A 114,230-nucleotide genomic window follows, 5' to 3' on the forward strand; every position below is an offset into this window, starting at 1 on the left:
GTCTCGGTCCCATCATGGCTGATCCCTCCCTTTAGGAAGAATTGAATCAGCAACTTACCAACCGATCAAGCCCGAGTTTTTCAACAAAATACGCCCTTCGAGACGGTTTCTGCGCACTTGGCCAACTTACAGTATGGGCTCAAAGCCGTCATCCGACGGCATTAGCGATTAGACCGGTTTGTGGTTGCGAGCGGTCATTGGGGCCGCTCTCAGGATTGGTCCGACATCGGCCCTCCCAGTACTATTCAACGAGTTTTCAAGCTCAACTCCGAGATCCTACCGTCGCCTGACCCTCTCTCGATTACGCTCCCGACGTTCGATGTTGATCCGGTGGTCGCGGCCCAATGCCCGGTAGAAGCCCGGTCCCTTGGACCAGTTCAGAAAGTGGGCAAAGCTGTCGACCTGATCGTCGTTGCGTCCGCGTGGAAAGGACTGAAGCTCCCGTTTGAATACCGGCAGCCAGGGTGCATCTGCAGGCAGATAAACCTTGCCCTCTTCGACAGGACCGCAAGCGGACTGGAACCGGGTTTCCTTGTCCTTGTCGGGTTTAATGCGTTCGTAGCGCCGACGGTCATCACGAAACAATTCGTCCAAAAGAGGTTTGCCGGAGGCCGCATCTTCGATCAGGACACGATCGGGATCCCAACGGCCGACAAGTTGCAGTGCCTTGGCTTTCAGGTCTGGGTAGTCTACCTGCCCGCGCCAGACGTCGATAAGATGCCACGCATTTTCGCGGAACCCCCAGGTTGTACAGACAGAGAAATCAGACCGGGGGTCTGCCGACATGCCCGTATCCCAGCTCTGAACCACCAGTTGGAACCAGCGGCGATCTTCGATGGTCTCGTAGGTGCCAAACCACTCCCAGCGCAAGGGCGACCCGTCGGGAGCAATGGGGTTCTGCTGATACTGGCAATTGAACACGGCCGCGCCCATTTCGCGACGCTTGGTATCCAGCGTTTGCTGATCCAAACGGGACGGGCACAGGAGATCACCCGGTTTGCGGCGCATGACCCTTCCACGCCCAAGAGGAACCACCTCATGGCCTTCTGCGATGGCAGGCAGATTCAGATGCCGGTAGGTCCCGCGTTCGAGCAGATAACCCGGCGGATCCATCTCGTGCAACCGTTGCGCAACCATAACCACACGCCCTTCGGCCGGATTGTCGAAGCGCGACAACAAGGTCCCCTCAATGAACTCCTGCGCCTTGACCAGCTCGGCTTCGGAGCCGGCATCTCCGGCTTTCAGCAGGTCATCGATGATGATGTAATCGGCGCCATGACCGGTGACAGAACTTCCAATGGAGACAGCCTTACGGCTGCCTCCCTTTGTGGTGCGGATTTCTTCTGAGGTGTTGCCCTTTTTAGCCAAGACCGTTTCAGGGAACATTCCCCGGTACCAGCGCGCAGACATGATCCGACGACAATCCTCGGAATGTTTGCGTGCCAGATCCAGCCCGTAGCTGGCAACAATAATCTTGGCGCTGGGGTTATGACCGAGAAGATAAGCGACATAGGCAACGGCCACGGTGACCGATTTCAGGCACCGGGGCGGAATGTTGATAATCAACCGCTTGTTCTCGCCGACGCGAACGTTGTCCAACTCATGGCACATGGCCCGCACATGCCAAGCCGGATCAAAGCTGTGGTCAGTTCCTTGGTGCAGCGTGTCAAACACACGCCAAACAAAGGGAAAGAAATTGTCCCGGCAAACCTCGCGCGCGGCTTGCAGGACCATTTTTGGATCAGGAGCCGTCATCTTCCGCCTCCTCATCTTCCGCACCGCCGTCACCGTCCAATTGGCTGGAAAAGAAATCCCGGAGGATGTCGTAGTCGACCTTATCCGGCCCGTCCAAAGCAGCGCTGGCCTGTCCGCTCCCATCATCTGAACCGCCAAACAGATCAGAGTCGACCTTAAGAAGCGCCATCAGCAATTTCGTGTCGCCCTTCAAAGCACCTGCCATGAGCCGCTTTGCAATTGCCTCCGCCTTGGAAATTCGGGTTTCGTGGTTGCCTTCGCGGACTGTGATCTTGGTTTCCAGTTCGCGTTTCAGGCTGGCATTCACGCCTTTGGCAGCTTTCGGTCGTCCTTTCGGATTTCCGGATCGCCCTTTTTGGAACCGGGTTGCTTTGGGCGGCTTGCCGTAGCCGACCTCATACTCTTTCGTATTGTCAGACATGACCCACCTCCAGCTCTGAGGTGGCATCAGTTGCCGCAGAATGCGCATCGAACGTCTGGCCTGTTACCGCGTGCACGGCGCTCTCACCGGTCATCTCCTGCCAACGGCGGATGGCGACATCGACATAAGCCGGATCGAGCTCAATCAGCCGCGCCCGGCGCCCAGTTTTCTCAGCTGCCAACAACGTCGCGCCGGATCCGCCAAAGGTATCCAGCACAACATCACCGCGGTGGCTCACATCCATGATGGCATCTGCAACCAAGGCTGTCGGCTTCACCGTGGGATGATCAGCGAGATCCGCTTCACGCCCTGCCCCAAAGCTGTTCACACCGGCATAGTCCCAGACATTGGTCCGGTTGCGCCCGTGTTTTCCCAGTTCGACATTGTTGATATGCGCCGCACCTGGTTTCTTGAAGATCGCGACCAGCTCGTGCTTGGAACGATAAAGGCTGCCCATCCCGCCGTTCGTCTTGTTCCAGACGCAAAGATTGATGAGATCAAAGCCGCCTGCCTTGCCGGCCGCAATCAGTTCTTCAATGTGACGCCAGTCCATGCAGATCATCGCGATGCCTCCGTCCGGCAGGCAGTCAATCAGCCGGTTGTTCACGTCCGAGAGAAAGCTACGGAATTCGCTGGCCGACATTTCTCCTGACGCCATGGCAAACTCGCGATGATCGCCACCGGTGCCACAGCGAACATGCCCATTGACCGCTACATTATAAGGAGGATCTGTGAACACCATCTGCGGGCGTTCGCTCTTTAGCAGAGTGTCGTAGCTCTGGGCTTGCAAGGAATCCCCACAGAAGATGCGATGATCTCCGAGAACCCAAAGGTCGCCCGGCTCCGTGACTACGGGTGCCGCAGGGTTCGGCGTCTCAACAGATTCTGCTTCGGTCTCCGTGGCCTCGCCCGTGCCGTCGATGATAATGTCGATCTCCGGTGTTTCGAACCCGGTGATGTCCAGATCAAAGTCCAGCTCGCCATCAAGGCTGAGATCCATCAGCTCGGCAAATTCAATCTGCAGAGCAGCTTCGTTCCAGTCGGACAACTCCGCCAGCTTGTTATCCGCAATGCGCAGAGCGCGCACTTCCGCGTCTGACAAGTGATCCGCGACAACAGTCGGCACCGACATCAACCCCAGAGCCTTGGCGGCTTCATAGCGGCCGTGACCCGCTATGATTGTGCCCGAACCATCCAACAGGATCGGGGTGACAAAGCCAAACTTGGCCACCGACGCCTTCAGCTTGTCGATGTTCTTGGCCGTATGCACGCGGTTGTTATTGTCGTAGAGCTTGATCTGGCTGATCTGGGATTGAATGACTTTGTCCGCCATCCAGATCGGCGTTTTGGACGCCTTGGCGTCGCTCTGTGTTTTCTTAGTAGGCATTGCCGCCTCCTTTCGTTTGACGCTCGTTAGCGTCGACAAGAAAGGATCGTGTTGGGAATTCGGAGAGAGCACGAATAGCAACTCTCCGGACCAATCGATCCGGTTCGTTGCCCCTTCGAATGCTCTCGGTCTTATCCGCTTCGAAAAATGCGGCGCCGAATGCTGCCTGGGAGATGTATTCACCTCCCCGTGGGACCTTGTCCCTTGCAGGGCTGGCTAGAATCTATGCGCGGGCTTTTGCAATTGCAACCCCCAAGCAAAAAGTAACCAATTAAGATTGTTGACGAATAATCGGGGGTACAGCAGCAACACCCGACATAACACAGCCCTCTTCGGATTGCCCCAGAAAGAGCTGGACTGTTGCTGCGAACCACGCATCACTGAACCCACGCCCGAGCCATTCGGGCGCTCCTCGGTACGGGGGTTCGGCATTCCGCCAGCCCCAGATCAGAGGAGACAATACATGTCCAAATCCAAACCAACCAAAATTGACAAGGTGCAAGCTTTGTTGCGTCGCCCGAACGGTGCCAGCCTTGAGGCGCTCTGCAAAGCAACGGGGTGGCAGCCTCATTCGGTCCGAGCGGCATTGAGTGGGTTACGGAAGAAAGGCGCGACGATTGAACGGCGGACATCCGACAAACCAAATGGACCATCCACATATCATCTGGCGGCGGGAACTGGAGAAGCGTCATGACCAAGACGAGCGATGTCGCCGATCTCGCCGCCATGGGTCGATCGGATCTGGTCACGCTTTGGCAGCAACTGTTTGATCAACCCGCCCCCGCCATGCTCAGCCAACCCTTTCTGCGCCGCTTTATCGCCTTTGAGATGCAGTCCCGCCGTCATGGCAGGCTACCCCGCCAGGTCAAAGCCACGCTGGAAAAGGGCTCTGGGAAGAAACCCCGGCCTACATGCCCTGCCCTAAAACCCGGCGGGCGCCTGCTACGCGAGTGGAATAGTGTGACCCATGTAGTCGACGTTACAGAAGACGGCTTCACTTGGAACGGTCGGTCCTATCGCTCACTCTCGGCCATCGCCCGAGAGATTACCGGCGCGCATTGGTCAGGGCCGCGTTTCTTTGGGCTCACCGGCAAGGCGGCCAAATGAGCCCGCGCCGTAAAATCCGATGCGCCATCTACACGCGCAAGTCCTCAGAAGATGGTCTGGATCAGGACTTCAATTCGCTGGATGCGCAATATGAGGCCTGCGCGGCCTATGTCGCAAGCCAGCGACATGAAGGCTGGACCCTGTTGTCCGGGCGCTACGATGACGGTGGCCTGTCGGGCGGCACCCTAGAGCGACCCGCCCTTCAGCGCCTTCTTGAAGAGATCGATGCCGGGCGTATTGACATGGTGGTGGTCTACAAGATTGACCGGCTGACCCGGTCGCTTGCCGACTTCTCTAAGCTGGTCGACCGGCTGGAACAGGCAAACTGTTCTTTTGTGTCCGTCACGCAGGCCTTCAATACCTCATCTTCCATGGGCCGGTTAACGCTGAATGTGCTGTTGTCCTTTGCTCAGTTTGAACGGGAAGTCACCGCCGAACGTATTCGCGACAAGATTGCAGCGTCGAAGAAGAAGGGGCTTTGGATGGGTGGCAACCTGCCTCTGGGCTATGATCGCCACCCCGATCCGAAGGCAAGAACGCTGGTGGTGAATGAAGAGAAGGCCAGAACGGTCCGGCATCTCTTTGGGCTTTATGACGAGCTTGGTTGCCTGCGCAAAGTAGAAGAACGGGCAACGGCAGAAGACCTGCGGTCAAAACGGGTTGTTCGGACAGATGGCAGTGTGAAGGGGGATTGTCCGCTGTCACGGGGTCAAATCTATTACCTGCTGCGCAATCCGGTCTATCTCGGAAAAATCCGCCACAAGGATAAGATCTGGGACGGACAACATCCGGCGATCATCGATCAGGACATCTGGGACCGGGTGCAGGAAAAAATGCGACAGGCCTCCAACCGCTCGCGGGCACGCGGCGACTCCGATGCGCGCCAACACTCCACTGACCCCGGGGCCTGGCTCACCGGTCTGCTGTATGACGAAACTGGTGATCGGTTGACGCCGACCCACACCACGCGCAAAGGCCGACGGTTGCGCTACTATATCTCCAATCGACTGATCTCAGGCGGCAAGGATATCTCTGGCTGGCGACTGCCCGGCCCAGCGCTGGAAAACGCGGTCATTGATGTCATCGTCAGACATTTGCAAGACGCCGCCGCGGCGCACCAAGTACTGGCGCAGCCGGAGGCCGGGTCAGCCGAGGCAGTTCAGACTTCAGTTGCGGATTTAGTAACCCGGCTTCTAGGCCATGGCTGTCAGATCGGCGCTGCTCTTCTGGCCAAAGGCAAACTTGCACGAGGACAGATCGACCTCGAATTTAACCCCAAAACTCTGGCAAGCGCACTTGGCATCGCGGCCGATCATCTGCACCCGGATCTCACCCACGTCACCGCATCTTTCGATCTGTGCCGCCGCGGCGTCGAGGCCAAGGTCATCGCCGGAGACATGGCACCCCAACCTGATCCCCACCTCCGGTCCATGCTGATCCGCGCCCATGGCTGGGCCCGTGATCTGAAGGCCGGAGTTCAACTGATGGAGATTGCCCGCCGCGAAAGCGTCCCTGACGCCTTCATCCGCACCCGTGCTCAGCTCGCCTTTCTCTCACCAAAGATTCAAACGGCGATTCTCGACGGGAGCCAGCCGCCCGAACTCACACTCAAGCGTCTGGTCAGCGTGACCCACCCACTTGAATGGTCCGAACAGGAACGCCTGTTCGGCTTCTGACATCTCCAGCTCCTGCGTCCCTGATACAGACTTCGCCCTCCCTGATCCGGCGGAACAATTCCCTGTTCGCACGAGGAAATTCCCTGTTCCACCTTTTAGGGAATTTGCAACATAAACCTCTGAGAAACATACAGTTCTGATAGAAGAAATGACGGAAGTCAGTCCCGGTTTGCGAATATTCCCTGTAAATTGCAGGTTATCAGGGAAATCCAGCCCAAAGCGACCCCGCTAAAATGCGACACTGAGACTCGCGCCTGAATTGTCCTCTGAATGTACGGTTTGCTTCGTCTCTGATTGAAAGCGCATGCGCCAACGCGCGGGAATTGCGTAACAATTCCGGATCAGAAAATACAACTGAAGTGAGACAGGTATGAGTGGCGGGGAGACAGGGATTCGAACCCTGGGGACGCTCTCACGCCCAACGGTTTTCAAGACCGCCGCATTCGACCACTCTGCCACCTCCCCGTCGAAGGCAGGGTCTAAGCGCAAGTTCTGCCAGAGGCAAGTCGAAATCGGGATTTCTTGCCGAAGCCCGCGCAGCGGTCTTTCCATGACTCTTCAGCCGCGTTATGATCCCCGAAATAGACCGAAACAGGCTGGCAAGCAGAACCAGCAGACCGGCAGCGGGGTTCCGAGAACGAGACCCCTTCAGGCAAGGGATAAGCAGATGAAGCGAGCGATCATGACACGCCCGGGACCAAAACGGTTGGCGTATCTGGCGTTGACTTTGACAGTTCTGAGCGGGTGTGAGGACATTCTTCAAGAGGCTGAAAAACCTGAAGAAAACTCAAACAAAACCGAACTCCTTCCCGAGGCGGCCTCGAGCTCGCAGCGTGACGTCGAAGCCCCTGATGTTTTTCAGGTCACGGAAGCGGGGCTTTGGGATGGCAGACCCTCGCTGGGTGGGATCTGGGTTGCCTACCCGGATGTTTCACAGCCCGAGCGTGTCGTGATTACGAACACCGCAAACAACAAGTCCGTAACAGGGGCCCTGTTCCGACGTGAACGCAACCTGCCCGGCCCGGCACTTCAGGTGTCATCTGCGGCTGCGGAACAGCTCGGAATGCTGGCGGGCGCGCCGACAAAGGTCAGTGTTGTCGCTCTGCGCCGTGAAGTTGCAAAGGAATCACCACCAGAGGACGCGCCCAAACCGGAAGACGAAGCGGCGGATACGGCTGCGGTGTCGGACGCCGCAGCCACCGACGATCCATCCGCGGCAGATAGCGAAAAACCTGCCAAGCCGAAATGGTGGCAAAAGAAGGCGCCAGCGGCAGCAGCCGGTGCAGCAGTGGTTGCGGCGGAAGCGGCAAGTTCTGCCAACGAAGCGACCGAAGGTACGGATACGACCACCGACGCGGCATCAGCCACTGAGGATCCGACAGAGCCCGCTGAAGAAAAACCCGCCAAGCGGAAGTGGTGGCAGAAACAAGAGCCAGCAGCGGCGGCTGCGGGAGCCACCGTGGCTGCGGCGGATGTCGCAACAGACAGTGTGGATGTGGCCGCAGAAGTTGCACCGGCGTTGTCCGATGCGCCTGTCGAAGCCCCTGCTGAAAAACCCGCGAAACGGAAGTGGTGGCAAAAGAAAGACCCCACTGAAATCACCGAAACGCCGCTGGACCCCATCGAAGGCGCGGCAGCCGCGATTGACGCGACCGAAGCGATTCCGGCCGCGGCAGCAGCAACAGGCGCTGCGTCTCCGCTGAGCAAACCATTCGTGCAGATCGGGACATTCAGCGTCGAAGCAAATGCCAATGCCGCTGCTGAGAAAGTGCGCCGGAATGGCATGTCGACTGTTGTGCGGGAACTGAAAACCGAAAACAAAACAGTATGGCGGGTCCTGGTTGGCCCTGCCACAACCCGGGCCGAACGCAAAGCCATTCAAAAAGATGTAAAGGATCTTGGTTTCAAAGATGCGTTCACCGTGTCCGACTGATACAGGGAGGCATAACATGCTATCCTCATTGCGAGTTTCTGTTCTGGCCTTTGGGCTTGCCGTGCTGGCAATCCCGGCTCAGGCTTTTGATACATCCGCCCGCGCGGCATATGTGATCGATCAGACCACCGGTACGGTGCTTTTGGCAAAAGACGCTGATCAACCCTTGCCGCCTGCATCCATGTCCAAGCTCATGACGCTGTATGTTGCTTTCGAAGCGCTGCGTGACGGAAGACTGACGCTGGACGAAACCCTGCCCGTGTCCGAACACGCGATGAGCTATGGCGGCTCGACCATGTTTCTGAACACGCAGGACCGGGTTCGGGTCGAGGACCTGCTGCGCGGCATCATCGTTCTGTCAGGCAATGACGCTTGCGTGGTGCTCGCCGAGGCGCTGAGCCCCGACGGGACAGAGGCAGGGTTTTCCCGATATATGACCCAACGCGCCAAGCAGATCGGTATGAACAACTCGAATTTCGCGAACTCGAACGGTTGGCCTGCCGCCGGACATATGATGTCGGTTCACGATCTGGCGGTTCTGGCCGACAGGCTGATTACCGACTTCCCCGAATATTACCCCCTGTTTTCAGAAGAGGAATTCGAATTCGATGGCCGTGCGCCATCGAATGCCCGTAACCGCAATCCGTTGCTGAAACTGAGCATCGGCGCGGATGGCCTGAAAACCGGCCACACGCAGGAGGCCGGATACGGCCTCGTCGGCTCCGCCAAACAGGGCGACCGCCGTGTCATCTTCGTCCTCAGCGGGCTGGACAGCACCGGCCAACGGGCAGAGGAGGCTGAGGCCGTGGTTAACTGGTCGTTTCGAAATTTTGTCGAGAGGACAGTTGCCAACGCGGAAACGCCGATAGCCGAAGCCAAGCTGTGGATGGGCGAGAAAAAGACCGTAGGTCTTGTACCTGACGGCGATCTGACGGTTCTGTTTCCAGTTCTGGGCACACAGAACGTCAAGGCCGAAGTTGTCTATCAGGGTCCCATCAATGCGCCGGTCAAAAAAGGCCAGCAACTGGCCGAGCTTGTCATCAAGCCTGAAGGATTGCCGGAAATAAGACGTCCGCTGGTGGCAGCGGAAGACGTTGCAATTGGTGGATTTGTCGTTCGTATGCTGACCGTTGGTGGCATTGTTCTGAAAGACGTGATCAATAACCCGCTGGAGTCGATGTGACCAGGGCCGGGTTATTTCTGACTTTCGAAGGCATTGACGGATCAGGCAAGTCAACTCAGGCGCGGATGCTGGCAGATCAACTGCGCGCGCAAGGTCATGAGGTCGTTTTGACGCGTGAACCGGGCGGCTCGCCTGGCGCGGAAGAAATTCGTAGTCTGGTGTTGGAAGGTGATCCCGACCGCTGGTCGGCAGAAACGGAAATTCTGCTGTTCACGGCCGCCCGCCGCGACCATCTGGAACGTACGATCGAACCCGCGCTGGCCAAAGGGCAAGTCGTGATCTGCGACCGCTTTGCCGACAGCACACGTATGTATCAGGGCCTATCACGGGGAGATCTGCGCGGCCTTGTTGATCAGCTGCACAGCCTGATGATCAAGCGCGAGCCTGACTTGACGCTGCTGATCGACATGGACCCCGATACCGGCCTGTCCCGCGCCAAAGGGCGGCAAGGCGCGGAAGAACGGTTCGAAGATTTCGGCCCGGACCTGCAAAAGAAAATGCGGGCGGGCTTTCTGGCGCTGGCCCGTGAGTTTTCTGACCGTTTCCGCGTTGTGGACGGCAACCGGGACATGGACAGCGTTGCACAGGATGTGACAGAAATCGTCCAGGCTGCACTGCGATAGACGATGAATGACGAAATCCCCTCTCCGGATCAGGTGCCTGGTGCGCCGCATCCCCGCGAGACCGCCCAGCTTTTTGGTCAGGATGCAGCGGAACAGGCGTTTCTGACCGCCTTCAACTCGGACCGGCTGCACCACGGCTGGTTGCTGACCGGGCCGCGTGGTGTCGGCAAGGCGACGTTGGCATGGCGGATTGCGCGGTTCTTGCTGGCAACACCTTTGGTAAACGACGGTGGGCTGTTTGGCGCGCCGCCACCGCCAGAGACTCTCGACATTGATCCCAACCACCCGGTGTCACGTCGCATACTGGCCGGGGCCGAGCCGGGATTGGCCGCGATAGCCAGGTCACTGAATGATCAGGGGCGGCTGCGCAACGAAATCGTTGTGGAAGACATCCGAAAGCTGGGAAAGTTCTTTGGCCTGTCCTCTGCCGATGGCGGGCGCCGGGTCGTAATCGTGGATTCGGCGGATGAGATGAATGTCAGCGCCGCCAATGCACTGCTGAAGATGCTGGAGGAGCCTCCGGCGCGCACCACCCTTTTGCTGGTATCGCACCAACCCTCGCGCTTGCTGCCAACCATCCGCTCTCGTTGCCGTACCCTACGTCTGGGGCCGCTGAACGCTGGGGATATGCAGGACGCGCTGTCGCAAACCGGGACGACCTTACTGGCGCACCCCGAATATCTCGCCGCATTGGCCGCTGGCTCGGTCGGGCACGCGGTTCGCCTGATCAATCTGGGCGGACTTGAAATCTATGCCGAACTGATTGCCATTCTGGGCACCCTGCCCCGTCTGGACCGGCAGCGCGCACTGGCCCTGGCCGAGGCTGCGGCCCAACGCGGCGCGGCCGAGCGCTTTGATCTGCTGCTGACACTGATCGATGTCGCCTTGTCTAGGCTGGCACTGACCGGGGCAACCGGCGCACCACCGTCCCCCGAAGCCGCCCCGAACGAAGCTGAAACGCTGGCCAGATTGTCGAATTCTACGGATCAGGCTCGTCGATGGGCCGAAGTCGCCGCGACAATCACAGCCCGCGCGCGACATGGTCAGGCGGTGAACCTTGACCCTGCCGCTCTGGTCCTAGATACGGTGTTCAAGATACAGGAAACCGCCGGCCAGGTCAGATGAGCGACACCCCCCAGATCACCGACAGTCATTGCCATCTGGACTTCCCGGATTTTGACGGTCAGTTGAGCGACATCATTTCGCGCGCGGCCGAGGCTGGCGTGACCCGGATGGTGACGATTTGCACCAAGCTGCGCAATGAACCCGCGGTCCGTGCAATTGCCGAAGCCCATGCGCCGGTATTCTACGCCGCAGGGACCCACCCGATGAGTGCCGCAGACGAGCCTATGGTCTCGGTCGATGAATTGGTTGCACTGGCACAACACCCGAAATTTGTAGGCATCGGCGAATCCGGTCTGGATTACCACTATACAGCGGACAGCGCTGAGCTTCAGAAGCAATCACTGCGCATTCATATCGAAGCCGCCCAGCGCACAGGGTTGCCTTTGATCATCCATGCCCGCGCCGCAGACGACGATATGGCCCGAATTCTGGCCGAAGAATATCGCAATGCGCCCTATTCCTGCGTGATGCACTGTTTCTCGTCCTCGGCCGAGTTGGCCAAGGCCGCGCTGGATCTGGGGTTTTATCTTTCCATGTCCGGCATTGCGGCCTTTCCCAAAAGCCAGGAGTTGCGCGACATTTTCGCAAGTACGCCAGTGGATCGCATTCTGGTGGAAACTGACGCGCCCTATCTGGCACCGCCCCCTTATCGTGGCAAGCGAAACGAACCGGCCTATACCGCACATACAGCCCGAAAAGGGGCCGAGCTGTTCGGGCTGGAGTATCCGGCTTTTGCCGCCCAAACTCAGGCGAACTTTGACCGGCTGTTCAGCAAGGCGGCAACGTACAGGGCCGCTGCATGACCGAATTGCGATTTACCATTCTGGGCTGCGGATCGTCAGGCGGCGTACCCCGGTTGGGTGGTCACTGGGGTGATTGCGACCCTGCAAACCCCAGGAACATTCGCCGACGCTGTTCCCTGCTTGTCGAGCGTGACGGCCCCGGCGGCACAACCTCCGTGTTGATTGATACGACCCCGGACATGCGCAGCCAGTTGCTGGACACGGGCACCGGGCGGCTTGATGGTGTGGTCTATACACACTCTCACGCGGATCATGTCCATGGAATCGACGACCTGCGCATGATCGTGTTCAACATGAAAACCCGCGTTCCGGTCTGGGCTGATGGTGATACTCAGAACGCCCTGCTGGGGCGGTTTGGATACGCCTTCATTCAACCCGAAGGGTCACCCTATCCTCCGATCCTCGACCTCAAGTCCATCGACGGGCCGTTCGAAATCGATGGCCCCGGAGGACCCATTCCGTTTCGTCCATTCAAGGTCAATCACGGCTCGATAGATTCTCTGGGCTTTCGAATGGGGCAGCTCGCCTATTTGCCGGATGTTGCCGAAATTTACGACGCCGCATGGCCTGAAATGGAAGGGTTGGAGTATCTCATTATCGACGCCCTGCGCCGAAGCCCTCATCCCACACATGCACATCTGGAAAAAACGCTGGAGTGGATTGGGAAGCTGCAACCAAAACAGGCGATACTGACCAACATGCATATCGATCTGGACTATGCGACCGTCGATGCAGAAACTCCGGACAATATCACCCCCGCCTATGACGGGATGGTGATACATCACGCGTTTCAGACCCCTGTTCCTTTTGCATAAGATATCGCAGCTTGGCAGCTGCATGGGGGCCAAATGCTGCAAAGCCTGATTGACGTCATTCTTCCTGTCTTTCTTGTGATCGGTGCCGGTTACACGGCAACACGAACAGGTTATTTCAAAGAAAACCATGTCGACGGGCTGATGAGATTTACGCAAGGGTTCGCGATCCCATGCCTGTTGTTTCTGGCCATCGCGCATCTGGACCTCAGCGCCAGTTTCGATCCCCGGCTTTTAGCCAGCTTCTATTCCGCCGCTGCCTTGTGTTTCACCACGGGTCTTTTTGGTGCGCGCATCATTTTCAACCGCGAATGGGAAGACTGCGTGGCAATCGGGTTTTGTTGCCTGTTCTCAAACTCGGTTCTGCTTGGATTGCCGATTACCGAACGCGCTTATGGTCCTGAGAACCTGACAGGCAACTATGCGATTATCGCCTTCCATTCCCCGTTTTGTTACGGCGTTGGGATCACGGTGATGGAGGTTGTCCGCAATCGCGGAAACGGTGGCGCGCGCATGGCACGTTCTGTTCTGTCTGCAATGTTCAAGAACGCGCTGATCCTTGGTATTGCACTGGGTTTCGTGGTCAATCTGTCCGGTTTGACCATCCCGGCTGTGGTGGACGAAGCCCTTGGTCTTATCACTCGGGCCGCCCTGCCCGGCGCCCTGTTTGCACTGGGCGGGGTACTGGTCAAATACAAACCCGAAGGCGATCTGCGAACTATCGCCTTTGTTTGCGCAATCTCGCTGATGCTACATCCCAGCCTAGTGTGGATATTCGGCAAGTCCACGGGGCTGCCGCAGGACCTTTTCCGCTCGGGGGTGTTGAACGCAGCCATGGCGCCCGGGTTTAACGCCTATATCTTTGCCAATATGTATGGCCGCGCCAAGCGGGTCGCAGCTTCTTCTGTTCTCATTGGGACAGCCACATCCATCCTGACTGTCTGGCTTTGGCTAACGGTTCTGGGCTAACAGTAGTGTTGACTTCAGTTCGCACAGAGGCACGTAACGCATATCGTGTCAGGAGATCCAAATGCCACATGCCATCATCGTCGCACATGGCCAGCCGTCCGATCCAGAACCGGCTGAGGCTGCTTTGGCTGCATTCGCGGCTACGGTCGGCGCCCTGACCGAGCATGTAACGGTGCATGCTGCAACTCTGGCCGCGCCCGGCGCGTTCGAGGCTAAACTGAACAGCCTGCCGGAAAACACGGTCATCTATCCGCTTTTCATGGCAAACGGATGGTTTGTCACCAGCGCACTACCCAAGCGATTAGGGGATCACAAAGCGCGCATTCTAGACCCATTGGGTGTTGACCCAGAGCTACCGGCATTGACCGCGCACGCCCTGCAATCCGAGTTGTCCCAAAGGAATTGGGCAACTGCGTCGACCGACCTGGTCATTGCCGCACATGGCTCGGGGCGTAGCCGAAACCCGTCGGTTGTGGCTCTGAATTTCGCATCGCAACTTCAAGAAATGCTGGCTTTCAAATCTGTCCGCGTTGGGTTTGTTGAAGAACCGCCATCCATTTCCGAAGCCGCAACCGGCATAGGGGCTCAGGCGCTGTGCCTTCCGTTCTTTGCCTGCACCGGGGGGCACGCAGTGGACGACGTGCCCGCCGGATTGCGCCAAGCAGGCTTCAAAGGCGTTCTGCTGCCTGTGGTTGGGGAACTGCCACCCATCCGGCACCAGATTGCCAAGCAGGTAACGAAGGCCGTTCAGCTCGCGTAAAAATTCGCCTGAGTTCTTTGCCCCGGAAACAGGCAAAACTCAGGTTTGCGCTTTGATCAGAGTGGAATACAGGCGGTGGCAGGACCGGCCATCTCGCTTGGCCTGATAAAGGGCGACGTCGGCGGCGTGAAGGATGTCGGCGGCTTTGGGAACCTTGAACTGGGTGGACAAGGCCGTTCCGATACTTGCAGAGATACAGCACGGTTGGTCCTGAAACATTATGGGTTCATTCAACCTCGCGATCAGGCGCCCGGCGATGGACTCCAGGGTTTCTTCCCGCGTCAGACCTTTGAAAATAATGACAAACTCATCCCCGCCGACCCGCGCGACCGTATCGTCTCCACGCGTCTCTTCAAGCATGATGCGGGCCGCCTGTTGCAGGACGTAATCCCCGGCAGCATGGCCCAGCCGATCATTCACGGATTTGAAGAAGTCCAAATCCAGATGCATAAGGGCGAATGTAGAATTTGTCAGGATCAGATGCCCCAGCAAATGATCCATCGCGCGGCGGTTCTTCAATCCTGTCAATGTATCGGTATATGCCTGCTCTTCCGCGGCTAGCATTGCCCCCTGAAGCCTGAGATTAAGTGAACGGGACGCTTCCATCGCGGCAGATTTGGCTTCGACCAGATACAACAGCTCGATCGCCAAGTCGGTGCCGGAAAAATCTGCGCTCGTCAGGGCGTAATCCCGAACCGCATCCAAAATCGAAATACCGAATGACAGATTGATGACTGCACCGCCCGTCTCGGGCAAGGGTGCGACCAGGCCTTTCAGGGTCGTACGTGGTTCATCGCGAAATCTCAGATGCAGTTTGGCACCGGCCATCGACATCAATGCGGGAAGGGTGGTGACTGTTCTGGGGCGGATCAGCTCGAACACGTCCAGAACTCCCAGCCCGACCAAAGGCAATTCGGGCCGCAACTTTTGCAATGTCGGGCCCGCTTGTTGAATGCATCCGCTGCGGTCCACCAACATGAACATCGGGCAAAGCGTTTCCAGAAGTTCGGCCAGTTCTTGGGTATGTGTCATCTGTTCCGAGCCCCCAGATCAAAATGGCGCCCCTCGGCAAAGGCGCTTTCGACCAAAATGATTGAAATGATTTCACAAAACTCCTGACGACCCTCATGCGACAGCATCACCAGCGCACCATAATCATCGGCCATCGCTCGTAGGACCCCGACCATAACACTGGAAAATCCCGGTAAGTCCGGAAGGCAGCACAACTGGTATTCCGTGGCTGAAAGCTCTCTCAACTCAAGCGCAGGCAAAGTCAGATCAGAGACAGCCAGTCTCACACGATCCGCAAGATCATCTAGGGAATGAAGAAACTCGACATAGGTGACACCCCCAAACCTGAGCAGTCGGCGCAGCCCTTCCATGTTCGGATGGGACACCAGATATGTTCCCAGATCTTCAAGGATTTCCGCCTGTGGTCGGTTGAGGTCAATACTCAGGGCCTCGAGCAACCGGGTCGTCATGTCATCGTCATAGATGAGCATGGCTTCAAACTCGACAAACCCAAGCCGCGCACCTTCGGTCACGCGAACCCAACAGGATTGCCCGTAGGTCGCGCCGACAAAGGATTGTATCGCCCGGTTGATCAGACCATGCATCGGATGCCTCAGATTGGTGTCCTTGGCACTGTGGTCTGAGAAACCTTAACAAATAGCCAAAATTCGCCCCGAGTTGCTGTGAATGCAGCGGAGTATCAAGACGACACTACCCACCATGTCAGAAGTCCGTCGGCGCGCCGCCTTCGGCCTTGCGGCGTTCGACGAACTCGGCCAGTTCCTCGCGAATACCATCGTCCATCGGAGGGGCTTCAAAGCTCGAGATGATCTCTTTGAACATGTGATGCGCACGCTCAGCCGTCCAGATGCCTCCGGCGGCCTCCCAGCCTTCATAGTTCTTCCAGTCACTCAGGAAGGGCTGGTAGAAGGCCGTGCTGTAGCGATCCTGTGTATGCTGGATGCCAAAAAAGTGACCGTCATTGCCAACCGCTCGAATTGCATCCAAAGCAATCTCATCCGGCCCGGTCGCGGTCAGATCAGGGTTCATATAGCGCTGAATTTGCTGCAAAACCTCGCAATCCATGATGAACTTTTCCGGGCTGGCGATCAGGCCGCCCTCCAGCCAACCGGCGGCGTGGTACACCATGTTGGTGCCTGACTGTACGGCCGCCCAGAGCGAGTTTGAGGTTTCCCACACGGATTGCCCGTCTGGCACATTGGCCGCACAAACACCGGATGAACGCAGCGGCAGCCCATAATATCGCGCCATCTGCCCGGTCATCTGTGTCGAGCGCATGTATTCCGGCGTCCCGAAAGCGGGCGCGCCTGATTTCATGTCCACATTGGATGTGAAAGTTCCGATTACACAGGGGATACCAGGGCGCACATATTGGAACAGAGCGATGGCGCACAAGGCTTCGGCCAGGGACTGTGCAACCGCACCTGCCATCGTTACTGGTGCCATTGCCCCCGCCAGCGTAAAGGGGGTTACGACAATCGCCTGCCCGCGCCGCGCCAATCTCAGGCAACCATCTATCATCGGATGGTCATGCTTCAACGGCGAGGTCGAGTTGATGTTGGTGTACATCCGTGGCGAGGCCTCGAATTCCTCGTGGCTGAGACCGCCCGCGATGCGCACCATCTCCATCACATCTTCAACACGTTCCTTACCCAACGAATAAGCGTGCATCGCCTTGTCGGTCAGGGTCAGCTTGTCATACAGCACATCCAGATGCCGGACACTGGCATGAATATCGACGGGTTCTACAGGATATCCGCCAGCGAAGTGAATACAGTTGAAGTACTGCGTCAGTTTCAGAAGATTCTGGCACATCTCGCGATTGCCCGGCACTTTCTTTCCGATTTCCATGTCCCAGTAATTGGGCGGAGATGAAACGTTGCCAAACAGGATATTCTTTCCACCTATCTCGATCCTGTGGTCAACATTTCGGGGGGTAATGGAAAACTGGCTGGGCGCCTTGGCGATCATCTCCATGACAAAATCGCGCCCCATGCGGACGTTGTCACCATTGATCGTGCACCCCGCTTCGCGCAGGATGCCGATTGCCTCTTCGTTGTAGAATTCGATCCCGATCTCTTCCAGAATACGCATGGCCCCTTCATGGATCGCTTCGATCCCGGCCTGATCCAGCGGTTCAGTCGGGCGATCTATATTGATGGGTGGGTCCCACGGCATCTGGTCAATCACCGCGCTACCCCTGCGCGCTGCCGCACCTGCGCGTCCTCCGCCGCGGCGTTTGCGTGTGTTGGTTTCGGCCATGGTTGCCTCCGTTCTGGCTTGGTACAAGCAAGACCCGAAGACGCGTTTCTGGCCGCTCCATCTGCGACAGAGCTTGTCGGTTTTCTATAATTGTTCGTCGATTTTCCGGATCAACACATCATTTTTCGGCCAGCCACGCTGGAATGTGACCGATATCCGGAAGGACCACATCCGCCATCGGTGCCAGCGCATCTGCTTCAGCCAATCCGGTCAAAACGCCAATGGTGATCATCCCGGCTGCGCGCCCCGCTTGCAGGTCATGAACACTGTCCCCCACCATTGCAATGCGCGACGGCTCGACCCCGACCTGTGCGGCAAAGGCCAGCAACTGACCTGGCCCGGGTTTGAACCCATGACCACTGTCATACCCGGCGACAAAATCGAAGTGTTCGCGTATTCCCGCAGATTCCAGATGCTGCAAAGCCGGATGCTCGCTGTCATTTGTCGCAAGGCCCAGTTTGATCCCGGATTGCTGCAACCCTTTCAGGAATGGACCCAACGGCACGGCAGGGGATTGAGGAGCCGCTGCGGCCTCGGCATTCATCATGTCTACAACTTCCTGCAATGTCACATCGTCAACATGCGCAGTAAGCACCTCGGCGATTTCTTCGACTGTTGCGGCTATCACAATGCTATCCGTGGAATACCGCTCTTGCTCGAAGTCAAATCCGATGATGCTGCCGAGTTCCACAGCCCGGTCTACATCCCCCTTTGTCAGACGCATCAGCAACGACCGCCCGAAGGTTCCCCAGGTTTTGGCAAAATCGAACAAAGTGCCATCCTTGTCGAAGACGATTGCTTCTATTGGCATCGCGTGCTCCTGCGGAAAAGGTGTTCAGGTCCAGTGTACATCGCCACCGCCTGACAGAACCGCCCGCGCTTGGGCAGGGTGATCATAGGCGATCGAGTTGGCGTCACAAAACGCCATGACCCACGAATCGTCAAGCACTAGAAAATCGAGAACCGAAGCCAGAAAGTCCCGGTCACCGGCCCGATTGCGAACATCCCCGATCGAAGCACCTGTCGAGCCAAGAAAGACAGGCAAAAGCTCGTCATTGCTGACCAGCCAACCCAAGGCCGTCAGAGCAAGAGTCTCGGCTGAATCGGGCGAAATGGACATAAACAGTGCTCGGATCAGGTGATGGAAAGAGTTTGTTAACCAGACTCATAAACAATTTGTTCACGCATGCAATCAACGGTGAACGACTATGTCTGTGCAAGGCACCATCCTTGTCCTCGACGGGGTATCAACCAACCGCATAATGCTGAAGGTTCAACTGACCGCTGCCTGGTATCACGTGGTACAGGGTGGAAAACTTGAAGGGCTACAAGCCCTTGCGCGTCGCGTTCAGCCGGACCTTGTACTGACGGCACAGACATTGCCCGACGGAACAGCCGCAGATGTCAAGAAAGCCCTTACCGAAGTATCTGGCCTGGATGACGTGCCCGTTGTCGTACTTGCAGCACAGAATGACAAAAACGCGCGCCTGCGTGCCCTGAAAGACGGGCTGGACGATGTGTTGACGCATCCTTTCAAAGATACGTTGCTGCTGGCACGCATTCGCAGCCTTTTGCGTGCGCGCGCAGTTACTCAAGATTTGCAGGTCAGCAACGGATCACAACCTATTGGATTTGGGGAACCCGCCCCTGTCATGATCACCCCCCCGAACGCGGCCCGGGTTGATATCTTGACCAATACTGTCCGAACCGGTGCCCTTTGGCACAAGGCCTTGCAAGGCCAGCACCATTTCGATCTGTCCTGGCACCTTCAATCGAACTTGCAGGGCGTTTTGTCCGGACCGATACCGGATGCGATTGTGGTCGAACTGGGCTCGCACCCGTCCGCGCTGAATATCCTTGCGGATCTCAGGTCACGGGCAGCAACCCGGAACACAGTCCTGATTGGCGTCTTGCAAGACTACGATGCCGTGCAGGCCTCAGAAGCGCTGGACAGAGGAGCAGACGCCGTGTGCCTGGGGGGGTTCTGCGCGCAAGAGATCCTGTTGCGGCTGAACAATCAGATTGCGCGCAAGGCGCGGCTTGATCATTTGCGCGTATCATTGAGAAAAGGGATCGCCGAGTCCTGGATTGATCCGCTGACCGGGTTGCACAATCGTCGTTACGCCATGCGGGCATTGGATCAGATCGTGCGCCAGTCTGCCCGTACCGGGTGTGGCTTTGCCGTCATGCTGGCGGATCTGGACCATTTCAAGGCCATCAATGACTGCCATGGCCACGGCGCCGGTGATTGTGTTCTGACGCTGGCCGCAAAACGCATGCAAAGCGCACTAGGATCCAAAGGTTTTGTCGCCCGTATCGGCGGTGAAGAGTTCATGTTCGCGGTGCCCGATGTGTCACAAAAGCAAGCCAGAAAACTGGCTGAGACCATCTGCGACAGCATTTGTCGCGCCCCGTTCCTGCTATCGGACCAAGTTTTACAGGTTAACGTCACGATCAGCATTGGGCTGGAGATGCCGCAATCGGGTCAGCCGGGAAAAGAACGCACGCCCGTTCCTGTAGAAGATATCCTGAAAGCCGCCGATAAAGCCCTTTACGCAGCAAAAAAAGCGGGGCGCAATCAGGTGAGTATCAGGCAAAGCGCCGCCTGAACCCGTCAATCCTTTTTCTTGTGTCCATGCGGCCCGCGTTCGACGATCTTTTGCAACCTGTCCGCATAAGACTGCCGCTCTGCGTCGCTCATGGCGGTGACGCGAGCCAGCCATCGTGTCTGCAAGGCTAGTTGCAGTTCTGCCGTTGCCTGCGACTGTTTCTGCAACAACACTTCAACGGCGACTGGTTCGAAGGGCACTGTGCGCAGTGCCAGGCTCAAGGCTTCAAAGTCCTGTCTGCGCCCCCTTAGGTCTTTTTCGCGTAGCGCAGACAGTTCCCCTCGCATCGCTTTTCGATCATCTTTCGGCAAAGAGCGATATAGCGCCGGGCCGAATCCCGGCGGTGCCTCGGTGTGATCTCCATCCTTCAGGCGCAGCACAGTTCCGACTGCAACACCGACAACCAACAGGTTCAGAGCCAATGACAAGACCAGCAATACTGTCATCCACCGGCGTTTCGGTTTAGGGGCAGCGTTCATTCTGTGCTCTCCAGAAAACTCGTGTCATATCCAAGGTCAGCCACAAAAAGAGCCGTCTCTTGCGAGGTCAGCAGATTAGCAGGGTCGGGCAGGAACCCCGGCGCGGAAAAGCCGATCCAGAGCCCCGCCGCACTGGCGGCGATCAAGCCGCCCACCCCCTGCCAGCCACCAACGTTGTCCATCATTCGATGCCAGATCGAAGATTGAGGTCGAGGTTCAGGCCCTAGGCGACTAAGACGGAGTTTTTCAGCATCTGTCTGGATGCGCACGGCCAGATCGTCGGGCAGCGCCGGTCGGCTCTGCCGAGCCTGCGCAAACAAATGATCCAGTTCCAGGTTTTCATCCGTCATCGTCATACCCCAGTTCTTCACGTCGCCCGGCCAGTATCGCGGTCAGACTTCGTTTGCCCCGCGCGGTCAAGCTTTCAACCGCTTCCACTGAAATTCCCATGATCCCGGCAATTTCAGTGTTGGGCAACTCTTCGATGTGGCGCAGAACCACAGCCTGCTTCTGCCTTTCTGGCAGCTCCGCCAGGGCAAGCTGCAACGCGTCCACGCGGGCTTCATCCTGCAGTCGGTCGGCCACGCTGGCTTTGCCATCTTCCGGCTCAGGAATATCCGACAACCTGCCGGGGGCCTTCCTGCGCCGGATGTCCACACACAGGTTCAGCGTTACGCGATACAGCCATGTCGAAACTTTGGCCTGACCCGGCACCCAATCCGGCGCCATCTGCCACAACCGCATCATCGCCTCCTGCGTTACGTCTTCTGCCTCGGCCCGATTGCCCAACATACGCAACGCAACGGAATAACAAAGCGGCCCAAGGCGATCGGTTAAAACCCGCGCAGCCTGTGCGTCACCATCAGCGAATTGGCTCAGCAACACATCGTCGCTGAGAGAGCTCGCGGTGCAATCCGCACCGCGAACATCGTGTAGGTGGGAGGTCAGGTCCTCCACCCTGCTTCAGTTGTCGATTGCACCTGACTTATGGTTCTTTTTCTTATGGTGCCGTCCCATCCGGTCTTTGGCATCGGCAAATTCCTGTTCCGATATTCCACCACTGTTATCTGCATCCATCCGGTCAAACATCTTGTCACCCCGGCGCGGTTTCGGCAACTCGTCCTGGCTTAGGAACCCGTCATTGTTCGCATCGTTGTTTTCGAACATTTTGGCGACCCGGTCGTTTGCTTTTTTCTGCGCAGCAGCCTGCATCTCCTCTAGGCTGAGCTGGCCGTCCCCATCGGTATCCGCGGCTGAGAAACGCTCGGTGTAATGTGCTTCCATCTCCTGCTGCGTCACTTGACCATCGCCATTGGCATCCAATTCCTGAAAGGACACTGGCTCACGACCACCCGGACCAGCCGCCAGAACGGACGTGCCGGTGATTGCAACACCCGACAGGACAATCGCCGTGATGAACTTTGCATTTTTCATTTCGGTTTTCCCTTGTTGACGCGGCCTGAGTGCCGCTGCTCATAACCATTCAAACGCGCGAGGCAGGGAATTCCGTCGCGGTGCCAGCAACTTTTTTTGAACCAGCGCGGTATTTCACGACGTGGTTCACCTGAGGTGCGTTGCAAAGCGACGCACCCCCCTTTAAAAACCACCCGTTCAGGCGCATTATCCGCCAAAGATTACTGCGCGAGTTATATTATGACGGATCAGACGATCGACACCACAACCCAGAACGAGCGAGAAACCTGGCCTGCATTGGTCAAAGGGTTTCGGTGCAAGTGCCCAAATTGCGGTGAAGGCAAGCTGTTGCACAGCTACCTGAAGGTGAATGACACCTGCTCGAACTGTGGGCAGGAACTGTTTCACCATCGCGCCGATGATGGCCCAGCTTATCTGACGATCCTGCTGGTCGGGCACCTGTTGGCCCCGGCCCTGCACGTCTCGTATGTGAACTGGCGCCCGGACCCATGGGTGATGGCCATCGGGTTTTCCATTGCTTGCGTTGCACTGTCGCTGTTTTTGCTCCCCCGTCTGAAAGGCGCTGTGGTCGCTTATCAGTGGGCGCGTCGTATGCACGGTTTTGGCAACGATTCATGAGCCGGAAGAAGCGATTGTTTTCCGCATGACGACCGACAAGACCGCCATCCGCGATGCCGCAACCGTCATCGTGCTGCGAAACAGGTGGACCAATCCGTCGATCCTGATGGGTCAACGTGGGTCCAAGGCCGTGTTCATGCCCAACAAATTCGTGTTCCCCGGTGGAGCTGTCGATCCGGCGGATGCAGATGTACCGCTTGCGACCGCACTGCCTGACCTGTGTTTTGAGCGGTTGGCGGAACAGGCGGAATCCGGAAAACAACACGCCCTTGCCGCCGCAGCAATTCGCGAGCTTTGGGAAGAGACTGGACTTGTCCTTGGCCAGACAGGACACTGGCCGGGCAGCGTTCCTGACGACTGGCAAAGCTTTTTCGCCATGGGTTACGTGCCGTCGGCAGCTGCGCTGCAATTTGTTTTTCGCGCAGTCACACCGCCCGGCCGCCCCCGCCGCTTCGATGCGCGGTTTTTTCTGGTCGATGCCGATGCGCTGCAGGGCGATCTGGATGATTTCAGCCATGCCTCGGACGAGCTGTCGCATCTGCAATGGGTGGAACTGGATCGGGCGCGTGAACTGGATCTGCCGTTTATCACTGAGGTTGTTCTGGCCGAGGTCGCAGCCCGTGTGACCTCACCCGAGCCGCCAGTATCGGTTCCGTTCTATCAGAACAACGAAGAAGCCAATCTGTTCCTGCGGCTCAGAGGCTATCCGATGCCCGAGCACGACTGACCAATCAGTTTCACCGCATCCGGCTGACAACCACCGTCACTTCGGGTTTTTTGCCGATTTCCACTTTTGCCGTCTGACGCACGATCCGGCGCATTTCGTCTTCCAGCTTGTCGTCATCTCGTAGGGTCTTGGCCGCCGCCCGCATTAGGAACTGGTTCAGGTCTTCTTCCAACACTTCGACCAATCCGGCGCGGGACGTTCCGACCTCGGGCAGGCCCATCGTGTCGCACCACGGTTCGCCCAGCGGCTCGTCTTCTTCATCCAGAACAACCGTCACAGTAACATGGCCGTTCAGAGCCATGCGAATACGGTCCCGTACCACGCCGTCCAACGCACCGATTTTCACCGTACCGTCCAGATAGGTACGCCCGGATTCGACATAGTCGACCACCACGGGTGCATTGCCGCTGAGGTCCAGCATGGTGCCGTTCACGGCCAGCACACCCGTTCTGCCGCCCTGCTCAGCCAGTTTGACATGCTCGCGCAGGTGCCGGTGCTCTCCATGCATTGGGATCACAATTTGCGGATCGATCAGCGCGTGCACCTTCTCAAGATCAGGTCGGTTCGCATGGCCAGAGACGTGATAGAGGCCCGAGCTGTCATCCACCACATCCACGCCCTTTTCACTGAGCTGGTTCATGATGAAAATCACGCCACGTTCGTTTCCCGGAATGGTTTTCGACGAAAACAAGAACAGGTCGCCTTCGGACAGTTCCAGACCACGGTACTTGCCACGGGCCAGTTGCGCGCTTGCCGCACGGCGTTCGCCCTGGCTGCCAGTCACGATCAGCATCAGGTTCTGGCGCGGCAGATCCAACGCTTCTTCCGCGCTGATCACCTTGGGGAAGTCCGACAGGATACCGGTTTCGGTCGCAGCTTCGATCATCCGCCGCATTGCGCGCCCTAGCAACACAACCGAACGCCCCGCGCGCGCGCCCGCCTCGGCCAATGTTTTGACCCGTGCCACGTTCGACGCGAAGGTGGTTGCCACAACCATACCCTCGGCGCTTTCAACCAGTTTGGTAATCTCTGGCCCGACCTCGGATTCCGAACGGCCCGGATGCGCCGCGAAAACATTCGTGCTGTCGCAAACCAACGCCTTGACGCCCGGCTTGGCAATCTCGGCCCACAGGTCGGGATCAAAGGCTTCGCCCACAACTGGGTTTGCATCTAGCTTGAAATCACCCGAGTGCACCACGCGCCCTGCGGGCGTGTCGATGACCAAAGCAGCACTTTCCGGGATCGAATGTGAAACCGGAAGGAAGCCCACCGTAAACGGTCCGACTGAGATCGTTTCGGGCCAAGAGGACACGGTTGTCACCGCATCGGTCGGGTGCGCGTATTCTTCCATCTTGCGACGCGCGATATTGGCCGTGAAAGCCCGGGCATAAATCGGAGCTCCCAGTGCCTCATAGCAATGAGCCACGGCGCCGACATGGTCTTCATGCGCATGGGTGATGAAAACGCCATCCAGCCGGTCGGCCCGTTCTTTCAACCAAGAAATATCCGCATAGATCAGGTCGACGCCCGGTGTTGTGTCCATATCGGGAAAGGTGACACCCAGATCCACCAGGATCAGGCGTTCCTGCCCGGGCTGACCATATCCGTACACGTAGGCATTCATACCAATTTCGCCCGCGCCGCCCAGCGGCAGGTAGATCAATCTTTCACTGCTCATATCGAGCCATTATCCTTGTTATAGCGATGAATCACGGTCAAGCCGTGCATCGTCAAATCATCTTCGATTACGTCGAACCCCACGTCGGCCTGATCGAACAAGGGGGCCAACCCTCCGGTTCCCACGACTTTCATCGGCATTCCATATTCGGCCTTGATCCGCGCGATCAGCCCCTCGATCAGGCCGGAATATCCCCAATACACGCCCGACTGGATACAACCAACCGTATTTGTACCGATCACCTTCTCGGGTCGCGTTATGTCGATATGCGGCAGTGCAGCTGCGCCCTGGTGCAAAGCCTCAAGGCTGAGGTTCACACCCGGAGCGATGACGCCCCCTACATAGGCACCGTCCGCGGCGACAACGTCGAAATTTGTTGCTGTACCAAAGTCCACCACGACGACATTGCCGCCATGACGGTCAAATGCGCCAACCGCGTTGGCCAGTCGATCCGGGCCCGGCACAGTTCCTTGATCCACACGCGGAGGCACGGGCAACAGGCAGTCCGGCCTTCCCACCACCAGCGGCCTGCACCCAAAAAAGCGATCAGCAAAGATGCGCAGGTTGAACACGACGCGCGGCACGGTCGAGGCAATGATGACATCCGAGATATTCGCCTCGATCCCGTAATGTTTCACCAGCGTCGAATACCAGGTGAAATAGGCGTCCGCCGTGCGTGCGTGATGGGTCGAGGTACGCAGGGTGCACAGAAATTCCTGACCGTCCCAGATTGAGAAGACTGTATTGGTATTGCCGCAATCAATGGCAAGAAGCATTTGCGCCCCTTTCAGAAATAGACATCCGCCGCAGGAATGCTCACGCGGCCTTTGGCGGTGTTTAAGACAAGGTTACCGCTTGCGTCTACCGTTTCGAAGGTCCCAACCGTCTCGGACGTTCCGGTACGGGCCGTGATAACCTCGCCCAGCCGGGCAGCACGGGACAGCCACGCAGTGCGAATGGGTTCGAACCCGTAGGTAACAAACTGAGTTTCATATTTGGCATAGGCTGAAGCAAGCTCGGTCAGAAAATCCTCGGGCGTGACGTTTGCTCCGGTTTCCGACAACAGCGAGACGGGACGGATCGCGCCCGGTTCTACCGCGTCGGCGTCTGGGGCGTTGGCCAAATTCACGCCAATACCGATCGACAGATGCGCTACACCGCGCCCCTGACCGGCGCTTTCCAGCAAAATACCAGCAAGCTTACCTCCGTTCAGCAGTACGTCATTGGGCCATTTCAACGACAGCCCCGCCGCACGCCCCGTCACAGAGACACAAGCGTCAAACAGAGCCAGTGCCGCAACAAAACTGCGCAGAGCCGCCTGTTCTGGAGCACCTTCAGGGCGCATCAAAAGGGTCGCGGCAAGGTTGCCCATAGGGTTGGCCCATGACCGTCCGCGTCGCCCACGCGCAGCCGTCTGATGATGCGCCATGATCCACACAGGACCACGGGCATTGGGGGCAATCCGCGCTGCTTCGTTGAGTGTGCTATCAACTTCCTGCACCTCGTGCAGGCCATAGCCTTGTGGCCACTTGGTCATATCAAAAAGGCCCGGTCACGCGACCGAGCCCCCTCTTTCAGATTGTGCAAAACGTTCAGTTGACAAGAGTTGCCGCCGCAGCCGCTGCCGCGCCCTCGATCCCAAACTGATAGAAGACCCCGATCAGCATCAGCGCCGCGGACCCCATCAGGGCGACCCACAGAACGGGTGTCGACCGCGTTTCAATCGGGTCTTCGTTCTCGGCCCCGAAATACATGTAGAACACAATCCGCAGGTAATAGAAGGCGCCAATTACCGATGCGATGGCTGAAACTACAACAAGGCCGGTCAAATCGGCACTTACACCAGCCCGCCAAACACCAAACTTCGCAAAGAAACCCAGCATCGGTGGCACACCGGCAAGCGAGAACATCAGGATCAGAACAGCAAGGGCCTTGCCCGGATCACGTTTGGAATACTGGCGCAGCGCATCAATGTCAGTGACGGGTTTGCCGTCGCGTTCCATCATCAGGATAAACGCAAACGTGCCGATGTTCATGGTCACGTAAATCGCCAGATACATCAGCATCGCCTGAATACCCAACTCGGTGCCTGCCGCCAGACCGATCAGCGCATAGCCCATATGGGCAATCGACGAGAACGCCATCAGTCGCTTGATGTCGCGCTGACCAATTGCGGCAACCGCCCCCAGCAGCATCGACAGCACCGACAGCAAAACGATCACTTGCTGCCAGTCTTTGACCACACCTCCGAAGGCGTCATGCAGCAGGCGTGCAAACAAGGCCATTGCCGCGACTTTCGGGGCGGTGGCAAAAAAGGCCGTAATTGGCGTAGGCGACCCTTCATAGACATCCGGTGTCCACATATGGAACGGAACAGCCGAAACCTTGAATGCCAGACCCGAAATCAGGAAGATCAGGCCAAACAACAGACCAACCGAGACGTCCCCATGATGGACCGTCTGAATAATGCCCGAGAACAGTGTCGTGCCTGTGAACCCGTAAACCAGCGAAGCACCATACAGCAGCAGACCTGAACTGAGGGCGCCCAGAACAAAGTATTTCAGCCCTGCTTCGGTTGATTTCGCGCTGTCACGACGCAGCGCAGCAACAACATACAGCGCAAGGGATTGCAGCTCGAGTCCCATGTAAAGAGACATCAGATCGCCCGCGCTCACCATCATCATCATACCGACGGCTGCAAGGGCCACCAGCAACGGATATTCAAAGCGCAGCAGACCCCGGCGCGCCATGTATTCCTGGCTCATCACCAGCACGGCACCTGCCGACAAAAGGATGGCAACTTTGGCAAAACGCGCGAACCCGTCATCCACGAACATGCCATTGAAGGCTACGTTGGTGCCACTGCCCTGGGTAGCGATCCAGATCGCCAGAACCGCCATCAGGCCCGCCGTGGTCCAGACCAGAACCGAAGCCAGCCCGTCTTTCGAGGTGTAGACAGCCCCCAACAGAGCCACCATCGCATAGATCGCCAGAACGATTTCCGGCAGGATAATTGTCAGATCAGCCTGGATCATGTCTCCAAAGCTCCCTTAATGCGAAGCGGCAGTCTGGGTCGCAGCCTTAGCCGCGGCCAGAGCCGTGTCATAGTTCGAAATGAGTGCCGTCGTCGATTGGCCGATCACATCGGTCACCAGCGACGGGTAAACGCCCAGAAGGATGGTCATCACGATCAGCGGGGCAAAAATCAGCCGCTCGCGCGAGCTCATGTCCGTCATCGCCTTCAGGCTTTCCTTGATCAGGTCCCCAAAGACAACGCGACGGTAGAGCCACAGCGCGTAGGCTGCCGAGAAGATCACACCGGTCGCCGCAACAGCGGTCACCCAGGTGTTGACTTGGAATGTGCCCATGAGTGTCAGGAACTCACCGATGAACCCGCTGGTGCCCGGCAGTCCGACATTGGCCATGGTGAACAGCATGAAGACCAGTGCATAGGCGGGCATCCGGATGACCAGACCGCCATAGGCATCGATATCCCGTGTGTGCATCCGGTCATAGATCACACCGACGCAAAGAAACAGTGCGGCAGAGATAAAGCCGTGGCTCAGCATCTGGAAAATCGCGCCGTCAATGCCTTGCTGGTTCGCAGCAAAGATGCCCATCGTGACAAAGCCCATATGCGCGACCGAAGAATACGCGATCAGCTTTTTCATGTCTTCCTGCACCAGTGCCACCAGCGAGGTATAGACAACCGCTATAGCTGACATCCAAAGCACAAGATCAGTCATCACCGCCGAGCCAACCGGGAACATCGGCAGGCTGAACCGCAGGAAGCCGTAGCCTCCCATCTTCAACAGGATCGCGGCCAGCACGACCGAGCCCGCCGTCGGCGCTTGAACGTGCGCATCGGGCAACCAGGTGTGCACCGGCCACATCGGCATTTTCACCGCAAAAGACGCGAAGAAGGCCAGGAACATCAGCGTTTGCATACCGCCGGTGACATAGATGCCCAACACGCTGAAACTCTCGGATGCGAACTGATGGGCCATCAGCGCTTCGATATCCGTGGTGCCCGCGTCAGCATACATTGCGACCATGGCCACCAGCATCAGCACCGAGCCAAGGAAGGTGTAAAGGAAGAACTTGAAGCTGGCATAGATACGATCCTTGCCGCCCCAGATACCGATGATCAGGAACATCGGGATCAGACCCGCCTCGAAGAACAGGTAGAACAGCACCAGGTCCAGCGCCATGAACACGCCCAGCATGAGCGTTTCCAGCAGCAAGAAAGCAATCATGTATTCTTTGACGCGGTCCGTCACATTCCAGCTGGCCAGAATGGTCAGCGGCATGATGAAAGTGGTCAGCAGCACGAACAGAACGCTGATTCCATCCACACCCATCTTGTATTTCAGGCCCATCAGCCATTCACCCTCTTCCACCATCTGGAAACCGGTGTTCGAAGGATCAAAGCCTGTGTAGATGCCAATTGACACCAGAAACGTCACAGTTGTCGCCAGCAATGCAATCCACTTGGCGTTGCGCTGCGCTGCAACGTCGCTGCCGTGCAGGAACAGCGCCAGAATGCCTGCTGCAATGGCGGGGATAAAGGTGACAATAGATAGGATATTGTCCATTAGTGTGCGCCTCCGCCGATCGACATCCAGGTGACAAGGGCCGCAATGCCCAAAACCATCCAGAAGGCGTAAGTAAAGATGTACCCGGTCTGCGCCTTGCCTGCGAGGCGGGTGAAGAAGGGAACCACGCCCATAGCAACCCCATTCAGGAAGCCGTCAATCGTGTTGCCGTCACCGCGTTTCCATAAGAACCGGCCAAGGGCGACAGTGGGTTTGACAAAGATCGCGTCGTAGATTTCGTCGAAATACCATTTGTTCAGCAGGAACAGGTACAGCGGACGCTGGTTTGCTGCCAAACGTGTGGGCAGAGACGTGTTCACGATGTAGAACCAATAGGCCACGATAAAGCCAAGCACCATCGCAACGAATGGTGAAACCTTGACCCATTTCGGAGCCGCATGCGCATCGTCCAGAATGTGGTTGTCCGGCGCCATATAAAGCGCCCCTTCACCCGGCTCGCCCGCAAACACATAATGGTGGTCCCCGCCCTCTGCGGCATTCTCACCATGCGCGGCGTCATCAGCATGGCTGTCATCGGCAAGGCTGTCTTCGCCGTGCGACGCATCCGCCGCCGCGTGATCACCGACCTCGGCATGCTCTGAGGCTTCTGCAACCGGAATACCGTAGAATTTGCCGACCTTATCCGCATGGCCAAAGAAGTTTCCGTACCAGATCATGCCCGCGAATACCGCACCCAGCGACAGTACACCCAGCGGCACCAGCATGACCATCGGGCTTTCATGTGCGTGATCATGCGTGTGCTTGTCGCCGCGCGGCTCGCCATAGAAGGTCAGGAAGATCAGACGCCAGCTGTAGAACGAGGTGAACGCGGCAGCGACGACCAACAACCAGAAGCCATAGCTTGACCCGCCCGCATAGGCGCTCTCGATAATTGCGTCTTTTGACAGGAAACCGGCAAAACCAAAGGTGGTCAGCGGTATACCAACACCGGTAATCGCCAGGGTACCGATCATCATCGCCCAGAAGGTGTAGGGGATCTTTTTGCGCAGACCGCCATATTCGGTCATCTCCTGTTCGTGATGCATCGCGTGGATCACGGAACCGGCCCCAAGGAACAACAACGCCTTGAAAAAGGCATGCGTAAACAGGTGGAACATCGCCGCCGAATACATGCCCACGCCCGCCGCCACAAACATGTAGCCTAGCTGCGAACAGGTCGAATACGCGATGACACGTTTGATATCGGTCTGAACCAGACCAACAGTGGCAGCGAAGAACGCGGTTGAGGCGCCAAGAACAGTGATGAACCCTGTCGCGCCCGGTGCGAACTCCATCAGCGGGGACATGCGGCAGACCAAAAAGACGCCTGCGGTCACCATGGTCGCAGCGTGGATCAGCGCTGACACAGGCGTCGGGCCTTCCATCGCGTCCGGCAACCACGTGTGCAGGATCAACTGCGCCGATTTACCCATGGCACCGATGAACAGCAGAACGCAGATCACTTCGATCGCGGTCCATTCCCCCCACAGGAAATGCAGCTTCTCTTCTGCCAGCGTAGGAGCAGAGGCAAAGATATCCGAGAAGTTGATACTGTCGGTCAGGAAGAACAGCGCGAAGATGCCCAGAGCAAACCCAAAGTCGCCAACCCGGTTGACCACAAAGGCCTTGATTGCCGCCGCATTGGCCGAAGGCTTGCGATAATAGAACCCGATCAGCAGGTATGAGGCGACGCCGACGCCCTCCCAGCCAAAGAACATCTGCACCAGATTATCCGCCGTCACCAGCATCAGCATGGCGAAAGTGAAGAAGGACAGATAGGCGAAGAAACGTGGCTTATAACTTTCGCCTTCGCGCCATTGCGGGTCGTGATCCATGTAGCCGAAGGAATACAGGTGTACGAGCGCCGAGACGGTCGTCACAACGATCAGCATGATTGCCGTCAGTCGGTCCAGACGGACGGCCCAGCTTGTCGAAAGCGAGCCGCTTTCGATCCAGCGCATGATCTCGATCTGCTGCGTGTGCCCGTCGAAGGTGAAGAACACGATCCAGGACAGCAGACAGGCCAGGAACAGCAGGCCCGTCGCCGTCCACATGGCAGCTTTCTGGCCAATGAACTTCCAGCCGAACCCGCAAAGCAGCGCGCCCACCAGCGGGGCAAAGAGGATGGTGGTTTCCATGTTCCCTTACCCCTTCATCATATTGACGTCTTCAACCGCGATCGTACCGCGGTTGCGGAAGAAACAGACCAGAATGGCCAGACCAATCGCCGCCTCGGCCGCCGCAACGGTCAGCACGAACAGCGTAAACACCTGCCCGACCAGATCGCCGAGGAAACTGGAAAACGCCACAAGGTTGATATTCACCGCCAACAGCATCAGTTCGATGCTCATCAGCAGGATGATGACGTTCTTGCGGTTCAGGAAGAGACCGAAGATGCCGATGACGAACAGCGTCGCCGCGACCGTGAGGTAGTGTTCAAGTCCGATCATCGTCTCATAGTCCCTCGAATTTCTCTTTCCCGTTGCGAAGTTCTGGGAACGCCGCCGCGCAGGCACAGTTTTCTTTCGATTCCGTGTATTCTTCGACTTGGAAAGCTCTCCGCACAAAGGTCGCTTTCACAGATTCCCACGAATGGCTTGCATCGACTTCGGCTAGTTTTTGTAGGGAGTCACTAGCCTCGTCAGTCCGATCCAACAATGTGTTGTCGTATTCCCTGTTGAGTCGCGTCACGACTCTAAGTGTTTGCCCGGTCTCGCAAGCTGAAATTTTTAGAAATTCCGATTCCGTGCATCCCAGTTCGTCGTCGCAAAGACCGCCAACTTCGTAGAACGCTAAAACTCCGTCACCGATTACTTGGTGCTCGGTTGCAATCCAATGATGTGACAATAACGGTTGGCCGTCGCACTCCGCTATTGGAAACGCGACTGCAGACAAGGGTACGCTTGCCAATGCTAAGCCGAATATGCCCGAGTTAATTTTCACAACCCCTGCCCCGGTTTCACGTCCTTCAACTCCATCGCCTTGGCCGGGTCACGCATCATCTGGCCGATAATGTCCTGACGTTTGATGTCCTTGCGGTGGCGCAGCGTCAGAACGATGGCGCCGATCATGGCCACCAGCAGGATCAGGCCCGCCAGTTGGAACAGAAGGAAATATTGATCGTAAAGGATGAGGCCAAGCGCCTCGGTGTTGTGGCGGTCTGTCGGGACCGGCTGGGCCAGATTGGCCGCAGCACCCTGTGCGCTGTCCCATGCCCCGAAGGCCATGACAAACTGCATCAGAATGATCAGACCAATCAGCAGGGCCAGCGGCATATAGCGCGCCATTTCGGCCTTGAGCTCGGCAAAGTCCACGTCCAGCATCATCACCACGAAGAGGAACAGAACCGCGACCGCGCCGACATAGACGATGACCAGCAGCATCGCCACGAACTCGGCCCCCAGCAGCACGAACAGCCCTGCCGAGGACAGAAACGCCAGGATCAGCCACAGGACCGAGTGCACCGGTTGGCGGCTGATCACCGTGAACAGCCCGCCGGTGATGGCGCTGATGGCAAACAGGTAGAAGGCAAAGACGGTCATTGATCCTCATCCTCGTTGTCGCCCATGACCTCTTGCGCCAGATCCAGCGCGCGGGTCATGGCCGGGATGCCGGCAAAGACCGACATCTGACCGATCGTTTCCACGATCTCTTGTTTCTTCGCGCCCGCTTCCAGCGCATGACGCACGGTCTGGCGCACGGCCGAATCCGCCTGCGCACCCTGGCAGGTCAGCCCGGCCAGCGTCAGAAGCAGACGCGTTTTGGCATCCAGCCCGTCCTTGTTGACGGTGTTGCCGAACATCATTTCCATGACCTCTTTGGGCATGGTTGGCCACAGCGCCTCGAACCCCTTGGGCGAGAAGCTTTCCATCGCCGGGTTCATCGCCTTGGCCATGTCCTGAGCTTGCTTCATCATCAGCTCGAACGGATTTGTCGGGCTGTCACTCATCGGTACGGTGCGTCCAGTTCCAGATTGCGCGCGATCTCGGCTTCCCAGCGCTCGCCGTTCGACAGGAGTTTTTCCTTGTCGTAGAACAGCTCTTCCCGGGTTTCCGTCGCGAATTCAAAGTTCGGGCCTTCGACGATGGCATCAACCGGGCATGCCTCTTGGCAGAAGCCGCAATAGATGCACTTGGTCATGTCGATATCATAGCGCGTGGTGCGGCGGCTGCCGTCTTCTCGCGGTTCAGCATCGATAGTGATGGCCTGTGCCGGGCAGACCGCCTCGCACAGTTTACACGCGATGCAGCGCTCTTCACCGTTTGGATAGCGGCGCAGGGCGTGTTCACCGCGGAAACGAGGGGACAGAGGGCCTTTTTCGTGCGGATAGTTCAGGGTGGCCTTGGGGGCGAAGAAGTACTTCAGGCCCAGTTTGAAGCCGACCCAGAAATCCTGAAGCAGAAAGTACTTGGCAGCGCGGGTGTAATCGATGTTTGCCATATCAGCCTCCTACGCTCCAACGGGCGAATGCGCCCCAGAACCAGTCGAATTTCGCCGCAAAGGCCACAAAGACCACCCAAACCAGCGAGAACGGCAGGAAAACTTTCCAGCCCAATCGCATCAGCTGGTCATAGCGGTAGCGAGGCGTGATGGCCTTGACCATCGCGAAGATGAAGAAGAAGAACGCCATCTTGGCGACCATCCACAACACGCCATCGGGCAGGCCCGGGATTGGCGACAGCCAGCCGCCGAAGAACAGCAGCGAGGTCAGCGCGCACATCAGGAAGATCGCGATGTATTCACCGGCCATGAACAGCAGGAAGGGTGTGGCCGAATATTCGACCTGATAACCCGCCACCAGTTCCGATTCCGCTTCGGGCAGGTCAAACGGTGGTCGGTTGGTCTCGGCCAGCGCCGAAATGAAGAACAGAAAGACCATCGGGAAATGCGGCAGCCAGTACCAGCTGAAGAAGCCGAACGACCCATCCTGCGCGCGGACGATGTCACCAAAGTTCATCGACCCGGTCGAGATGATCACACCGATGATGATCAGACCGATGGAAACCTCGTATGAGATCATCTGCGCGGCTGAGCGCAACGAGCCCAAGAACGGGTACTTTGAGTTCGACGCCCAACCACCCATGATCACGCCATAAACCTCAAGCGAGGACACGGCGAAGACATAGAGGATTGCGACGTTGATGTCCGACAGGACCCAGCCATCATTGAACGGGATCACCGCCCAGGCGATCATCGCCAACACGAAAGAGGTGAGCGGCGCGAGGATGAAAACCGTGCGGTCGGCCCCCGCGGGGATCACGACCTCTTTGACGACGTATTTCAACGCATCCGCCACCGATTGCAGCAGACCGTAAACGCCGACCACGTTAGGGCCGCGGCGCATCTGGACAGCGGCCCAGATCTTGCGGTCGCCATAAACAAGGAACAACAGCGAGATCATCACGAAGGCAACAACAGCAAGCACTTGCGCCAGAATGATGATGGCTATTCCGCCGGGGGTGTTAAAGAATTCAGCCATTGGTCCTCACACCGTGGGTATTCCGTTTTTCGCGCGCGATGCAAAGGCCCGATGCCTGCGCAAACTGCGGCTGGGTCGGCGCGTTGGTGTAAACAGCATCTGCCGCCATTGCGCCACCCTTTTTCTTTCGTTTCACGCACATTTCCGGCGCAGTCAGGTGCCACCCGACCACAGCGCTGGTTTGCGATATGAAACTGCTTTCGTTCATTCCGCCGCAATCTTCTCAGCTTTGCGGGCTTGCGCCTGCGCCGAAAGCTCGGCCATCAGTTGCGAGGCCCGAGCGATCGGGTTGGTCAGATAGAAATCCTTGATCGCATTGCGGAAGGTCGCCTTGCCCAAAGACCCGGCCTCCAGCGCTTGAACCTCATTCTCGATCACCTCGTCGATGCGGGCCAGATGGGGAACCGCCTCGATCAAGGCTGTGCGCAACTGCGCAAGCGAGTCATAGGGGAGTGTCGCCCCCAGCTCAGCCGACAGCGCACGCAGGATGGCCCAGTTTTCCTTGGCCTCACCAGGCGCAAACCCAGCGCGCATCGCCAGTTGCGGGCGGCCTTCCATGTTCACGAACAGACCGTTTTCCTCGGTATATGCCGCGCCCGGCAGGATCACATCTGCGCGATGCGCGCCCCGATCCCCGTGGCTGCCCTGATAAATCACAAAGGCGCCTTCGCCGATTTCGACCTCATCCGCACCAAGGTTATAGATCACATCCGCAGCATTTATTGCTTCCATACCGCCATCGTTGGTGGCGTCCACATCCATCGCGCCCACGCGCGACGCCGCAGTGTGCAAAATGATCAGGCCGCTTTCCGTATTTGCGGCAATTGTTTGCGCGGCAGCCAGAACAGCTCCTCCGTCCGCCTCCTGCAGCGCTCCCTGCCCGACGATGACCAGCGAGCGTTTACCCCTGATTTCATCGTCGCCGCCCATGTCGACAACCTTTTGCAGCGCTGCGCGATCATCGCCCACATGATGGTACCCATAAGTCAGATCGACCGCTGGACCCACCAAAGCGACTTCGGCCCCGTGCGCCCACGCCTTGCGGATACGCGCGTTCAAAACCGGTGCTTCATCGCGCGGGTTGGTGCCAATCAGAAGAATACGCTCGGCCGTATCGATGACTTCAATCGCGGCGGTCCCGGCATATCCGCCACGGTTCCCGACCGGAAGCTTGGCCCCATCGGTGCGGCACTCAACAACTCCGCCTTGCCCTTCGATCATCTGTTTCAATGCGAATGCGGCCTCGACCGGTACCAGATCACCGACGATACCGGCTGGCTTCTCAGCACCTTTCAGCGCTTCTGCGGCCTTGGTAAGTGCTTCGGACCATGAGGCCGGGCGCAGCTTGCCGTTTTCGCGGATGTAAGGTTTGTCCAGTCGCTGACGCCGCAACCCGTCCCAGACAAAGCGGGTTTTGTCGCTGATCCACTCTTCATTCACTCCGTCATGATTGCGAGGAAGGAAGCGCATCACCTCGCGCCCTTTGGTATCGACACGAATGTTCGATCCCAGCGCGTCCATAACGTCGATGCTTTCGGTTTTGGTCAATTCCCACGGGCGCGCCGTAAACGCATAAGGTTTCGAGGTCAGCGCCCCAACCGGGCACAGGTCGATAATGTTGCCCTGCAGGTTCGAATCCAGCGTCTGGTTCAGATACGAGGTGATCTCGGCATCCTCACCGCGCCCTGTCTGACCCATCTGAGTGATCCCAGCGACTTCGGTGGTAAAGCGCACGCAACGGGTGCAACTGATGCAGCGGGTCATTGCCGTGCCCACAAGCGGTCCCAGATCCAGATCATCAACCGCGCGCTTGGCTTCCTTGAACCGCGAACCGGACAGGCCATAAGCCATCGCCTGATCCTGAAGATCGCATTCGCCGCCCTGATCGCAGATCGGGCAATCCAGCGGATGGTTGATCAGCAGGAACTCCATCACACCTTCGCGGGCCTTTTTGACCATGGGAGAGTTCGTCTTGACCACCGGTGGCTGCCCTTCTGGCCCCGGGCGCAGGTCACGCACCTGCATCGCGCAGGATGCAGCCGGTTTCGGCGGACCGCCCACCACTTCAACCAGACACATCCGGCAGTTTCCCGCAATCGACAGACGCTCGTGATAGCAGAAACGCGGCACCTCGACCCCGGCCTGCTCACAGGCCTGTATCAGGGTCATCGCACCTTCGACTTCGATTTCCTGCCCGTCGATATTGATCTTGCGGAGGTCAGACATGGCTCTCAGTTCGCTCTCAAATAAACGCCAATGGCGCTGTTTCTTTGGATTTCCTTCTGCCCCAAAGAGCAGAATGTTTTGGGGTTGTCGTAGGACACGCCGTTTTTCGCCAGATAAGCCTCGCCCTTGGCCCGCATCCGATCCTTTTCAGCATCCGACTCGACATATGAGCGGATTTCCGTGTCCGAGTACCCCAGATTATTCGCTTTGGACCGCAGTCCCCACATCACACTGATCGCTTTCAATCGCCGCCCGCTGATCGACGGGCAGAACTCGGAAATCTCATTTGCAATGGCGATGTAGTAGAGTTCGTTGTCGATCTCTTTGACATCCCTCAAGGGCGGCTTTGCTTCTACAACCGTCGGCAAGGCCATCAGCGATGCGAGGGCGGCTAGTTTTGTAACAGACATGGGTTTTCCTTTCGTCTTGGACTGTCCAAGACGAAGCGGTTCGCGGCTGCTAGGCAATAACACCCTGCCCGCCCACCGGAGATATGGAAAAACACCGGTCATGGCCGCTGGCAGGTTCCTGCAAATGTCAGTTGATCATTGCTGATGCTAAGGTTCTGCGGGTCTGTATCCGGACCCACCGTCCACGAAATCCGAGACGATCCGAAGTTCTGGATGCAGAATTTGGTTCCTTCATGACGTCCGGCCTCGCGCGCACCATCGAGTGAAGCAGAGACGCCTTTGACGACAACCGTAAAGTCCGCGGGCGAGGTCTTCTTGTCGACCACCTTCGCCTTGGTTCTGAACGACTTGCCATCAAACAAAAGCCGATCTGCCGACGGTTTAACCAGACCGCAAGCGGAAACACCAGCCAATGCCAGCGCAACAATAAGGGCTTTGGGGGCCTTCATACTTTCCCTCTTTGTTTTCTGTTCCGCAGCGTCGCTATCAAAACGCCGCGACCAATGCCATAAGCCCGATCACGAACATGCACGCCCATCCGATCACATACAAAATTGTCCGCGAGCCGCTGGTTGGCTTGCCGATCCCCTTCAAGTGCACCACCAGCATCGCCAAGCGCGCAACCAGCGCCACCGAGGCCAGCAGGTTTACCCAGAACGGGCTGACGCCCAGCAGAATCGCCGCTGTAATGACTGTCACAAACGCAGGAAGTGTCTCCGTCCCGTTCAGATAGGCCCGGTTCAGACGATACGCCTTGTCGGCATAATCCTGGTCAGGTGTCGCACCGGGTGCCAGCCCCTTGGCTTGTTTGGCCAGTGCCGAAAACGGCGCCAGAAACAATACAACCAGCGTGAAAAGCACAACCGACGCAATTGCGTGGCTATATTCTGCAAACACTTCCATCTCGTTCACTCCGCTGCCATCGCACCCATACGGCCCGATTTCTGAGCCTTGATGCGGTCTTCGATCTCTTCCCGGAAATTCCGGATCAGGCCCTGGATCGGCCAGGCGGCCGCATCGCCCAAGGCGCAGATCGTGTGTCCTTCGACCTGTTTGGTCACGTCAAACAACATGTCGATCTCTTCCAGCTCAGCTTCACCACGCACCAGACGATCCATCACACGCATCATCCAGCCGGTGCCTTCGCGACACGGCGTACACTGACCACAGCTTTCATGCTTGTAAAACTTCGACAGGCGCCAGATCGCCTTGATGATGTCGGTGGATTTGTCCATCACAATCACCGCTGCCGTGCCCAGACCCGAACCCAGATCGTTGCGCAAGTAATCGAAATCCATGATCGCGTCGCGCATGTTTTCACCGCGCACGCAGGGAACCGAGGATCCACCAGGGATAACCGCCAGCAGATTATCCCACCCGCCGCGAATGCCGCCGCAATGGGTTTCGATCAGCTGTTCGAACGGGATCGACATCGCCTCTTCGACGACGCAAGGGTTGTTCACGTGGCCCGAGATCGCAAATAGCTTGGTACCTGCGTTGTTCTGACGACCAAATCCAGCGAACCAATCCGCACCCCGTCGCAAGATGGTCGGCACCACCGCGATGGATTCCACGTTGTTCACAGTGGTCGGACATCCGTACAGCCCCGCGCCTGCCGGGAACGGAGGTTTCATCCGCGGCATACCCTTCTTACCCTCAAGGCTTTCGATCAGGGCGGTTTCCTCGCCACAAATATAAGCCCCTGCCCCGTGATGAAGGAAAAGATCGAAATCCCAGCCCGAACCAGCGGCGTTTTTGCCAAGAAGCCCCGCGTCATAGGCCTCGTCAATCGCGGCCTGCAATGCCTCACGCTCGCGGATATATTCGCCGCGCAGGTAGATATAGCAGGTATGCGCGTTCATCGCGAAAGAGGCGATCAGACACCCTTCAATCAGCGTGTGGGGATCATGGCGCATGATCTCACGGTCTTTGCAGGTGCCGGGCTCGGACTCATCGGCATTCACAACCAGATAGGAAGGGCGACCGTCACTTTCCTTTGGCATGAACGACCATTTCAGGCCAGTTGGGAAGCCCGCACCGCCGCGTCCGCGCAGCCCGGAATCCTTCATTGTCTGAATGATCCAGTCCCGGCCCTTTTCAATCAGGCCAGCTGTGCCGTCCCAATGCCCGCGGGCTTGCGCGCCTTTCAGCGTGCGTTCGTGCATCCCGTAGATGTTGGTAAAGATCCGGTCCTGATCCTTCAGCATCATTCGTTACCTTCAGCTGTCCTGACGCATGCGCCAGAGTTGAAAAATGTTCACACCCGCATAAATGAATGCCGCCAAAGCGGCAAAATCAAACAGCAGCGCGTGCCGGGCTGTCAAACCCAGCGCGGGGCCAATGAACAGATTCATGGCAAGCCAGATCACCATCGTCACCGCTATTACGATGCCGATATGTCTGCCCTTTCGGGCTATGGCCTGATCCTTATCCTTGTCCATCATCCCCCGATGCCCCGATGGGGCACCCGTTTAGTCTTCGTAGGTGCCATCTTCCTTGGCACGTTTGGCAAATTCGGTTTCCTCACCCGCCGCAAGCTTGGCTGCCTGTTCAATCCAGCCATCGCGCTCGATCCGGCCCTTGAACTTCAACCGAGCATCGACCCAGGCGACCTGTTCCGTTGTCCAGGCTGCGATCTGATCATAGTGGAAGAAGCCCAGCTCGTTCAGGGTCTGCTCCAGCTTGGGGCCTACGCCTTTCAACAGTTTCAGGTTATCTGCCTTGCCGTCGCGCGCGCCTGTCAGTGTTTCGGGCTGGTCCTCTTGCGCTGCCTTCGCCTCAGCGGCCTGTTTCACAGCAGGTTTCGCCGGAGCTGGAGCTTTGGGCGGCTTCGGTGCAGCTTTGGTCGCAGCCGCTTTGCCATCCTTGCCCAACCAAGGGGTCAGGATCGGAACCTCGGTCCCATCAATGCGCTTGACCGTATCGCCAATATTAGTGGCCAGTTCGACGCTGGCGTTGTACTGCGTTCTGCCGCTGTCATACTCCGTCAGGCTGGTCAGCCCCTTGAGCGGTTCAGCCGCATAGCGACCATTCTGCGGGCCCGGCGTCGGAACTTTCCCCGCCACCAGATCATCAAGGATCTTGCCAAAGCTCGCAGCGGTCAGGTCTTCGTAGTAATCCTTGCCGATCTGCGCCATCGGCGCATTGGTGCAGGAGCCAAGGCATTCGACCTCTTCCCAGCTCAGCTTGCCATCGGCGGACAGCACGTGTGGCTTGGCCGCGATCTTCTCCTTGCAGACAGCGATCAGATCCTCGGCCCCGCAAATCATGCAGGAGGTCGTGCCACAAACCTGAACATGGGCCACAGATCCCACCGGTTGCAGCTGGAACATGAAGTAGAACGAGGCCACCTCTAGCACGCGGATATAAGCCATACCCAGCATGTCGGCGACGGATTCAATCGCCGGGCGGCTCAGCCAGCCCTCTTGTTCCTGTGCACGCCACAGCAGAGGGATCACCGCACTGGCCTGACGGCCTTCGGGATATTTGGTAATCTGCGCTTCGGCCCATTGCTGGTTGGCAGCGGTGAAGGCAAAGCTTTCAGGTTGTTCGGGATGAAGACGGCGGAGCATTAGCGGTCAATCTCTCCAAATACGACGTCCATAGTGCCGATGATGGCGGCGACGTCGGCCAGTTGGTGGCCTTTGGCAACGTGGTCCATGGCTTGCAGGTGCAGGAAACCCGGCGCGCGCAGTTTGGCGCGGTAGGGTTTGTTGGTGCCGTCAGCGACCAGATAGACGCCGAACTCGCCCTTGGGGGCTTCGACGGCGGCATAAACTTCACCGGCAGGAACGTGGAAGCCTTCGGTGTACAGCTTGAAGTGATGGATCAGACTTTCCATCGAGGTCTTCATGTCCGAGCGTTTCGGCGGAGTGATCTTGCCACGCGCCAGAACGTCACCCGGGCACTCGCGGATTTTGGCGATGGCCTGACGGATGATCAGCAGCGACTGGCGCATTTCTTCCATACGGACAAGGTAGCGGTCATAACAGTCGCCGTTCTTGCCAACAGGGATCTGGAACTCGAACTCGTCGTAGCACTCGTAGGGCTGCGCGCGGCGCAGGTCCCATGCCAGACCCGATCCGCGCACCATCACGCCCGAGAAGCCGTACTTCTGGATGTCATCCTCGGTCACGACGCCGATATCAGCGTTGCGCTGTTTGAAGATGCGGTTTTCGGTCAGCAGCCCGTCAATGTCATCAAGGACGTTGGGGAATTCGTGGCTCCACGCCTCGATATCGTCCAGCAGTTCCGGCGGCAGGTCCTGATGTACACCACCCGGACGGAAATAAGCGGCGTGCAGGCGGGCACCGCAGGCACGCTCATAGAACACCATCAGCTTTTCACGCTCTTCAAAACCCCAGAGTGGCGGGGTCAGTGCGCCGACGTCCATCGCCTGCGTCGTCACGTTCAGCAGGTGGTTCAGGATGCGCCCGATCTCGGAATACATAACCCGGATCAGCGAGCCACGGCGCGGCACCTCGACCCCGGTCAGCTTTTCGATGGCCAGACACCAGGCATGTTCCTGGTTCATCGGTGCTACATAGTCCAGACGGTCGAAATACGGCAGGTTCTGCAGATAGGTCCGGCTTTCCATCAGCTTTTCGGTGCCACGGTGTAGCAGCCCGATATGTGGGTCGCAACGCTCGACGATTTCGCCGTCCAGCTCAAGCACAAGACGCAAAACCCCGTGCGCCGCAGGGTGTTGCGGGCCGAAGTTGATGTTGAAGTTGCGGATCTTCTGCTCGCCGCTCAGCGCGTCCTTGCTGCCGTCATCGTATCTTGAGCCGTCCATCACCGCCCTCGTTTCTTCTTTGCTTCGGCCCGAACCCGGACCTTTTCCGCCTCGGTCGCCTTGACCGCAGCTCCGGCCAGTAGAACCCCTAACGCGCCCAGAATGATCAACTCACCCATCATCTCAGCGTCGCTCCATCTCTTGCAGTTTCATCGCCATCATCCACAGCAGGACAATCACGACCGGAGAGATGATGCATGCAAACGCCCAGTTCTTGTTGATCCCGAAATGCGGCAGCAGCTTGATCATCGGAATGACCGTTGCAACAACCAGAATTATCCAGATCAGGAACTCCATGATTATGTCTCCTGTTTCTCATCCCCCGGCAGAATGTAGTTCGCACCTTCCCATGGGGACATGAAATCAAACTGACGATACTCCTGCACCAGACTGACCGGCTCATAGACCACGCGTTTCTGCGCCTCGTCATAACGCACCTCGGTATAGCCGGTGGTCGGGAAATCCTTGCGCAGCGGATGGCCGCGGAAGCCATAGTCCGTCAGAATCCGCCGCAAATCTGGATGTCCCGAGAACAGGATGCCGAACATGTCGAACACCTCACGCTCGAACCAGTTGGCCGAGGGGTGGATATCGACGATCGAAGGCACCATGTCATCTTCGCGGATCGAAACCCGCAGACGGACACGCTGGTTCTGGTACATCGACAGGAAGTGGTACACCACATCGAACCGCTTGGCACGTTCGGGGTAATCGACGCCGGTGATATCCACCAATGTTGAGAACTTGCAGTTTTGGTCCGACCGCAGGAATTCTACGAATTCCACCAGGTTCGACGGCGCCACATCGACGTTCAGCTCGCCATGGGTCACATCCCAGGACAGAACGCAATCGGCTCGTTTCAGTTCAAGCTGGGTGCCGAGTTCTTTGAGTGCTTCGCTCATCTACCCTTCCCCTCAGCGTACAATTGTGCCGGTGCGGCGGATTTTGCGTTGCAGCTGTAGCAGACCGTAAAGCAGCGCCTCGGCGGTTGGAGGGCAGCCAGGCACGTAAATATCCACCGGAACAACCCGGTCACAGCCACGCACGACGGAATAGGAATAGTGGTAGTAGCCCCCCCCATTCGCGCAGGATCCCATCGAGATCACATAGCGCGGCTCGGGCATCTGGTCGTAAACCTTGCGCAAGGCAGGAGCCATCTTGTTGGTCAGCGTGCCAGCCACGATCATCACGTCAGATTGGCGCGGAGAGGCGCGTGGCGCGATGCCGAAACGTTCCGCATCATAGCGCGGCATCGAAGTGTGCATCATTTCAACCGCGCAGCAGGCCAGACCAAAGGTCATCCAATGCAGCGAACCCGTACGGGCCCAGTTGATAATATCCTCGCTCGAGGTCAGCAGAAAACCTTTGTCCTGCAACTCGGCATTCAGGGCCTGAGTGGCGACTTCTTTGTCGACGCCAGCGGTATTTGCACCGGTCATCACTCCCATTCCAGGGCCCCTTTCTTCCACTCATAGGCAAAGCCGATGGTCAGCACGGCCAGAAACACCATCATCGACCAGAAGCCGACATCGCTGATATCGCGGAACCCGACAGCCCAGGGAAACAGGAATGCGATCTCAAGATCAAAGATGATGAAGAGAATCGAGACCAGATAGAATCGGACGTCAAATTTCATTCGCGCATCGTCGAATGCATTGAAGCCACATTCATATGCGCTGACCTTTTCGGGGTCGGGATTGCGGACAGCCAGTACAACGGCGGCAAGAATCAGGACGATTCCAAGGCCTACGGCAACGGCCAGAAACACCAGAATCGGGAGATACTCCCGCAGCAGGTCTTCCACGAATAGCTCCTTTCTTGCGCACGCATCTTGTCGGGTGCGCCGTCAATTGGCGTGTTGACTGGACATTCTCTATCCCCGCCGGGTCAGAGGGTCAACCGAACACAGCCCCCTCTGCCATCAAACATACGCTTGACAGCGCGGCATAGAATCGCATCACGAGCGATTTGCATTGGCTTACGGAAACTCGGTAAACTTACTTATTCCATGCAGGTTTACGTTTTTCGAAGAACGCCGCGATCCCTTCACGTGCCTCTTCCGTTTCCCAGCGCTCGACCAGTTCGTTGATGGTCTGGTCGATTGTGGCATCATCAATACGAGGTCCCAGAGTTCGAACCAATGCCTTGGCAGATGCAACTGCCCCCGGCGCGCACGAAAGATAGGGCCGGAGTTCATCTTCTATCGCAGCCGCAAGCTGCTCGGGAGGCACAGCCTTTGCCAGCAATCCCAAATCAACCGCTTCGGGCGCATCGAACAACCGGGCCGACATGAATACACGCCGTGCCCGCGCCTCACCCATACGAGCGATAACATAAGGGCCGATTGTCGCTGGGATCAGCCCAAGCCGGGTCTCGGTCAGTCCCATCTTCAGACTATCTACACCGATGGCGACATCGCACACGGCCGCCATTCCAACACCTCCGCCAAAGGCGTTGCCTTGTAGCGCCCCGATCAGGGGTTTGGGCATCGTGTTCAACGCCTGCAACATCTCGGCCAGCTTGCGCGCCTCGACAAACCGCGTCGCCTTGTCGGCCGCCATCTGGTCCTGCATCCATCCCAGATCACCACCAGCGCAAAACGTCTTTCCCGCAGCAGCCAGAACGACCGCTCTGACAGTGCCATCCTGACCCAGTTGCGACGCGGCCTGTGTCAGCTCGGTAATCATCTGACCCGAGAGCGCGTTGTGCTTTTCCGCCCGGTCCAGAGTTAACGTGGCAACACCGCGCTCGTCTGCTGAAATCGAGATTGTTTCGAACATGTTAGCCTCTCAACGCCTTGGCCATCTGCGCGGCCTCTTCGACCACATCGATATCCAGACCGGTTTGATAGCCCAACCGGTGCAAATGCGCTGCAACGGTTTCAGTCGCGACATTACCCGCAGCCCCCGGAGCATATGGGCAACCGCCAAGCCCACCCACGGCCGCGTCGAACACACGCACACCCAGCGAAAGTGCCGCATCGATATTGTCGATTGCACGCCCATTGGTGTCATGAAAATGCCCGGCAAGCCGCGTCACAGGAACCCTTTCCCGAACCGCCAGAAGCATATGCGCAATCTTGTCTGGCGTGCCTTGCCCGATCGTGTCCCCCAATGACACCTCGTAACAGCCCAACGCAAACAACCGGTCGGCAATTTCGGCGACTTTCTCGGGCGGGGTCGGGCCATCATAGGGGCAATCCGTCACGCAAGAGACGTAGCCGCGAACCGGAAGGTCGATATGACGCGCCGCTTCGAGAATCGGCGTGAACCGTTCGATTGACTCGGCGATCGAGGCATTGATGTTTGCCTTGGAAAACCCCTCGGAAGCCGACGCGAAAATGGCAATCTCATCCGCTTCGGCAGCCAGCGCATCCTCGTATCCGCGCATATTCGGCGTCAACGCCGCGTAGCGCACGCCGTCCGCGCGGGTAATACCGGCCAGAACCTGCGCCGACCCCGCCATTTGAGGCACCCATTTGGGAGAGACAAAGCTTGCAACTTCGATCCGTCTAAACCCGGCGCGACTGAGGCAATTGATCAGCGCCACCTTGTCGGCAACCGGTATCTCACGTGTTTCGTTTTGTAGCCCGTCGCGCGGTCCAACTTCGTAGATTTCGACCAGATCACCCATGTCAGAACCCCTTATGGCTTGTTCTCATTCCAAATGCGGATCGCGCAACCGTGCCACGTCAAACTGCCCGGGTACAGATCACTCTTCTTCCAAACGCACCAAAGCTGCCCCAGCCTCGACCTGCGCGCCATCTTCGACCAGCACCTCGGCCACCACACCATCGCGCGCGGCCAGCAACGAATGCTCCATTTTCATCGCTTCCAGAATGGCCAAACGGTCGCCTTCCTGAACGGTCTGCCCCGCGGTGGCAAAAACTGCCTTGACCAGACCCGGCATCGGCGCCTCGATCACGTTGGTGTCACCCGTCGCGCTGGCATCCCGGTCCAGCGGGTCGATAACGTCGAAACTGTGACCGTAGTCGGTAAATACGGTCAAAGTTGTTCCGCTGACAGCGACCCGCGGCATCGGTGCGCCGTTCAGCGTCCACTGCCCCGAGATCCGCTCGGCCACGACACGGTGTTCGCCCAGCTGCCAAAGCTGGCGATCCGACCCGTCGACTTGCACGTCCAGATCAAGAACCTCTCCCTGATCGGACAGCTGCACCGCCCGATGCAACGGAGCCCAGAGCGAAAACCCGGTGTCAGGCGTGACATTAACCAAATCCAGTGCGGTCATAGCAGCCGCAACTGCGGTTGTGGCCGGAGTCGGCGATTCCCGCACCAACCCGTCAAGATCGCGCCCGATCAGGCCCGTATCCACATCGCCCGAGGCAAATCCGTCATGGCGGGTCAGCGCTCCCAGAAAGGCGAGATTCGTAACGGTGCCCGCCACTTCGGTCTGCCGCAGCACTCGGTGCAACGTCTCAAGCGCAACCGCGCGGGTCGGACCATGCACCACCACTTTGGCAATCATCGGGTCATACCAGGGGCTGATCGTGTCACCTGTGCGAACACCACTATCCGCTCGGCAGTTGGCCGGGAAAACCAGATGGGTCAATGTACCTGTCGCCGGCAAGAACCCCTTTGGTACATCCTCGGCATAAAGCCGGGCTTCGAAGGCGTGACCCGAGATCGACAGATCATCCTGTTGCCTGGGAAGTCTCTCTCCTGCTGCTACGCGCAACTGCCATTCCACCAGATCGATGCCGGTGATGGCCTCTGTAACCGGGTGTTCCACCTGCAGGCGGGTGTTCATCTCCATGAACCAGAATCTGTCGGGGCGCAGCCCGTCCGAGGCATCGACGATGAACTCCACCGTGCCTGCACCCTTGTACCCGATCGCCTCGGCTGCGCGCACACCGGCCTGCCCCATCGCCTCGCGCATTTCGAGCGTCATGCCCGGGGCTGGTGCCTCTTCGATCACTTTCTGATGGCGGCGTTGCAACGAGCAATCGCGTTCAAACAGATGCACCGCATGAGTACCGTCACCAAATACCTGCACTTCGATATGGCGAGGTTTGGCCACGAATTTCTCGACCAGCACTGCGTCATTGCCAAAAGCGGTTTTGGCTTCGCCGCGTGCGCTGTCCAATGCGGAACGGAAATCCTTGGGGCGTTCGACCAGACGCATACCTTTACCGCCGCCGCCTGCAACGGCCTTAATCAGCACCGGATACCCAATCGCATCCGCCGCACCCGCCAAATGTTCGGGATCCTGATTGTCGCCGTGATAGCCAGGCACCACGGGCACGCCAGCCTGTTCCATCAACACCTTGGCCGCATCCTTGAGGCCCATTTTGCGGATCGCATCCGCTGATGGGCCGATAAAGGTCAAACCCGCAGCCTCGACCGCGTCGACGAAATCGGGGTTCTCTGACAGGAAGCCATAACCGGGATGGATCGCCTGCGCGCCCGTATCCAGCGCAGCCTGAATAATCACATCGCCCTTCAGATAGCTTTCCGCCGGGGCGGGGCCGCCGATATGAATGACCTCATCCGCCATCTGCACATGCTTGGCCGCAGCGTCCGCATCGGAATAAACAGCCACACAGGACACGCCCATCCTCTGAGCGGTTTCCATAACCCGGCAAGCGATCTCGCCCCGGTTGGCAATCAGGATTTTGTTGAACATAGCTTACCCCTCAACCGCCAGATCTTCGACAAGGCGAAATCGTTCGCACAGCAGCTCCATCTCGGGATCAAACCCGCCATTGCGTTCGAAATACTGGCGATGCCCCTCTCTCCATCCCTCGAGCGTTTCATTTTCGCCCTCTGCCAACGCGAAATCCTCGGTTACGTCGCAGTATCGGCAGGTCGAGACGTCGACCGTTTCGATCACCAAGGCCGGACGATCATCCCAATCCAGCGCAATGTCTCTCCGCCCGACAACAGGAGTGTCAGGGCTACCTTCGGGATAGTCGCGCAACGCACCGCAGGTTGCCGTTTTCCGCCCTGATCGTACCAGAGCCAGCAGCTCAGCACTCAGCCGGGCATTGTCACCAAACTTGAAAGTCTGGGCACCAGGATAGCGGGCCATGACGTCATTCAATGAAACGTTCATCTTACATCCTGAACACGCCGAAACGTGTCTCCTCAATCGGGGCATTCAGCGCCGCACTCAGCGACAAGGCGAGCACATCGCGGCTTTTGCGCGGGTCGATGATGCCATCGTCCCAGAGACGGGCCGAGGCATATAGCGGGTGCGATTGCTCTTCGAACATGTCCAGCGTCGGACGTTTGAATTCGGCCTCTTCCTCGGCCGACCAGGTACCGCCCTGTCGTTCGATCCCATCGCGCCTGACTGTCGCCAATACGCCTGCGGCCTGCTCGCCCCCCATCACCGAAATCCGAGAGTTCGGCCATGTCCACAGGAACCGCGGCTGATAGGCCCGACCGGCCATGCCATAGTTCCCGGCCCCAAACGAGCCGCCCACCAGCATCGTGATCTTGGGAACGCTCGTCGTTGCAACTGCCGTCACCATCTTGGCGCCGTGGCGGGCGATCCCTTCGTTCTCGTATTTGCGGCCTACCATAAAGCCGGTGATGTTCTGCAGGAAGACCAGGGGCGTTTTGCGCTGCGAACACAGCTCAACAAAATGCGCGCCCTTTTGCGCGGCCTCCGAGAACAGCACGCCATTGTTGGCAATGATCCCGACTGGGCACCCTTTGACATGGGCAAAGCCGGTGACCAGTGTCTCGCCAAAGCGGGGTTTGAACTCATCAAACCGAGAGCCATCGACCAGCCGTGCGATCACTTCACGGATGTCATAGGGCGTGCGCAAGTCGGCGGGAACGACACCCAGAATTTCATCCGGATCATAAGCAGGCTCCTCAGGTGCTTCGAACTGTAGGCCGGGCTTCAGCGCGGCACCGCTCAATGACCCAACCGCGCGGCGGGCCAATGCCAACGCATGCGCATCATCTTCGGCCAGATAATCTGCCACACCCGACAGGCGCGTGTGCACATCGCCACCGCCCAGATCCTCGGAGCTGACAACCTCACCCGTTGCAGCCTTGACCAAAGGTGGCCCTGCCAGAAAGATCGTGCCCTGTTCCTTCACGATGATCGTCACATCGGACATTGCTGGAACATAGGCCCCACCCGCCGTGCACGACCCCATAACCACGGCAATCTGAGGGATACCCTTCGCGCTCATCCGCGCCTGATTGTAGAAGATACGCCCAAAGTGGTCGCGGTCTGGGAACACTTCATCCTGATTGGGCAGGTTCGCGCCGCCACTGTCGACCAGATAGATGCAGGGCAGATGGTTTTCCTCGGCAATCTCCTGCGCGCGCAGGTGCTTCTTGACGGTCATCGGATAATAGGTGCCGCCCTTCACGGTGGCGTCATTGCACACCACCATAACTTCGCGCCCCTGCACCCGGCCAATGCCCGCGATGACCCCGGCACAGGGTGCTGCATCACCATACATCCCATGCGCCGCCGTCGCCCCGATTTCCAGAAACGGAGACCCCGGATCAAGCAGGTTCGCCACCCGCCTGCGCGGCAACATCTTGCCCCGAGATTCATGCCGCGCGCGGGATTTCTCGCCGCCCCCCATACGGGCCGCTTCGGCAGCAGCAGAGATTTGCGCCAGCGCATCGAGGTGGGCTGTGCGGTTTGCTTTGTAGCCCTCGGAGGCGGGCATGGCTTTGGATGTGAGTTTCATTTTCGTTCTTAAAACCTCGCATTCCCTAAGTATTCTGTCATGTTGACTCGTGTTGACGGAGAAGATGCCAAATGTGCATTGATCATAGCCACGAACATGGCCCATGGGCGCTGCGAGAAGTAAGAACACCAACTATATCCCGAACGGAGAATTAGGCCTACTTTCTCGGGTAGTTTGTCTTCAACTAATTTGTCCGGGTGATCAGCAGTCTTTGCTGCAATTCGCGTATTTCCATCCAACGAAAATATGGCGTCGATCAACGCCCCAGCCGCTTGCTGCGCATCAAGTGCATCTCGTGTCGTATTTCGGAAGTTCTCAGTAGTGCCTGTTTCTGCAGCCAAAACAAAAAAGAAAGGGTGCCAAAGAGCGCTGATATCAACCCCTTCAAATTTAACAGGTTGAGCAAAATACGCAGGACGTAATTGTGCTGATCTATCTAAGTTTTTAAAGGACGCGCATTTAACGAACGCATCAAAAATCTCTGTCTTGTTCAATTTAGTTTTTATTTCGCCGGCTGCGTAAACACATTCCGACGGTAAGATAGAAATTCCTTTCGAAAATATCGGTAGCGTCGCGAATTTGTCGAACAGAATTATATCGAGTTGCTTAGATATAGCTCCTTTTGAGTCTTGAACGAAACCTGAACACACTCCAACTCGTTCGGGAAGTGCATCCGCAAGTGCCTCATGAAATACCCGCTCAACTTCTGATCCTATTTCACCGGAATGCGGAAGCAGGTCACGAATATTCTTTATTTGGTTTTGAATAGCTTTCTCCGCCGTATCCAAACCCAACAGGTATCCAGTATCTCTTGAACCGTTGTCTTTCATAATTCGTTACCATTCAGGCGGACTTCCCCCGCCGCGCGCGCCTTCAATTCCTTCCGGATCACCTTCCCCGTCACGGTCATCGGCAGCTCCTCCAGAAACGCGACCTCACGCGGGTAGGAATACTGCGCCAGACGGTCTTTGACCCAATTCTGCAACTCCCGCTCCTCTGCCTCAGCCCCCGGTTTCAGCACCACATAAGCCTTCACGATCTCGGTCCGCATCGGGTCGGGCTTGCCGACCACACCAACCGTCGCCACCGACGGGTGTGTCAGCAGGCAATCCTCGATCTCGGCAGGGCCGATGCGATATCCGGCCGAGGTGATCACGTCATCATCGCGACCAACGAAGCGCAGATAATCCCCCTCCCACACGCCGCGATCACCGGTGATCAGCCAATCACCGCGAAACTTGTCGGCAGTCGCTTCGGGGCGATTCCAGTACTCCAGCAGCATCGAGGCCGAGCCGCGCCGGATGGCCACGTCGCCCTCGTCCCCGGTCGGGTTGCCGTCCTCATCAATCACCGCAACCTCATGCCCTGGCACCGGTTGGCCGATACAGCCGGGACGCACAGGGAAATCTTCGGCGCAAGATGATACGACCATGTTGCACTCGGTCTGACCGTAGAACTCGTTGATAGTCAGACCAAACGCCTGCCGCCCCCAGGCCAACATCTCGGCCCCCAGCGGCTCACCACCCGATGCAACCGAGCGCAGGCCAGGGATCACCTGATCCGCTGCCTTGAGCATTCGCAGCGCCGTTGGTGGGAAAAAGACGTTCCGCACCCCGCCACGCGCGATGATGTCAGCGCAGGCCTCGGGGGTGAATTTCTCAAGCCGCGCGGCAACGACGGGAATGCCCAGCGCAAGACCCGGCATCAGCACGTCGAACAGCCCGCCGATCCACGCCCAATCCGCCGGGGTCCAAAGACAGTCACCTTCGCGCAAGTGATTATGGCTGATCGAAACTCCCGGCAGATGCCCCGTCAGAACCCGGTGTCCATGCAGCGCGCCCTTCGGGCTGCCGGTGGTGCCCGAAGTATAGATCAACACAGCCGGATCATCTGGGCTGGTCGCGGCGAATGGTACAGCAAGGCCTTCCTCGCCAATTTCCGACGCGATCAAAGGCGCAGCCAGATCACCCAACAGATCAGCCCCTTCGGCGTCGGTCAGCACAATCCGGACACCTGCGCCACTGACCCGCGACCGCAACGCGTCCTGCTTGAACAGTTTGAACAAAGGGACCGACACAGCCCTGATCTTCCAGATCGCCAGATGGGCCGCCGCGCACCAGGGAGATTGGCTTAGCAATACTCCAACGCGATCACCGGGCTGCACATGGCGCAATAATGCTCGGGCTAATCCGTCCGTCATTTGCGACAGCTGCGCATAGCTGATGCGCTGCGGGTCCGGTCCGGTTAAATCGATCAGCGCGACCCGATCCCCCTCATGCCGCAGGCACTGCTGCGCCATGTTCAGACTGTCCGGCAGATCCCAGCCTCCATCCGGGCGCAAACCCGGTATGCGCTCAGCGCTTAGCACGGTGATTATTCCCTATATTTCCTGCACTTATCGATTCATCTGCAGCCAGTTCTTTCACGTTTACTTGATGCAGATCAGAGTGGGCAATTTCAGTCGCTGCAACACCAAGGTCATCAACGAAACCAAAGGCAAGACAATGACCAAGAAACTCGCCGCTTTGACTCTTTCCACCGCGTTGGTGGCTCTGGCCGCCCCTGCGTTTGCCCAATCTCAGGGGGATTGGACGCTCGGTATCGGTGTGGGGTACCTGGACCCGAAATCCAACAACGGAACACTGGCCGGCCTTAGCGCCGATATCGACTCGGATACGCGCCCGATCTTCACCGCCGAGTATTTCATCCAAGACAATCTGGGGATCGAGCTGCTGGCCGCGACCCCGTTCAAACATAACGTCACCTTGGGTGGAAGCGTGGACGCTGGCAGCGTCAAACATCTGCCGCCCACCTTGTCGCTGAACTATCACTTCCCGACCAATAGCGCCTGGAAGCCCTATGTCGGTGCCGGTCTGAACTATACCATCTTCTTTGACGAGCAATCTGCCCTTGGCAACCTCAAGGTCGATGATTCCTTCGGCGTATCGCTGCAAGCCGGTCTCGACTATATGATCACCGACAAAGGTGCGGTCCGTCTGAATGTGCGCTGGTTCGACATCGACTCGGACGTCACGCTGAACGGAGCCGATATTGGCACTGCAAACATCGACCCTTGGCTGGTCGGTATTTCCTACGTTCATCGCTTCTGATCCTTTGATCGAAACGCCCCGCTGCAACCTCGTCTGCGGGGGCGTTTTCGTTCAGCGCATTTCGTTCATCATTTCCCGGCCGATCAGCATCCGTCGAATCTCGCTGGTGCCTGCGCCGATCTCCATCAGCTTGGCGTCCCGGAAAATCCGACTGACCGGTGCATCCGACAGAAACCCTGCCCCGCCCAGCGCCTGAACCGCCTGATGCGCCTGAACCATCGCCTGTTCGGATGCGTAAAGACAGCACGCCGCTGCGTCCTGCCGAGTGACGTCCCCACGATCACAGGCCTTGGCCACCTCATAGACATAGGCCCGTGCCGAGTTCATCGCGGTATACATGTCGGCAATCTTGCCCTGCATCAGTTGGAAGCTGCCAATCGGTTTGCCGAATTGCTTGCGCTCGGCCAGATACGGCATCACCTCATCCAGACAGGCGGCCATGATGCCGGTTCCGATCCCGGCCAGAACCACGCGCTCATAGTCCAGACCTGACATGAGCACGGCTACGCCCTTGCCCTCTTCTCCCAATACGTTCTCGAACGGCACTTCGACATCTTCAAAGATCAGTTCAGCCGTGTTCGACCCGCGCATCCCCAACTTGTCGAAATGGGGTGAAGTCGAAAAACCCTTCATCTCTTTTTCAATCAGAAATGCAGAAATACCCTTCGATCCGGCATCGGGGTCTGTCTTGGCATAAACCACCAGTGTATCCGCGTCTGGCCCGTTTGTGATCCAGTACTTGTTGCCGTTCAGTCGGTAATGGTCGTTGCGTTTTTCCGCGCGCAGCTTCATCGACACCACGTCCGAACCTGCGGAAGGTTCCGACATCGCCAGCGCACCCACATGTTCTCCCGATACTAGGCGCGGCAGGTAATTCTGTTTCTGCTCTTCCGTACCGTTCAGCTTGATCTGGTTCACACACAGGTTGGAATGCGCCCCATAAGACAGCGAAACCGAGGCAGAAGCGCGCGCAACTTCTTCGACAGCAATTGTATGCGCCAAATAGGACATGCCCGCACCGCCGTATTCTTCTGGCACGGTGACACCCAAAAGACCAAGCTCTCCCATTTCTTTCCACAGTTCATTCGGAAAGCTGTTCTTGGCATCAATCTCAGCCGCCATCGGCTTGACACGCTCCTGCGCCCACCGATGCACCATCTCGCGCAGGGCGTTCACATCCTCACCCAGATCAAACTTCATCGTGGCCATGAACATCTGTGTCCTCCCTCCGCATTAATGAACAAGTGTTCAATAAATCTCTAACAGCGAATCTGTCTCCGGTCAATCTTTGTGAAAGCCCGGACCAAAACGCGAAACGCCGCCCAAACCGGGCGGCGCTCTCAAGGGTCGAGTGTGCGCTGAAAGCGCACTCTGTTTTGCTAGGATTGATAAACTGCGCCCACTTCGGCTCGGATGATGCGCGCGATCACTTGGCAATCCTCCAGTGAAAAGGTCAGCGGCACACGCATATCCATGATGCCTGCCAGAACACGATCACTTTCCGGCATTCGTTCGCTTTCAAAATATCTCCAGCTGTCATAGCGCGACGTGAACCCTGTTGGCTCAGCCCCGCCAAACCATTTGATCTCGACCCCACGCGCGGCGCAGCGGCTGATAACGTCGGCTATCCGCTCAGGCGACCAATCCAACAGCAGGAACTGGATCGAAGACCCGACATAGGTTTCCTCTTCGGGTCGCTCGACAATCGTCAGGCCCGGAGTGCCGCGCAGCCCGGTCTCGATCTCGCGATAGCGCTCGTTCCACCGTGTCACCTGCCGGTCCAGATCCCGCAACTGAGGGCGTAGGATGGCGGCACGCAAATTGTCCATGCGACCGGACACATTGGGTGTGGTGTACTTTATCCGCTCGAACACTTCAGGTCCCGGCGCTGCCAGATGGCGTTCATACAGCATGTATGACCCCGACAGCATTGTGGCCTTGGCCGCCAGTTCCGCGTCATCAGTAACCAGCAAACCGCCCTCGCCCGAGTTCACGTGCTTATAGGTCTGGCAGGAATAACACCCGATCGCCCCCTGCCGCCCCGACAACTGACCACGCCAGGCCGCGCCCATCGTGTGTGCGCAGTCCTCGATCACGATAACGCCTGCCGCGTCACACATCTGCATCAGACGATCCATGTCACACAGATGCCCGCGCATATGGCTGAGCATCAGGACACGGGCCTGATCCAGTTTGCCCTCAAGATCCTCCAGATCGATGGTCAGGTTTTCGGTGACGCCGACAAAGATCGCCCGCGCTCCGACCGATGCAATTGATCCCGGCACCGGAGCCAGAGTGAACGCATTGGTCAGAACCGGGTCGCCCGGCTGCACACCGACGGCCCGCAACGCGGTGGCAAGCGCATAACCGCCAGAGGAAACCGCCAAGCAATACTTGGCCCCCATCTGTGCAGCAAACTCCTGTTCCAACAGGGCCGTTTCCCCCAACTCACCGGGGACCACGTTATAGCGATGCAGCCGCCCGTGACGCAGGACAGCCAGCGCTGCCTCGATTGCGTCGTCTGGAAGGGGTTCCTGCTGCGTGAAATTACCAATGAATGTTTCCGTCATGGTCTTTTTCTGGATCTCCGACAGGGTCCGGTCAAGGTTTCAGGCTGCCGCACCGATCAGATCAGGCACAAGATCGGGCAAGTCGTCAAAGTGATGCAGCAGGGCTTCGGGCTCCAGCGCTGCCATGTCCTCCCCTGACGGTCCGAAAGTCACCAAAACCGATGGGACCCCTGCCGCTCGGGCGGTATTGCGGTCGGTATCCGAATCTCCGATCAGCACGCACCAGGCTGGATCTCCCCCGGCCCGTCGCGCAGCCTCGCGCAGAGGGGCCGGGTCCGGCTTGCGCACCGGCAGCGTATCCGCACCTACCAACGAGGCAAAACGGTCCCGCACTCCCATGCGCGTCAGTAACAATTCGGCCAGATGTTCCGGCTTGTTGGTGCAAATGCCGACACCGTAGCCCGCGTTACTCAGCATCTCGACGGCCTGCAACGCTCCCGGATAGAAACTTGTGTGGGTGTTGATATCTTGCGCGTAAGCCTCAAGCAGAACCGGATAATAGGCCTGAACGGTGTCCTCGTCGTAAGCTCCAACGCGTTTCAGCCCTTGGGTTAACATCATGCGCCCGCCACGCAGCGCGATGCCTGCATCCTGCCCATGGACCAGCACATCACCATGCCCCATTTCGCGGAAACAATGGTTCGCTGCCGCCAGCAAATCGCCTGATGTATCCGCCAAAGTGCCGTCCAGATCGAAGATGACGGTCCGCATGTTGCCTCCTGTTTCGGCAGGTTTTCGCCATGTCCTGTTTCAATCGGCAATCTTGTTTGATGGCCGAACAGCTTGCGCCTTTGCCCCCAGCGGATAAAACGGTCGGCAACAAAACACAAAGAGAAAACGATTTCATGACCATTGCCCTTGTCATCCTTGCCGCCGGAAAAGGCACCAGGATGAATTCGGACCTTCCCAAAGTCCTGCATCCCATCGCTCAGGCTCCGATGCTTGTTCACGCGATGCGTGCCGGGTCTGTTTTGTCGCCCGAACGCACGGTGATCGTCACCGGCCACGGGTCCGAAGCTGTAGCAAAGGTTGCTCAGGACGAAGACGAAGATGCCCGGATAGCCGTTCAGGAGGAACAATTGGGTACAGCCCATGCGGTTGGTCAGGCCCGGACAGCACTGGACGGGTTCGACGGTGATATCGTAGTTCTTTACGGCGACACCCCGTTTTTACAACCCGATACGCTGGAGCGGATGGTCGAGGCACGGTCCCGAAATGACCTGGTCATCCTTGGGTTCGAAGCGGCTGATCCGGCCCGCTATGGCCGGTTGGTCATGAATGGCGACACGTTGGAACGCATTGTCGAATTCAAAGACGCATCAGATGATGAGCGCGCCATAACATTTTGCAACTCGGGCCTTTTGGCCTGTGATGCCCGGTTGCTTTTTTCGCTGATTGACGCCGTTGAAAACAACAATGCCTCAGGCGAATACTATCTGACAGACGTAGTTGAGATCGCCCGCAACCGCGGTCTGAACGTAACCGCCGTCGCCTGTGACGAGGCGCAGACGCTGGGCGTGAACTCACGCGCTGATCTGGCCGCCGCCGACGCCGTATTTCAGGCGCGCGCGCGGGCAGAACTGCTGGATATGGGTGTCACATTGATGGCACCGGATACGGTATACCTGTCCGCAGACACTGTGATTGGGCGTGACACAGTAATCGAACCCAACGTGGTTTTCGGCCCCGGAGTGACTGTCGAAAGCGGTGCAACCATCCGGGCCTTTTCCCATCTGGAAGGGTGCCATGTCAGTCGCGGTGCCATCGTCGGCCCCTACGCGCGGCTGCGTCCGGGCGCAGAATTGGCCGAAAACACGCGGGTTGGCAATTTCGTCGAAATCAAGAATGCAGAAATCGCCGAAGGCGCGAAGGTCAACCACCTCAGCTATATCGGGGACGCATCGGTGGGTGCTGCGACGAATATCGGCGCGGGAACAATCACCTGCAACTATGATGGTGTGATGAAGCACAAGACCAACATAGGTGCGAATGTCTTTATCGGCTCCAACACCATGCTCGTGGCCCCGGTCACGGTGGGCGATGGCGCAATGACAGCGACAGGCACAGTGGTGACCAAAGACGTAGCGCCCGAGGCGTTGGCCTTGGCGCGCGCCAAGCAGGAAAACAAACCCGGCTACGCGCGAAAACTGTTTGAAATGTTGAAGGCGAAGAAGGCTCGCCGCGATAACGAGGCCTGAGATATGTGTGGAATTGTAGGTGTCTTGGGGCAGCATGAAGCAGCCCCTATTCTGGTAGAAGCCCTGAAACGGCTGGAATATCGCGGCTATGACAGTGCCGGGATTGCAACCGTTAATGACGGTGTCCTGGGGCGTCGGCGTGCGGTCGGCAAGCTGGTCAACCTCAGCGATCTGTTGGTGCATGATCCGCTGCCGGGAAAATCCGGCATTGGTCACACCCGCTGGGCCACGCATGGTGCGCCTTCCGTCAACAACGCGCATCCCCACAAGGCTGGCCCGGTGGCCGTGGTTCACAACGGGATTGTCGAAAACTACCGCGACCTGAGGGCGGAACTGGCCAAACACGGCGTCGCCTTCAAGACTGAAACCGACACGGAAACCGTCGCGCTGATGACGGAACATCACCTCAACACTGGCTTGTCCCCGGTCGAGGCCGCTTTCAAGACCATCGACAAGTTGGAAGGTGCCTTCGCCCTTGCATTCCTGTTCGATGGTGAGGACGACCTGATTGTAGCCGCCCGCAAAGGATCACCTCTGGCCATCGGCCACGGGGATGGTGAGATGTATGTGGGTTCGGACGCCATTGCCCTTGCGCCGCTAACCAACCAGATCACTTATCTTGAGGAAGGCGACCGCGCGGTTCTGACCCGAACATCATTGGAAATCCGCAACGAGGCCGGTGAACTGGCCAACCGGGAAAAGCGCAAGATCAAGCTGGATCATGCGCGCGCCGACAAGGGCGAGCATAAGCATTTCATGGCCAAGGAAATCGCTGAACAGCCTATCGTTGTGGCTGAGGCCATCCGATCCTACCTGCCCACGGGCGGTGATCGCGTGGTGTTACCCGACGCCGAGCTGGATTTCAGCAAGTTGGACCGTCTGACCATGGTCGCCTGCGGTACAGCGTTTTATGCCTGCCTGACTGCGAAATACTGGTTCGAGCAACTGGCAAAGATGCCGGTGGAAGTCGATATCGCCAGCGAGTTCCGCTATCGCGAACCTCCGATCACGGGTCGCACACTGGCGCTGTTTGTCAGCCAGTCAGGTGAAACCGCCGACACCTTGGCCGCGCTGCGCTATTGCGAGGGCAAGGCGGACAAGATTGTTTCCGTCGTCAATGTCCCCGAAAGCTCGATTGCTCGGGAAAGCGATATCGCCCTGCCGATCCATGCTGGCGTTGAAATCGGTGTGGCTTCGACCAAAGCCTTCACCTGTCAACTAAGCGTTTTGCTGATGCTGGCGCTCAAGGCAGCGGCCGACCGCGGCACTCTGACCGATGAGGAAATCGCCGATCACACCGCTGCGCTGCGCGGATTGCCGACCGTGCTGAACACGGCATTGGATCAGAACCGGGCGATCCGCAAAGCAGCCCAACGCCTGTCCGAGGCGCGCGACGTTCTGTTCCTGGGCCGTGGCCTGATGTATCCTCTGGCAATGGAAGGGGCGCTGAAGCTCAAGGAAATCAGCTATATCCACGCCGAAGGGTATGCATCGGGCGAGTTGAAACACGGACCCATCGCCCTGATCGACAAGCATATGCCTGTTGTCGTCATGGCACCCCGCGACACCGTGTTCGACAAGACCGTGTCGAACATGCAGGAAGTGATGGCGCGCAAGGGCAAAGTGATCCTTGTGTCTGATGATGATGGAATTGACGAGGCCGGAGACGGCGTCTGGAGCACAATCCGGATGCCTCATATTCACACCAGTCTTGCGCCGATCCTTTATTCGGTTCCCGCACAGTTGCTGGCATACCACACGGCTGTAGCCAAAGGGACGGATGTAGACCAGCCGCGCAATCTGGCAAAATCAGTGACGGTAGAGTGACCCATGTCCAAACAGTTTTCCCAGCTTGATGACGCGCATCAAAAGTTCATCGAAGATCAGCATATGTTCTTCGTCGGCACTGCCGGGACCGAGGGAAAGGTCAATATCTCGCCCAAAGGTATGGACTCGCTGCGGGTGCTGGGACCAAACCGCATCGTCTGGATGAACTTGACTGGCAGCGGCAACGAGACGGCGGGGCATCTGATGCAAGTCAACAGGATGACACTGATGTGGTGCTCCTTCACCAAACGCCCGCTGATCCTGCGCACATATGGCACTGCCCGCACTCTGCACGTCGGAGATGAGGGCTGGGATGAACTGGCCAATCTTTTCCCCAACCACCGCAGCGCCCGGCAGATCTACGACCAGTCGATCGAAATGGTTCAGACCTCCTGCGGGTATGCAGTGCCGTTCATGGCATTCCAGTCCGACCGCGACACGATGCAGAAATGGGTCGATGGCAAAACGGACGGCGACATCCGGTCTTATTGGGCTGAAAAGAACAGCCAGACGATAGACGGCGAACCAACGGGCGTTCCGGTCTGACCCCGATGCTGACCACTTTTCTTGATCAGATCAATGCCCATGCCGACCCCGAACGTGCGGGTCAGATGGCCAGTTATCACAAGGCGGATCGCGTCTATCTTGGCGTCGCCAACCCGGTTCTCAACGATCTGACCAAAGCATGGCGGCAAGAGCTGGATGTGAATAAACGCGTCGCGCTGGCCAAGGCGCTGTGGCAAACCGATATCCACGAAGCGCGCCTTGCCGCGGCCAAGCTTCTGACCCAGGCCCGCATCCGGCCCGACGATCAGGTTTGGGACCTGCTTCAAAGCTGGCTACCGGATTTTGACGCCTGGGCCGTCGCCGATCATGCCTGCATGGCGATGCAAAAACGACTGATGGCCGACCCCGAGAGACTGATTGTCGTCGAACAGTGGACTCAGTCCGATCACATGTGGACCCGGCGCGCGGCCCTTGTCGCAACACTGCCCTGGACCAAACAGAACCACCCCAAGCCCGAAGACCTGCAACGTCGCGACTGTATCCTCGGCTGGGCCGCCGGATATGTCCCTGACCGCGACTGGTTTATTCAGAAATCAATCGCCTGGTGGCTCCGGGAACTGTCCAAACACGACCCCGAACGTGTGATCGCGTTTCTGGACAGACATGGTGATGCCATGAAACCGTTCGCCCGACGCGAAGCAGCCAAATACCTGAAAAGTCAGTCGGCATAGACCGCGACTTCGACCAGTTCGTCTAATGGCACCAGAAGGGCCCGCATGGCATCCAGCGACAAGCGGCTGCCGCTACTTTCCGGGCCTGCGGCAGGAACTAGGGTGATATAGGCCTGCGCGCCGGTTCTGGGCACAACAACTCGCGCCGTTACCTCGCTATCGACCAGCGGCGTCTGCATCCAGCGCCCTGGTGTGGTCGGATCACCAAGCCCGGCAATGGTTGTTTTGGCCCCGACCCAACTGGGGCGTGCCGCAACCGGCTCGGGCTGAAGAACCTCCTCAGCGACAACTGGCGCAGTTTCAACGTCCGATACGGCCGCAGCCGCCTCATCCCCCGACCCGAACACACGTTCCGTCGTTGCCCGGACAGTATCGCACCCGGTCAAAACAACGCATAGAAAAACAAATACCTTTTTCATGCCCGGAAACTACAACCCCATGCGGGTGTGATCCAGTGCAAAGCGCAGTTCGCACTTGTCGCAGGCTGGTTACAGCTTTACCTATGTCGCATGTCTGCTCCGCTCATCGACCCGTTTGCTCGCGCCATCACGTATCTCCGCGTCTCCGTTACGGACCGCTGTGATTTTCGCTGTGTCTACTGCATGTCCGAAAACATGACTTTTCTGCCCAAGAAAGACCTTCTTACGCTGGAAGAGCTGGATCGCATGTGCTCGACCTTTGTGAGAATGGGCGTCGAGAAGCTGCGCATTACCGGCGGTGAGCCATTGGTTCGTCGCAATATCATGACCTTCTTCAACGCCATGACCCGCCACTTGGAAAGCGGTGCGTTGAAAGAGCTGACGCTCACGACAAACGGTTCGCAGTTGCATCGCTTTGCCGAAGATCTTTATGCCGCCGGTGTGCGCCGTGTGAATGTTTCCCTGGATACGCTGGATGACGACAAATTTGCCAAGGTCACGCGCTGGGGCCGCCTCAAACAGGTACTGAATGGCATCGACGCGGCGCAAAAGGCCGGGCTGCGGATCAAGATCAACGCTGTTGCGCTCAAGGGATTCAACGAACCCGAACTGCCGAAGATCACCGAATGGTGCGCCGAGCGCGACATGGACCTGACCTGGATCGAGGTCATGCCGATGGGCGATATCGGCAACGAGGATCGACTGGATCAATACTGGTCTCTCAAGGATGTGCGCAAAGAGTACGAAAACCATTACACGATCACTGATCTGGCCGAACGCACAGGCGGACCGGCCCGCTATATCAGGCTGGAAGAAACAGGTCAGAAGATCGGCTTCATCACGCCCCTGTCCCACAATTTCTGCGAAAGCTGCAACCGCGTGCGCCTGACCTGCACCGGCGAGCTTTATATGTGTCTGGGGCAGGAGGACATGGCGGATCTGCGGGGCGCATTGCGGGATCACCCCGATACCGAACAGCCGCTTGAAGATGCCATCCGTGCGGCGATTAACCTGAAGCCAAAAGGTCATGACTTCGACTATTCTCGCCAGTCCGTTGATGGTCGGATGAGCCGCCATATGAGCCATACAGGCGGCTGATATATGCCGGATCACCAAGACCGCCCCACAGCACTGTACTCCCTGTACTGCGCCTTGATCTCTCTGGCCGCACCTCTGGTCTGGAGAACCGTCCGAAAGAAACTTGAGGCTGCCGGTGTACCAGCCAATCGCCAACAGGAGCGTCTTGGCCATGCCAGTATGCCCCGCCCCGCAGGGCAATTGATCTGGTTCCACGCCGCCAGTGTCGGCGAAAGCCTGTCGGTCCTCACTCTGATCAATCGGCTGGCCGACCGCCTTCCCAAAACCGAGTTTCTGATCACCTCAGGAACGCCAACCTCAGCGGCCCTGATCGAAAAGCGACTGCCGCCCCGCACCCGACACCAGTACCCACCGCTTGACACAGCCGGCCCGGTTCAACGCTTTCTGGACCATTGGCAACCCGATGCCGGGATCTTCGTCGAAAGCGAGATCTGGCCGCGGCTGATTGTCGAAAGCGCGGGGCGCGACATTCCGCTGGCTCTGCTGAATGCTCGATTGTCGGACAAATCTGTCGCCGGATGGAAGAAGCGCCCTAAAACAGCAAGGTTTGTCCTGAATAAATTTCGCCTGCTCTTAACGCAAAACAACAAAACAGCAGCCAACCTGATTGCCATGGGCGCCCCAGCCCAACGGGTGCAGCCCGGCACCAACCTCAAGGCCATGTCCGATCCTCTGCCCGTGGACCAGAGCACGCTGGACGACATTCGTGCGCAAATAGCCGCCAGACCTGTCTGGATCGCCAGTTCCACCCACGCCGGAGAAGAGGACAGCGTTCTGACAGCCCACAAGGCGTTATTGCAACATTGGCCCGACCTTCTGCTGCTCCTGATCCCGCGCCACCCCGAACGGCGCGGCGAGGTCGCGGGCCTTCTGAACAACGCCGGGCTCAACGCGTCCTTCCGGTCAAGAAATGAACCCATCACAAATACGACGCGCGTGTATGTTGCCGACACATTGGGCGAAACCGGAACCTGGTACGCGCTTTGCCCGATCGTTTTCCTTGGGGGATCACTGAAAGAGATTGGCGGACACAACCCATTTGAACCGGCTCAGGCCGGGGCCGCAGTGATCACCGGCCCGGGGTTTTTCAACTTTGCAGAAACCTTTGCCCCGCTGATCGACGCCAAGGGCGCTGTCGAGGTCCAGACATCCACTGACCTCTCTGAGGCCGTTTCACATTGGCTGTCAGATCAGAATGCCCTTCAAGCCGCCAGAACGGCTGCACAATCCTGCGTCAATACACAGTCGACCGCCTTGGATACCGTCGTCGAAACCCTCTGTACGGTGCTTGATCTGCACGCAAAGGATCCCGCTTCATCTGGCTAGAAATATCCCGGGGGCGTGGGGGCAGCGCCCCCACCCTCTCCATCAGGCGGCTGGCATCCGCTGTTCGACAATCTCCGCCCACCAGCTGCATCCGGCCGGAATGGCTTCGTCGTTGAAATTGTATTCCGGGTGATGAACCATTGCGGTGTCACCGTTGCCCACAAGAATGTAGGCGCCAGGACGTTCCTCCAGCATAAAGGCAAAATCTTCGCCCCCCATGACCAAAGGTGCCTCGTCGCAATCACCGGACACCGACCGGGCCACATCCGCCGCAAACTCTGCTTGCTCGTTGCTGTTCACCATCACCGGATATCCACGAATATAGGTCACGTCAGCGGTTCCTCCAAACGTGGCCGCAACACCGTTGCAAATCGCGTTGATCCGCTTTTCAGCCAGATCCCGCATGCCCTTGCTCATGGTGCGCACGGTGCCTTTGATCTGCACGGTCTGAGGGATCACATTGAAAGCCTTTGATGACGTCTCGAACGATGTCACTGACACCACAACCTGATCAATCGGGTCGGCATTGCGCGAAGAAATCGTTTGCAACGTAAGGACAGCCTGCGCTGCCAGAACTGTGGTATCCACGGTCTCATGCGGTTTGGCCGCATGTCCGCCGCGACCCTCAAAGGTGATGTCGAACTGATCGGTTGCCGCAAAGAACGACCCCGGTCGGATTGCGAACTTGCCGACAGGCTGTCCCGGCCAGTTATGCATGCCGTAGACTTCCTGAATGTTCCAGCGGTCCATCATGCCGTCTTCGCACATTTCGCGGCCCCCGCCGCCCCCTTCCTCAGCAGGTTGGAAGATCACGACAACGGTGCCGTCAAAGTTGCGGGTTTCCGACAGGTACTTTGCCGCCCCCAGCAGCATCGCGGTGTGCCCGTCATGGCCACAGGCATGCATCGCACCCGGCGTTTTCGAGGCATAGTCCAACCCCGTCGCCTCATGTATCGGCAATGCATCCATATCTGCGCGCAGGCCGATCACCTTTCCCTTGCTGTCCGACTTGCCTTTGATCACCCCCACAACGCCGGTACGTCCGATACCGGTTACAACCTCATCGCATCCGAACTCCTTCAGCTTCTCGGCCACCTTCGCGCTGGTGCGGTGGGTCTCAAACAGGATCTCTGGATTTTCGTGAAGATCCCTTCGCCATTCCGTGATTTCATTCTGCAATTCGGCAAAGCGGTTCTTGACTGGCATGTCTTTTCTCTCTCCTGATTCAGGTCACGCCGCCGGCATCCGGCGCTCGACCATTTCCGCAAACCACGAGCACCCAATGGGGATGATCTCGTCATTGAAGTTGTATTCGGGGTGATGCAGCCCGGCACTGTCACCGTTGCCCAAAACGATGAATGCCCCGGGCCTCTCTTCCAGCATGAACGAGAAATCCTCGCCCCCCATCACCATCGGCGCTTCAATGCAACTGCCCCCGACCGACACCGCAGCCTCTGCTGCATATCCCGTCTGGGCTTCGGCATTGATCGTCACTGGAACACCGCGCGTATAGGTGACGTTCACGGACCCGCCAAATGTTGCGGCGGTCCCTTCCGAGACTTCCTTCAGCCGTTGTTCGATCAGGTCGCGCAACTCGTTGGAATGGGTCCGAACGGTGCCGCGTATCCGCGCCGATTGCGGGATCACGTTGAACGCTTTCGAGGACGTCTCGACCGAGGTCACAGACAGCACGGCCTGCAAAATCGGATCCGCGTTGCGCGACACGATCGTCTGCAACGCCACGATCAGCTGCGACAGCATCACCGTTGTATCAATCGTCTGATGAGGTTTTGCCGCGTGGCCGCCGCGCCCTTCAAGATGGATGTCAAACTCATCAGCCGCTGCCAGCAACGGACCCGAACGAATGGCAAACTGCCCGGTAGGAACACCCGGCACATTGTGCATCGCATAGACTTCCTGAATGCCGAACCGATCCATCAGACCGTCCTTGCACATGGCCTCGGCGCCATTCCCACCCTCTTCGGCAGGCTGAAAGATCACAATTGCCGTGCCATCAAAGTTGCGGGTTTCCGCCAGATACTTGGCGGCCCCCAAAACCATCGCAGTATGCCCGTCATGACCACAGGCATGCATCGCATTCGGTATTTCTGAGGCATAGTCCAACCCGGTTTGTTCCTGCATCGGCAGGGCATCCATATCGGCGCGCAAGCCAATCACACGGCCCCGCGTGTCGCTTTTGCCGCGAATGACCCCGACGACACCGGTGCGACCGATGCCGGTCACGACCTCGTCGCAACCAAACTCGTTCAGCTTTTCCGCAACCAGCGCACTGGTGCGGTGGGTGTCGTACAGAATTTCCGGGTGTTGGTGAATGTCACGCCGCCAACCGGTGATCTCATCATGCATCTCTGCGAGACGGTTCTTGATCGGCATGTCATTCTCCCTGTTTCATGCGACAGGCAATCGTCGTTCCACAAGCTCGGCAAACCAGCTGCAACCGGCGGGGATCGCGTCGTCGTCAAAGTTGTATTGCGGGTGATGGCACATGGCCGTATCCCCGTTCCCGATAAAGATGTACGCGCCGGGGCGTTCTTCAAGCATATAGGCAAAATCTTCGGACGGCATGATCGGGTCCGTGCTGTCGTTGACCTTGCCCGCAACCGCAGCTGCCGCCTCGGCGGCATAGCCTGTTTCGGCCTCGGAATTCACTGTCACCGGGTATCCTGGTGTCCAGATAACCTCCGCCTTCGCGCCAAAGGCCGAGGCCGTATCCTCGGCGATCCGGCGCACGCGTTCTTCGGCGATTGTGCGATACTCGGGGTCAAGTGTCCGCACGGTTCCCTGCAAACGAACCGTATGAGCGATCACGTTTGACGCAACACTGTCAGTCACAAACGTACCAACGGTGAGGACAACTCGCTTGATCGGGTCAACGGTCCGGGACACCACCGATTGCAAGGCAACAACGATGTGCGAGGCCACCAGTGTCGTATCCACCGCCTCATGCGGCGCAGCGGCGTGTCCGCCCTTGCCAGTGACGGTGATTTCAAACTCATCGGACGAGGCCAGCAACGCGCCGGGGCGAATTGCGAACTCTCCCACCGGAAGACCGGGCATATTGTGCATGCCATAGACCTCGTGAATGCCCCAGCGGTCCATCAACCCGTCCTGACACATGGCCAGACCGCCGGCCCCGCCTTCCTCGGCAGGCTGGAAGATCAGAACCACGGTGCCATCGAAATTGCGCGTTTCGGAAAGGTACTGCGCGGCCCCAAGCAGCATCGAAGTATGCCCGTCATGTCCACAGGCGTGCATCTTGCCCGACACGGTCGAGGCATAGTCCAGCCCTGTCGCCTCTTCAATCGGAAGCGCGTCCATGTCTGCACGCAGGCCGATGACGCGCCCCTGCGTATCCGTGCGCCCTTTGATCACCCCGACAACGCCCGTTTTGCCAACGCCCGGAGTGATCTCGTCCACTCCGAATTCTTTCAGACGGGCAGCGACAAACGCCGCAGTTTCATGGACGTCATACATCAGCTCCGGATGGGCGTGCAGGTGGCGACGCCATTCGGTGATCTCGCCGTGCATTTCCGCAAGTCTGTTTTTTACGGGCATCTCAAGACCTTTCTCTCAACCGCTGGCACCATTTTTGACCGGGCTAGGCGCATAGTTTTTCAACCAATCTCTGCATGAATTTATGACCGGCTTCGAATTGTTCAATCGTAACGAACTCATTCGGCTGATGTGCCTGCGCTATGTCTCCGGGTCCACATATCACGGCAGAATACCCGGCCTCCTGAAACTGGCCTGCCTCGGTCCCGTAACTGACCACATGGCTTGCGTTGTCTCCGGTCAGGGCGCGTACCAGTGCTTCGGCTTCACCATCCTCTTCCGGGATCAACCCCGGAATCGCGAAGTTTTCAGTCAGTTCGATGCGGGTATCCGGGTGAACGGCCTGCATCTGAGCCTCAATGTGCCGAACCTGTTCGAAATAGGCATCTCGCCATTGGGCCTGCGTTTCGTCGGGCACGGTCCGAAAATCCATCATGAACCGGCAGTCTTTGGCAGTAATGTTATGGGCCGTTCCGCCTTCAATCATACCGACATGGCAGGTTGTCCAGGGTGGATCGAATACGGCAGCAACCGCGCTGGGTTGCGCCGCCATGTTCCGCGCGTTCTGCTGGTTGGCCCAGTCGATCAATGGGGCCGCTGCCATGATGGCGTTGACGCCTGTGTGCATGATCGAGCTGTGAACTTCGAACCCGGCGATATGGGTGTCAAAGCCGAAACCGCCCTTGTGACCCGTTACCGCCTGCATCATCGACGGCTCACCCACGATCACCGCCGAGCCTTTGGGCAAAATGTCCTGCATTGCCTCGATCATCGGCGGCGCTCCGGTACACCCGACTTCCTCATCAAAACTCAGTGCAAGTTGGAGCGGTCGCCTCACATTCGCGTAATGCGCCTCGACCAGCGTCCAGATGGCAAGCGCATCAAATCCCTTCATGTCGCAGGTGCCGCGCCCGAAATATTTGCCGTCCTTCTGGGTCACGGTGAAGGGGTCGGTGTCCCAGGGTTGCCCGTCAACCGGTACTACATCCGTGTGCCCGGACAGCATAACTGAGCCTTCTTCCAAAGGGCCGACATGCGCAAAGATCGCCGCCTTATGTGGCTGATTCGGATCAGGCCAGCGGTGCGACGTGATCCCATGGCTTTGCAGGTATTCGTCCACCCAGTCGACCAACGGCAGGTTGGTGTCACGACTCACGGTTGGAAATGAGATCAGCTTGGTCATGATCTCAAGCGGCGTCAGGCGCTTGCCCATCGGGTCAGTACCCACTGTCTGTGGTCAGGATAAAGTGACCCGGTTCAACCTCGTGATATTGAGAGGGTTCCGGTTTGAAATCGACAGGGTGGATCGGTGACGGGATCGGTTTGAAGTTCAGGTCTTTTTCCGTCTTTCGCTTGTTCGGGTCAGCAATTGGAACTGCCTTCATCAACGCCTGCGTATAGGGGTGTTGTGGGTTTTCAAACACACGCGCACGCGGGCCCAGTTCCACAATGCGGCCTAGATACATAACGCCGACATAGTGGCTGACACGTTCAACCACGGCCATGTCATGGCTGATGAACAGATAAGACAGCCCCAAATCGGACTGCAACTCCATCATCAAGTTCAGAACCTGTGCCTGAACCGACACGTCGAGGGCCGAGACCGCCTCATCCGCGATGATCAGCTTGGGGTTCAGGGCCAGTGCGCGGGCAATCGCGATCCGCTGACGCTGCCCACCGGACATTTCATGCGGGAAACGACGCATGAAGCTGCGCGGCAGCTGCACTTTGTCGAACAATTGTGCGACGCGGTCCTGCAACTCGGATCCCGACGCCACGCCATAGTTGCGCATCGGCTCGGCAACTTGATCGACCAATTGCATCTGTGGGTTCAGCGAGGCGAACGGGTCCTGAAAGATCATCTGCATATCCAGCCGCGCCTTGCGCAGGCCGGACGGGTCCAGCTTCATGATATCGACACCGTCCAGATTGACCTCGCCCGCCATCGGCTCGACCAGCCGCAGGATCGAACGGCCGGCCGAGGACTTGCCGCACCCGGATTCGCCCACAAGGCTGAGCGTCTGACCTTTGTTCAGTGTGAATGACACATCCTCGACCGCATGAACGTTCGAGATCGTGCGCCGCAGAAGACCACCTTTGACCGGAAACCGCGTGGTCAGGTTCTTTACCGTCAACAAAACTTCTTCGGTTCCGGGGATGGGTGCAATTTTCTGCCCCTCGACACCCAGCAACTTCATCGGTTCGGGCGCCGACTTACCCTGCATTTCACCCAGCTTCGGCACTGCGGCCAAAAGGGCCTTGGTGTAATCATGCTGCGGGTTTTCAAAGATTTCCCTGACGGTCCCCTCTTCGACCTTGTTGCCGCGATACATGACGACAACACGGTCAGCCATCTGCGCCACAACCGCCATGTCATGGGTGATGAACATTACCGCAGTACCGGTTTCGCGCTTGAGGCGATCCATCAGGGCCAGGATCTCGGCCTGAATAGTCACGTCAAGCGCCGTGGTGGGTTCATCCGCGATCAGCAAGCGGGGTTCGCAGGCCATCGCCATTGCGATGACGACACGTTGGCGCATCCCGCCCGACAGCTCATGCGGGTACTGTTTCAAACGACGCTCAGGCTCGGGGATACGAACCTGGCGCAACAACTCAAGCGCACGGTCCTCGGCCTGTGACTTCGACATCTGCTTGTGGATGCGCAGACCTTCGGTCAACTGGCGACCAACGGTAAAAACTGGGTTCAGCGCCGTCATCGGCTCCTGAAAAATCATCCCGATCTCGTTGCCGCGAATCTGTTTCATCAGATCCGGATCGGCTTTGGACAGGTCCATTTCGCCCCCATCGCGGCGATCGAACAGAAGTTCACCACCCGCGATTTCGCCGCCTCCAAACTCGACCAGCCGCATCAGCGACAGCGACGACACCGATTTCCCCGAGCCCGATTCGCCAACGATACAAACGGTTTCACCCGGTTTGATCTCGAACGAGACATCCTCAACACCGACAACGGGGCCATCCTTCGTCTGAAACTCCACCCGCAGTTTTTTAATCTGTGCAATAGGCTGATCCAGCACGCGCGCGCTCCCTTGACGACGGTATTCTTTTTTTGAATTCCGAACGCTAAGGCGGGCCGCCGGGAAAAGTCAAACCCATTACACATTTTCGCGACGGCACTACTTGCAATTTTCTCAGGTTCTGTTTCGATACGCCATGTAACCGACCTGGGGAGGCGGCGCAGACTGAAATCGTTAGCGCTATTATCTTTGTTGATCAAAACCTTACCTTGGGGCGGCAACGCCAAACCCGCAGGCCTTGCGGAGATAATCGAGACACGAACGTGTCCAACTTGGGAGTAACTTATGAAAATCAAAACCCTTTTGCTTGGTGCGATTGCAAGCACGGCGATGGCCCCTGCGGCCTTTGCTGAGCGTGGATCGGACGGCAATGTCAGCATCATTTACTGGCAGGCTCCGTCGATCCTGAACCCGTACCTGTCCTCGGGCACCAAAGACATCGAATCTGCTTCGTTGGTGATTGAACCGCTCGGTCGCTATGACCAAGACGGGAACCTTGTAGCCTATCTCGCCGAGGATATCCCGACCGTGGAAAACGGTGGTGTTTCGTCGGATCTGAAATCGATCACGTGGAAGCTGAAATCTGGTTTGGTCTGGTCCGATGGATCGCCCGTGACGTCGGCCGACGTAAAGTTCACCGCGGATTATTGCATGCATCCGGAAGGTGGTTGCGCCCAGCTTGCCAAGTTTGAAGGCGTCGAAAGCGTCGAGGCAATCGACGATCTGACCATCAAGGTCAACTTTGCCGAACCAAAGCCGAACCCCTATGGCCCGTTCATGGGTGGTCAGTCGCCAATTATCCAGATGGCCCAGTTTCAGAACTGCATGGGCTCCAAGGCGCCTGAATGTACAGACCAGAACTTTGGCCCGATCGGAACCGGCCCGTTTGTTGTGGACGAATTCAAGCCAAACGACGTGATCACCATGTCGGCCAACCCGAATTATCGTGACCCAAACAAGCCCGCTTTTGCCACGCTGACCTTCAAAGGTGGCGGTGACGCAACGGCGGCTGGCCGTGCTGTGATGGAAACCGGCGAATTCGACTATGCGTGGAACCTGCAGCTGGCGCCCGAAGTCATCGAGCAGATGAAGGAAGGTGGTAAAGGTACTCCCATCGCGGCATTCGGGACCCTGGTTGAGCGGATCGAAATGAACATGACAGATCCGTCCCCCAGCCTGCCTGAAGGCGAACGTTCAACCGCCAAACATCCGCACCCAGCCTTATCGGAACTGGCTGTTCGCAAGGCCCTGTCGATGGCAATCGACCGTGATCTTCTGGTTGAGATTGGCTACGGTCAAGCCGGTCGCCCGACCTGCAACCTGGTACCGGCCCCGGCATTGTACGCAAGCGACAACACCGAGTGTCTGACGCAGGACATTGACGGCGCGAACCAGATGCTGGATGAAGCCGGCTGGGTGAAAGGCGCTGACGGCGTCCGCGCCAAGGATGGTGTAAGACTGTCGCTGGTCTATCAAACCTCGACCAACGCTGTTCGTCAGGACTTCCAGGCGCTGATCAAGGAATGGTGGAGCCAAATCGGTGTTGAAACCGAGCTGCGCAACATCAACGCGTCGGTCTTTTTCGGCGGTGACCCGGGCAGCCCGGACACATTCCAGCGTTTCTATGCAGACGTTGAAATGTACGCCAACAACTTCGATGGCACCGATCCGGAAAGCTATCTTGCGCAGCACACCTGTGACAAGGCACCCAAGCCGGAAAGCCAGTGGCAGGGTGAGAACATCAACCGTTACTGTGACGCCGAGTATGACAAGCTGGTGGCCGAACTGGGCCGCACCGGTGAGCTTGAAAAGCGTGGCGAAATTGCACGTAAACTCAACGATATGCTGACCAAGGACAGCTATGTCGTGGTTCCGCTGGTTGATCGTGGACGGGTCTCTGCACATTCCAACACGTTGGGTGGCGTGATCCTGAACACTTGGGACAGCGAGCTTTGGAACGTTGCGGACTGGTACCGCAAAACCGGCTCCTAAGCGTTAAACCTGCCAAGCCGCGCCCCGATCTTCGGGGCGCGGTCATTTGCAGTCCGCTCCAACAAGAAGACGCATCAACAAAGGCGCCTTTGAATGCTCAACTTTACAATCAGACGACTGGTGTTGGCGGTGCCCACACTGCTGTTCATCAGCCTCGTCATCTTCCTGCTGCTCGAGCTTGCCCCTGGCGACCCGATGGCACAGGTTCCACTCACCGTTCCCCCGGAAGTCAAAGAGAAGATGCGCGAGGCGCTTGGCCTCGGCCAGCCGATGCATATCCGGTTCTGGAAATGGATCGTGCAGTTCTTCTGGATAGAACCACAGGTATTGGTCGACTCTGTATTCGGCACAACCTTCTCCGAAGGCGACCTGCGCGTGATTTCATGGCAGACCCGCTCGCCGGTCATGGACATCGTCGTTCAGCGGATCCCGCAGACCCTGTGGGTTGTCGGCACCGCCTATGTGGTCGCAATCCTGATCGCGCTGCCCATCGGCATCTATTCGGCCTACCGCCAATATTCCTGGTTCGATCAGATGGGTACCTTCGTGTCGATGGTTGGCTTTTCCGTTCCACCCTTCTTCTCGGGTGTTCTGGTGATCGTCATATTCTCGGTCCAGCTGGGCTGGTTCCCGTCGATCTATGACACCACACTGGTGGTCAACAGCTGGGACAGTTTCGTTGTGCAACTCAAACAGATGATCATGCCGGTCATGGTTCTGGCCTTGCAGATTACAGCGCAGCTCAGCCGGTTCATGCGCGCGTCCATGCTGGATAACCTCAATCAGGATTATGTTCGCACCGCCCGCGCCAAGGGTCTCAGCGAATACACCGTGGTCATGGTTCACGTTCTGCGAAACTCGATGATCCCGGTGGTCACCGTGATTGCGCTGGGTATTCCGTCCATCTTTGGTGGCGCCATCATCACCGAGCAGGTGTTCAAAGTGAATGGCATCGGTCAGCTGCTGATCGGAGCGATTCAGGCCAATGATCTGCCGATGGTGCAAACCCTGACCTTCATCTTTGCCGTACTGATCGTGCTGTTCAACCTGATCGCTGACGTACTTTACGGCATTCTGGACCCGAGGATTCGATATGACTGATCATGATCGTACCGATACACTGGTCCCGGACGAAGGATTTGCACCTGCCTCGACAGCCTTGCCAACGGCCGGCGTGATGGAAGAACTGGCCACCCCTCCCCGCAGCCAATGGCGCGATGTGTGGGATCAGTTCAAGACCCACAAAGGCGCAATGGTCGGCGCGATCCTGTTTATCATCATCGTCGCCGGTGTTTATTTGGGCCCGTATCTGTGGAGCATCGATCCAACCCAGATCGATATCCGGTCGCGCAATCAGGGCCCCAGTTGGGCGCATCCCTTTGGCACCGATCAATTGGGTCGCGACATTCTTGCGCGCATGATGTCGGGTGGTCAAACCTCAGTCTCGGTTGGCATAACCGCGATGTTGCTGGCGCTGTTCCTGGGTTCGTTCATCGGCGTTCTGGCAGGATTCTTCAGACGGCTCGATGGGCCGCTGATGCGCCTGACCGACCTGTTTCTGGCCCTGCCCCTGCTGCCTTTGCTGCTGGTCATGATGCTTCTGTTCCGCGAGCCCCTGTCAGCGGCTTTTGGGCTGGAGCGCGGGATATTCATCCTGATCGTCTGCGCCATCGGCATCACCTCATGGATGCCGACTGCGCGGATCGTGCGCGGTGATGTGCTGGCCATCAAGGAACGTGAATTCGTTCTCGCCGCGCGCTCCATCGGCACCAGCAACAGCCAGATCATCACGCGGCATATCCTGCCGAACGTTCTTTCGCCAATCATGGTGTCGGCAACGCTGGGGATTGCCACAGCGATCATCACCGAAAGCGCGCTGTCCTTCCTTGGTTTGGGATTCCCGCCCGACTTCCCGACATGGGGCCGCCTGTTGTTTGATGGTGTCGACTATCTTCAGCAATACCCCGAGCGTGTATTCTGGCCCGGTCTGGCAATCTCGCTGACGGTGCTGAGCGTCAACTATCTGGGTGACGGTCTGCGCGACGCGCTGGATCCCCGCATTCGCGGACGCTGAAACAAGTTTAGTCGGCGCGCCTCAGCGCGCCGGCCAACAGCACGATCAGAACGGCCAATGGCAACAGCACGGCGAACGCCAGACGCAGGCCGAACAGTTCCGCCAAAAATCCGATCAGCGGCGGCCCTATCAATAACCCACCATATCCCAGCGTAGCTACACTTGCGATGGCTTGCCCCGGCGGGACAAGCGGATCGCTGGCTGCACGGCTGAACGCCAGCGGCATGATCACCGCATACCCTATGCCCATCAGCGCAAACCCCGCCAATGCGGGCAAGGGCGTGACCAAAGAAACCACAGCGAAAACGCCCAACGCCGCGCAGATCCCGCCGAACCGGGCCGTCGCAGCGGGACCAAACCGCATAATGACAATCGCGCCTGCTAGGCGAAACGCCACCATCGTCACGGAAAACACGGCATAGCCCAATGCGGCAACACTTTCGGGCGCTCCCGAAATGTCTCGCAGGAAAATCGCGCTCCAGTCTGCGACGGCGCCTTCCCCCAATGCACCGCACATGGCTGCGAATCCGACCAGTATCAGCGCGCCCGAGGGCAAAGCAAAAACCGAGCTTTTTGACCGTTCGGACCGATTCGACGTCCAACGCACCCACGACAAGGCCAGCGCGAAGGCAACAACCGCGCCACCCGCCAATAGGAAATGCACCAGAACCGTCAGCCCCATCTGAACAGCCACGTACCCGCTGAGCGCGCCAAGACCGGCCCCAAGGCTCCACATGGCGTGGAATGACGACATTACAGGTTTGTCATATGCCTGCTCGACCTCAGCGGCCCAGGCATTCATCGCCACATCCATCGATCCGTGAAAGGCGCCAAAAACAAACAAACATAACGCCAGTGCCCAAAACCCGCCAGCAACAGCAAGCAGGACCAGCGACAGCGTGTACAGAACGGCCACAATCCGGGTTATCGCAACTGCGCCATACCGATCCGTCAACCGCCCTGTGACCGGAAACGAACAGACGGCCCCGGCCGCCATAAACAACAACCCGTACCCCAACGCATCATGGGACAGCTCCAACCTGTCGCGCACGGCTGGTATGCGCGAGGCCCAGATTCCGAACAAAGCCCCGTTTAGGATGAACATGGCCGCAACTGCCCGCCATGCCGAGAAAACACCAATCAACAGAGAACCTCGTGCTATCTGCCCGCCTCACCCGTTCTACAGGTTGGGCGCAAATTGGCAATTGCAGCTTAACCCAGGCGTTTGCGGATGCGCCGAACGGCGAACCATACGCCCGCTACAACCGGGATCGTCGCCGCCGCCGTCAGCATTCCCTTGCTTATGCCGGCGGCAGTCAACGGATACAGAAGGTAGCCGACAAGTGAGACCGCGTAATAACTGATGGCCACCACAGAAAGGCCCTCAACCGTGTGCTGCAAGCGCAAGGCAAGATCGGCCCGACGATCCATGCTTTCCAACAGGGCCTGATTTTGTGCACTCCGCTCGACGTCCACCCTTGTGCGCAACAACTCACCCGCACGTATGGCCCGGTCAGACAGCGCCTGCAGGCGGCGTTCTGTTGATTTCACGGTACGGATCGCAGGGTCATAACGGCGCATCATGAAATCGGCAAAGCTTTGGCCGCCTTCGAACCTTTCCTCGCGCAGGACATCGATCCGCTGATTGACCAGCGCCTCGTAAGCGCCGGTCGCACCGAATCGGAACGAACTGCGGGCCGATATGGTCTCGAGCTCGGTCGATATGGCCAGCAATTGAGGCAACAGCGCATCTGGTGGGGTGGTGTCATCCGTCATTTCAACCATCAGCTTCGCCAGCTGGGCATCCAGTTCCTCGATCCGGGGGGCCAATTGTTTGACGCGGGCAAAGCCAAGCATCGACATCGCCTTGTATGTCTCGATCTCGCACAGCCGCTGGATGATACGCCCTGTGCGGCGCGTGCCCGTGCCTTCGGTCACGAACAAAGCAAAACGCATGTGACCAGCCGGGTCGATACGGAAATCACTGGCGCAAATTGCCGAAGCATCCAACACCCGCGACACCGCCAGACTTTCAGGTTCGAACCAATCAGCCAGAGCGACCTTTACAGCCGCATCTTCCGGGCGCGGCACCACCCGCATCAGCAGCGAGGTGATCCTCTGGCCCGGGCTGGCCATCAGCCAATCCGGGGGAAAAACTTCGAAATCAGCCGGGTTGAAGGGACGGCCGCTGACGTTCGGCACAATCGCCGTATACGTGACAAACTCAGTGTGCTGCTCCCATTTCAGCCAATGGCGTCCTATCTGCCCGGCATAATGCGTGGCCCCCGGCTGCGGATGTTGCGCCCCATGTCGGTCAAGCAGATCGATCAGATGGGCAATATCCTGACTGCGGTCCCGAGCGACGGCTGCTTCAGGCTTCTTGATCGCAAGAAAGGCGACCGTGCACGGCGTATCGGCGGCCGGAAACGGGCGGGCATGAAGTTCATTTGCCAGCGCATAGCGCAGCGGGTGATCATCGATTGGCGTCATTCCGAGGCTCCGATAGCGGTGTCCGCACTATACGTCACAACTCGGATACATCAATTCTTATTTTATTTCATATACTTACACGAATACAAAGGTATACAAACCGACTATCTCATTGATTTGGCTGCCACAGCTCGATCGGATTTCCCTCCGGATCGTGAAGCCGAGCGAACTTTCCGATCTCGCTGTCCCAGTCTGGGCGGGTCTCAACAGAGATTCCGGCAGCTTCGAGCTGCTGTATCATCGCGCCCAGATCATCGACCCGAAAATTGATCATCCATTGCTGATCCGGGTTTCCGAAATACTCAGTGTCTTTAGCGAAAGGCGCAAACACCGTATACCCTTCGCGCTGCTTCCAGGGCACCGGATCATAGTGGTTTACGCCCAGATGTTCTTCGTACCAGCGGCTCAACGCCTCAGGATCACTGGCCCGAAAGAATACGCCCCCTATACCGTTCACTTTCTGCATGTTTCGCTCCAACCATACGCACATCTAATATACCACAACCCGCGCGCTTCATCTGGCCATAAATATCCTAGGGGTTTGGGGGCAAAGCCCCCAATAAAACAAAAAAAAGAAAAGGGCGCCCAAAGGCGCCCTTTGCAAATGGATCAAACCGGTTAATCACTCGATCATCGGCAGCAGCTTGTCCAGCGACGCTTTGGCGTCGCCATAGAACATGCGGGTATTTTCCTTGAAGAACAGCGGGTTTTCGATACCCGAATACCCCGTACCCTGACCGCGTTTGGACACGAAGACCTGCTTGGCCTTCCAGCATTCCAGAACTGGCATACCGGCAATGGGACTGTTGGGATCTTCCTGCGCCGCAGGGTTCACGATGTCGTTCGAGCCGATAACGATGGCCACATCCGTGTCCGGGAAGTCATCATTGATCTCGTCCATTTCCAGAACGATATCATAGGGCACCTTCGCCTCGGCCAGCAGCACGTTCATATGGCCCGGCAAACGACCCGCGACCGGGTGGATCGCGAAACGCACCTCTTTACCTTTGGCGCGAAGCTTACGAACCAGTTCACTGACCGATTGCTGTGCCTGCGCAACCGCCATCCCGTAGCCGGGAATGATGATTACACTGTCGGCATCGTTCAGGGCTGCAGCCACGCCATCAGCCTCAATAGCCACCTGCTCTCCCTCAACAGCCATCTGTTCACCCTGCGGGCCACCAAAGCCGCCCAGGATCACGCTGACAAAGTGACGGTTCATCGCCTTGCACATGATGTAGGACAGGATCGCACCGCTTGAGCCCACCAGCGCACCGACCACGATCAGCAGGTCATTGCCCAGCGAGAAACCAATCGCCGCCGCGGCCCAGCCCGAATAGCTGTTCAGCATCGACACAACCACCGGCATGTCCGCGCCACCAATGCCCATGATCAGATGATAACCGATGAACAGCGCCGCCAATGTCATCAGGATCAGCGGCAACAGCCCGCCAGACGCGGTGTACCAGATCAGACAGATCAGCGAGAGGCCCGCTGCCGCCGCGTTCAGCGCATGACCACCGGGCAGCTTTGTCGCCGCCGAGGTCACTTTGCCCGCCAACTTGCCATAGGCCACGACCGAACCGGTAAAGGTGATCGCACCGATAAAGATGCCCAGGAACAGTTCCACATGCAGGATTGCCAGCTCGGCCGGTGTCTTCTTGGCGATCAGTTTGGCAAAGGTGCCCAGATCATGCAGATCCGCCTCTTTCGCCGTATCCGCAATCGCCATGACCTGTGCCACGTTGCCGATTTCAAAATGTGCATTGAAACCCACAAACACAGCGGCCAGACCGACGAGTGAATGCATCGCGGCCACCAGCTGCGGCATCTCGGTCATCTGGACGCGCTGCGCCACGTATTGACCGATCAGACCGCCGCCAATGATCAGCAGGATCGACAGCAGCCACAGGCCAGAACCGGGGCCAACCAGTGTGGCAAAGACCGCCAGCGCCATACCGACGATACCGTACCAGACCGCGCGCTTTGCGCTTTCCTGGTTTGACAACCCGCCAAGGGAAAGGATGAACAGAACAGCCGCAACGACGTAGGCGGCAGTGGTGAAGCCAAATTCCATGTGCCCGGCCTCCTTAAGATTTCTGGAACATGGCGAGCATGCGCCGGGTTACGAGGAAGCCGCCGAAAATGTTGATCCCGGCCATGAAGACGGACAGCGCCGCCAGCAGAATGACCAGGAACGACCCCGATCCGATCTGCATCAATGCCCCAACGATAATGATCGACGAGATCGCGTTGGTGATCGCCATCAGCGGCGTGTGCAGGCTGTGCGAGACATTCCAGATCACCTGGAAGCCCACGAAAATGGCCAGCACGAAGACGATGAAATGCTGCATGAAGCTGGCCGGAGCAACCAGCCCTACCAGCAGCATCAGCGCGCCGCCAACACCCAAAAGGGTGAACTGCTGCTTGGTCTGCGCCTTGAAGGCCGCAATCTCCTGCGCCTTTTTCTCTTCCGGGGTCAGTTCCTTGACCTCGGGCTTTTTCTGCGCCGCAATCGCCTGAATCTTGGGCGGTGGCGGCGGGAAGGTGATCTCACCCGCATGGGTCACGGTTGCGCCGCGGATCACGTCATCTTCCATGTTGTGATTGATCTGACCGTCCTTCTCGGGCGTCAGGTCAGTCATCATGTGACGGATGTTGGTTGCATAAAGCGACGAGGATTGTGCCGCCATCCGGCTGGGGAAGTCTGTATAACCGATTATGGTCACGCCATTATCGGTTACAACTTTCTCATCCGGCACAGTGCCTTCGACGTTGCCGCCACGCTCGGCTGCAAGGTCGATAATGACCGAACCCGGCTTCATCGCCTTGACCATATCCTCCAGCCACAGCTTGGGCGCCGGACGGTTGGGGATCAGGGCGGTGGTGATCACGATGTCCATCTCGGGCGCAAGTTCGCGGAACTTGGCCAGCTGGGCGTTGCGGAATTCTTCCGACTGGACCGAGGCATAACCGCCTGTGGCCGCGCCATCCTGCTGCTCTTCTTCGAAGTCCAGATAGACGAACTCCGCCCCCATCGATTCGACCTGTTCGGCCACTTCAGGGCGCACGTCGAACGCGTAGGTGATCGCGCCCAGCGACGTAGACGTCCCGATTGCGGCCAGACCGGCCACACCGGCCCCAACGATCAGCACCTTGGCAGGAGGAACTTTACCGGCGGCGGTCACCTGACCGGTGAAGAAACGGCCAAAGTTGTTGCCTGCCTCGATCACGGCGCGATAGCCCGCGATATTTGCCATCGACGACAGCGCGTCCATCTTCTGCGCGCGCGAGATGCGTGGCACCATCTCCATGGCGATCACGTTGGCGCCCTTGGATTTGGCCAGCTCCATTCCTTCTTCGTTGCCCGCAGGATTGAAGAACGAAATCAGGGTCTTGCCCTTGGTCAACCGTTTCAGTTCGGCCTCAGTCGGGATCCGAACCTTGGCAATGATATCCGCGGTCTTCCACAGCGACGCTGCGGTCTTGACCACCTCAACGCCTACGGCCTCGTATGCGGCATCCGAAAAACCGGCAGCCGCGCCCGCGCCTTTCTCGATCAGGCACTCATAGCCCAGTTTCTGCAATTGCACGGCCGAGTCGGGCGTCATTGCAACCCGGTTCTCACCGTCCAGTATTTCCTTTGGCGTGCCTATCTTCACTGGCAGTCCCCCTAATTTTTACTCTGTCCGAGCGGGTGGTCGGTATTCTTTGTTAAGCAAAGATGTATCCTGCGCAACATTATTTCGCAAGTGCAGCATTTTTTACGTGACATCACGAAATCAGCCACCTTAGATCCAACGCCGCGTCTTGCGTTCATAGCGTGCGAAATCCGTGCGGAACTGCCGGCGCAGGCGGTCTTCTTCCGGCAGGATAAACCGGCGCTCCAGCACCCAGACGAAGACTGGAACCAAAACCAGTGACAACACGGCGTCAAACCGCAGGATCAAACCCGCAAGAATCAGAACGTCACCGACGTAGATCGGGTTTCGACTGCGTTTGTAGATGCCCGTTTGCACCATCGCGGTCGGTGTCTCATGGGGAATGACGGTTGTTTTGTGGCGGCGAAACTCGACAATGGCTAGAACGGCCATCAGAAGGCCGCCGCCGATTAGAACTCCGCTGAGAAGGTCGGTCAGGCCACTCTCAAGAGACAGACCCAGCGCCATGTATCTGGCTTGCGCCCATGCCAGCGCCGCGAAAGCGATCAACCAAACCGGCGGTACATCTATCCAGCGCATTCCAAGCCCTCATGAGCGACGACAGTGTCGGGTATATGTCGCTTCTGACCGACGTCCTACCGTTTTTCGGCCAGATTGGCAAAAGACCAGTATGTCGCATCGATAGACAGACATGTCAGGATCGGCTACCCCAAATGCAACAAAAGACGACCACACAAGTGAGTGAGCCTTCATGACCGATTTTGCAGCAACCAAAGCCATGTTCGACCTGCCCGAGGGCGTGATTTATCTGGACGGCAACTCGTTGGGTCCGCTGCCTAAAACGGCTGCGTCTCGTGTGCAGAACATGCTGACCGAGGAATGGGGGCAAATGCTGATCACCGGCTGGAACAAGGCCGGTTGGATGGGCCTTCCCACTGGGCTTGGAGATCGAATTGGCCGCCTTATCGGTGCCGAGCCGGGCAGCGTCGTGACCGGCGACACCCTGTCGATCAAGGTTTATCAGGCCGTGTCCTCTGCCCTTGATCTGAACCCGACCCGCAAGGTTGTGCTTTCCGACAATGGGAACTTTCCGTCAGACCTGTACATGGTCGATGGCCTGCTGCGATCCCTTGCGGGCGCATACGAACTGCGCGTCGTCGACCCGCAGGGCGTCGCAGATGAAATCACCGAAGAGGTCGCGGTCCTGATGCTGACCGAAGTGGATTACCGTACGGGCCGGATGCACGACATGAAAGCGCTGACGGAACTGGCCCATGCCAATGGTGTCGTGACGGTTTGGGATCTGGCGCATTCCGCAGGTGCTATCCCCGTTGACCTTGCAGGGTGCAATGCCGATTTCGCAGTCGGGTGCAGTTATAAATACCTCAATGGCGGCCCCGGTGCGCCCGCTTTCATTTATGTTGCGCCCCGACTGGCAGATAGTGTGCGCCCGGCCCTGTCCGGCTGGCTGGGGCACGAAGCGCCCTTTGCCTTTGACCTGGACTATCGGCCCGGAAGCGGGATTGAGCGTATGCGCGTTGGAACACCTCCGATCATCCAAATGACCGCACTTTCGGCGGCCATGGATATCTGGGATATGGCCGACATGGCGGATGTGCGCGCCAAATCCATTGAATTGACCGAGCTTTTCATCCGTCGGGTCGAGGCGACCTGCCCCGACTTGCAATTGGACAGTCCGCGTGTTCCCGAGCAGCGTGGCAGTCAGGTTTCATTCCGCTTCAGGGAAGGCTACGCCGCGATGCAAGCACTGATCGCGCGTGGTGTCGTCGGAGATTTCCGCGCACCTGACACAATGCGGTTTGGTTTCACGCCGCTGTATATCGATGAAAGCGATGTCGAGCGTGCAGTCGGGATTCTGGCGGATGTCATGCAGAACAAGCTTTGGGACACGCCAGAGTACAAAACCCGGCAGCGCGTTACCTGATTTCCAGTCCAGCTCCGATCAGGGCAGCCAGCTGTTTGGTGCGCCTTTCAAATTCCTCGGCGTCTGACGCGGTCAGCTTGATCCCCTTCAGCGTGACCGTAAGTGTTTTCGCCGTCTCTTCAGGCGTGTCAAACAGGCGAACGCGGCCAGCATCCTGCTCTCGCCTCAGCCATTCGGCATAAAGCGCGGCAAGTTCCCCTTCGCCCCGCTCGACAATATCGATGGCCATGGATTTGGTTGTGTCCAGCATCTCAATCCCATGCGGCGACGCCAAAATCGCAGCCATACCCTCGGTCTGGGCATGGATCGCCTTCCTGGCAATGTCCGAAACCGAGCCTTCGCCGTTGAACGCCTCGGCCACCGCTACGGTCTTTTCCTCGTAATGCCGTTCGGTCAGCTTGCGAACGATCGCTTCCTTGTTCCTGAAATACAGATAGACCGCTGGCCGCGACATCCCTGCACCGCGCGCAATGTCATCCATCGAGGTCTTGCGGAACCCGTATGCAGAAAAGGCCTGAAAAGCAGATGCTAGGATCGTTTTCTGCCGGGATTCGTCACTCGTATCTTTCATAAGAAAATCTCTGACATTCTTTGTTTAATTTGTCAATTGACAGACTGACACTTTACAACCATTATGTCATCGCCTTCCACAGATACAAAAAGGTGCGCCATGGCGACGGCCCTGAAGATTAACGGAACTCCCCATCAGATCGACCTGCCGGATGATGTCCCCCTGCTTTGGGTTCTGAGGGATGAGGTTGGCCTGACCGGCACCAAGTTCGGCTGTGGCGTCGCCGCTTGCGGGGCCTGTACGGTTCATATCGATGGCGAGGCCGTACGCTCATGCCAGGTGGCGCTGTCGGATGTCTGGGGCGAGGTGACCACAATCGAAGGCGTCGGCACGCCAGAAGCGCTGGCTACGATCCAGCATTCTTGGGCTGATCATCAGGTGGCGCAATGTGGCTATTGCCAGTCGGGCCAGATCATGCAGGCCGCTGCCCTGCTTGCGGAAAACCCTGCGCCCACGGACGCAGAGATCGATGAGGCGATGCAGGGAAACCTGTGCCGCTGTGGCACCTACCCCCGCATCCGGGCCGCGATCCACGACGCAGCATCCAAGTTGAAGGAGGCATAAGAGATGGCTTCTGTTGGCAAAATTTTCCGCCGTACGTTCCTGATCGGCTCAGCCGCAATTGTTGGCGGCGTCGCCTTTGGCGCGTATTATGTCACCCGCCCTGCCCCCAACCCGCTGAAACCGAAAGAAGGTGAAGCGACACTGAACCCCTTCGTGCTGATCGATCAGAATGGCGTCACCCTGTTCGCGCCCCGTGCCGAGATGGGACAGGGCGTGAAAACCACGTGGGCCGCGCTGATCGCCGAAGAACTGGATGTCGATCTGGATCAAATCACCGTCCTGCACGGTCCGGCAGCAACCGCCTATTACAACTCAGCCATGATGGGCGAGGGACTGCCAAACAAGGGCTACGACATCTCGGACTTCCAGCACAACTTAGGTGAAGCACTGGGTGTTCTTGGCAAGGCCCTAAGCCTGCAAGTCACAGGCGGCTCAACCTCGATGAAGGACGGGTTCGAGAGGATGCGGCAAGCCGGCGCTTCGGCCCGTGAAACGCTGAAACGCGCCGCCGCTGATCGGTTGGGGGTCGCGCCCTCAGACCTGAAAACAGCTTCAGGCCATGTCATCGCCCCGAACGGTGACAAGATCGCTTATACCGATCTTGCAGTGGAAGCGTCCGGACTGGAACCCGTCGAGGTACCTTTGCGAGACCCGTCCCAATGGCGTTATCTGGGCCGGACACAACCGCGACTGGACATGATGGGCAAAGTGACAGGCACTGCCGAGTTTGGCATCGATGTTCGCCTGCCCGGTATGAAATTTGCTGCCGTGCGCATGAACCCCAAACTGGGTGGCGCGATGAACAGCTTTGACGACAGTGCTGCAATCTCCATGCCCGGGGTCGAGAAGGTTGTTGATCTGGGCACTGGTGTTGCCGTGATCGCGAACAACACATGGCTGGCCAACCAGGCGGTTGAGGCTGTTGAGATCGACTGGGGCGATGCGCCATATCCACCTGATACGGACGGCATTTTCTCAAAGATTGCCGAGGCGTTTGACGACGCGCCGAACTCGACTATGCGCGACGATGGCGATGTCAGCATGACGCCGGATGGCGCGACCGAGATCACTGCCGAATACCAAGTGCCCTATCTGGCGCACGCCACGATGGAGCCGATGAATGCCACCGCGCTCTATACCGGAGATGCTCTGGAGCTGTGGTGCGGCAATCAGGCCCCAACGCTGATCCGGTTTCGCGCTGCGAATACCGCAAATCTGGACACTGAGGCTGTTCAGATTCACACCACCTATCTGGGGGGTGGGTTTGGCCGCCGGGGTGAGCTGGATTTTGGGGAAATCGCCACCAAGGTCGCGATGGCCGTGCCTGGCATACCGGTCCAGACAACCTGGAGCCGCGAAGAAGACATGCGTCACGACTACTTCCGCCCCGGCGCCCTCGCCCGGATGCGCGGCGCTGTTCAGGACGGCAAAGCCGTTCTCATTGACGGCAAGGTTGCGGCACAGTCCTGCACGCAACAGGCGGTCGAGCGTTACACCGGCTTCCCTGGAGGCGGACCCGACAAAGTGCTGGTCGAAGGGTTCTTCAACCAACCTTACGCCGTGCCAAACTACCGGATGAGCGGCCACGTCGCTGATCTGGCTGTCCCGGTAGGCTTCTGGCGTTCGGTCGGCAACAGCCACAACGGCTTTTTCCACGAGACCTTCATGGACGAATTGGCCCATGCCGCAGGGCGCGACCCGCTGGACTTCCGGCTAGAGCTAATGAGAACCGAACACGCCCCGTCTGCCGGATGTCTGGAAGCGGTCAAGGAAATGTCCAACTGGACCGGGAAAACACCTGACGGCGTAGGCCGTGGCGTAGCCTTCACCTACAGCTTCGGCACGCCGGTGGCTCAGGTTATCGAAGTTGTCGACGAAGACGGTGCCATCCGCATTCACAAGGCCTGGATCGCCTGCGACATGGGGCTGGCGCTGGACCCGGAAAACGTCAAGGCGCAGATGTTTGGCGGCATGATGTATGGCCTGTCTGCCGCATGTTTCGGCGCGATCACCTTTGCCGGCGGGGAAGTCGAGCAGTTCAACTTCCCCGACTATGACGCCCTTCGTATGCATACTGCGCCACAAGTCGAGGTGCGCGTTCTGGAAACCAATCGCCATATGGGCGGCGCTGGTGAGCCCGGCACGCCCCCCTCGATGCCCGCACTGGGCAACGCTCTGTTTGATCTGACCGGCAAACGTGCGCGCAGCCTGCCGCTGGTCAATCAGTTCAACCTGCTGGTCTGATTGCCATTTACCTTCCCCTTCACCGGCCCGTCGCGCACCCGCACGGTCCGGTGCCCAAGTCAGGCTGATTTCTGAACTGCCTGACAGGCAATCCCCGCCGCCCATCCCCGCACAGCCATGCCGAAGGCTTCGAACAAGGGGCGTGAAACCGGGTCGTTGATCGCATCCCATTCGGGATGCCATTGCACGGACAGCGTGAAACCGGGCGCATCCTTGACATAAATTGCCTCGGGCGTTCCGTCCGGCGCATGCCCATCGATCACCACACGCTGTCCGATGCACTTGATCCCCTGCCCGTGCAGCGTGTTGGTCATGACCTCCTGCGCACCAAACAAGTCGTGGAACACACCATTTTTGGTCAGTTTCACAACATGGCGCAGTGCAAATTTTTCCTCAAGTGTACCATCGGGCGGCATCCGGTGGTTCATCCGCCCCGGCAAATCGCGAATTTCCGGATAGAGCGTTCCGCCCATGGCCACGTTGACCTCTTGAAATCCGCGGCAAATGCCCAGAAACGGCTGACCCCGGTCCACACAGGCCCGAACCAGCGGCAAGGTGATTGCGTCACGCGCGCGGTCAAACTCTCCATGCGCCTCGGTTGCAGGTTCACCATATTCTTCGGGATGCACATTGGGGCGGCCGCCGGTCAGAAGGAACCCGTCGCAAACCTCCAGCAACTCCTCAACCGATACATATCGGGGATCGGCGGGGATCAGCAGCGGCAAACATCCCGATACGTTCGCCACAGCGTCAGAGTTCATCGTCCCCCCTGCATGGGTCGGGTATTGATCGTTCATGAGGTATGAGTTGCCGATAATACCAACAACGGGTCGAGACATTCCGCTTTCCTTGTTATTCATCCCCTTGGAAAGGAAGCTAACCGCAGCTTCACAGTCGTGCAAGAATACACCTCCTGCGTGACAGCGCAGGGACGTGTTCAGGGGTGCACAAATTTTCTCCCGACATTTAGTCCAGTCTCGGCACGTTTTCCCAGCACCAAACTTCAAGTTGGGAACATGCGCCAAGTCATTACTTTGACGGAGCTGCTCTCTATGGTCGGATCTATATCTCTCCGTCCAACCCGGCGGCCTCAATTCCCGCCATCGCAACGGCAGCGTCGTTTTCAGACGTGTCGCCGGTAACCCCAACGGCACCAATTACGTCCCCCTTTCGCCCCCGCAGCAAGACCCCGCCCGGAACTGGCACGACCTGCCCGCCATACACACCGTTTACCGCCGCCATGAAGTAGGCTTGCGCCTCGGCCCGTTGCATCTGTGCCGTGCCCGCTATACCCAGCATGACAGAGCCATATGCCTTGCCATGCGCAATCGCAAAGCGGCCCGGTGCGGCATCATCCTCGCGCTCGAACGCGATGACGTGGCCGCCTGCGTCCAGAACAACCACTGAAAGTGGCTTCAGCTCCATCTCGCGGCCTTTCTCAAGTGCTTTGCGGATAATGGTACGGGCTTTGCGAAGGGAAACTTCCATGTGCATTCCTGTGTCTGCATGTCGAAAGAAGAAAAGGGGGGCGGATCGCCCCCTTCGTTTTACGCTGTGGCCGCCTTCAATTCCAGACGGCGCGCGTGCAGGACCGGCTCGGTGTAGCCCGAGGGCTGCACACGACCTTTGAACACAAGGTCACAAGCCGCCTGAAAAGCGATTCCGTTAAAGCCCGGCGCCATCGGGACATAACCCGGATCACTTGCATTCTGGCGATCCACGACAGCCGCCATTTTCTGCATCGCAGCCATCACCTGTGCCTCGTCGACAATGCCATGATGCAACCAGTTGGCCAGTGCCTGAGACGAAATTCGGCAGGTCGCACGGTCTTCCATCAACCCGATGTCATTGATGTCGGGGACTTTGGAACATCCCACGCCCTGATCGACCCAACGCACGACATAGCCCAGAATGCCTTGTGCATTATTCTCGACCTCGCGCGAGATTTCCGCGTCGCCAAGATTGCGCCCCCCCAGCAGGGGAATGGTCAGCAAATCGTCAAGTGTTCCTCGGGCACCCGCCATTGCGATCTCGTCCTGACGGGCCAGTACGTTGACCTTGTGGTAATGTGTGGCGTGCAGCGTCGCAGCTGTGGGCGACGGCACCCAGGCGCAGGTCGCACCAGCCAGCGGGTGACCGATCTTGGCCTCAAGCATGTCGCCCATCCGGTCCGGCATCGCCCACATGCCTTTGCCAATCTGCGCCTTGCCTTTCAGGCCACAGGCCAAACCGATATCGACATTGCGGTCTTCATAAGACGCAATCCAGGGCGTGTTCTTGATGTCGCCCTTGGGCAGCATCGGCCCGGCCTCCATCGAGGTATGAATCTCATCCCCCGTCCGGTCCAGGAAACCGGTGTTGATAAAGGCGACGCGCGATTTCGCGGCGCGAATGCACTCTTTCAGGTTTACCGACGTGCGGCGCTCCTCATCCATGATCCCCAGCTTTACGGTGTTGCGCGGCAGACCCAGAATGTCTTCGACCATGTCGAAAATCTCGACCGCAAAGGCAACCTCTTCCGGCCCGTGCATCTTGGGCTTCACAACATAAACCGACCCTTCGACCGAGTTCCCCCCATCCCGTTGCAGGTCATGCATTGCGATCAGAGTGGTGCAGAGTGCGTCCATCAACCCTTCGCCAATCTCGCGCCCTTCGGCGTCCAGAACGGCCGGGTTCGTCATCAGGTGGCCGACATTCCGCACCAGCATCAGCGACCGGCCTTTCAGGGTCGCCTGCTCACCTGTCGGTGTGGTGAAAGTCAGATCCTCTGCCAGCTTGCGGGTAAACGTGGTGTCGCCCTTGGTGACGTCTTCGGTCAGATCACCCTTCATCAGGCCCAGCCAGTTGCCATAGGCAACGACCTTATCCGCCGCATCAACACAAGCGACCGAGTCTTCACAGTCCATAATCGTTGAAAGAGCGGATTCCAGCCGGACGTCTGCTATACCTGCGGGATCAGAGGCGCCGATGGCTCCAGTCGGATCGATCATGATCTGAATATGCAGGCCATTGTTTTTCAGAAGCACAAAAGCCGGCTTGTCTGCCGCGCCACCGAAACCAACAAATTGATCGGGGTTTGCCAGTGCCGGGGAAAGAGCACCTTCTTCGACATGCAGTCCCGACACGTCGGCCCAAGACCCACCAGCCAGAGGTACAGCGTCATCCAGAAAGGCTTTCGCCCATGCAATCACCCGTGCACCGCGCGCCGCATCATACCCACCGCCTGTTGGCAGATCGCCTATCGCATCGGTGCCATAAAGCGCATCATACAAGCTGCCCCATCTCGCATTCGCCGCGTTCAGCGCAAAGCGTGCGTTGGTGATCGGCACAACAAGCTGCGGCCCCGGTGTCAGCGCGATCTCGGGGTCGACATGCGTCGTGTCGATTTGAAACCCGTCGCCTTCCTCGACCAGATAACCGATTTCCTTTAGAAAAGCCTGATAGTCAGTGGGATCAATGCTCTGACCCTTGCGCGCAATATGCCAGCCATCGAGGCGCCCTTGTATTTCGGCCCGCTTGGCCAGAAGCGCGCGGTTTTTCGGCCCCAGTTCAGAAACCAATCGTGCCAGACCCGCCCAGAAATCCTGCGCCGACACACCCGTACCCGGCAATGCCCGCGTCTCGATAAACTCTGCCAGTATTGGATCGATCTGCAGCCCGCTCAGGGTTTGTCTGCCACTCATCTTCCTGCTCTCCTGCGATTGTGTGCCATTGTATGCGTAAGTGACTTAGGCCGAAAGTTTCCGATAGGCAACTTTCGACTTTGCGTTAGGGTTATTCGGATCGAACGGAAGCTGTTTCAAAAACAACAAGGGAATGGCGGGGGCCAGTTGCAGCTCTGGAACGATGCCCCTAACGTCGCGCCAGACACGAACCGATGCGAGGCCCCCATGCGCGACGCTGCCCCCACCACGATCTTCCTGAAAGACTACACTCCATTTGGTTATCTGCTGGACAGCGTGCACCTGACCTTCGATCTGTCTGCACATGCAACACGGGTCACGTCGCGTATCGCGTTTCGTCCAAACCCCGACGCCTCCGACCGCACCTTTTTCCTGCATGGCGAGGATCTGAACCTGATCCGCGCCTCCATTAACGGAACCGAAGTTTCGCCTGACGTCACGGACAAGGGCCTGACCGCCGATGTCCCCGACGCTCCGTTCATCTGGGAAGCCGAAGTTGAGATCGATCCGGGCAACAACACGGCGTTGGAGGGGCTTTATATGTCGAACGGCATGTATTGCACCCAGTGCGAGGCGGAGGGTTTCCGCAAGATCACATATTACCCGGATCGCCCCGATGTCATGTCCACCTTTACCGTGCGTATCAATGGCGACCTGCCGGTTCTTCTGTCGAACGGCAACCCCTCGGGCAAGGGCGAAGGATGGGCCGAATGGACCGACCCGTGGCCCAAGCCTGCCTATCTGTTTGCGCTTGTCGCTGGGGAACTTGTGGCCCATCCCGATCGGTTCACCACCAGATCAGGCCAGGATGTTGAGTTGAACCTGTGGGTGCGTCCGGGGGATGAAGGCAAGTGCGCCTTCGGTATGGAGGCGCTGAAGAAGTCCATGAAATGGGACGAAGATGTCTATGGCCGGGAATACGATCTGGACGTCTTCAACATCGTCGCCGTCGATGACTTCAACATGGGTGCGATGGAAAACAAGGGGCTGAACATCTTTAACTCTTCGGCTGTTCTGGCCAGTCCTGAAACCTCGACCGATGCCAATTTCGAACGGATCGAGGCGATCATCGCGCATGAGTATTTTCACAACTGGACGGGCAACCGCATCACCTGCCGCGACTGGTTCCAGCTGTGTCTGAAAGAAGGTCTGACCGTCTTCCGCGATGCACAATTCACATCCGACATGCGCTCGGGCCCTGTGAAACGCATTCACGACGCCATCGACCTGCGGGCGCGGCAATTCCCCGAGGATAACGGCCCGCTCTCGCACCCGGTCCGGCCCGAAAGCTTTCAGGAGATCAACAATTTCTACACGGCCACCGTTTACGAAAAAGGTGCCGAAGTGATCGGCATGTTGAAACGGCTGGTCGGGGATGAGGCCTATGCAAAGGCGCTGGACCTCTATTTTGACCGTCATGACGGGCAGGCCTGCACGATCGAGGATTGGCTAAAGGTGTTCGAGGACACCACAGGCCGCGACCTGACCCAGTTCAAACGCTGGTACAGCCAGTCGGGCACGCCGCGTTTGACCGTATCTGAAGATTGGGCCGACGGGACCTATACCCTGACGCTGAAACAGCGCACCGATCCCACACCGGGTCAGGCAGAGAAACTGCCCCAGGTGATCCCGGTCGCTGTTGGCCTGCTGGGGCCAAACGGGGATGAGGTCCGCACGACAGAAGTGCTGGAACTGACAGAGGCCGAGCAGAGTTTTCAGTTCACCGGGCTTGCGACAAGGCCCACAGCTTCGATCCTGCGCGATTTCTCGGCACCGGTCATTCTGGAACACGATCATTCAAACGCCGAACGCGCGTTTCTGCTGGCCTATGACACAGATCCGTTCAACCGCTGGCAGGCTGGTAGATCGCTGGCGCAAGACACCTTGCTGCGGATGATCTTGGATGAGGCAACCCCGGACGCCAATTACCTTGACGGGCTATTGGCTGTGCTGCGTGACGACACGCTGGACCCGGCCTATCGCGCCTTGATGCTTGGGCTGCCGACGCAATCCGAACTGGCTGCGGCCTTGCATGAACGCGGCAAGACGCCCGATCCGATGGCAATCTGGTCGGCGGTCGAAACGCTGCGGCAGGCCACGGCACAGCACGTGCAGGATCTGCTGCCCCGTCTGCACAGCGAGGCGTTGGTGGATGGCCCCTACAGCCCGGATGCCGAGCAATCCGGCAAGCGCGCCCTTGGCAGCGCGGCACTGGCGCTGACTTCTCGTCTGGACGGAGGGGCGATGGCGACCGCTGTGTATGCCAAAGCGGATAACATGACCCTGCAACTGACAGCCCTGTCCTGCCTGCTGCGCGCCCGCAAGGGCGAGGCCCAACTGACCGCCTTCTATGACCAATGGCAGCATGACCGGCTGGTCATGGACAAATGGTTTGGCTTGCAGGTGACAATGGCCGCACCCGAGGCGACACCGGAAGCAGCGAAGGCATTGACCTGGCATCCCGACTTCAACTGGAAGAACCCGAACCGGTTCCGCGCTGTTATGGGCGCGCTGGCGATGAACCACGCAGGGTTCCACCAACCGGATGGTGCCGGGTACAGCCTGCTGGCCGATTGGCTGATCCGCCTTGATCCTGTGAACCCGCAAACCACGGCACGGATGTGTTCTGCCTTCCAGATCTGGAAACGGTACGACGCCGGGCGTCAGGACCTGATGCGCGCACAATTGTCCCGCATTGCGGAAACTCCGAACCTGTCGCGCGACACAACGGAAATGGTATCCCGCATCCTCGGCGCATGACACCCTACAGCTTCACCCGTCGCAACCGGAACACGCGAACACTGGTCATTCAGGCAAGCATCTACGCGACCCTGCTGGCTCTGGTCATCCTGTTCGACGCGGCTTGGTGGGTTGTTGGCTTGCTGTCTCTGGCCACCCTCCCAGCGCTATGGGACGTGATCCAGAACACCAGCGCCGGGGTGCAGCTGGACGCGGATGCAGTGTGCTGGTTCACGGGTAATCGTAAGGGCGACATCCCAATGCGGGATATCGACAATTTCCAATTTGACACCCGGTGGGACTTTTCCGTTCGCGTATCCATCGTCCTGAAATCCGGGAAACGAATCCGGCTGCCAGATGAGTCTCTGCCTCCGCATCGGGATCTGGAAGCCATTCTGAAACAGGCAGGTTTTCGCGTAAACCGTCATCATTTCACTGTTTTCTGAAACACTGCGTGATCTACGGACGCATTGGACACAAAAAACAAAGTTTATTGAGCAAATCACTTGAATTGAGCCTGATACCTCGCCAGACTTCAGACTCAGTTAAGTGTTTTTACAGTTTTGAGTTTTACCATGTTTCGGTCGTTAAGGGCGTTGTTTGCCCAGCCCATATCCAATCCCACGGACGCCTCAGAAGATCTGTGCGCAACGAAATCTGCGCTGGCCGCTGCCCTGCCTGAACATGGGCAGCTCAACATTCCTGTGGCGACATCGAATTGCGACAATCTGATTGGACATTCTACAATCGAACATGGGCGCTATCTGGCCAGACAGGACCGCTGGACCGAGTTGTCCGAAGAAATGCGTGCAGCGGATCAGGATCGTGCCGCCGTATCGGATGGTATGCCGATTGCCGATCTTTTGGCGTTCGGGGCCAGATCTGACGTGATTCTGGCTGCGGAACATGCGCTGTCGGACGGCAAGGCCATATCTGATTACGATTTGCTGGGTGGTATTTCGGAACTGGAAGGCGAGTTGTCTGACAATCCTGGTGATCCGATGATCGCTGCCGTTGTGGCGCTGGCCCATATCGATCTGGCCTGGGCCTGGCGCGGGAACGCCACGGACACGGCCTTGCCGCCCTTGCACCGCTCGCGCTGTGCCGCTCATTTCGACCGGGCCGCTGCGATCCTGCCCAAGTGCAAGGCGGATGCGCCGGACAGCCCTCTGATTGCGGCCGCCGGTTGTGCCCTGTTGGCCGGGCAGCGCAAGTCAAACGCCCGCGTTGCCGATGAGTACGAGCACCTGATCACACTGGACCCGCACAATCAGCGTCACATGCGCGCGATGGGCAGCCATCTTTTGCCCCGGTGGTTCGGCAGCTACGCAGAACTGGAATTACAGGCACTGCGCAATGCCGTCCGGACACAGGATATCTGGGGCGCAGGTGGATATACGTGGGTGCAATTCGATGCCATCGCTTTGGACGAAGAGGCCTGCGCACAGGTCGATGTCGAATATTTCCTTGAAGGATTGCGCGATATCGTCGGTCTGCGCCCTGATCAGCAGATGATCAATATGTTGTCGGCCTATTGTGCAATCACCATTCAGAATGGTCACGGGCTGAACGAAAAAGCAGACAATGTCCGCGCCCAGATGCGCGACACCGCAAACTGGCTGATCCGCGATCACCTGACCGAGCTTCACCCCCTGATCTGGGCCCATGCCGCCAACGGGTTCAATAACTCGGTCCGCATCAACTCGCCCGAGCGGTTTGCTGCGCGCGGTCAGCGCGACGCGCTGCGCGCTATCTCGGATCTGTTCCGGGATGAACTGCGCAGCGGCAAGGATGTAACCTTCACACCGTCTGGTCTGCAGTTTTCCAAGAACTGAACGCGTCAGGATTCCCCCTTGCCCCTAGGCCCTGCCGGGCCTAATACGCAGGCTTAGACTTCTGCGGAAATGAGGCGCGCCATGCTCGACCTGACACACGAAATGCCCAAACCCAAAACCATTGCCGGGGCCAAGCACGATTGGGAACTGGTGATCGGAATGGAGGTGCATGCGCAGGTCTCATCCAATGCCAAGCTGTTCTCGGGCGCGTCCACCAAATTCGGGGCCGAGCCGAACTCGAACGTGGCCTTCGTGGATGCGGCAATGCCGGGGATGCTGCCGGTGATCAACGAGTTCTGCGTGGAACAGGCGGTGCGCACCGGGCTGGGCCTGAAAGCGGATATCAACCTGAAATCGGCCTTTGACCGCAAGAACTATTTCTATCCTGACCTGCCGCAAGGTTACCAGATTTCCCAGCTTTATCATCCTATTGTGGGCGAAGGCGAAGTGCTGGTCGAGATGGGTGACGGCACTGCGCGCATGGTGCGGATTGAACGTATCCACATGGAGCAGGACGCAGGCAAATCGATCCACGACATGGACCCGCACATGTCCTTTGTCGACCTGAACCGGACCGGTGTCTGCCTGATGGAGATCGTCAGCCGCCCTGATATTCGCGGGCCGGAAGAGGCCGCCGCCTATATCGCCAAACTGCGCCAGATCATGCGCTATCTGGGCACCTGCGACGGCAACATGCAGAACGGCAACCTGCGGGCGGACGTGAATGTCTCGATCTGTTTGCCGGGCGCGTATGAGAAGTATCAGGAAACACAGGACTTTTCGCATCTGGGCACCCGTTGCGAGATCAAGAACATGAACTCGATGCGGTTCATCCAGCAGGCCATTGAGGTCGAGGCCCGCCGCCAGATCGCCATTGTCGAAGCCGGTGGCAAGGTTGAGCAGGAAACCCGTCTGTATGATCCGGACAAGGGCGAAACCCGGTCGATGCGGTCCAAGGAAGAAGCGCATGATTACCGCTATTTCCCCGATCCCGACCTGCTGCCGCTGGAGATCGAACAGGCATGGGTGGACGATATCGCCGCCCATCTGCCAGAACTGCCTGACGACAAAAAAGCGCGCTTTATCAGTGAGTTCGGCTTGACCGACTATGACGCTTCAGTGCTGACTGCTGAAGTGGAATCGGCGGCCTATTTCGAAGAGGTCGCGCAGGGGCGCAATGGCAAACTGGCCGCGAACTGGGTGATCAACGAGCTGTTCGGACGTCTGAAAAAAGAAGACCACGACATCACGGAGTCGCCGGTTTCTCCGGCGCAGCTGGGTGAGATCATCGACCTGATTTCCTCTGATGCTATCTCGGGCAAGATCGCCAAGGATCTGTTTGAAATCGTCTATACCGAAGGCGGTGATCCGGCGCAGATCATCGAGGATCGCGGAATGAAACAGGTCACCGACACCGGCGCGATCGAGGCTGCACTGGACGAGATCATCGCGGCCAATCCGGCCCAGGTCGAGAAGGCCAAGGTGAACCCGAAACTGGCGGGTTGGTTCGTGGGTCAGGTGATGAAAGCGACCGGCGGCAAGGCCAACCCGAAGGCCGTTAACGATTTGGTCGGCAGGAAGCTGAGCTCCTGAACCTTACAATTTGTACAAGCCTGCCAGTGGCAGTTGTCAGGTTTGTACAATCAGATCTCCACGATTTCTTAAGAAATGGGGTCAGCTCATCGGCTTGACTTCGCCTGTGATTGCACCCTTTCTTCCGACCCAGAGAGGTGAGGTATCATGCAGAACAGATTTGATCAGGAACTCGAAGATCGGCTGGTGCGTTACGCGGCGATCGACAGTCAGAGCGACGAGACCTCGGCGACCACGCCGAGCACACAAATACAGTTCGACATGCTGAACCTGCTGAAGCGGGAACTGACCGAGATCGGCGCAAAGGATGTGACACTGACGGGTGACAGCGTGGTCGTCGCGACCATCCCCGGCACCGCGCCCGGCCCGACGGTAGGCTTTCTGGCGCATGTGGATACGGCCCCCCAGTTCAATGCGACAGGCGTCAAGCCGCGGGTGATCAAGGGATATAACGGTGGCGATGTTTCCTTTCCGGACGACCCGGATTTGGTGTTGTCCCCGGACGAGAACCCCTATCTGGCCGAGAAGATCGGACATGATCTGATCACGGCGTCGGGTACCACCCTGCTGGGCGCGGATGACAAGGCCGGGGTGTCGATCCTGATGACCATGGCGCGGCATCTGATCGAAAACCCGGATATCCCGCACGGCCCTGTTCGCATTGCCTTTACCCCGGATGAAGAGATCGGGCGCGGGGTTACCGAACAGCTGCCCAAGGATCTGGGGGCGGATTTCGCCTATACTCTGGACGGTGCCGAAGTGGGCGAGATCGAATATGAGAGCTTCTCGGCCGACCGCGCCGTGATCCGGATCGTGGGGGTATCGATCCACCCCGGACTGGCCAAGGACAAGATGGTGAACGCAGCCCATCTGGCGGCAAAGATCGTGCAGACCTTGCCGCAGTCCACCATGACGCCCGAAACAACCGATGGCCGCGACGGGTTCATCCATGTCACCGACATGAGCGGCGGGTCGTCCGAGATGGAAATCAAGCTGATCCTGCGCGATTTCGAGATGGAGGGCCTTGAGGCGCAACGTGACATCGTGCGGCAGGTCTGTGCGGCCGTACAGGCCACGGAACCGCGCGCGACCATCACCTGCGATATCAGCCACCAATACCGGAACATGCGCTATTGGCTGGAAAACGACATGACACCGGTTGATCTGGCGCGCGACGCCTGCCGCGAGCTGGGGATCGAGCCGCTGTCGGTCCCGATCCGCGGCGGCACCGACGGGTCGCGCCTGACCGAGTTCGGCACCCCCTGCCCCAACCTGTTCACCGGAATGCAGTGCATTCACGGGCCGCTGGAGTGGATTTCGGTGCAGGACATGGCAGTGGCGACCGAGCTGTGCCTGTCGGTTGTGACCAAGGCGGCACAGGCTAACGGCAATAATCAGGGCTGAAAACCGCCGCTCGGGCGACGGCCCTTTCACCCCGGGGTCAGCGTGGTAAGTTGGCGCGAACAGGTATTTAGGAACACTTGATGCAGCTTTTTGAATACAAGGTCGTCCCCGCGCCGCAAAAGGGCGTGAAAGCCAAGGGCGTGAAAACGGCCGAGGGCCGCTTTGCGGTCTCGGTCGAACAGGTTCTGAACCAGATGGCGCAGGACGGCTGGGAATACCAGCGCGCCGAGCTGCTGCCCAGCGAGGAACGCTCGGGCCTGACCGGATCGACCACAAACTGGCGCAATGTGCTGGTGTTCCGGCGGGTCGTGGCCGAGGAAGTCGATGCGTCGGTGATCGGAGAAGTGCCCGAGTTTGACGATACCCCATTGGCCCAACCGATCCCCGGCCCCGGTGTGGTGGCCGCGCCGAAACCAATTTCGGAAGAAGCGAATGAACCGCCTTTGTCGTTGAAAAGCCGGGACCAGGTTGACCAGGACACTGACACCGCCAATGACAAGAAAGACGCCTGAGACGGATCAGGGTTTGACCTGCGGTCACACCTGAAACACCGTGTGGACTGGAAGTTGAGCAGCCCGCCCGCGGGCGGGTTTGGCGCTGCGGGCGCGATATGTGCTTATCAACCCAGCGAAATCTGTGGCATGTTAACCGGACAACCGGGAGGGGCTTTGAAATGGGTATTCGGCAGACACAGGGGCGGGCACGCCTGTATGACAGCATCCTTGATACAGTCGGCGATACGCCCTGTATCCGGGTCAACCGGATCGCGCCGGATCATGTGACCGTTTATGTGAAGTTCGAAGCGTTCAACCCGGCGGGGTCGGTCAAGGACAGGCTGGCGCTGAATATCATCGAGGCGGCAGAACGGGACGGGAGGTTGAAGCCCGGTCAGACGGTTGTCGAGGCGACATCGGGCAATACCGGGATCGGGCTTGCCATGGTCTGTGCGGCCAAGGGATATCCGCTGGTCATGACGATGGCCGAGAGCTTTTCGGTCGAGCGGCGCAAGCTGATGCGCTTTCTGGGCGCCAAGGTTGTTCTGACCCCCAAGGCACAAAAGGGGTTCGGCATGTATACCAAGGCCAAGGAACTGGCCGAGGAAAACGGGTGGTTTCTGGCCAGCCAGTTCGAGACCGCAGCCAATGCCGATATTCACGAGAATACGACCGCACGGGAAATCCTTGCGGATTTCGAAGGCACGCAGCTGGATTACTGGGTCACGGGATATGGCACCGGCGGCACGGTCGCCGGGGTGTCACGAGTGTTGCGCAAGGAGCGGCCCGATACGAAAATCATCCTGACCGAACCGGCAAATGCCGCCATCGTGTCGTCAGGCTATGTGAATACGCGCAATGACGATCACCAGCCCACCGAAAGCCACCCCAATTTCGAGCCGCACCCGATTCAGGGCTGGACGCCGGATTTCATTCCATGGGTCCTTCAGGAAGCCATCGACAACGCCTATTACGACCAGCTGATCCCTGTTCCGGGGCCGCAAGGGATTGAATGGGCGCGCCGCCTTGCCTCGGAAGAGGGGATATTCACCGGGATCTCGGGCGGGTCGACCTTTGCGGTGGCCATGAATCTGGCGGAAACCGCGGCGCCGGGATCCGTCATGCTGGTGATGCTGCCGGATACGGGCGAGCGTTACCTGTCGACGCCTCTGTTCGAGGGGATCGAAGACGTCATGACGGATGAGGAATATGCGATCTCGGCCTCGACCCCGTCGGCGCAGATGAGCGCGGAATAGGGCGCAGCGTCAGGTTCCGATATCCAGCGCCAGCGCGTGGATGCGGGGCACGATGTCGCCCAGCGCCTTGTGCACGGCCCGGTGACGGGCGACACGGGATTGACCGGCGAATGCGGCGGCGCGGATGCGGACGTTGAAATGGCTTTCGCCGCCTTCCCTGTGACCTGCATGGCCGCGATGGCTTTCGCTGTCGTCGATCACGTCAAGTTCATGCGGGTCAAAGGCGGCTTGCAGGCGGGTTCGGATTTCGTCGGTCACACTCATTTTTTTGCTCAGCGGCAAAATTTTTGCCGCCCCCCTCTTCTACTTTCGGCTGCTTAGACTAAACTGCTGCCTCCGAGTCGAAAAGATGCGTTCGTGAGGATAGAGCATGGCGAAATCAGACCCCTTCGGATTCGATATGTCCGTTTCCAGCGCCAAGAAAAAGAACCCGCGTGGGCGCCGGGGCATGTCAGGCGCGTCCGAGACCTCGGTCAGGATCTGCGATCACGACGGGTGTGACGAGCCGGGCAAGTTCCGCGCGCCAAAGGCACCGGATGTTCTGGATGACTATTTCTGGTTCTGCCAGCAGCACGTGCGCGAGTATAACCAGAAGTGGAACTTCTTCGATGGCACCACTGAGGCAGAGCTGAACGCGCAACGCTCGAAGGACAAGGTTTGGGAACGTGAGACCAAGCCGATGGGAGACCCGGAGGCGCGCGCCTGGGCCCGTCTGGGCATTGAGGACCCGCATCAGGTTCTGGGCGCCAACAGCACGCAGAACAAGGGGCGCACCTCGGGTGGTGGTGGACGTCGCCTGCCCCCCACTGAACGCCGTGCAATCGAGATTCTGGAAGCCCATGACAGCTGGTCCAAAACCGAAGTGCGCAAGGCGTACAAGAAGCTGATCAAGGTGCTGCATCCGGACATGAACGGCGGCGACCGGTCGCAGGAAGAGCAGTTGCAAGAGGTCGTCTGGGCCTGGGACCAGATCAAGGACAGCCGGAATTTCAAGTAGGGCCGCCGTCAGTCGCCAGCTGTTTACACAGTTTGAACGGATTGTGAGGATGCTGTCTGGAAACCTGTTTCAATTCCCGCAATAGTAGTGGGAATTGAAACAGTGCTTTTCCCGGAGCAACCGCTGTGCGTATGCCTTTCTTTTTGCTGCTTGCCTCACTTTGCGGGCTGGTCGTGGCGCAGTTCTATCCAACCGAGATGGACTGGCTGTTCCTTTTGGCCCTGCTTTGTGTGTTCGCCAGTACGATCCTTCTGATCCGGGCCTGGTTCGGCTGGCGCAGGGCCAACACATGGATCATCGTGGACGGGTCGAACGTGATGCACTGGAAAGACGGCGCACCGGATCTGGCAACGTTGCGGCAGGTTCTGGCCAGCCTGAAGCAAGCCGGGTTCAAACCGGGCGTCGTGTTCGATGCTAACGTCGGGTACAAGGTCGAAGGGGAATACATGAACGACCGGGCGCTGAGCCGCGCCCTGGGCTTGCGGGCCAAGCGGGTCATGGTCGCGCCCAAAGGCACGCCGGCAGATCCGTTGATCTTGCAGGCGGCGCGGGACAGCAAGGCACGTATCGTTACAAATGACATGTTCCGGGACTGGGAGGACGAGTTTCCGGATGTGTTGAAAGCGGATCGTCTTGTGAAAGGCGGTTTTCGCAAGGATGAGCTTTGGTTTTCGCTTTGACCACGCGACCATAGCTTTACGCATCGATCCGGGTTTCGTAGCGTTCAGGGATCACACTGACGTGGCCTTGCCCCGACAGAACAGTTTTGGATGCAAGGACCGTGGCACGCAAAGAGCAGAAACCGCCAAACGCGAAGATCCCGCCGGATCATCCGTTTTCTGACATCGTCAGCGATTCGTACAGGGTTTTCGCCTATCCAAAGCCGAGCAGTATCGAGGTTTGCGAAGGCTGCTGCATGGACGCCGATATTGAGGCGGACTTCTTCACGCCGTCCATTGCCGAGCTGCCCCTGCATTACGTTCAGGACTGGTTCTTTGCCGCTTGTGATCCCGCGGGGATAGCCCGCGAAACATGGGGGTACCTGCTGCCCCGGATCCTAGAGATTCTGTCCGTGGACGAAGACCCCGCCAGTGTTGGGCTGGAGGTGAGCCTGAACCGGTTTGAAACCGGTAACCCGGATAACTGGTCACCCGAGGAGTGGCAGATTCTGGACCGGTTCCAGCGCGCGTATCTGAAACGCGAGATGGCACGGGAACGCGGCTGTCTGGACGATACGCTTTGCATGTTCGCCCTGGCAGGGTGGCCGCTGGAGTCGCTGTTCGAACAGGTCGCCGCAAGCCCGGATACCGAATTGGTGCTGCGCCTGTGGCGCGATTGGTGTGCATATTGTATTCCGGGGCGGGACTCGATCTGGATCACCGCGTTCTGGAACAGCCCCGGCAATACGCGAGCCTTTGAGTTTTACACCTCGGAAGCGATGCACGACAGGATGACCCGCATTGCGTTCGCCGAAGACACTCCGGAGGATATCGCGGAAAAGGCGCTGGCCGTGGCCAGTGTTATCGAGACCCATGCCGATTGGGGCATAGGCGGGTTGAACGGCCCATAATGCCCGTGCCATGCGCGAATGATGTTGGGTCGATGTCCCGGAGGATGAAGGCGTCAAACCTTGTTCGGTTGATCCCCGATTAGCAACTTCTGCACGAATGCAGTAAACAGCGGGGCGTGATCCGGGCGCGCACCAACAGCGGCGCCACGATTTCCGTTATGTGGGCCTAGTCTGCGAACATGTCTCGCAACGCGCGTGCCTCACGCCCGGTCAGGCAGCTTAGGCACGTTTGGGGGTGCGGTCCTGCGTCTGAAAGTAACCCCGGAAAGAGCGCGCGCAGTTCCTCGACATCGTCGCGATGCAGTGATTTCAGCGCCATATCGCCCGGAAACAGGCTTTCGCTTTGCAGGCCGTGCGAGGTGAGGATCACATGTTCGGCGCAGGCGATGTGGTAATATGTCACCGCCTCGCCCGTCGTCACCTGCCGGATGGTATCATCGTTGACCAGATGAATGGCCGCGCAGAACACGCTTGGTGCGCCAAAATAAAGCTCGGCCCGCCAGCCCCCCAGCACGACCCGGTGTTGCGGAGAAAGGTAAAGATCCCTGTCCGGCAGGCCCTTGCCCATCGCATCGCGCCGGATGCAAACCGGGTTGAATTGGGGCCGGACGCGCAGGATTTGCGCGCTGAGCGTTCGTTTGCCGATCCATTCGATGGGCAGCGTGGTCCCACCGGCCACGCAAACCCGATCGCCCACGGCCAGATCTTCGACCGGGCGCGGGCCGCAATCCGTTTCGATCAGGGTGCCCGAGACAAAACAGGGTGGATCGGTCGGGTTCAGATCAACCGGGGTGATCTTCCAGTTGCCTGTGGTCATCGGGCCTGTTGGGTTATTGGCATCCCAGGCGTAGATCTGCCCGCCGACCTGAATGAACTCTCCGGATTCCCCGGTTCCGCGATAGTTTCCCTGGCCAAGATAGGTGTAGGGCTGGAAGGTCGTGCCCCCATCAAACGACACCATCGAACCGCTGATGATCGCGGGTTGTGTCGTGTTCTGGACGATGAGATCGTTCTGGCCCGTCGTATTGACGGTGTGGAGAAGAGCGTTAAATGCCACCGGGAGTCACCGCAGCTTTGCAGGCAATTTCTAACGTCTGCCTGTCATTCGACACGGAGCGACACCCCGGTAAGGCCTGCGCTTGGCATTCCTGCTTCACCAACACCCGATCACTTACAAAACGCCCCATAAGACCATATTATATGCCTGATAAGGTCATCCTCTACAACATGTAGATTGTTGAATACCTACCTGCGTGCAGCCTTTCGGACACATGGTTTGGCGGGTGCGTCCGAATGGCAGCACTGTCATTGTTGATGAACACGGCTTGATCTGCGTCTTGTACCCATCGCGACCAAGGATCGTCCGCGCGTCAATAGGGCCAGTTTGAAAGAAAAACCTGCTCACCTTTCGGAGCGGGCCGCTTTCCCTTGCCCTTGTCCGCAATATGTTGCACCACACACGGGTTCAAACCCGGTGAGCGGGGCAAAGGATAAGGACAAGGCGCATGGCTGACGGATCGATCGATGTAAACGCAAAACCCACCGAAGATATCTCGGTCCGTGACGTATTTGGCATTGATACGGACATGAAGGTCAAAGGGTTTGCCGAAGCCACCGACCGTGTGCCCGTGATCGACCCGACCTACAAGTTTGACCCCGAGACAACATTGGCGATCCTGGCGGGCTTTGCCCATAATCGCAGGGTGATGATTCAGGGCTATCACGGCACCGGCAAATCGACCCATATCGAGCAGGTCGCCGCCCGTCTGAACTGGCCCGCTGTGCGCGTGAACCTGGACAGCCACATCAGCCGGATTGACCTGATCGGCAAGGACGCAATCAAACTGCGCGATGGCAAGCAGGTGACCGAGTTCCACGAAGGTATCCTGCCCTGGGCCCTGCGCAACCCCGTGGCCATCGTGTTCGACGAATATGACGCAGGCCGCGCCGACGTGATGTTCGTGATCCAGCGGGTGCTGGAACATGATGGCAAACTGACCCTGCTGGACCAGAACGAGATCATCACGCCGAACCCGTGTTTCCGCCTGTTTGCCACCGCAAACACCGTGGGTCTGGGCGATACCACGGGGCTGTACCACGGCACGCAGCAGATCAACCAGGCACAGATGGACCGCTGGTCGCTGGTCTCGACCCTGAACTATCTGAGCCATGATGCCGAGACGATGATCGTGCTGTCGAAGGCGCCGCATTACAACACCGCCGAGGGCCGCAAGACCGTCAGCCAGATGGTCACCGTGGCCGATCTGACCCGGACCGCCTTCATGAATGGCGACCTGTCCACCGTCATGAGCCCGCGGACCGTGATCAACTGGGCGCAGAATGCCGAGATCTTCCGCAACGTGGGTTATGCTTTCCGCCTGTCGTTCCTGAACAAGTGCGACGAGTTGGAACGTCAGACCGTTGCCGAGTTCTATCAGCGCTGCTTTGACGAGGAATTGCCGGAAAGCGCGGCGAGTGCGAGCTTGGGCTAAGCGCCCGGATTGCGCCCGTTCCGGGCGCAATGCCTCCGGCGGGGATATTTTTGGCCAGATGAAGTCGGATCCGTTATTGTTTTCCGCGCCGGGCAGGTCACTTTGATGAGGGCTTAAGGACATGGCACAGAAGAACGACAACCCTGCCGATCCCTTCAAGAAGGCCTTGGCCGAGGCCACCAAGGTCATGGCCAACGACCCTGAGCTGAACATCTCATACACGGTCGACCCATCAGGTCTGTCGGGCGAGGCGATGCGGCTGCCGCAGGTGTCTCGGCGTATGACGCGGGAAGAGGTTCTGCTGGCGCGCGGCACGGCGGATGCGCTGGCCTTGCAGCGCCGGTATCATGATGACGCCACCCATGCGCGCTATGCGCCTCCGGGGGATATGGCGCGGGACTTGTACGAGGCGATGGAGACGGCGCGTTGCGAGGCGATGGGTGCGCGGGATATGCCCGGCACCGCCAGCAACATAGACGTCAAGATCGGGCATGAGGCGATCCGGCGCGGATATGACCAGTGCAAGCAACCTGCCGATGCGCCTTTGTCGGTCGCGGCGGGCTATCTGATCCGGCATCTGGCCACCGGGCGCGATCTGCCGCCTGCGGCCGAGAACATCATGAACCTGTGGCGCGGGTTTATTGAGGAACAGGCCGGTGGCGTCTTGGAGAACCTTGATGACGTGCTGTCGGATCAGGCGGAGTTTGCCAAGTTCGCGCGGCAGATGATCAAGGATCTGGGCTATGGCGATCAGCTGGGCGATGACCCCGACGAGCTGGACGACGATCAGGAAGATCAGGCCGAGGACGACGCCGAGGAACAGCCCGATCCTGACAGCACCGGTCAGGATGATCAGGACGATCAGGACGCGGATGCGACCCCTGAGCAGACACAGGAAGAGCAGCAGGATCAATCTCAGGCGCAGGTCTCGATGGATGAGATGGCCGAGGATGAGCTGGGTGACGAGGCGGAGATGCCGGATGGCGAAGCGCCGCTGGAGCCGCCTGCCCCGCCGCCCGCATCCGAGGCCGACCCGGATTACAAGGTCTATCTGAGCACGCATGATGAAGAGATTGCGGCCGAAGATCTGGCCGAGCCTGCGGAACTGGAACGGCTGCGGGCCTATCTGGATCAGCAGCTTGAACCTTTGAAAGGTGCGGTTTCGCGCCTTGCCAACAAGTTGCAGCGCCGATTGCAGGCGCAACAGAACCGCAGTTGGGAATTCGACCGCGAGGAAGGCATTCTGGATGCGGGCCGTCTGGCGCGCGTTGTGGCAAACCCCACCACACCGCTGAGTTTCAAGGTCGAGAAGGATACCGAGTTCCGCGATACGGTGGTGACGCTGTTGCTGGACAATTCGGGGTCGATGCGGGGGCGTCCGATCTCGATCGCGGCCATTTGTGCCGATGTTCTGGCGCGGACGCTGGAGCGCTGCAATGTGAAGGTCGAGATTCTGGGCTTTACCACGCGGGCGTGGAAAGGCGGACAGGCGCGCGAGGCATGGCTGAACGATGGCCGCCCGCAGCAACCCGGCCGTCTGAACGACCTGCGCCACATCATCTACAAGGGTGCCGATGCGCCTTGGCGGCGGGCGCGGCCCAATCTGGGTCTGATGATGAAAGAGGGCCTGCTGAAGGAAAACATCGACGGTGAGGCGCTGGAATGGGCGCATCGCCGGATGATCGCGCGGCGCGAGCAGCGCAAGATTCTGATGGTGATTTCGGATGGAGCTCCGGTTGATGATTCAACGCTGAGCGTGAACCCCGCCAACTATCTGGAAAAGCACCTGCGCGATGTGATTGCCATGGTGGAAAAGCGCAAGATGGTCGAGCTGCTGGCGATTGGTATCGGTCATGATGTGACCCGGTATTACGACCGTGCGGTGACGATCACCGATGTGGAACAGCTGGCTGGTGCGATGACGGAACAACTGGCGGCTTTGTTCGACAGTGATCCACGCGCGCGGGCGCGGGTGATGGGGATGAAAAAGGTTGGCTAGGCTGGCCTTGCCTCCGGCGGGAGTATTTCCCAAAAGATGAAAAGGCGGCGATATCGACCGCCCGGCTGAGGGAGGAGTAGTATGTTCCAGTCCTTTGAGGTGACCGCGCGGCCCGAGCAGGGGCCGCCGCGTCTGGCTGCGTTGCGCGCTGAGCTGGTGCGCGAAGGGTTGGACGGGTTTCTGATCCCACGGTCGGATGCGCACCAGGGCGAGTATGTGGCCCCGCGGGATGAGCGTCTGGCCTGGTTGACCGGGTTTACGGGATCGGCCGGGTTCTGTGCTGCGCTGACCGACATGGCTGGTGTGTTCATCGACGGGCGGTATCGCACGCAGGTCAAGGCGCAGGTCGCGGATGTGTTCACGCCGGTGCCGTGGCCTGACGTGAGCCTGAGTGCATGGCTGAAAGAGCAGTTGCCCGGTGGAGGCAAGGTCGGTTTCGACCCATGGCTGCACGCGGCAGGGCAAATCTCGGCCGCGCTTGACGAGCTTGAGGGCACAGGCGTCGAACTGGTGCGCTGCGACAATCTGGTGGACCGGATCTGGGCAGACCAGCCTGAACCGCCGATGCAGGCCGTCAAGGCGCATCCGATCGAGTTTGCGGGTGAAACCGCTGACAGCAAGATTGCCAGACTGGCCGCAGACCTGCGGCAGGCTGGGCGAAAGGCCGCAGTAATCACATTGCCGGATTCGATCATGTGGCTGCTGAACATCCGGGGATCGGATATCGCTTACAACCCCGTGGCCCACGGGTTTGCGATCCTGCATGACGACGGCAGGGTCGATCTGTTCATGTCTGCGGCAAAACTGTTGGACGTGCAGGATCATCTGGACCCGAAGGTAACGGTGCGCAACCCTGCGGAGTTTCTGGATGCGGTGGCAGCGCTGGACGGTGCGGTGCAGGTGGATCTGAGCACGGTGCCGCAGATCGTGGCAGACGCGTTGGGCGATGCCATGGTGGATGGCGGCGACCCCTGTGCCCTGCCCAAGGCCTGCAAGAACCCGGCCGAAATCGCGGGCAGCGCCGAGGCGCATTTGCGCGATGCGGTGGCGGTGGTCGAAACCTTGTGCTGGCTGGACGCACAGCCCCCCGGCGGCCTGTCCGAGACACAGGTGGTCACGCGGCTGGAAGAAAACCGCCGCAGGGACAATGTGTTGCAGGATATCTCGTTCGATACCATTGCCGGGACAGGCCCGAACGGCGCGATCATGCATTACCGCGTGACGGACGAGACCGACAGCCGGTTGCAGGATGGTCATCTGCTGGTGCTGGACAGTGGCGGGCAATATCTGGATGGCACCACCGATATCACGCGGACGCTTGCCATCGGCTCTGTCGGGGCGGAGGAAAAGACCTGCTTCACCCGCGTGCTGAAGGGCATGATTGCCATGTCGATGCTGCGCTGGCCCGCAGGGCTGGCCGGGCGCGACATCGAATGCGTGGCCCGCACGCCGCTATGGGCGGCGGGGCAGGACTTCAACCATGGTGTCGGACACGGCGTCGGGGCCTATCTGAGCGTGCATGAGGGGCCGCAACGCCTGTCGAAGGTCAGCCATGTCCCGCTGCAACCCGGCATGATCTTGTCGAATGAGCCGGGATATTACCGCGAGGGCGCTTTTGGCATCCGCATAGAAAACCTAGTGGTGGTGGAAGAGGCCCCGGCCCTGCCCGGGGGCGATGCGGAACGCGCGATGCTGTGCTGGCGCACCCTGACATTTGTGCCAATTGACCGCAGGCTGATCATGGTGGATATGTTGACGCCTGACGAACGCGGCTGGCTGAACGCCTATCATCGCGACGTCGCGGAAAAAATCCGCCCAAGGCTGGGACATGACGCGCAACTGTGGTTGGATGCCGCAACTGCGCCGATCTGACACCCGCCTGTTACATAGAACGGGCAGAGGAGAGGCCCCAATACGTCGACGGAAGGAATAGAAATGACTGAGATCACGATCCAAAAAGCACCGGGCAAATGGACTGTCCGTTCGGGCGGTGCGATTCTGGGCGAAACGAGCAACGCGCTGGAACTGCACGAAGGCGACAAAGCTCCGGTGATTTACTTTCCGCGCGGCGATGTTGCGATGGCGTTTCTGGACCAGACCGACAAGGTGACGCATTGCGCCGGCAAGGGCGACGCGACGCATTTTTCCATCTTCAACAAATCCTCGGTGACCGAAAACGCGGTCTGGAGCTATGAAGACCCGATTTCCACCGTGGCCGAGATCAAGGGATACCTGGCATTTTATCCGGTGGACTCGGTGAAGGTGGAGCAGATTTAGAGGCGCCGGACAGGGTTTCAGCGGAGGTTTCCGGAACGCTTGTCCCGGTCGCGGAAGCCTACGAATGCTCCTCGGCCGCGGTGGCTGCAAGGGCCCGGTTGTAAGCCTTGAGCGCGTCGACATGGTAGAGTGCGCCAACCGGTGTCTCGGACCCGTCCTGTTCCAGAACGACAACCGGAATGCAGGGAATGTCGTCGCGATCGAAATAGGGCATCGCGGCCTCAAGCGTGGCGCTGGCCTGAATGCACAGGCCCTGTTTGATCAGGGCTTGCGCCTCGTCCGCAGTGATCGACCGTTGATCCCCGAGCGGACGCATTACTGCCCCGGCACGGAGCATCGCCAGCAGATAAGCCTGCGGCCCGGCGGCCAGGTGGACATCGCGGCGTTCCAGCTGGGTCAGGAAGAACGACCTGTCCACCAGGCGTGAGGCCAGCGCCGTGGACATGGACACACTGACCATAACAGCAAGGCCGATCTGCCAGTCGCCGGTCAGTTCAAACACGATCAGAGTGGTCGAGATCGGGGCACCCAGCACCGCCGCGGCCACCGCGCCCATTCCGGCAAAGGCATAAAGCGTGTGCGTGCCGGACACATCCGGCAGCAGCCCTGTGGCGATCAGTCCGAACGCAAGCCCGGTCAGCGCGCCGATCATCAGGGACGGTGAAAACACCCCACCCCCCATGCGCCCGCCCATGGTGATCGCCACAGCCACTGTCTTGGTCACCGCAAAAAGGATCGCGGTCGTCAGAACCAGATCACCGGTCAGGGCGCGGATCGTAGTCTGGTACCCGACACCGATGATATGCGGGAACCAGATCGCCATCAGCCCCAGCATCGCGCCGGACACGGCCGGTCGCAGCCAGCCCGGAATGGACAGGCGGTTCTGGATATGGCTGCCGATATCTTCAGCAAAGAAGATCGATCGCATCAGCAGCAGCGCGACAAAGCCGCAGATCAGGCCGAGGATCAGGAAGGCGGGAAGTTCGACATAGAATTGCAGCGATCCGGGCGTTTCCAGCGTGAACTCGGTAACGTCGCCATATTCGAGGCGGTTGATTACCGTTCCGGCGACCGAGGCGATGACGATCGGGGCAAAGGCATGCACGGCGAAGTGGCGCAGCACGACCTCGAGCGCGAACAGGGCCCCGGCGATGGGGGCGTTGAAGCTGGCTGATACGGCGGCGGCGACAGCACAGCCCAGCAGGTCGCGGCCCGTAATCCCGTCGGCATGGATGCGGTTGCTGACCCAGGTGGAAATCACCCCGGCCATATGCACCACGGGGCCTTCTCGGCCCGTTGACCCGCCCGAACTGAGCGTGATCAGCGAGGCAAAGAACGAGGCGATGCCGGCCTTGACCTCGACCCGCCCGTCGGTGATGGCGGACCCTTCGATCACATCTGCGACTGACCTCACGCGCCCGTCATTGGTGAACCGGTTCAGGATCAGGCCCACGACCAGCCCACCGATGATCGGGATGATCAGGATCATGAACCACGGCAGTTTCTCGGCATGGCTGTGCAGCAGCAGGACGTCGCCGGTGTCATAGAGATAGGCCTGCAACGCACGGATGGCTTTGCGGAACCCAAGCGCCATGAAACCGGCAGCGATACCGATGACCAGTGCGATGAACCAGAACTGGATCTGGCTTGGCCCCCGGCGCAGCATCACCCGCCACGCATCCTTGATCGCGGCCAGAGCCTGATTGAGCTGGTTGCGCAGAACGGTGCGGGTCGACTGGGTCATTGGCCCTCGCGGATCATCACGTAACCCTTAGTAAGCCACGGAGCACCCTAATAAAAGTGAGATAGCGACAGTGTGAGGCCAATTCGTGCCACGGGCGCATCAGGCCTGCAGCAGGGCCCGGGCGGCGGCGCGGGCCTCGTCCGTGATGGTGTCGCCCGCCACCATGCGCGCAATCTCGTCCACCCGGTCGGGCTGGGCCAGAGGGATGACGGTGGACAGGGTTTGCCCGTCCGTGACCTGTTTCTGCACCCGCCAGTGATGCGCCGCACGCGCGGCGACCTGCGGAGAATGGGTGACAACCAGCACCTGCCCGCCCTGCGCCAATGACGCGAGCCTGCGCCCGACCGCGTCGGCAGTGGCCCCGCCAACGCCGCGATCAATCTCGTCAAAGATCATCGTGCGGGCGCTGTCATCGCCCGACAGGCACACTTTGAGCGCCAGCAGGAAGCGGCTGAGTTCACCCCCCGAGGCGATCTTGTTCAGCGGCCCCGCCGGCGCGCCCGGGTTGGTGGCCACGGTAAAGGCCACCGCGTCGGTTCCTTCGGGGCCGGGTTCAGCCGGGATGAGTTCGGTCCGGAACACCGCGCGTTCCATTTTGAGCGGAGCCAGTTCCGCCATGACGGCAGCGTCCAGCCGCCCGGCAGCCGCCGCGCGGGCCGCGCTGAGGTCGGCGGCAGCATTGTCATAAGCCTTTTGTGCCGCGTCCACAGCGGCACGCCTGTCCGCCAGGTCGGCATCGCCTGCTTCCAACTGGTTGAGGCGGGTGCGCAGAGTGTCGGCAAACGCGCCCAGGTCATCCGGGGCCACGTCATGTTTGCGGGCCAGTGCGCGGATGGCAAACAGGCGTTCCTCGGCCTGCTCCAGTTCCGACGGGTTGAAGTCCAGCGCCTGAAGGCAGGCGTTCACGCCATCCTGCGCCTCGCCCAGTTCAATCATCGCGCGCCCCAGCGCGGCAATCGGTTCGTCCAGCTGACCACCTGCGTTGCCGGACACGCCTTCCAGCCACCGGATAGCGTCGGACATCGCCCCTTCGGCACCGTCCCCCGACAGCAGCGCGTAGGCGCGGGCGACATCATCGCGGATACGCTCGGCCCCTTGCATCATGCGGCGGCGGGCATCAAGTTCGGCATCCTCACCGGGCTGAGGATCAAGCTGATCCAGCTCGGAAACCGCGTGGCGCAGGAAATCTTCCTCACTTCGGACGGCGGCCAGCGCGGCCTCGGTCTCGGTCAGAGCCTTGCGGGCGCGTGACATAACGGTCCAGGCCGCACGAACGGATGTCAGCCGGTCCGAGACCCCGGCGAAATCGTCCAGCATGGCCCGGTGGCCGCGCGGGTTCAGCAACCCGCGGTCATCGTGCTGGCCGTGCAGTTCGATCAGGGTTTCCGACAGTGCGCGCAGCACATCGCCCGAGCAGCGACGGTCATTGACCCAAGCGGTCTTGCGCCCTTCGGCGGTGTTGACCCGGCGCAGGATCAGCTCATCCCCGCCTGGCAGGCCCGCTTCGGACAGTATCGCATGTGCGGGATGATCGGCGGAAAGCTCGAACTCGGCCACAACCTCGCCCTGTGCCGCACCTTGCCGTACCAGTTCCGCACGCCCGCGCCAGCCCAAAACAAAGCCCAGCGAATCCAGAAGGATCGACTTGCCCGCGCCGGTTTCACCGGTCAACGCATTCAGGCCCGGCTGAAAACTGAGTTCCAGCCGGTCGATGATCAGCATGTCGCGGATATCAAGGGCGCGCAGCATCGGGTCTTCAGCGTCCCAAGCCTAATGCCATGGCGATTACAACCACTCACCCTTGATGGTCTGACGATAGATCGTGCTGAGCCAGTTGTTGCCACGGCTCTTGAGCTGAAGCCCGCGTGAGGTCAGCAGCTTGTACGCATCGTCATACCATTCCGAGGATTGGTAGTTGTAGCCAAGGATGGCACCTGCGGTTTGCGCCTCATCCAGCAGGCCGAGGGAAAGATAAGCCTCGACCAAGCGATAAAGCGCTTCGGCGGTGTGGGACGTGGTCTGGAAATCCTCGACCACGACGCGGAAGCGGTTGATGGCCGCGGCAAAGTGATCCTGACGCAGGTAATAGCGCCCGATCTCCATCTCTTTGCCGGCCAGATGGTCAAAGGCCAGATCGAATTTCAACACTGCCGAGGTGGCATATTCGCTGTCGGGATAAACCTCGATCACGGTGCGCAGCGATTGCAGCGCCTGAAAGGTCAGCCCCTGATCGCGCCCGACCTCGTCAATCTGGTCGTAATAGCTGAGCGCCAGCAGATACTGGGCATAGGCCGCGTCTTCGTCCGTTGGATAGAAGTCGATATACCGCTGGGCCGCGGCCCGGCTTTCTTCGTAGTTCTTGTCGGAGTGGAACGAGAACGCCTGCATGATCAGCGCACGCTTGGCCCAGTCTGAATAGGGATACAGACGCTCAACCTCGGAGAAATACCAAGCCGCGTCATCCGAGCGATTCTGCGACAGTTCGTATTCGCCACGGGTGTAGATCTGTTCCGGTGTGAACCCTTCCAGATTCTGTTCCCGGTCCGCGCCCTTGTTGCCGAAAAGGCCGCCCCCGTTACCGCATGCCGTCAAAACTGCTGCCAGAAGAACCGCGCCTGCGAATCTGACTGCCGCTTTGCTGCCAACCATACCGCCCATCCTTGTCGTCTTACTTAATGGGGTTCGCCCCGAATTGAGCCATGGTCTAGCACAGAATATTCCGGTGCAAAACGCCTTATGCAACATCTGGCGCAAATGTCGTCAGAGTTGATCTGATCAGGCGACTTCGGGAATTTCGTTTACGATCAAGCCCTGCCCGGGCAGGCGTGCGGCCTGTTCCGGCGTGCACAGAACCGGGCGCACCGCGCCGGGCGTTTCAAACAGATTGCGCAGCAATGTGTTGGTCAGCGAATGACCCGACTTGTCGCCCGTGAAACGGCCCAGAATCGGCCCGCCTGCCAGATAGAGGTCACCCAGAGCATCCAGCATCTTGTGGCGCACGGCTTCGTCGACGCGGCGGAACCCGCCGGGCGTCAGAACCTCGCTGCCCTGCACGACCACGGCGTTATCCAGAGTACCGCCCAGGGCCAGCCCGTGTTCGCGCATGGCTTCAACATCAATGCGGCGGCAGAAGGTGCGGCAATCGCTGAGTTCGCGCGCGAACGACCCGTTGCGCATATCCAGCGTCTTGGTCTGGCTGCCGATTGCGCTGTCTTCGAAATCGATGTGGAAATCGATGATCAGCCCATCCGCAGGTGCGATGCTTGCGCTGGCCCCTTCACGCGATGCGGTGACGGTCTTCAGCACCTCATAGGCCAGCACCGGGCTGGCCTGACGGCGCACGCCTCGGGCCATGATGCCGCGTACGAAATCGATCGAAGACCCGTCCATGATCGGAACTTCGGGGCCGTCGATTTCAATCAGTGCGTTGTGAACGCCGCACCCGGCCAAAGCTGCCATGATATGTTCGATGGTGGATACCGACACCCCGGCATCATTCACCAGACGGGTGCAAAGCGGGGTCCGTTCGACCACGTGATAGATCGCCGGGATCATCGCATCGCCCAGATGGATATCCGTCCGTTTGAACCAGATGCCATGACCAGCTGCTGCCGGTTTCAGGATCATGG

General features: G+C 58.6%; 111 protein-coding genes and 1 tRNA gene (1 of these 112 running past the window's edge). 41 read left to right on the top strand and 71 right to left on the bottom strand.

Translation table 11 applies throughout. The features are described 5' to 3' along the window. Window positions 1-276 precede the first annotated feature (276 nt). The 3 genes from terL to ACR0ID_RS05830 are packed head-to-tail and all read right to left on the bottom strand — an operon-like array spanning window position 277 to window position 3,563. Complete coding sequence (terL, locus tag ACR0ID_RS05820) at window positions 277-1,755, bottom strand: phage terminase large subunit (protein WP_480604329.1); 1,479 nt, start codon at window positions 1,753-1,755, stop codon at window positions 277-279. After that, window positions 1,742-2,176: a DUF5681 domain-containing protein gene (locus tag ACR0ID_RS05825; protein ID WP_480604331.1), complete on the bottom strand. Its 435-nt coding sequence runs from the start codon at window positions 2,174-2,176 to the stop codon at window positions 1,742-1,744. Before ACR0ID_RS05825 ends, terL begins: the two co-directional genes overlap by 14 nt. Further along, the gene (locus tag ACR0ID_RS05830) at window positions 2,169-3,563 is read right to left on the bottom strand and encodes a site-specific DNA-methyltransferase (protein ID WP_480604333.1); all 1,395 of its coding nucleotides are present in this window, start codon (window positions 3,561-3,563) and stop codon (window positions 2,169-2,171) included. The genes ACR0ID_RS05825 and ACR0ID_RS05830 overlap by 8 nt, the downstream gene beginning before the upstream one ends. A 463-nt stretch (window positions 3,564-4,026) precedes the next feature. On the opposite strand from ACR0ID_RS05830, the gene ACR0ID_RS05835 reads away from it, so the two are divergent. The 3 genes from ACR0ID_RS05835 to ACR0ID_RS05845 are packed head-to-tail and all read left to right on the top strand — an operon-like array spanning window position 4,027 to window position 6,346. Then, window positions 4,027-4,257 (top strand): DUF3489 domain-containing protein, encoded by a 231-nt coding sequence (locus ACR0ID_RS05835; RefSeq protein ID WP_480604335.1) that lies wholly within the window; start codon window positions 4,027-4,029, stop codon window positions 4,255-4,257. Continuing rightward, a complete protein-coding gene (locus tag ACR0ID_RS05840; protein WP_093964944.1) occupies window positions 4,254-4,670 on the top strand; it encodes a DUF2924 domain-containing protein in 417 nt (138 codons plus the stop codon). Before ACR0ID_RS05835 ends, ACR0ID_RS05840 begins: the two co-directional genes overlap by 4 nt. Continuing rightward, window positions 4,667-6,346, top strand: coding sequence for a recombinase family protein (locus tag ACR0ID_RS05845; RefSeq protein WP_480604338.1), 1,680 nt, complete (start codon window positions 4,667-4,669; stop codon window positions 6,344-6,346). Before ACR0ID_RS05840 ends, ACR0ID_RS05845 begins: the two co-directional genes overlap by 4 nt. A gap of 375 nt (window positions 6,347-6,721) precedes the next feature. Here the strand turns inward: ACR0ID_RS05845 and ACR0ID_RS05850 are convergent. Then, window positions 6,722-6,811, bottom strand: a tRNA-Ser gene (locus ACR0ID_RS05850). 202 nt (window positions 6,812-7,013) lie between these two features. Between ACR0ID_RS05850 and ACR0ID_RS05855 the strand changes: the two genes are divergently transcribed. From ACR0ID_RS05855 to ACR0ID_RS05890, 8 genes are all read left to right on the top strand, one after another. Further along, complete coding sequence (locus ACR0ID_RS05855; protein WP_480604340.1) at window positions 7,014-8,279, top strand: SPOR domain-containing protein; 1,266 nt, start codon at window positions 7,014-7,016, stop codon at window positions 8,277-8,279. A 16-nt stretch (window positions 8,280-8,295) separates the two neighbouring features. Next, the gene (locus ACR0ID_RS05860; protein ID WP_480476144.1) at window positions 8,296-9,462 is read left to right on the top strand and encodes a D-alanyl-D-alanine carboxypeptidase family protein; all 1,167 of its coding nucleotides are present in this window, start codon (window positions 8,296-8,298) and stop codon (window positions 9,460-9,462) included. Beyond that, window positions 9,459-10,085, top strand: a complete 627-nt coding sequence (tmk, locus tag ACR0ID_RS05865) for a dTMP kinase (RefSeq protein ID WP_480554135.1) — start codon at window positions 9,459-9,461, stop codon at window positions 10,083-10,085. Before ACR0ID_RS05860 ends, tmk begins: the two co-directional genes overlap by 4 nt. Window positions 10,086-10,088: 3 nt before the next feature. Beyond that, entirely contained in the window at window positions 10,089-11,210 is a 1,122-nt protein-coding gene (locus tag ACR0ID_RS05870) for a DNA polymerase III subunit delta' (RefSeq protein WP_480604343.1), read from the top strand. Continuing rightward, window positions 11,207-12,013 carry a TatD family hydrolase gene (locus tag ACR0ID_RS05875; RefSeq protein WP_480604345.1) on the top strand — a complete coding sequence of 269 codons (807 nt, stop codon included), beginning with the start codon at window positions 11,207-11,209 and terminating at the stop codon, window positions 12,011-12,013. Before ACR0ID_RS05870 ends, ACR0ID_RS05875 begins: the two co-directional genes overlap by 4 nt. Further along, window positions 12,010-12,828 carry an MBL fold metallo-hydrolase gene (locus ACR0ID_RS05880; RefSeq protein WP_480604347.1) on the top strand — a complete coding sequence of 273 codons (819 nt, stop codon included), beginning with the start codon at window positions 12,010-12,012 and terminating at the stop codon, window positions 12,826-12,828. The genes ACR0ID_RS05875 and ACR0ID_RS05880 overlap by 4 nt, the downstream gene beginning before the upstream one ends. Window positions 12,829-12,861: 33 nt before the next feature. Then, window positions 12,862-13,794 carry an AEC family transporter gene (locus ACR0ID_RS05885; protein ID WP_480476134.1) on the top strand — a complete coding sequence of 311 codons (933 nt, stop codon included), beginning with the start codon at window positions 12,862-12,864 and terminating at the stop codon, window positions 13,792-13,794. 61 nt (window positions 13,795-13,855) lie between these two features. After that, entirely contained in the window at window positions 13,856-14,554 is a 699-nt protein-coding gene (locus tag ACR0ID_RS05890; protein ID WP_480604349.1) for a CbiX/SirB N-terminal domain-containing protein, read from the top strand. A 39-nt stretch (window positions 14,555-14,593) separates the two neighbouring features. Here ACR0ID_RS05890 and ACR0ID_RS05895 read toward each other — a convergent pair whose 3' ends face one another. From ACR0ID_RS05895 to ACR0ID_RS05915, 5 genes are all read right to left on the bottom strand, one after another. Next, on the bottom strand, window positions 14,594-15,586 hold the full coding sequence (locus ACR0ID_RS05895; RefSeq protein ID WP_480604351.1) for a diguanylate cyclase domain-containing protein: 993 nt from the start codon (window positions 15,584-15,586) through the stop codon (window positions 14,594-14,596). Continuing rightward, complete coding sequence (locus ACR0ID_RS05900; protein WP_480604353.1) at window positions 15,583-16,170, bottom strand: heme NO-binding domain-containing protein; 588 nt, start codon at window positions 16,168-16,170, stop codon at window positions 15,583-15,585. Before ACR0ID_RS05900 ends, ACR0ID_RS05895 begins: the two co-directional genes overlap by 4 nt. A 118-nt stretch (window positions 16,171-16,288) precedes the next feature. Continuing rightward, window positions 16,289-17,848: a trimethylamine methyltransferase family protein gene (locus ACR0ID_RS05905; protein ID WP_480476126.1), complete on the bottom strand. Its 1,560-nt coding sequence runs from the start codon at window positions 17,846-17,848 to the stop codon at window positions 16,289-16,291. A 118-nt stretch (window positions 17,849-17,966) separates the two neighbouring features. Then, window positions 17,967-18,659, bottom strand: a complete 693-nt coding sequence (locus ACR0ID_RS05910; protein ID WP_480604355.1) for an HAD family hydrolase — start codon at window positions 18,657-18,659, stop codon at window positions 17,967-17,969. 24 nt (window positions 18,660-18,683) lie between these two features. Continuing rightward, window positions 18,684-18,968: a DUF3572 domain-containing protein gene (locus ACR0ID_RS05915; protein ID WP_480476122.1), complete on the bottom strand. Its 285-nt coding sequence runs from the start codon at window positions 18,966-18,968 to the stop codon at window positions 18,684-18,686. Window positions 18,969-19,056: 88 nt separating this feature from the next. Here ACR0ID_RS05915 and ACR0ID_RS05920 point away from each other — a divergent pair, with 88 nt between their 5' ends. Further along, window positions 19,057-20,457, top strand: coding sequence for a diguanylate cyclase domain-containing protein (locus ACR0ID_RS05920; protein ID WP_480604357.1), 1,401 nt, complete (start codon window positions 19,057-19,059; stop codon window positions 20,455-20,457). A gap of 5 nt (window positions 20,458-20,462) precedes the next feature. Here ACR0ID_RS05920 and ACR0ID_RS05925 read toward each other — a convergent pair whose 3' ends face one another. Genes ACR0ID_RS05925 through ACR0ID_RS05940 form a run of 4 tightly spaced genes read right to left on the bottom strand, consistent with a single transcriptional unit; the run spans window position 20,463 to window position 22,370 of the window. Then, the gene (locus ACR0ID_RS05925; protein ID WP_480604359.1) at window positions 20,463-20,936 is read right to left on the bottom strand and encodes a periplasmic heavy metal sensor; all 474 of its coding nucleotides are present in this window, start codon (window positions 20,934-20,936) and stop codon (window positions 20,463-20,465) included. After that, window positions 20,933-21,286 (bottom strand): hypothetical protein, encoded by a 354-nt coding sequence (locus tag ACR0ID_RS05930; protein ID WP_480604361.1) that lies wholly within the window; start codon window positions 21,284-21,286, stop codon window positions 20,933-20,935. Before ACR0ID_RS05930 ends, ACR0ID_RS05925 begins: the two co-directional genes overlap by 4 nt. Next, window positions 21,276-21,893 (bottom strand): RNA polymerase sigma factor, encoded by a 618-nt coding sequence (locus ACR0ID_RS05935; RefSeq protein ID WP_480516414.1) that lies wholly within the window; start codon window positions 21,891-21,893, stop codon window positions 21,276-21,278. The genes ACR0ID_RS05930 and ACR0ID_RS05935 overlap by 11 nt, the downstream gene beginning before the upstream one ends. A gap of 6 nt (window positions 21,894-21,899) precedes the next feature. After that, a complete protein-coding gene (locus ACR0ID_RS05940) occupies window positions 21,900-22,370 on the bottom strand; it encodes an EF-hand domain-containing protein (protein ID WP_480516412.1) in 471 nt (156 codons plus the stop codon). A gap of 219 nt (window positions 22,371-22,589) precedes the next feature. On the opposite strand from ACR0ID_RS05940, the gene ACR0ID_RS05945 reads away from it, so the two are divergent. Then, window positions 22,590-22,988, top strand: a complete 399-nt coding sequence (locus ACR0ID_RS05945) for a DUF983 domain-containing protein (protein WP_480516410.1) — start codon at window positions 22,590-22,592, stop codon at window positions 22,986-22,988. Window positions 22,989-23,013: 25 nt separating this feature from the next. Continuing rightward, window positions 23,014-23,715 carry an NUDIX hydrolase gene (locus ACR0ID_RS05950; RefSeq protein ID WP_480554127.1) on the top strand — a complete coding sequence of 234 codons (702 nt, stop codon included), beginning with the start codon at window positions 23,014-23,016 and terminating at the stop codon, window positions 23,713-23,715. Between the two features lie 10 nt (window positions 23,716-23,725). Here ACR0ID_RS05950 and ACR0ID_RS05955 read toward each other — a convergent pair whose 3' ends face one another. From ACR0ID_RS05955 to ACR0ID_RS06115, 33 genes are all read right to left on the bottom strand, one after another. Next, the gene (locus tag ACR0ID_RS05955) at window positions 23,726-25,393 is read right to left on the bottom strand and encodes a ribonuclease J (protein ID WP_480604364.1); all 1,668 of its coding nucleotides are present in this window, start codon (window positions 25,391-25,393) and stop codon (window positions 23,726-23,728) included. Next, on the bottom strand, window positions 25,390-26,169 hold the full coding sequence (locus tag ACR0ID_RS05960; RefSeq protein ID WP_480604365.1) for a type III pantothenate kinase: 780 nt from the start codon (window positions 26,167-26,169) through the stop codon (window positions 25,390-25,392). The genes ACR0ID_RS05955 and ACR0ID_RS05960 overlap by 4 nt, the downstream gene beginning before the upstream one ends. A gap of 11 nt (window positions 26,170-26,180) precedes the next feature. Then, window positions 26,181-26,930 carry a biotin--[acetyl-CoA-carboxylase] ligase gene (locus ACR0ID_RS05965; protein ID WP_480545719.1) on the bottom strand — a complete coding sequence of 250 codons (750 nt, stop codon included), beginning with the start codon at window positions 26,928-26,930 and terminating at the stop codon, window positions 26,181-26,183. A gap of 55 nt (window positions 26,931-26,985) precedes the next feature. Then, entirely contained in the window at window positions 26,986-28,428 is a 1,443-nt protein-coding gene (gene nuoN, locus ACR0ID_RS05970; protein ID WP_480476104.1) for an NADH-quinone oxidoreductase subunit NuoN, read from the bottom strand. Window positions 28,429-28,443: 15 nt separating this feature from the next. Next, window positions 28,444-29,988 carry an NADH-quinone oxidoreductase subunit M gene (locus ACR0ID_RS05975; RefSeq protein ID WP_480476102.1) on the bottom strand — a complete coding sequence of 515 codons (1,545 nt, stop codon included), beginning with the start codon at window positions 29,986-29,988 and terminating at the stop codon, window positions 28,444-28,446. Then, entirely contained in the window at window positions 29,988-32,126 is a 2,139-nt protein-coding gene (gene nuoL / locus ACR0ID_RS05980; RefSeq protein WP_480604368.1) for an NADH-quinone oxidoreductase subunit L, read from the bottom strand. Before nuoL ends, ACR0ID_RS05975 begins: the two co-directional genes overlap by 1 nt. A gap of 6 nt (window positions 32,127-32,132) precedes the next feature. Further along, complete coding sequence (gene nuoK, locus ACR0ID_RS05985) at window positions 32,133-32,438, bottom strand: NADH-quinone oxidoreductase subunit NuoK (RefSeq protein ID WP_005984024.1); 306 nt, start codon at window positions 32,436-32,438, stop codon at window positions 32,133-32,135. 4 nt (window positions 32,439-32,442) lie between these two features. Then, entirely contained in the window at window positions 32,443-32,931 is a 489-nt protein-coding gene (locus ACR0ID_RS05990) for a hypothetical protein (RefSeq protein WP_480545722.1), read from the bottom strand. Further along, window positions 32,928-33,530 carry an NADH-quinone oxidoreductase subunit J gene (locus tag ACR0ID_RS05995; protein ID WP_480516396.1) on the bottom strand — a complete coding sequence of 201 codons (603 nt, stop codon included), beginning with the start codon at window positions 33,528-33,530 and terminating at the stop codon, window positions 32,928-32,930. Before ACR0ID_RS05995 ends, ACR0ID_RS05990 begins: the two co-directional genes overlap by 4 nt. After that, window positions 33,527-33,937, bottom strand: a complete 411-nt coding sequence (locus tag ACR0ID_RS06000; RefSeq protein WP_170476531.1) for a carboxymuconolactone decarboxylase family protein — start codon at window positions 33,935-33,937, stop codon at window positions 33,527-33,529. The genes ACR0ID_RS05995 and ACR0ID_RS06000 overlap by 4 nt, the downstream gene beginning before the upstream one ends. Beyond that, window positions 33,934-34,428 (bottom strand): NADH-quinone oxidoreductase subunit NuoI, encoded by a 495-nt coding sequence (gene nuoI, locus ACR0ID_RS06005; RefSeq protein WP_014874163.1) that lies wholly within the window; start codon window positions 34,426-34,428, stop codon window positions 33,934-33,936. Before nuoI ends, ACR0ID_RS06000 begins: the two co-directional genes overlap by 4 nt. A 1-nt stretch (window position 34,429) precedes the next feature. Further along, window positions 34,430-35,467 carry an NADH-quinone oxidoreductase subunit NuoH gene (gene nuoH, locus ACR0ID_RS06010; protein WP_117868407.1) on the bottom strand — a complete coding sequence of 346 codons (1,038 nt, stop codon included), beginning with the start codon at window positions 35,465-35,467 and terminating at the stop codon, window positions 34,430-34,432. Further along, on the bottom strand, window positions 35,460-35,675 hold the full coding sequence (locus ACR0ID_RS06015; protein ID WP_480604370.1) for a hypothetical protein: 216 nt from the start codon (window positions 35,673-35,675) through the stop codon (window positions 35,460-35,462). The genes nuoH and ACR0ID_RS06015 overlap by 8 nt, the downstream gene beginning before the upstream one ends. Then, window positions 35,672-37,693, bottom strand: a complete 2,022-nt coding sequence (gene nuoG / locus ACR0ID_RS06020) for an NADH-quinone oxidoreductase subunit NuoG (RefSeq protein WP_480604372.1) — start codon at window positions 37,691-37,693, stop codon at window positions 35,672-35,674. The genes ACR0ID_RS06015 and nuoG overlap by 4 nt, the downstream gene beginning before the upstream one ends. Before the next feature lie 5 nt (window positions 37,694-37,698). Then, the gene (locus ACR0ID_RS06025; RefSeq protein ID WP_480604374.1) at window positions 37,699-38,103 is read right to left on the bottom strand and encodes a DUF5333 domain-containing protein; all 405 of its coding nucleotides are present in this window, start codon (window positions 38,101-38,103) and stop codon (window positions 37,699-37,701) included. A 98-nt stretch (window positions 38,104-38,201) separates the two neighbouring features. Next, window positions 38,202-38,552: a hypothetical protein gene (locus ACR0ID_RS06030; protein ID WP_480493846.1), complete on the bottom strand. Its 351-nt coding sequence runs from the start codon at window positions 38,550-38,552 to the stop codon at window positions 38,202-38,204. Between the two features lie 37 nt (window positions 38,553-38,589). Further along, on the bottom strand, window positions 38,590-39,006 hold the full coding sequence (locus ACR0ID_RS06035) for an MAPEG family protein (protein ID WP_480604376.1): 417 nt from the start codon (window positions 39,004-39,006) through the stop codon (window positions 38,590-38,592). A gap of 5 nt (window positions 39,007-39,011) precedes the next feature. Next, the gene (gene nuoF / locus ACR0ID_RS06040; RefSeq protein WP_209504919.1) at window positions 39,012-40,310 is read right to left on the bottom strand and encodes an NADH-quinone oxidoreductase subunit NuoF; all 1,299 of its coding nucleotides are present in this window, start codon (window positions 40,308-40,310) and stop codon (window positions 39,012-39,014) included. A gap of 12 nt (window positions 40,311-40,322) precedes the next feature. Then, on the bottom strand, window positions 40,323-40,544 hold the full coding sequence (locus tag ACR0ID_RS06045) for a DUF5337 domain-containing protein (RefSeq protein WP_209598087.1): 222 nt from the start codon (window positions 40,542-40,544) through the stop codon (window positions 40,323-40,325). Between the two features lie 30 nt (window positions 40,545-40,574). Then, window positions 40,575-41,675 carry an NADH-quinone oxidoreductase subunit NuoE gene (gene nuoE / locus ACR0ID_RS06050; RefSeq protein WP_480604378.1) on the bottom strand — a complete coding sequence of 367 codons (1,101 nt, stop codon included), beginning with the start codon at window positions 41,673-41,675 and terminating at the stop codon, window positions 40,575-40,577. Then, complete coding sequence (locus ACR0ID_RS06055) at window positions 41,675-42,898, bottom strand: NADH-quinone oxidoreductase subunit D (protein ID WP_480604380.1); 1,224 nt, start codon at window positions 42,896-42,898, stop codon at window positions 41,675-41,677. The genes nuoE and ACR0ID_RS06055 overlap by 1 nt, the downstream gene beginning before the upstream one ends. Beyond that, window positions 42,898-43,020, bottom strand: a complete 123-nt coding sequence (locus ACR0ID_RS06060) for a hypothetical protein (RefSeq protein ID WP_280923171.1) — start codon at window positions 43,018-43,020, stop codon at window positions 42,898-42,900. Before ACR0ID_RS06060 ends, ACR0ID_RS06055 begins: the two co-directional genes overlap by 1 nt. Before the next feature lies 1 nt (window position 43,021). Then, complete coding sequence (locus ACR0ID_RS06065) at window positions 43,022-43,195, bottom strand: hypothetical protein (RefSeq protein ID WP_170569030.1); 174 nt, start codon at window positions 43,193-43,195, stop codon at window positions 43,022-43,024. Between the two features lie 2 nt (window positions 43,196-43,197). Continuing rightward, window positions 43,198-43,800, bottom strand: coding sequence for an NADH-quinone oxidoreductase subunit C (locus tag ACR0ID_RS06070; protein ID WP_480554116.1), 603 nt, complete (start codon window positions 43,798-43,800; stop codon window positions 43,198-43,200). 12 nt (window positions 43,801-43,812) lie between these two features. Next, entirely contained in the window at window positions 43,813-44,346 is a 534-nt protein-coding gene (locus ACR0ID_RS06075) for a NuoB/complex I 20 kDa subunit family protein (RefSeq protein ID WP_209504454.1), read from the bottom strand. Continuing rightward, window positions 44,337-44,702 carry an NADH-quinone oxidoreductase subunit A gene (locus ACR0ID_RS06080; RefSeq protein WP_209504455.1) on the bottom strand — a complete coding sequence of 122 codons (366 nt, stop codon included), beginning with the start codon at window positions 44,700-44,702 and terminating at the stop codon, window positions 44,337-44,339. Before ACR0ID_RS06080 ends, ACR0ID_RS06075 begins: the two co-directional genes overlap by 10 nt. A 193-nt stretch (window positions 44,703-44,895) precedes the next feature. After that, entirely contained in the window at window positions 44,896-45,678 is a 783-nt protein-coding gene (locus ACR0ID_RS06085) for a crotonase/enoyl-CoA hydratase family protein (RefSeq protein WP_480604382.1), read from the bottom strand. A gap of 1 nt (window position 45,679) precedes the next feature. Then, entirely contained in the window at window positions 45,680-46,531 is an 852-nt protein-coding gene (locus ACR0ID_RS06090; RefSeq protein WP_480476073.1) for a hydroxymethylglutaryl-CoA lyase, read from the bottom strand. Window positions 46,532-46,609: 78 nt separating this feature from the next. Beyond that, window positions 46,610-48,541: an acetyl/propionyl/methylcrotonyl-CoA carboxylase subunit alpha gene (locus ACR0ID_RS06095; RefSeq protein ID WP_480604384.1), complete on the bottom strand. Its 1,932-nt coding sequence runs from the start codon at window positions 48,539-48,541 to the stop codon at window positions 46,610-46,612. 3 nt (window positions 48,542-48,544) lie between these two features. Beyond that, window positions 48,545-48,970 carry an ASCH domain-containing protein gene (locus ACR0ID_RS06100; protein WP_480493839.1) on the bottom strand — a complete coding sequence of 142 codons (426 nt, stop codon included), beginning with the start codon at window positions 48,968-48,970 and terminating at the stop codon, window positions 48,545-48,547. 1 nt (window position 48,971) lies between these two features. Beyond that, window positions 48,972-50,579, bottom strand: coding sequence for a carboxyl transferase domain-containing protein (locus ACR0ID_RS06105; RefSeq protein WP_480604386.1), 1,608 nt, complete (start codon window positions 50,577-50,579; stop codon window positions 48,972-48,974). Between the two features lie 8 nt (window positions 50,580-50,587). Further along, entirely contained in the window at window positions 50,588-51,409 is an 822-nt protein-coding gene (locus ACR0ID_RS06110; RefSeq protein ID WP_050602781.1) for a DUF6602 domain-containing protein, read from the bottom strand. Beyond that, on the bottom strand, window positions 51,406-52,947 hold the full coding sequence (locus tag ACR0ID_RS06115) for an AMP-binding protein (RefSeq protein WP_480604388.1): 1,542 nt from the start codon (window positions 52,945-52,947) through the stop codon (window positions 51,406-51,408). Before ACR0ID_RS06115 ends, ACR0ID_RS06110 begins: the two co-directional genes overlap by 4 nt. A 136-nt stretch (window positions 52,948-53,083) precedes the next feature. Between ACR0ID_RS06115 and ACR0ID_RS06120 the strand changes: the two genes are divergently transcribed. Then, complete coding sequence (locus ACR0ID_RS06120; RefSeq protein WP_209504463.1) at window positions 53,084-53,689, top strand: OmpW/AlkL family protein; 606 nt, start codon at window positions 53,084-53,086, stop codon at window positions 53,687-53,689. Window positions 53,690-53,740: 51 nt separating this feature from the next. Here the strand turns inward: ACR0ID_RS06120 and ACR0ID_RS06125 are convergent, their stop codons facing one another. The 3 genes from ACR0ID_RS06125 to ACR0ID_RS06135 form a co-directional block, all read right to left on the bottom strand. Then, window positions 53,741-54,904: an isovaleryl-CoA dehydrogenase gene (locus ACR0ID_RS06125; RefSeq protein WP_480604390.1), complete on the bottom strand. Its 1,164-nt coding sequence runs from the start codon at window positions 54,902-54,904 to the stop codon at window positions 53,741-53,743. 164 nt (window positions 54,905-55,068) lie between these two features. Further along, a complete protein-coding gene (locus tag ACR0ID_RS06130; protein ID WP_480476061.1) occupies window positions 55,069-56,259 on the bottom strand; it encodes a DegT/DnrJ/EryC1/StrS family aminotransferase in 1,191 nt (396 codons plus the stop codon). A 39-nt stretch (window positions 56,260-56,298) separates the two neighbouring features. Further along, window positions 56,299-56,970 (bottom strand): HAD-IA family hydrolase, encoded by a 672-nt coding sequence (locus ACR0ID_RS06135; RefSeq protein ID WP_480476059.1) that lies wholly within the window; start codon window positions 56,968-56,970, stop codon window positions 56,299-56,301. Window positions 56,971-57,104: 134 nt separating this feature from the next. On the opposite strand from ACR0ID_RS06135, the gene glmU reads away from it, so the two are divergent. From glmU to ACR0ID_RS06155, 4 genes are read left to right on the top strand one after another with little or no spacing between them, the layout of a single operon-like run. Continuing rightward, window positions 57,105-58,457, top strand: coding sequence for a bifunctional UDP-N-acetylglucosamine diphosphorylase/glucosamine-1-phosphate N-acetyltransferase GlmU (gene glmU / locus ACR0ID_RS06140; protein WP_480604392.1), 1,353 nt, complete (start codon window positions 57,105-57,107; stop codon window positions 58,455-58,457). A 3-nt stretch (window positions 58,458-58,460) separates the two neighbouring features. After that, window positions 58,461-60,284: a glutamine--fructose-6-phosphate transaminase (isomerizing) gene (gene glmS / locus ACR0ID_RS06145; protein WP_480604394.1), complete on the top strand. Its 1,824-nt coding sequence runs from the start codon at window positions 58,461-58,463 to the stop codon at window positions 60,282-60,284. A 3-nt stretch (window positions 60,285-60,287) separates the two neighbouring features. Next, the gene (locus ACR0ID_RS06150) at window positions 60,288-60,830 is read left to right on the top strand and encodes a pyridoxamine 5'-phosphate oxidase family protein (protein ID WP_480476053.1); all 543 of its coding nucleotides are present in this window, start codon (window positions 60,288-60,290) and stop codon (window positions 60,828-60,830) included. A 5-nt stretch (window positions 60,831-60,835) separates the two neighbouring features. Further along, on the top strand, window positions 60,836-61,522 hold the full coding sequence (locus ACR0ID_RS06155) for a DNA alkylation repair protein (protein ID WP_480604396.1): 687 nt from the start codon (window positions 60,836-60,838) through the stop codon (window positions 61,520-61,522). Here the strand turns inward: ACR0ID_RS06155 and ACR0ID_RS06160 are convergent. Then, window positions 61,510-61,941: a hypothetical protein gene (locus tag ACR0ID_RS06160; protein ID WP_480554105.1), complete on the bottom strand. Its 432-nt coding sequence runs from the start codon at window positions 61,939-61,941 to the stop codon at window positions 61,510-61,512. The genes ACR0ID_RS06155 and ACR0ID_RS06160 overlap by 13 nt on opposite strands. A gap of 90 nt (window positions 61,942-62,031) precedes the next feature. Between ACR0ID_RS06160 and moaA the strand changes: the two genes are divergently transcribed. After that, entirely contained in the window at window positions 62,032-63,039 is a 1,008-nt protein-coding gene (gene moaA, locus ACR0ID_RS06165; RefSeq protein ID WP_480476047.1) for a GTP 3',8-cyclase MoaA, read from the top strand. Between the two features lie 3 nt (window positions 63,040-63,042). After that, on the top strand, window positions 63,043-64,365 hold the full coding sequence (locus ACR0ID_RS06170; RefSeq protein ID WP_480604399.1) for a 3-deoxy-D-manno-octulosonic acid transferase: 1,323 nt from the start codon (window positions 63,043-63,045) through the stop codon (window positions 64,363-64,365). Between the two features lie 42 nt (window positions 64,366-64,407). Here the strand turns inward: ACR0ID_RS06170 and ACR0ID_RS06175 are convergent, their stop codons facing one another. From ACR0ID_RS06175 to ACR0ID_RS06195, 5 genes are read right to left on the bottom strand one after another with little or no spacing between them, the layout of a single operon-like run. Continuing rightward, window positions 64,408-65,571: a M20 aminoacylase family protein gene (locus ACR0ID_RS06175; RefSeq protein ID WP_480604401.1), complete on the bottom strand. Its 1,164-nt coding sequence runs from the start codon at window positions 65,569-65,571 to the stop codon at window positions 64,408-64,410. A 24-nt stretch (window positions 65,572-65,595) separates the two neighbouring features. Continuing rightward, complete coding sequence (locus ACR0ID_RS06180; RefSeq protein WP_480506289.1) at window positions 65,596-66,759, bottom strand: M20 aminoacylase family protein; 1,164 nt, start codon at window positions 66,757-66,759, stop codon at window positions 65,596-65,598. Between the two features lie 15 nt (window positions 66,760-66,774). Then, the gene (locus tag ACR0ID_RS06185) at window positions 66,775-67,941 is read right to left on the bottom strand and encodes a M20 aminoacylase family protein (protein WP_267362903.1); all 1,167 of its coding nucleotides are present in this window, start codon (window positions 67,939-67,941) and stop codon (window positions 66,775-66,777) included. 43 nt (window positions 67,942-67,984) lie between these two features. Next, window positions 67,985-69,151: an acetylornithine deacetylase gene (gene argE / locus ACR0ID_RS06190; protein ID WP_480604596.1), complete on the bottom strand. Its 1,167-nt coding sequence runs from the start codon at window positions 69,149-69,151 to the stop codon at window positions 67,985-67,987. Window positions 69,152-69,155: 4 nt separating this feature from the next. Then, on the bottom strand, window positions 69,156-70,976 hold the full coding sequence (locus ACR0ID_RS06195) for an ABC transporter ATP-binding protein (RefSeq protein WP_480554099.1): 1,821 nt from the start codon (window positions 70,974-70,976) through the stop codon (window positions 69,156-69,158). A gap of 285 nt (window positions 70,977-71,261) precedes the next feature. On the opposite strand from ACR0ID_RS06195, the gene ACR0ID_RS06200 reads away from it, so the two are divergent. From ACR0ID_RS06200 to ACR0ID_RS06210, 3 genes are all read left to right on the top strand, one after another. After that, complete coding sequence (locus ACR0ID_RS06200; protein ID WP_480476033.1) at window positions 71,262-72,968, top strand: peptide ABC transporter substrate-binding protein; 1,707 nt, start codon at window positions 71,262-71,264, stop codon at window positions 72,966-72,968. Between the two features lie 93 nt (window positions 72,969-73,061). Further along, on the top strand, window positions 73,062-74,069 hold the full coding sequence (locus tag ACR0ID_RS06205) for an ABC transporter permease (RefSeq protein ID WP_209504480.1): 1,008 nt from the start codon (window positions 73,062-73,064) through the stop codon (window positions 74,067-74,069). Beyond that, window positions 74,062-75,042, top strand: a complete 981-nt coding sequence (locus tag ACR0ID_RS06210) for an ABC transporter permease (RefSeq protein ID WP_480476031.1) — start codon at window positions 74,062-74,064, stop codon at window positions 75,040-75,042. Before ACR0ID_RS06205 ends, ACR0ID_RS06210 begins: the two co-directional genes overlap by 8 nt. A gap of 7 nt (window positions 75,043-75,049) precedes the next feature. Here ACR0ID_RS06210 and ACR0ID_RS06215 read toward each other — a convergent pair whose 3' ends face one another. From ACR0ID_RS06215 to ACR0ID_RS06240, 6 genes are all read right to left on the bottom strand, one after another. After that, entirely contained in the window at window positions 75,050-76,147 is a 1,098-nt protein-coding gene (locus tag ACR0ID_RS06215) for an MFS transporter (RefSeq protein WP_480604404.1), read from the bottom strand. A gap of 107 nt (window positions 76,148-76,254) precedes the next feature. Further along, entirely contained in the window at window positions 76,255-77,532 is a 1,278-nt protein-coding gene (locus tag ACR0ID_RS06220; RefSeq protein ID WP_480493829.1) for a DUF3422 family protein, read from the bottom strand. Window positions 77,533-77,641: 109 nt separating this feature from the next. Then, a complete protein-coding gene (locus ACR0ID_RS06225; protein ID WP_480516348.1) occupies window positions 77,642-77,998 on the bottom strand; it encodes a VOC family protein in 357 nt (118 codons plus the stop codon). A gap of 156 nt (window positions 77,999-78,154) precedes the next feature. Then, window positions 78,155-79,609 carry an NAD(P)(+) transhydrogenase (Re/Si-specific) subunit beta gene (locus tag ACR0ID_RS06230; RefSeq protein WP_480476023.1) on the bottom strand — a complete coding sequence of 485 codons (1,455 nt, stop codon included), beginning with the start codon at window positions 79,607-79,609 and terminating at the stop codon, window positions 78,155-78,157. 13 nt (window positions 79,610-79,622) lie between these two features. After that, the gene (locus ACR0ID_RS06235; protein ID WP_480476021.1) at window positions 79,623-81,194 is read right to left on the bottom strand and encodes a Re/Si-specific NAD(P)(+) transhydrogenase subunit alpha; all 1,572 of its coding nucleotides are present in this window, start codon (window positions 81,192-81,194) and stop codon (window positions 79,623-79,625) included. Window positions 81,195-81,323: 129 nt separating this feature from the next. Then, complete coding sequence (locus tag ACR0ID_RS06240) at window positions 81,324-81,773, bottom strand: methyltransferase family protein (RefSeq protein WP_480516344.1); 450 nt, start codon at window positions 81,771-81,773, stop codon at window positions 81,324-81,326. Window positions 81,774-81,945: 172 nt separating this feature from the next. On the opposite strand from ACR0ID_RS06240, the gene kynU reads away from it, so the two are divergent. Beyond that, on the top strand, window positions 81,946-83,139 hold the full coding sequence (kynU, locus tag ACR0ID_RS06245) for a kynureninase (RefSeq protein WP_480604409.1): 1,194 nt from the start codon (window positions 81,946-81,948) through the stop codon (window positions 83,137-83,139). Here the strand turns inward: kynU and ACR0ID_RS06250 are convergent. Further along, a complete protein-coding gene (locus ACR0ID_RS06250; protein ID WP_480604411.1) occupies window positions 83,132-83,710 on the bottom strand; it encodes a TetR/AcrR family transcriptional regulator in 579 nt (192 codons plus the stop codon). The two genes, kynU and ACR0ID_RS06250, sit on opposite strands and share 8 nt — an antisense overlap. Before the next feature lie 99 nt (window positions 83,711-83,809). Here ACR0ID_RS06250 and ACR0ID_RS06255 point away from each other — a divergent pair, with 99 nt between their 5' ends. Both ACR0ID_RS06255 and ACR0ID_RS06260 read left to right on the top strand, forming a co-directional pair. Then, window positions 83,810-84,274: a (2Fe-2S)-binding protein gene (locus ACR0ID_RS06255; protein ID WP_480476013.1), complete on the top strand. Its 465-nt coding sequence runs from the start codon at window positions 83,810-83,812 to the stop codon at window positions 84,272-84,274. Between the two features lie 3 nt (window positions 84,275-84,277). Continuing rightward, the gene (locus ACR0ID_RS06260; protein WP_480604413.1) at window positions 84,278-86,518 is read left to right on the top strand and encodes a xanthine dehydrogenase family protein molybdopterin-binding subunit; all 2,241 of its coding nucleotides are present in this window, start codon (window positions 84,278-84,280) and stop codon (window positions 86,516-86,518) included. 59 nt (window positions 86,519-86,577) lie between these two features. Here ACR0ID_RS06260 and ACR0ID_RS06265 read toward each other — a convergent pair whose 3' ends face one another. The 3 genes from ACR0ID_RS06265 to ACR0ID_RS06275 form a co-directional block, all read right to left on the bottom strand. Further along, entirely contained in the window at window positions 86,578-87,357 is a 780-nt protein-coding gene (locus ACR0ID_RS06265) for a gamma-glutamyl-gamma-aminobutyrate hydrolase family protein (RefSeq protein ID WP_480516334.1), read from the bottom strand. Window positions 87,358-87,580: 223 nt separating this feature from the next. Further along, window positions 87,581-88,006 (bottom strand): GlcG/HbpS family heme-binding protein, encoded by a 426-nt coding sequence (locus tag ACR0ID_RS06270; RefSeq protein ID WP_480604416.1) that lies wholly within the window; start codon window positions 88,004-88,006, stop codon window positions 87,581-87,583. 59 nt (window positions 88,007-88,065) lie between these two features. Beyond that, window positions 88,066-90,201, bottom strand: a complete 2,136-nt coding sequence (locus ACR0ID_RS06275; RefSeq protein ID WP_480554093.1) for a malate synthase G — start codon at window positions 90,199-90,201, stop codon at window positions 88,066-88,068. Between the two features lie 207 nt (window positions 90,202-90,408). Between ACR0ID_RS06275 and pepN the strand changes: the two genes are divergently transcribed. The 7 genes from pepN (at window position 90,409) to ACR0ID_RS06310 (ending at window position 99,522) form a co-directional block, all read left to right on the top strand. Next, the gene (gene pepN / locus ACR0ID_RS06280; RefSeq protein WP_480604417.1) at window positions 90,409-92,961 is read left to right on the top strand and encodes an aminopeptidase N; all 2,553 of its coding nucleotides are present in this window, start codon (window positions 90,409-90,411) and stop codon (window positions 92,959-92,961) included. Next, window positions 92,958-93,386, top strand: a complete 429-nt coding sequence (locus ACR0ID_RS06285) for a hypothetical protein (RefSeq protein ID WP_480604419.1) — start codon at window positions 92,958-92,960, stop codon at window positions 93,384-93,386. Before pepN ends, ACR0ID_RS06285 begins: the two co-directional genes overlap by 4 nt. Before the next feature lie 129 nt (window positions 93,387-93,515). After that, the gene (locus ACR0ID_RS06290; protein WP_480604420.1) at window positions 93,516-94,775 is read left to right on the top strand and encodes a hypothetical protein; all 1,260 of its coding nucleotides are present in this window, start codon (window positions 93,516-93,518) and stop codon (window positions 94,773-94,775) included. A gap of 81 nt (window positions 94,776-94,856) precedes the next feature. Next, a complete protein-coding gene (gene gatB, locus ACR0ID_RS06295) occupies window positions 94,857-96,368 on the top strand; it encodes an Asp-tRNA(Asn)/Glu-tRNA(Gln) amidotransferase subunit GatB (protein WP_480604422.1) in 1,512 nt (503 codons plus the stop codon). Window positions 96,369-96,515: 147 nt separating this feature from the next. Then, window positions 96,516-97,772, top strand: a complete 1,257-nt coding sequence (gene pepT / locus ACR0ID_RS06300; RefSeq protein ID WP_480604424.1) for a peptidase T — start codon at window positions 96,516-96,518, stop codon at window positions 97,770-97,772. An 80-nt stretch (window positions 97,773-97,852) separates the two neighbouring features. Next, window positions 97,853-98,284, top strand: coding sequence for a DUF4177 domain-containing protein (locus tag ACR0ID_RS06305; RefSeq protein ID WP_480475993.1), 432 nt, complete (start codon window positions 97,853-97,855; stop codon window positions 98,282-98,284). Between the two features lie 161 nt (window positions 98,285-98,445). Then, window positions 98,446-99,522, top strand: a complete 1,077-nt coding sequence (locus tag ACR0ID_RS06310) for a PLP-dependent cysteine synthase family protein (protein WP_480604426.1) — start codon at window positions 98,446-98,448, stop codon at window positions 99,520-99,522. Between the two features lie 9 nt (window positions 99,523-99,531). Here the strand turns inward: ACR0ID_RS06310 and ACR0ID_RS06315 are convergent, their stop codons facing one another. Continuing rightward, window positions 99,532-99,786 (bottom strand): BolA family protein, encoded by a 255-nt coding sequence (locus ACR0ID_RS06315; RefSeq protein ID WP_209597754.1) that lies wholly within the window; start codon window positions 99,784-99,786, stop codon window positions 99,532-99,534. Between the two features lie 106 nt (window positions 99,787-99,892). Here ACR0ID_RS06315 and ACR0ID_RS06320 point away from each other — a divergent pair, with 106 nt between their 5' ends. From ACR0ID_RS06320 to ACR0ID_RS06330, 3 genes are all read left to right on the top strand, one after another. Beyond that, window positions 99,893-100,519, top strand: a complete 627-nt coding sequence (locus tag ACR0ID_RS06320; protein ID WP_480475989.1) for a J domain-containing protein — start codon at window positions 99,893-99,895, stop codon at window positions 100,517-100,519. A 131-nt stretch (window positions 100,520-100,650) separates the two neighbouring features. Further along, window positions 100,651-101,199, top strand: a complete 549-nt coding sequence (locus ACR0ID_RS06325) for an NYN domain-containing protein (RefSeq protein WP_480517720.1) — start codon at window positions 100,651-100,653, stop codon at window positions 101,197-101,199. A gap of 101 nt (window positions 101,200-101,300) precedes the next feature. After that, the gene (locus ACR0ID_RS06330; RefSeq protein WP_480516318.1) at window positions 101,301-102,089 is read left to right on the top strand and encodes a hypothetical protein; all 789 of its coding nucleotides are present in this window, start codon (window positions 101,301-101,303) and stop codon (window positions 102,087-102,089) included. Between the two features lie 166 nt (window positions 102,090-102,255). Here the strand turns inward: ACR0ID_RS06330 and ACR0ID_RS06335 are convergent, their stop codons facing one another. After that, the gene (locus ACR0ID_RS06335; protein WP_480475983.1) at window positions 102,256-103,146 is read right to left on the bottom strand and encodes a Hint domain-containing protein; all 891 of its coding nucleotides are present in this window, start codon (window positions 103,144-103,146) and stop codon (window positions 102,256-102,258) included. 448 nt (window positions 103,147-103,594) lie between these two features. Here ACR0ID_RS06335 and cobS point away from each other — a divergent pair, with 448 nt between their 5' ends. The 4 genes from cobS to ACR0ID_RS06355 all read left to right on the top strand — a co-directional run bounded on the left by cobS (window position 103,595) and on the right by ACR0ID_RS06355 (window position 108,857). Further along, the gene (gene cobS, locus ACR0ID_RS06340) at window positions 103,595-104,581 is read left to right on the top strand and encodes a cobaltochelatase subunit CobS (RefSeq protein WP_480475981.1); all 987 of its coding nucleotides are present in this window, start codon (window positions 103,595-103,597) and stop codon (window positions 104,579-104,581) included. 121 nt (window positions 104,582-104,702) lie between these two features. Beyond that, window positions 104,703-106,580: a cobaltochelatase subunit CobT gene (gene cobT, locus ACR0ID_RS06345; protein ID WP_480475979.1), complete on the top strand. Its 1,878-nt coding sequence runs from the start codon at window positions 104,703-104,705 to the stop codon at window positions 106,578-106,580. 81 nt (window positions 106,581-106,661) lie between these two features. Then, window positions 106,662-108,452: an aminopeptidase P family protein gene (locus tag ACR0ID_RS06350; RefSeq protein WP_480604429.1), complete on the top strand. Its 1,791-nt coding sequence runs from the start codon at window positions 106,662-106,664 to the stop codon at window positions 108,450-108,452. A gap of 63 nt (window positions 108,453-108,515) precedes the next feature. Further along, entirely contained in the window at window positions 108,516-108,857 is a 342-nt protein-coding gene (locus tag ACR0ID_RS06355; protein ID WP_480604431.1) for a DUF427 domain-containing protein, read from the top strand. 58 nt (window positions 108,858-108,915) lie between these two features. Here ACR0ID_RS06355 and ACR0ID_RS06360 read toward each other — a convergent pair whose 3' ends face one another. The 4 genes from ACR0ID_RS06360 to lpxC all read right to left on the bottom strand — a co-directional run. Beyond that, a complete protein-coding gene (locus tag ACR0ID_RS06360) occupies window positions 108,916-110,601 on the bottom strand; it encodes a chloride channel protein (RefSeq protein WP_480604433.1) in 1,686 nt (561 codons plus the stop codon). Between the two features lie 99 nt (window positions 110,602-110,700). Further along, on the bottom strand, window positions 110,701-112,350 hold the full coding sequence (gene recN / locus ACR0ID_RS06365) for a DNA repair protein RecN (RefSeq protein WP_480604435.1): 1,650 nt from the start codon (window positions 112,348-112,350) through the stop codon (window positions 110,701-110,703). A 36-nt stretch (window positions 112,351-112,386) separates the two neighbouring features. After that, window positions 112,387-113,250, bottom strand: coding sequence for an outer membrane protein assembly factor BamD (locus tag ACR0ID_RS06370; protein ID WP_480475969.1), 864 nt, complete (start codon window positions 113,248-113,250; stop codon window positions 112,387-112,389). Between the two features lie 126 nt (window positions 113,251-113,376). Further along, a protein-coding gene (gene lpxC / locus ACR0ID_RS06375; RefSeq protein ID WP_480516302.1) for a UDP-3-O-acyl-N-acetylglucosamine deacetylase crosses the window boundary here: on the bottom strand, window positions 113,377-114,230 show its 3' portion. It continues 67 nt past the right edge of the window; only the last 854 of its 921 coding nucleotides appear in the window; its start codon lies beyond the right edge, outside the window — the gene reads right to left on this strand; it ends in the stop codon at window positions 113,377-113,379.

The organism is Ruegeria sp. AL2, from assembly GCF_056540845.1.

Coding starts and splice junctions, on each gene's coding strand:
- terL (WP_480604329.1), bottom strand. CDS start 1,755: ATGACGGCTCCTGATCCAAAAATGGTCCTGCAAGCCGCGCGCGAGGTT.
- ACR0ID_RS05825 (WP_480604331.1), bottom strand. CDS start 2,176: ATGTCTGACAATACGAAAGAGTATGAGGTCGGCTACGGCAAGCCGCCC.
- ACR0ID_RS05830 (WP_480604333.1), bottom strand. CDS start 3,563: ATGCCTACTAAGAAAACACAGAGCGACGCCAAGGCGTCCAAAACGCCG.
- ACR0ID_RS05835 (WP_480604335.1), top strand. CDS start 4,027: ATGTCCAAATCCAAACCAACCAAAATTGACAAGGTGCAAGCTTTGTTG.
- ACR0ID_RS05840 (WP_093964944.1), top strand. CDS start 4,254: ATGACCAAGACGAGCGATGTCGCCGATCTCGCCGCCATGGGTCGATCG.
- ACR0ID_RS05845 (WP_480604338.1), top strand. CDS start 4,667: ATGAGCCCGCGCCGTAAAATCCGATGCGCCATCTACACGCGCAAGTCC.
- ACR0ID_RS05855 (WP_480604340.1), top strand. CDS start 7,014: ATGAAGCGAGCGATCATGACACGCCCGGGACCAAAACGGTTGGCGTAT.
- ACR0ID_RS05860 (WP_480476144.1), top strand. CDS start 8,296: ATGCTATCCTCATTGCGAGTTTCTGTTCTGGCCTTTGGGCTTGCCGTG.
- ACR0ID_RS05870 (WP_480604343.1), top strand. CDS start 10,089: ATGAATGACGAAATCCCCTCTCCGGATCAGGTGCCTGGTGCGCCGCAT.
- ACR0ID_RS05875 (WP_480604345.1), top strand. CDS start 11,207: ATGAGCGACACCCCCCAGATCACCGACAGTCATTGCCATCTGGACTTC.
- ACR0ID_RS05880 (WP_480604347.1), top strand. CDS start 12,010: ATGACCGAATTGCGATTTACCATTCTGGGCTGCGGATCGTCAGGCGGC.
- ACR0ID_RS05885 (WP_480476134.1), top strand. CDS start 12,862: ATGCTGCAAAGCCTGATTGACGTCATTCTTCCTGTCTTTCTTGTGATC.
- ACR0ID_RS05890 (WP_480604349.1), top strand. CDS start 13,856: ATGCCACATGCCATCATCGTCGCACATGGCCAGCCGTCCGATCCAGAA.
- ACR0ID_RS05895 (WP_480604351.1), bottom strand. CDS start 15,586: ATGACACATACCCAAGAACTGGCCGAACTTCTGGAAACGCTTTGCCCG.
- ACR0ID_RS05900 (WP_480604353.1), bottom strand. CDS start 16,170: ATGCATGGTCTGATCAACCGGGCGATACAATCCTTTGTCGGCGCGACC.
- ACR0ID_RS05905 (WP_480476126.1), bottom strand. CDS start 17,848: ATGGCCGAAACCAACACACGCAAACGCCGCGGCGGAGGACGCGCAGGT.
- ACR0ID_RS05910 (WP_480604355.1), bottom strand. CDS start 18,659: ATGCCAATAGAAGCAATCGTCTTCGACAAGGATGGCACTTTGTTCGAT.
- ACR0ID_RS05915 (WP_480476122.1), bottom strand. CDS start 18,968: ATGTCCATTTCGCCCGATTCAGCCGAGACTCTTGCTCTGACGGCCTTG.
- ACR0ID_RS05920 (WP_480604357.1), top strand. CDS start 19,057: ATGTCTGTGCAAGGCACCATCCTTGTCCTCGACGGGGTATCAACCAAC.
- ACR0ID_RS05925 (WP_480604359.1), bottom strand. CDS start 20,936: ATGAACGCTGCCCCTAAACCGAAACGCCGGTGGATGACAGTATTGCTG.
- ACR0ID_RS05930 (WP_480604361.1), bottom strand. CDS start 21,286: ATGACGGATGAAAACCTGGAACTGGATCATTTGTTTGCGCAGGCTCGG.
- ACR0ID_RS05940 (WP_480516412.1), bottom strand. CDS start 22,370: ATGAAAAATGCAAAGTTCATCACGGCGATTGTCCTGTCGGGTGTTGCA.
- ACR0ID_RS05945 (WP_480516410.1), top strand. CDS start 22,590: ATGACGGATCAGACGATCGACACCACAACCCAGAACGAGCGAGAAACC.
- ACR0ID_RS05950 (WP_480554127.1), top strand. CDS start 23,014: ATGACGACCGACAAGACCGCCATCCGCGATGCCGCAACCGTCATCGTG.
- ACR0ID_RS05955 (WP_480604364.1), bottom strand. CDS start 25,393: ATGAGCAGTGAAAGATTGATCTACCTGCCGCTGGGCGGCGCGGGCGAA.
- ACR0ID_RS05960 (WP_480604365.1), bottom strand. CDS start 26,169: ATGCTTCTTGCCATTGATTGCGGCAATACCAATACAGTCTTCTCAATC.
- ACR0ID_RS05965 (WP_480545719.1), bottom strand. CDS start 26,930: ATGACCAAGTGGCCACAAGGCTATGGCCTGCACGAGGTGCAGGAAGTT.
- nuoN (WP_480476104.1), bottom strand. CDS start 28,428: ATGATCCAGGCTGATCTGACAATTATCCTGCCGGAAATCGTTCTGGCG.
- ACR0ID_RS05975 (WP_480476102.1), bottom strand. CDS start 29,988: ATGGACAATATCCTATCTATTGTCACCTTTATCCCCGCCATTGCAGCA.
- nuoL (WP_480604368.1), bottom strand. CDS start 32,126: ATGGAAACCACCATCCTCTTTGCCCCGCTGGTGGGCGCGCTGCTTTGC.
- nuoK (WP_005984024.1), bottom strand. CDS start 32,438: ATGATCGGACTTGAACACTACCTCACGGTCGCGGCGACGCTGTTCGTC.
- ACR0ID_RS05995 (WP_480516396.1), bottom strand. CDS start 33,530: ATGACCGTCTTTGCCTTCTACCTGTTTGCCATCAGCGCCATCACCGGC.
- ACR0ID_RS06000 (WP_170476531.1), bottom strand. CDS start 33,937: ATGAGTGACAGCCCGACAAATCCGTTCGAGCTGATGATGAAGCAAGCT.
- nuoI (WP_014874163.1), bottom strand. CDS start 34,428: ATGGCAAACATCGATTACACCCGCGCTGCCAAGTACTTTCTGCTTCAG.
- nuoH (WP_117868407.1), bottom strand. CDS start 35,467: ATGGCTGAATTCTTTAACACCCCCGGCGGAATAGCCATCATCATTCTG.
- ACR0ID_RS06015 (WP_480604370.1), bottom strand. CDS start 35,675: ATGAACGAAAGCAGTTTCATATCGCAAACCAGCGCTGTGGTCGGGTGG.
- nuoG (WP_480604372.1), bottom strand. CDS start 37,693: ATGTCTGACCTCCGCAAGATCAATATCGACGGGCAGGAAATCGAAGTC.
- ACR0ID_RS06025 (WP_480604374.1), bottom strand. CDS start 38,103: ATGTCTGTTACAAAACTAGCCGCCCTCGCATCGCTGATGGCCTTGCCG.
- ACR0ID_RS06030 (WP_480493846.1), bottom strand. CDS start 38,552: ATGAAGGCCCCCAAAGCCCTTATTGTTGCGCTGGCATTGGCTGGTGTT.
- ACR0ID_RS06035 (WP_480604376.1), bottom strand. CDS start 39,006: ATGGAAGTGTTTGCAGAATATAGCCACGCAATTGCGTCGGTTGTGCTT.
- nuoF (WP_209504919.1), bottom strand. CDS start 40,310: ATGCTGAAGGATCAGGACCGGATCTTTACCAACATCTACGGGATGCAC.
- ACR0ID_RS06045 (WP_209598087.1), bottom strand. CDS start 40,544: ATGGACAAGGATAAGGATCAGGCCATAGCCCGAAAGGGCAGACATATC.
- nuoE (WP_480604378.1), bottom strand. CDS start 41,675: ATGCTCCGCCGTCTTCATCCCGAACAACCTGAAAGCTTTGCCTTCACC.
- ACR0ID_RS06055 (WP_480604380.1), bottom strand. CDS start 42,898: ATGGACGGCTCAAGATACGATGACGGCAGCAAGGACGCGCTGAGCGGC.
- ACR0ID_RS06060 (WP_280923171.1), bottom strand. CDS start 43,020: ATGATGGGTGAGTTGATCATTCTGGGCGCGTTAGGGGTTCTACTGGCC.
- ACR0ID_RS06065 (WP_170569030.1), bottom strand. CDS start 43,195: ATGGAGTTCCTGATCTGGATAATTCTGGTTGTTGCAACGGTCATTCCG.
- ACR0ID_RS06070 (WP_480554116.1), bottom strand. CDS start 43,800: ATGAGCGAAGCACTCAAAGAACTCGGCACCCAGCTTGAACTGAAACGA.
- ACR0ID_RS06075 (WP_209504454.1), bottom strand. CDS start 44,346: ATGGGAGTGATGACCGGTGCAAATACCGCTGGCGTCGACAAAGAAGTC.
- ACR0ID_RS06085 (WP_480604382.1), bottom strand. CDS start 45,678: ATGTTCGAAACAATCTCGATTTCAGCAGACGAGCGCGGTGTTGCCACG.
- ACR0ID_RS06090 (WP_480476073.1), bottom strand. CDS start 46,531: ATGGGTGATCTGGTCGAAATCTACGAAGTTGGACCGCGCGACGGGCTA.
- ACR0ID_RS06095 (WP_480604384.1), bottom strand. CDS start 48,541: ATGTTCAACAAAATCCTGATTGCCAACCGGGGCGAGATCGCTTGCCGG.
- ACR0ID_RS06100 (WP_480493839.1), bottom strand. CDS start 48,970: ATGAACGTTTCATTGAATGACGTCATGGCCCGCTATCCTGGTGCCCAG.
- ACR0ID_RS06105 (WP_480604386.1), bottom strand. CDS start 50,579: ATGAAACTCACATCCAAAGCCATGCCCGCCTCCGAGGGCTACAAAGCA.
- ACR0ID_RS06110 (WP_050602781.1), bottom strand. CDS start 51,409: ATGAAAGACAACGGTTCAAGAGATACTGGATACCTGTTGGGTTTGGAT.
- ACR0ID_RS06120 (WP_209504463.1), top strand. CDS start 53,084: ATGACCAAGAAACTCGCCGCTTTGACTCTTTCCACCGCGTTGGTGGCT.
- ACR0ID_RS06125 (WP_480604390.1), bottom strand. CDS start 54,904: ATGTTCATGGCCACGATGAAGTTTGATCTGGGTGAGGATGTGAACGCC.
- ACR0ID_RS06130 (WP_480476061.1), bottom strand. CDS start 56,259: ATGACGGAAACATTCATTGGTAATTTCACGCAGCAGGAACCCCTTCCA.
- ACR0ID_RS06135 (WP_480476059.1), bottom strand. CDS start 56,970: ATGCGGACCGTCATCTTCGATCTGGACGGCACTTTGGCGGATACATCA.
- glmU (WP_480604392.1), top strand. CDS start 57,105: ATGACCATTGCCCTTGTCATCCTTGCCGCCGGAAAAGGCACCAGGATG.
- glmS (WP_480604394.1), top strand. CDS start 58,461: ATGTGTGGAATTGTAGGTGTCTTGGGGCAGCATGAAGCAGCCCCTATT.
- ACR0ID_RS06150 (WP_480476053.1), top strand. CDS start 60,288: ATGTCCAAACAGTTTTCCCAGCTTGATGACGCGCATCAAAAGTTCATC.
- ACR0ID_RS06155 (WP_480604396.1), top strand. CDS start 60,836: ATGCTGACCACTTTTCTTGATCAGATCAATGCCCATGCCGACCCCGAA.
- ACR0ID_RS06160 (WP_480554105.1), bottom strand. CDS start 61,941: ATGAAAAAGGTATTTGTTTTTCTATGCGTTGTTTTGACCGGGTGCGAT.
- moaA (WP_480476047.1), top strand. CDS start 62,032: ATGTCTGCTCCGCTCATCGACCCGTTTGCTCGCGCCATCACGTATCTC.
- ACR0ID_RS06170 (WP_480604399.1), top strand. CDS start 63,043: ATGCCGGATCACCAAGACCGCCCCACAGCACTGTACTCCCTGTACTGC.
- ACR0ID_RS06175 (WP_480604401.1), bottom strand. CDS start 65,571: ATGCCAGTCAAGAACCGCTTTGCCGAATTGCAGAATGAAATCACGGAA.
- ACR0ID_RS06180 (WP_480506289.1), bottom strand. CDS start 66,759: ATGCCGATCAAGAACCGTCTCGCAGAGATGCATGATGAGATCACCGGT.
- ACR0ID_RS06185 (WP_267362903.1), bottom strand. CDS start 67,941: ATGCCCGTAAAAAACAGACTTGCGGAAATGCACGGCGAGATCACCGAA.
- argE (WP_480604596.1), bottom strand. CDS start 69,151: ATGGGCAAGCGCCTGACGCCGCTTGAGATCATGACCAAGCTGATCTCA.
- ACR0ID_RS06200 (WP_480476033.1), top strand. CDS start 71,262: ATGAAAATCAAAACCCTTTTGCTTGGTGCGATTGCAAGCACGGCGATG.
- ACR0ID_RS06205 (WP_209504480.1), top strand. CDS start 73,062: ATGCTCAACTTTACAATCAGACGACTGGTGTTGGCGGTGCCCACACTG.
- ACR0ID_RS06210 (WP_480476031.1), top strand. CDS start 74,062: ATGACTGATCATGATCGTACCGATACACTGGTCCCGGACGAAGGATTT.
- ACR0ID_RS06215 (WP_480604404.1), bottom strand. CDS start 76,147: ATGTTCATCCTAAACGGGGCTTTGTTCGGAATCTGGGCCTCGCGCATA.
- ACR0ID_RS06220 (WP_480493829.1), bottom strand. CDS start 77,532: ATGACGCCAATCGATGATCACCCGCTGCGCTATGCGCTGGCAAATGAA.
- ACR0ID_RS06225 (WP_480516348.1), bottom strand. CDS start 77,998: ATGCAGAAAGTGAACGGTATAGGGGGCGTATTCTTTCGGGCCAGTGAT.
- ACR0ID_RS06230 (WP_480476023.1), bottom strand. CDS start 79,609: ATGGAATTTGGCTTCACCACTGCCGCCTACGTCGTTGCGGCTGTTCTG.
- ACR0ID_RS06240 (WP_480516344.1), bottom strand. CDS start 81,773: ATGCGCTGGATAGATGTACCGCCGGTTTGGTTGATCGCTTTCGCGGCG.
- kynU (WP_480604409.1), top strand. CDS start 81,946: ATGACCGATTTTGCAGCAACCAAAGCCATGTTCGACCTGCCCGAGGGC.
- ACR0ID_RS06250 (WP_480604411.1), bottom strand. CDS start 83,710: ATGAAAGATACGAGTGACGAATCCCGGCAGAAAACGATCCTAGCATCT.
- ACR0ID_RS06255 (WP_480476013.1), top strand. CDS start 83,810: ATGGCGACGGCCCTGAAGATTAACGGAACTCCCCATCAGATCGACCTG.
- ACR0ID_RS06260 (WP_480604413.1), top strand. CDS start 84,278: ATGGCTTCTGTTGGCAAAATTTTCCGCCGTACGTTCCTGATCGGCTCA.
- ACR0ID_RS06265 (WP_480516334.1), bottom strand. CDS start 87,357: ATGTCTCGACCCGTTGTTGGTATTATCGGCAACTCATACCTCATGAAC.
- ACR0ID_RS06270 (WP_480604416.1), bottom strand. CDS start 88,006: ATGGAAGTTTCCCTTCGCAAAGCCCGTACCATTATCCGCAAAGCACTT.
- ACR0ID_RS06275 (WP_480554093.1), bottom strand. CDS start 90,201: ATGAGTGGCAGACAAACCCTGAGCGGGCTGCAGATCGATCCAATACTG.
- pepN (WP_480604417.1), top strand. CDS start 90,409: ATGCGCGACGCTGCCCCCACCACGATCTTCCTGAAAGACTACACTCCA.
- ACR0ID_RS06285 (WP_480604419.1), top strand. CDS start 92,958: ATGACACCCTACAGCTTCACCCGTCGCAACCGGAACACGCGAACACTG.
- ACR0ID_RS06290 (WP_480604420.1), top strand. CDS start 93,516: ATGTTTCGGTCGTTAAGGGCGTTGTTTGCCCAGCCCATATCCAATCCC.
- gatB (WP_480604422.1), top strand. CDS start 94,857: ATGCTCGACCTGACACACGAAATGCCCAAACCCAAAACCATTGCCGGG.
- pepT (WP_480604424.1), top strand. CDS start 96,516: ATGCAGAACAGATTTGATCAGGAACTCGAAGATCGGCTGGTGCGTTAC.
- ACR0ID_RS06305 (WP_480475993.1), top strand. CDS start 97,853: ATGCAGCTTTTTGAATACAAGGTCGTCCCCGCGCCGCAAAAGGGCGTG.
- ACR0ID_RS06310 (WP_480604426.1), top strand. CDS start 98,446: ATGGGTATTCGGCAGACACAGGGGCGGGCACGCCTGTATGACAGCATC.
- ACR0ID_RS06315 (WP_209597754.1), bottom strand. CDS start 99,786: ATGAGTGTGACCGACGAAATCCGAACCCGCCTGCAAGCCGCCTTTGAC.
- ACR0ID_RS06320 (WP_480475989.1), top strand. CDS start 99,893: ATGGCGAAATCAGACCCCTTCGGATTCGATATGTCCGTTTCCAGCGCC.
- ACR0ID_RS06325 (WP_480517720.1), top strand. CDS start 100,651: ATGCCTTTCTTTTTGCTGCTTGCCTCACTTTGCGGGCTGGTCGTGGCG.
- cobS (WP_480475981.1), top strand. CDS start 103,595: ATGGCTGACGGATCGATCGATGTAAACGCAAAACCCACCGAAGATATC.
- cobT (WP_480475979.1), top strand. CDS start 104,703: ATGGCACAGAAGAACGACAACCCTGCCGATCCCTTCAAGAAGGCCTTG.
- ACR0ID_RS06350 (WP_480604429.1), top strand. CDS start 106,662: ATGTTCCAGTCCTTTGAGGTGACCGCGCGGCCCGAGCAGGGGCCGCCG.
- ACR0ID_RS06355 (WP_480604431.1), top strand. CDS start 108,516: ATGACTGAGATCACGATCCAAAAAGCACCGGGCAAATGGACTGTCCGT.
- ACR0ID_RS06360 (WP_480604433.1), bottom strand. CDS start 110,601: ATGACCCAGTCGACCCGCACCGTTCTGCGCAACCAGCTCAATCAGGCT.
- recN (WP_480604435.1), bottom strand. CDS start 112,350: ATGCTGCGCGCCCTTGATATCCGCGACATGCTGATCATCGACCGGCTG.
- ACR0ID_RS06370 (WP_480475969.1), bottom strand. CDS start 113,250: ATGGTTGGCAGCAAAGCGGCAGTCAGATTCGCAGGCGCGGTTCTTCTG.